The organism is Actinospineispora eucalypti (genome assembly GCF_039543365.1).
In the GTDB taxonomy this organism is placed as follows: domain Bacteria; phylum Actinomycetota; class Actinomycetes; order Mycobacteriales; family Pseudonocardiaceae; genus Pseudonocardia; species Pseudonocardia eucalypti.
Genome location: NZ_BAABJP010000062.1, coordinates 1 through 110554, shown reverse-complemented (window position 1 = coordinate 110554; position 110554 = coordinate 1). Strand labels below are relative to the sequence as shown.

Genomic DNA, 110554 nt, shown 5'->3' with positions numbered 1-110554 from the left:
CCGAACTGGCCGCCCGCCCCAGGCCGGCTTCGCCGGCGGAGCCGCCGGATGACCGTGGTCGAGGTGGAGCCCGGGGTCCGGCTGCACGTGCGGGACGTGGGCCGGGGCCGGCCGGTGCTGCTGATCGCCGGGTTCGGCCTGGACCACGAGGTGTGGCACGCGCAGCTGCGCGACCTGGCGCCCAGCTACCGGGTGCTGGGCCTGGACCTGCGCGGCACCGGCAGCTCGGACAAGCCGGTGCGCGGGTACGGGATGGACCGGCTGGTGGCCGACGTGCGCACGGTGCTGGACCGGCTGGACCTGCGGGACGTCTCGCTGGTCGGGTACTCGTTCGGCGGGCAGGTCGGGCTGGCCGTCGCGGCGGCGGGGGAGCGCCGGCTGGCCCAGCTGGTGCTGGTGTGCTCCAACGGGGTGCGGGCGACCCGTTCGGCCCGGTTCCCCTTCGGCCGGGACGCCGACCGACTCGAGCCGGCCCTCCTCACGGCCGAACGGACCGACCGGAAGGCGGCGCGCCGGGCAAACGTGCGGGGCGCGTTCGGCACCGTGCCCGAGCCGGGGCTGGTGGACTGGTTGGTCGGCATGCAGCTGCGCATGCCGACCTGGTCGGCCATCGAGTGCTACCGGACCTACCTGCGCACCGACCTGACCGCCGCGCTGGACGGGGTGGGGCTGCCGGTGCGGCAGATCGTCGGCGCGGCGGACCCGGTGACGCCGGCCGACGGCGCGGAGTGGGTGCGCCGGCGGCTGGCCGCGTCCGGCGGGGACGGGCACCTCACGGTGCTGGCCGAGTGCGGGCACTACCCGATGTTCGAGGCCGGCGAGCGCTTCGACCGCGCGCTCGCCGGCTACCTGGCCGAGGTCGGTTAGCGGTTGGTGTTGCCCAGCGGGGAGCAGGGCAGCCCGATCCGGGGCACGCGCTGGTCGTCGCCGCAGGCGGTGTCGGTCGCCGCCGGCCCGCTCCCCCCACCCGCGCTCCCGCCGGCCACCGGCGGCCCGTCGGGAGACGGACGGTCCTCGGGCTGCGAGGTGGCCGTCGGCGGTTCGGTCCAGATCAGCACCAGAACCGTGACCGCGACGACCAGCGCCGCCGAGAAAGCCATCGCGAAGAAGAACCGAATGGACATCTGTGGCCGTCCCCCAAACGTGTATCCCGTTACCGACGGTACGCCTGGTATATAGCGACAGAGAAACAATCGTTTCAGGGTCGCATTGCGGATCCGCCACAAACCGCGATGGTCTCCCCGGTGATGGAGCGGCTGGCGTCGCCGGCCAGGAACAGCACCGAGTCCGCGATGTCCTCCGGCGTACTGGGCCGGCCGAGCGGTATCTCGTCCCGCATCTCCCGGAGATCCTGCTCCGGAATGACCCTGCTGAGCAGCGGGTTCGGCGTCAGGCCGGGCGCGACGCAGTTCACCCGGACCTGGTGTGGGCCGACCTGAACGGCGGTTGACCGGGTCAGCGCCAGCAGCCCGGCCTTGGCCGCGTGGTAGGCGGTGTTGCCCGGCGTGCGGCTGGTCCAGGCCTCGGTTGAGGCGATGTTCACAATCGAGCCCGACCCGCGCGCGATCATGTGCGGGAGTACCGCGCGCATGGTGAAGAACGCCCCGGTGAGGCACACGTCGACGACCTTCCGCCAGGCGGCGGTGGAGATCTCCCAGATCGGTGCGGGCAGCGAGGTGCCGGCGTTGTTCACCAGGATGTCGATCCGGCCGTGGTCGCGCAGTACCTGCTCGAAGACCTCCGCCACCCGCTGCTCGTCGGTCACGTCCAGGGTGAGGCCGTGCACGTCGGTTCGGGCGAGGTCCCGCACGGCCTCGGCGACCCGGTCACCGGCGCGGTCGGTGAGCACCACGGTGGCCCCGTGCTCGGCCAGCAGCCCGGCGGTGGCCCGCCCGATCCCCGGGCCCGCGGCGGCGGTGACCAGGGCAACCCGGCCGGTCAGGTCATTTTTGAGCTGCACGGTCTCTATAATCGCATCGAATCAGGCGAGGTCCCAGAGCAGGCGGTAGTAGGCGATCCGCCCGGGGTCCGGGGCGACGCCGTACGCGCGGTAGAGCACCTCGTCGAAGCCGGGGCCGTAGTCCCACTCGGTGCTCCACGCCGCGACCGCGAGGTCGGCCCAGCGGTCGGCCGCGCCGAGCGAGCCGAGGTCCACGTGCGCTGCGAACGAGCCGTCCTCGCGCAGCAGCGTGTTCGGCACGCAGGCGTCGCCGTGGCAGACCACCAGGCGGTCCACCGGCGGCGGGTCGCCGATCCGCGCGCGGGCCTCCGCGGGATCGAGGTGCTGGTGCTCGGGCGACCACTCGGCGGGGCCTTCGCCGTCGGCCAGGCGCTGGTCGGCGCGCACCAGCCGGCGCGTGACGCCCCAGTCGAAGGGGCAGTCGTCCACCGGCAGCGCGTGGTGCAGCCGGCGCAGGCCCCGGCCGATCGCGGCGGCCGCCGTGGCCGGTTCGGTCTTCCACCGGGGCAGAACCGCCGACGTGCCCGGCACCTCGGCCGTGACCAGCCACTGCTCCCGCTGGTCGGCGCCGTGCTCGAGCACCTTCGGCACGGCGGCCCGACTGTCGGCCCAGGCCAGGCGGGCCGCCTCGGCCGGCAGGTCGATCTCCGGGGTGCCGGCGAGCACCCACTTGATGTATCTGGTGCCGTGGGGCCCGCCGTCCGCCCGGAAGGTCAGGCCGCCCAGTTCGTTGCGCCAGACCGGGGTGAGGGTGGCGCCGTCCGCCAGCTTGGTGACGATTTCCGGCACGTCGACCGGGTCGGTGGGGATCTCGGCGCTGCTCACGGATGGTCACACTGTCAGGCCGGCGGCCCGGGCGCGACGGCTTTCCCGCCATGCCGGCCGGTCGCGTGACGCCGGGGGACGTCCGCCAGGTAAACTAAGCACGAGCGGTCCGTCTGTTCTGCCTCGGGCCGCGTTTTCCATGTCGGCCCCCATGTGCCGCGACCACACGGCTCGCGCCGGGCAGGACGACCCTTCCACGTTCGGAGAATTGATGGCGGACCGCCGCCGATACCCCACGACTGTCTCAACCCGCCCTGCCCACCCCGCCCACCCTGCCCGTTCCGCCGACTCCCTCGATGACGGCTTCGCCGAGCTCGGCGTGCCGGCCCCGCTCATCGCCGCGCTGGCCGCACAGGGCGTGGTGCAGCCGTTCCCGATCCAGGCCGCCACGCTGCCGCACTCGCTGGCCGGGCGCGACGTCCTCGGCCGGGGTCGGACCGGCTCGGGCAAGACCTACGCGTTCCTGCTGCCGGTGCTGGCCCGCCTGGTCGCCAGTGCCCGGCCGCGCCGAGCGGGCCGGCCCCGCGCGCTGATCCTCGCGCCGACCCGGGAGCTGGCCACGCAGATCCACGCCGCCGTGGCGCCGCTCGCCGACGCGCTGGCGCTGCGAGCCACCACGGTGTTCGGCGGGGTGCGCCCCGGCCAGCAGGTCGCCGCCCTGGCGGCCGGCGTGGACATCCTGGTGGCCTGCCCCGGCCGCCTCCTCGACCACCTGTCCAGCGGTCACGCGAGCCTGGCCTCGGTGGAGATCACCGTGCTGGACGAGGCCGACCACATGGCCGACCTCGGGTTCCTGCCGGCGGTGCGGGAGCTGTTGTCGCAGACCCCGTCGCGCGGGCAGCGGCTGCTGTTCTCCGCGACCCTGGACGCCGGTATCGACGTCCTGGCCAAGCGGTTCCTCAACGATCCGATCACCCACAGCGTGGACGAGACGCCCTCGCCGACCGCCACGATGTCCCACCACGTGCTGCGGGTCCGCGCCGAGGACCGGATGCCCGTGCTCACCGACCTGGCCGCCGCGCCGGGGCGAACCCTGGTCTTCACTCGCACCAAGCGGGGGGCGGCCCGGCTGGCCCGCCAGCTCGCCACCTCCGGGGTGGCCGCGGTGGAGCTGCACGGCAACCTCGGGCAGCAGGCCCGTTCACGCAACCTGCGCGCGTTCGCCGAGGGTGCGGCCAGCACGCTGGTGGCCACGGACATCGCCGCGCGGGGGATCCACGTCGACGGCATCGAGCTGGTCATCCACGCCGACCCGCCCGCCGAGCACAAGGCCTACGTGCACCGGTCGGGCCGCACGGCCCGCGCCGGCGCCGAGGGCACGGTGGTCACCCTGATGACCAACACCCAGGCGCGCGAGGTGGCCACCCTGCTCCGGCGGGCCGGTATCGCGGCGACCACCACCGAGGTCGGGCCCGGGCACGCCATGCTGACCCGGCTCGCGCCGGGCACCCGCCACTACACCGCGACCGCGCCGGCGCCCGAGGTGAAGCCGGCCCGGCGCCGCCGCAAGGCGAACCCGCCGGCCAACGCCGCCGAGGGCCGGCAGCCCAAGTCCCCCCGCGGCTCGGCGGGCCGGTCGAAGAGCCGACACCGGGCCGGTCACGGAGGCAGCGGTCACGGAGGCAGCGGTCAGGGTGGCACCGCTGGCACCGCGACCCGGCGGGGCGGCGCGGCCGACCTGTCCGCCCGCACCCGGGTCGGCGCCCGAAGGGGGCGCTGACCACCGTCCGGTCCGGCTGGTGGCGGCACCGCTGTGGGGTGAACGTGCTCGAGGCGGCGGCGAACGGGGCAAGCTCAACGCTCCCGAGCCGCTCAGTCGAGATAGTCGCGCAGCGGCTCGGAGCGGGACGGGTGGCGCAGCTTCGACATCGTCTGCGACTCGATCTGCCGGATGCGCTCCCGGGTGACCCCGTAGACCCGGCCGATCTCCTCGAGCGTACGCGGCTGGCCGTCGACGAGCCCGAATCGCAGCCGGACCACGCCGGCCTCCCGCTCGGACAGCGTCGCGAGCACCGATCGCAGCTGGTCCTGCAGCAGGGTGAACGACACCGCGTCCAGCGCTACCACGGCCTCGGAATCCTCGATGAAGTCGCCGAGGTGGCTGTCGCCCTCGTCGCCGATGGTCTGGTCCAGGGAGAGCGGCTCGCGGGCATAGCGCTGGACCTCCAGCACGCGCGCCGGGGTGAGGTCCATTTCCTTCGCCAGCTCCGCGACGGTGGGTTCGCGGCCGAGATCCCGCAGCAGTTCGCGCTGAGACCGGCTGAGCTTGTTGACGATCTCCGCCATGTGCACCGGTATGCGAATGGTGCGGCTCTGGTCGGCCATGGCCCTGGTGATGGCCTGGCGAATCCACCAGGTGGCGTAGGTGGAGAACTTGTAGCCCTTGGTGTAGTCGAACTTCTCGACCGCGCGGATGAGGCCCAGGTTGCCCTCCTGGATCAGGTCCAGGAAGGCCATTCCGCGACCGGTGTAGCGCTTGGCCAGCGAGACCACCAGGCGCAGGTTGGCCTCGAGCAGGTGGTTCTTGGCGCGCTCGCCGTCGCGGACGATCCAGCTCAGGTCCAGCTGGAGCTGTCCGGTCGCGGCTGCTTGGGGCGCTACTCCGGCGAGCCGCTCGGCGGCGTACAACCCGGCCTCGATCCGTTTGGCCAGGTCGACCTCCTGCCGTGCGTCGAGCAGCGCCACCCGCTTGATCCGCAGGAAGTAGTCCTGCACCGGGTCGGCGGAGGCGGCCGGAGCTTGACGTCGGTACGACGAGTCGCTCACCGAGGGCGACCGGGCGTGCCGCTCGGACCCGCCGAGTCCCGCATGACGAGGGGATAGAGCGTGGTGGCGGGCACTTTCATCACAGTACGCCAATCGCGCGGGCGTGGCGCTTAGCCGGGCCGTTCGCGGCGTTGTCCCCGGACGGCCTGCAGGGTGCCGGGCGGGTAGCCGAAGCGGGCCGCGCGGCGGTCGGCCGAGTCGTGCAGGAAGACGAACGAGTAGAGCAGGCCGATCACCGCGCCCAGCCCGGCGGCCATGGCCCGCAGCCACAACGGGCCGGGCAGCACCAGCAGCAGGACCGCCATCACCGGGACCAGCGGGACCAGCAGGCGGGCCAGGTGGCGCAGCGGCCAGGTCGGGCAGGTGAGGTCGTACAGCACCCAGTCCCGGTAGCGGTCCGGGAGCCGCCCGCTGACCGAGTACCACAGCCACCGCGCCGCCCCGGGGTGGCGCGGTTTCGCACCCGGTTCGGTCACGCCTCCTACCGTGCCAGACCCGGCTACCACTGGGCGTGCCGGACCTCCCGCCCGGCGAGGGTCGGTTTGACAGCCCCCGAGGCGCCGACATAATTGAGACGCCTTGGTTCAAAAATCAGACGGGGGGCGACGTTGCCTCGGGCCGCCGTGTGTACCGCCCTCGGCCAGCCGTTGCGGGTCATGGACCTGGACCTGGCCGAGCCGCGCGCCGGTGAGGTACGGGTACGCCTCGGGGCCGCCGGGATCTGCGCTTCCGACGCGTCCGTGCGCAGCGGTGACCTGGTGAGCCCGCTGCCCGTGGTGCTCGGCCACGAGGGTGCGGGCACCGTGGTCTCGGTGGGCGAGGGCGTCACCGACCCGCGGCCGGGCGACCACGTCGTGGTGACCGGCATGCCGCAGTGCGGGAGCTGCTACCGCTGCGCCCGCGGCCAGCCGAGCCTGTGCGAGGTGGGCGACGTGGTGCTCCGGTCCGGGGCCCTGCGGGACGGCACCCACCGGTTCGGCGCGCCGGACGGCACCCCGGTCGCCCAGATGGTGGCGGCCGGCACGTTCGCCGAGGAGGTGGTGGTCTCCGCGATCTCCACGGTACGGATTCCCGGGGAGGTGGCGTTCGCGCCGGCCTCGCTGATCGGCTGCGGGGTGCTCACCGGGTTCGGCGCGGCGATGAACGCGGCGGCGATCCGCCCCGGCTACACCGTGGCCGTGATCGGCTGCGGGAGTGTCGGGCTGGCCGCGCTGCAGGGCGCCCGGCTGGCCGGCGCGGCCCAGATCCTGGCCATCGACCTGGTCGCGGGGAAGCTGGAGCTGGCCGGCACGCTCGGCGCCACCGACGTGATCCCGGCCGGCGAAGCCGCCGACGTCGTGGCCGAGGTGCGGGCCCGGACCGGCCGGCGGGGGGTGGACGTGGCCATCGAGTGCGTCGGCGCGCAGGCCACGGTGGACCAGGCCATCGCGATGACCGCGAAGGGCGGCGAGGTGGTCTTCGTGGGCGCGGGTGGCCCCGGCGTGCGGGTGGACGTTCCGCAGTTCAGCGGGCTGGTCGGGCGGGCGAAAACCTTCCGGGGGGTGCTGTTCGGCGCGGCGGACAACCGGCGGGACGTGCCGCGCATCGTCCGCGCGTACCAGGACGGCGACCTCGAGCTGGACCGGCTGGTCACCCACCGGTTCGGCCTGGACGAGATCAACGAAGGGCTGGCCTCGCTCGGCCGGGGCGACGTGGTCTCGGCCGTGGTGGAGCTGTCGTGATCGACGCCGTCCGCGCCGGTGACCTGTGCCAGGCATTCGCGCACACGGTCCGGCGGCGGGCGGACGCGCCGGCCCTGCGTTCCTCCGACGGCGCCGTCGAGCTGAACTGGCGGGAGTACGACGCGCTGATGCGAGCGGTGGCCGGCGGGCTGGCCGCTCTCGGGGTCGGCCGGGGCGGCACGGTGGCCATGCTGCTGACCAACCGGTACGAGGCGGCCGTGGTGGACATGGCCACGCTGCACCTGGGCGCGGTACCGCTGTCGGTCTACAACAGCACGCCGGTGCCCCAGCTGGCCTACCTGTTCGCCGACTCGGGGGCCGACGTGGTGGTCACAGAACTGGCCATGGCGGACGCGGCGAGGGCCGCCGTCGCGGGGCTGGACCGCCCGCCCCGGCTGGTGGTGCTGGACGGCCCGGAACCGAACCTCGGGACGCTGCGCACCACCGGCCAACCGCTGGAAACCCGACCGGAGCTGAGCCCGGACGACCTGGTCACCGTGGTGTACACCTCGGGCACCACCGGCGAGCCCAAGGGCGCCGAGCTCACCCACCACAACATCCTCGAGCAGATCCGGGGCCTGCACTCGCTCGGGCGGCTGCCCGAGGACGGCCGGGCGCTGTCCTACCTGCCGTTCGCGCACATGGGCGACCGGCTGTGCGCCTACTACATGCCGATCGTGTCCGGCGCGACGATCACCTACCACCCGGACCCGCGGACGGCGGCCGGTCTGCTGCCGTGGCTGCGGCCGACCCTGTACATGGCGGTGCCCCGGATCTGGAACCGGCTGCGGGTCTTGGCGCTGGACCTGGTCGCCGCCGCCCCGGACCGGGCGCGGCTGGAGGAGGCCGTCGAGTTGGGCGGGCGGCTGCACGACGACCGGGTGGTCGGCCGCCCGGCGGCCCCGGACCTTCAACGGCGTTGGCGGTCCCACGGCGACGCGCTGGCCGCGTTGCGCCGGGCGATCGGGTTGGACGCGGGCGAGCTGCTGTTCACCGGCGCGGCTCCACTGCCCCCGGAGACGCTGCGGTTCTTCGCGGCCATCGGCACCGACCTGTGCGAGTGCTACGGGCAGAGCGAGACCGCCGGGATCGTCCTGTGCAACCCCGCCGACCGCCCCCGCCCGGAGACCAACGGCCTGCCGCTGCCCGGGGTCACCGCCCGCCTCGAACCGGACGGGGAGCTGCTGCTGCGCGGCCCGATGGTGATGCGCGGGTACCGGAACAAGCCGGAGCTGACTGCCGCTGCCTTCGACCCGGACGGCTGGCTGCGGACCGGGGACATCTTCGACACCGACGAGGCCGGCTACTACCGGATCATCGACCGGAAACGGGACATCTTCGTCACCTCCACCGGGAAGAACGTCGCCCCGGTGCACGTGGAGAACACCGTCGCGGCGGCCGGTCCGCTGGCCGGCTCGGTGGCCGCCGTCGGGGACGGCCGGCCCTACGTGACCGCACTGATCTCGCCGGAGCCGGACGCGGCGGCGGCGCTGACCGGCGACCCCGACCCGGCGCGCAACGCCGGCCACCCGGCGTTAGTGAAGGCGCTTACCGAGGCGGTGAGCCGGGCCAACGAGGCGCTCAACGACGCCGAGCGGGTGCGCCGGTTCGTGATCATGAGAGAGACCTGGACGCCGGCCGGGGGCGAGCTGACCGCCACCATGAAGCTCCGGCGCGGGCCGATCGCCACCAAGCACGCGGCGGCGATCGAGGCGCTGTACGGTCCGCCGTCAGCTGGGGTGATCGACGTAGCCCGGAGGGACTGACGTGCCGTTCTTCACCAATGACGGGAACCGGATCTACTACGAGGACACCGGCGGCGGGCCGGTGGTGGTGTTCAGCCACGGCGCGTTCCTGGACCACACCATCTGGTCGCCGGTGGTGGACCGGCTTTCCGCCGACCACCGCTGCCTGACCTGGGACGAGCGCGGGCACGGCATGTCGGAGAGCAACGGGCCGTTCTCCTATTGGGACGCCGCGCGCGACGTGATCGCCCTGCTGGACGCCGCGGGGGTGGACCGGGCGGTCCTGGTCGGCATGTCGCAGGGCGGCTGGCTGAGCCAGCGGGCCGCCCTGGCCGCCCCGGACCGGGTGAGCGGGTTGCTGCTCACCGGCACGTCGATGCGCCTGCTCGGCGAGGTCGAACAGGCCGGATATGCGCAGCTGGCCGCCGGGTGGCTGGCCGAGGGGCCGGTGGGTGCGGTGGCCGACGCCGTGCTGGACATCCAGTTCGCCCCCACCGACTACGACGGCCGGTACTTCACCGACCGCTGGCGGGCCAAGCCGCCGGAGCAGTGGGGGGACGTCTGGGAGACCATCCTGGGCCGCGATGACATCACCGACCGGTTCACCGAGATCGCCTGCCCCGCGCTGCTCGTGCACGGCACCACCGACGCGGCCTTCCCGCTGAGCATCGCCGAGGAGATGAGCTCGCTGCTGCCGGCCAGCCGGGGCGTGGTGGCCGTGCCGGGCGGTTCGCACTGCCTGTCGCTGACCCACCCCGACGCGCTGGCCGAACCCCTGCGCAAGTTCGTGGCCAGTTTGGAGGAAACCCCATGAAGGTCAGCGTGTTCGCCATGCCGACCATCCCGGCGACGCTCGAGGAACGCGACCGGCTGCGGCCCGTCGGGCGCAACACCGAGCGCTACCAGATGATGCTGGAGGAGCTGCGCACCATCGCGGTGCTGGCCGACGAGCTGGGCTACGACGCGCTTTCCACCACGGAGCACCACCTGCACTCCGAGGGCGGCGAGGCGATGCCGGACCCGCTCATGCTCTACGCCGACCTGGCCGCGCGCACCCAGCACATCCACTTCTACCCGATGTCGTTGGTGCCCACGGCGGACGACCCGATCCGGATGGCCGAACGGGTCGCGCTGCTGGACCAGCTCACCCAGGGCCGGGTCGGGCTGGCGTTCGCCCGGGGCTACCAGAAGCGGTGGATCCAGATCCTGTCCCAGGGCCGGGGTGCCACATCGCTGGTGGACGCGGACTCCGACCGGCGCAACCGGGAGATCTACGACGAGCACATCGAGGTGATCCAGAAGGCCTGGGCGGAGGACTCCTGGGAGCACAACGGCAAGCACTACCAGGTGCCCTACCCCTACGAGGAGGGGGTTCGCGGCTTCGCCGGCGTCGAGTGGACCCGCCAGTTCGGCTCGCCGGACGAGGTGGACGCGGACGGGGTGATCCGGAAGATCGGGGTGACCCCGCCGCCCTACCAGCGCCCGCACCCGGAGATCTGGGTGCCCAACACGGTGTCCATGGCCAGCCTGCTGAACGCGGCCAAACGGGGCTTCTCCTGCCTGGCCACCGAGGGCCGGCCGGCGGTCTTCCGGGAGCACGCGCTGACCTACCGGGCGGAAGCCGCCGAGCACGGGCACGAGCTGGGGCTGGGCCAGCGGTTCGGCGCCACCCGGTCGATCTGCCTCGGCGAGACCCGCGAGGAGGCCTTCCACCTGGCGGTCCGCACCGCGGCCTTCGAGTGGCACAACTACTTCAACAAGTTCGGCTTCGCCGAGATGTGGCGCACCGAGGCGGACGACCCGTCCCAGCCCGTGACGTTCGCCGACGAGACGGCGCTGGCCACCCGGTTGATCGAGTGCCACCAGTTGCTGTGCGGCACCCCGGACGACGTGAAACGGCAGCTCGAGGACCTGCGCGCCTGCTACCCGGGAGACGGCGAGGAGGCCGGTGACCTGGAGTGGCTGGTGTGGCAGTTCTTCCAGCAGGGCACCACGCCGTTGGACGCGCAGCGCCGCCAGCTGGAGATGTTCGCGGAGAAGGTGCTGCCCGCCATTCAGTAGGGCGGCCGTTGCGTGGTGCGCACCGCTTCGGCGGCGGCGCGAAGGTGCGCGGGGTCGAACCCACTCGCGCGGTAAATCTTGGCCAGGAACTTGGTGACCAGCCACAGCCGCAAGAAACGCAGAATGCCGCAAACAACCAGTGAAAGGGCCGGTGCGGCGATCGCCCAATCCGATAGAAGATGCATGGTCCCGTCCTTGTTACTCACTGGTAATAACAGTGAATCACGAGGGCCGAAGGCGCGGCCAAGCCCGAAATCTCTGGACGGCCAGGTGCGCACCACCAGCGCTGGTGGACCCGTCCGGGTGGACTAGGCTGATCGGTCGTCGAGGTCCGCATAGCCGCGCAGTGGGGTGTCCGCGATCAGCACGTTCCAGTCGAACGAGGAACTCTCGGACCCGAGCGGCGACCTTTCCGAGGTGCTCCGCCACATCGGTGCCGGACGACTGGCCGGTACGCGGCGGAAACTGGCCAACAGCTGGGAGACCCGGGCATTTCTGGAAATCGGCCTTGAGCTGCTCCGGGAGGATCTGCTCGAGTATTCGGGTCCGGACCTGGATTCGGAAGACCGATCTCGGCTGTTCGAGTCGCTGTCCCGGGAACGCATTCTGGGTCGGGCGGCGCAATGGCAGGAACAAGACCGGGAAAAGCTGCTCACGGTGAACATGTACCGGGGCCGGTGGGAGCACAAGAACCGGTTCACCGAGGACCTGATCGCCTACCTGTTCCGGCTCGCACCGCAGCAGCGGCGGCTGGACCATTTCGAGCGGGCCTGCCTGGCCATGATGGGCGAGGTGAGCCTGGGCGAGCTGGTGCGCCGGCTGTCCACGGCGGTCAGCACGACGTTGGTGAACGACCAACTTTCGGCGCTGCAGCACAGCATCGAGACCGCGCTGCCCAGGCATCCCCAGGTACAGGAGTTCTCCAAGGCCCAGTACGACCTGATCCTGCCCCGTTGGGCGGCCATCTACCGGCGTATCGGAGAGGCGTACGGGTTCGGGCTCCGGTCCGGCACCACCTGGGACGACGTGGCGATCATCTTCAACGCGCTGACCCAGGGGTACATGTTCAAGTCGCGTTCCTCGGAGGACGCCCTCCGGCTCTCCTCGGGCGAGGACCTGCTGGCCGGCTCGATCCTGCTGATGGTCCGGGCGATGGCGGACCTGCCCGGCGGCGAGGACCTGAACACCCGATTCGCCCGCCCGCGACGGTAGGGCATGCCATGGCGGCGCGGTTCGCGATCGGCGACGGCTACGCGTGCTACCGGGGTCGGGTAACCGAGGGTCCGGCGCATCGCCATGCCGCGTTCCAGGTCGCGGTCGCGGGGCACGGCGAGGTCGCCATGTTGGATGCTTCCGGTGTGTGCCACCGGGCCGAGGTGCTGGTGGTGCCGCCGATGACCCGGCACCAGCTGCTACCGGCGGCCGACGTGCACACCTACTTCGTGGATGCCAGCTCGGCGTTCGCCGACCGGTTGCGCGGATGCTCCGGCATCACCCCGGCCGCCGAGCTGCGCGGCCTGCGGGAGGAAGACGTCCGCCGCGCCTCGGCCCGCGCATCCAGTTCGCTGGATCCGCGGCTGGTGGCGGCGATGGACGCCACCATGGCGGCCTGGGAGCTGCCCATGCCGGAGCTGGCCGAACGGGTCGGCCTGTCCCCGCAGCGCCTGCGCGCGCTGGCCCGGCGGGAGCTCGGCATGCCGCTGGCCCGTTGGCGGGTGTGGATGCGGCTGCGCCGGGCGGCCGAGGCGTTGCGGGACGGCCACTCGGTGGCCGACGCCGCGGTGACCGCCGGCTTCGCCGACCAGGCGCACCTGACCCGGTGGATGCGGGAGATGATGGGCCTGACCCCCTCGGCCGCGCTGTCCGTCCTGCGGGATCAGGACCGGCGGGCGGTGTAGATCGAGATCGATCCGCCCGGGGTCGGCACCACCTCGGCCTCCCGCACGTCCCGGAACCTGGCGCCGGCGATCAGCCCGGGCAGCACCCCGTCGGCGTTGGGCTGGGTGTCCCGCCGGCCGTCGGCCAGCTGCACGATGCGGAAGGCCAGCCGCATCGGCCGGGTGCGCTGCCACCCGAAGTCGGCGATCACCAGCCGCCCGCCCGGCCGCAGCGCGGCGTACATCGACGCGAGCATCGCCCGCTTCATCGCCATCGGGCACTGGTGCAGCACCAGGCTGGACACCACCGCGCTCGCCGCGCCGGTGCCGACGACGTCCGCCAACGCATCGCCCATACCGGGCCGCCACTCCACGGCCGCACCAGCCTTCCGCGCCTTGGCCCGCGCGATGCCCAGCACCTCCGGGTCGGGATCGACGCCGATGATCCGGGCCCCCGGCGCGGCGCGGTGCAGCAGCAGCGCCTGCGAGCCGGTGCCGCAGCCCACATCCACGATCACGTCGTCGGGTCGCGGCGCCAGGTGCGTGACGACCAGGCCGCGCCACCGCCGCTCCCGGGTCAGCGCGGTAACCGAGTCGTAGAAGCGGGTGGGCGCTAAACGGCCCAGCGCCGGGGTGAAGGCTCGCTCACTCATGCCCGCAAGCCTGCGCCGCGTGACCCCCGCGCGTCTTGAACAAACCGCTCGTTGGCGAGGCTATCCGCCGAGCTCGGCGCTGATCAGGCGGGCCGTGCGGAGTCCCGAGGGGAGGACCAGGAGTGGGAATGGGCGGCCGGGTCGGCACCCGTTACCCGTGGGGCGATGAGCTGGGCGATGCTTGGCCGTGCAATATCTGGCAGGGCGACTTCCCCCGGCGGAACACGCTGGCCGACGGCTACCTCACCACCGCGCCGGTGCGCAGCTACCGGCCGAACGACTACGGGCTCTGGCAGGTGATCGGGAATGTGTGGGAGTGGTGCGCGGACACGTTCTCCCCGGAGGGCGGCGGCGAACGGGTGCTGCGCGGCGGGTCTTACCTCTGCCACGACTCGTACTGCAACCGGTACCGGCTGGCCGCCCGCTCCTCGAACACCCCCGACTCGTCGATGGCCAACGCCGGGTTCCGTACGGTGACCGCATGAGCCGGCGGTTTCCCCGGGGTGTCTTCCAGGTCGGCGAGGAGCCGGATCCCCGGTTCAGCCTGGCCAACGAGCGCACCTTCCTGGCCTGGATCCGCACCGGACTGGCGTTCCTGGCCGCCGGCGTGGCGGTGCGGGCGCTGCCGGTGGCCATCGCGCCGCTCCCCCGGTTGCTGGCGGCGGTGGCGTTCGTGCTGGTCGGGCTGGTGGTGCCGATCACCGCGTGGTGTGGCTGGGTGCGCACCGAGCGGGCGCTGCGGACCGGTGCGCCGCTGCCCGGCCCGGGCCCGGCGGTGGTGGTCGCGCTGGGTTCCACGCTGGCCGCCGTGGTGGTGCTGGCCGGGCTGCTGCTGACGTGACCACCGAACGCCCCGGGTTGCAGCTGGAACGCACCGCGCTGGCCTGGCGGCGGACCGCGCTCGGGCTCGCGGTGGCCGGTGCGCTCGCCGCCAAGCTGACCTTCCACGCGCTCGGCCTGCTGGCCGCGGCGGTCGGCGTGCTGCTCGCCGTCGGCCTGTGGCTGGTCGGCGGCCACCGCTACCGCCGGGAACGCGCGACGGCGCCGTCCCGGCCGCCGGGCGGCGCCGCGCTGGCCCAACTGGCCGCGCTGACCGCCGTGGTCGGAGTGCTCGCGCTGATCTTCGTGCTGCGCTGACCAGGGCGCCGGGGCCACCGCGGATCCTTTGTCTCTAGACTTCCACTCCTGGCCGGTAGGCCGGGGGAGGAGTTCACAGGTTTGAAGCTGCCCGGGTTCACCTATCACCGGCCCGAGTCGCTGGACGAGACGTTGTCGCTGCTGGCCGAGCTGGGCGACGACGCCAAGGTGCTGGCCGGCGGGCAGAGCCTGCTGCCGGTGCTGGCCCTGCGCATGTCCAGCGTGGCCCACCTGATCGACATCGGCCGGGTCGCCGGCCTGGACCGGATCGATCGGAACGGGGACGGGATCGCCGTCGGCGCGCGGGTGCGGCACGCCGAGGTCGAGCACGACCCGGCGGTGGCGAAGGCCGCGCCGCTGGTTTCCGCCGCGATGCCGCTGGTCGGCCACCGGGCCATCCGCAACCGGGGCACCACCTGCGGCAGCCTGGCCCACGCCGACCCGTCCGCCGAGTTGCCCGCCGTGGCGCTCGCGCTCGACGCGCGGCTGGTGGTGCGCTCCCGGTCCGGCGAGCGGCTGGTGCCGGCGGGTGAGTTCTTCCAGGGCGTGTTCACCACCGACCTGGCCGAGACCGAGCTGCTCACCGGGGTGCGCTTCCCGCCGTGGCCGGCCGGCGCGGGGTGGTCGGTGCGCGAGCTGTCCCGCCGGCACGGGGACTTCGCCATCGCCGGCCTGGCCGCCGTGCTGGACCTGGACCGGGACGGGGCGGTCGAGTCGGCCGCGCTGTCCTTCTTCGGGGTGGCCGGGGTGCCCCGGCGGGTGGCCGAGGCGGAGCAGGTTCTGCTGGGGGAGCGGCCGGGGGCCGCGCTGTTCGAGGAGGCGGGTCAGATCGTGGCCAAGGCGCTGGAGCCGCCGGAGGACCTGCACGGTTCCTCGGCGTACCGCAAGCACGTCGCCGGGGTGCTCACCCGGCGCTGCCTTAAAGAGGCGGCCGAGCGGGCGGGGGCCGGCCGGTGAGCGACCCGCACGACATCACCCTCACGGTGAACGGATCCGAACACACGCTGCGCGTGGACAGCCGCCGGCACCTGGCCGAGGTGCTGCGTGAGGACCTGGGCCTGACCGGCACGCACCTGGGCTGCGAGCACGGGGTCTGTGGCGCCTGCACGGTGAGCCTGGACGGCGACGCGGTGCGTTCCTGCCTGGTGCTGGCGGTACAGGCGGACGGCGGTGAGGTGGTCACCGTCGAGGGCCTGAGCGGGCCGGATGGCGAGATGGGGCCGATCCAGGACGCGATGTGGCGCAACCACGCGTTCCAGTGCGCCTTCTGCGCCCCGGGCTTCCTGATGACCATCAAGACCCTGCTGGACGAGAACCCGGACCCGACCGCGGCGGAGCTGGAGGACACCCTCTCCGGCAACCTCTGCCGCTGCACCGGCTACCACTCGATCCTGGCCGGGGCGCGCGCGGCCGTCGCCGCCACCCGGGGCGAGGGGGCGCCGGATGCGTGACGCGGTGGGCCGCAAGCTGGTAGGTGCCCGGGTCAAGCGGCTGGAGGACCGGCGCCTGCTCACCGGCCGAGGGCGGTTCGTGGACGACGTGGTGGTGCCGGGCATGCTGCACGCGGCCTTCCTGCGCAGCCCGCACCCGCACGCCGAGCTGGGCGAGGTGGACGCCTCGGCGGCGTTGCGGGTCCCCGGCGTGATCGGGGTGTTCACCGGCGAGGACATGCGCCGGATGACCAACCCGATCATGGGCATGATGGCCATGGAGGGCCTCTACGACCCGTGGTTCTGGGCGCTCGCGGTGGGCCGGGTCCGGCACGTGGGCGATCCGGTGGCGATCGTGGTGGCCGAGTCCCGCGCGCTGGCCGAGGACGCCTGCGACCTGGTCGAGGTGGAGTACCGGCCGCTGGAGCCGATCGCCACCCGGGCGGACGCGCTGGACGACACCAAGCCGGCGGTGTGGCCGTTGGCCGGCGGGAACACCGTGTTCCGGCAGAGCGAGACCATCGGCGACGTGGACGGGGCGTTCGCCCGCGCGGACCGGGTGATCCGGGCCAGCTTCGACGTGCACCGGCACGCCAACCAGCCGATGGAGACCCGGGGCATCGTGGCCGAGGTGACCCCCGGGGGTTCGCTGCTGCTGCACGCCTGCCACCAGGCCCCCCACCTGCTCAAGTGGGGCGTGGCGTCCGCACTGGCCCGCACGCCGGTGCACCGGCTGCCGGCCGAGCTGTGGCGGCGGCGGGACCGGGTGCGCCGGTTCGTGCGGGGCGCGCGGGACTACCTGCGCGAGCGCCCCGGCCTCGGCGCCACGCTGAACCAGGGCCTGCCGATCATGATGCGGGCCAACCTGCGTGACCCCGGCCGGGCGGCGTGGAGCACCCGGTCCATGGTGAGCCTGCTGGCCCAGGACCCGGCGGCGCTGCCCGAGGTGGACATCGCGGACATGGGCGGCGCATTCGGCACCAAGGTCACCGTGCTGCGCGAGGAGGTGGCGGTCGCGGCGGCGGCCCGCGAGCTGGGCCGTTCAGTGAAGTGGATCGAGGACCGCAACGAGCACCTGATCTGCGGCGGGCAGGCCCGCGAGGAGTCGGTGGACGTCCAGCTGGCGGTGACCGGGAACGGCATCATCCTCGGGCTGAAGGCGTCCATGGTGCTGGACCAGGGGGCGTACCCGGCGTTCCCGTTCGGCGCCTCGCTGGTGGCCCGGATCGTGCGCACCATGTATCCCGGCCCCTACCGCGTCCCGACCATGCGCTTCGACAACCGCATCGTGTCGTCCAACAAGGCCACCTACGTGACCTACCGGGGACCGTGGGCGACCGAGTGCTGGACCAGGGAGCGGATGCTCGACGTGGTGGCCCGGGAGCTGGGTCTCACCGCCGCCGAGGTCCGCCTGCGCAACATGCTCGGCCCGGACGAGCTGCCCAACCGGATGATCACCGGTCCGGCGCTGGACGTGCGCATGTCGGCCAAGGCCACCCTGGAACGGGCGCTGCGGGTGGCGGAGTTCGACACCTGGGCGGGGCGGCAGGCGGAGGCCAGGGCGGAGGGACGCTGCGTCGGCCTCGGCGTGGCCACCTACATCGAGGCCGCCCCGGGTCCGCCGGGCTACCTGAACAGCGCGGTGCCGGGGATGGCCGAAATGATCGGCGCGGAGCCGGCCCAGACGGTGCTCGAGGCTGACGGGTCGATCACCGTACACACCCAGCAGGTGCCGCACGGTCAGGGCATGGAGACCACGATGGCCCAGGTCACGGCCGATGAGCTGGGCGTGCCGGTGGAGGCGGTGCGGCTGCGGTTCGGTGACTCGCGGGTCGCCCCGTTCGGCCTGAACGGCACCGGCGGCTCCCGTTCGGCGGCCATGCTCGGCGGCGCGAGCACGCTGTCCGCGCGGGCCATGCGGCAGGAGATCGACCGGCTCGCCGCCGGGCTGCTGGAGGCCGACCCGGCGGACATCGAGATCACCGACGGCCTGGCCCACGTGCGCGGGGTGCCGTCCGCCGGGCTGACCATGGCGGACATCGCGGCCGAGGCGAAACGGCAGCGCCTCGGCGACCGGGAACACACCCGCACCGTGGGCGACGAGGCGATCCGGGTGTCCCGGGGCTGGGACGGCGGGGAGGGCGGCTGGGCGCAGTCCACCCACCTGTGCTGGGTGGAGGTCGACCTGGAGACCGGGTTCGTGAAGATCACCCGGTACGCGGTGGTCGAGGACTGCGGCAAGATCATCAACCCGGCGATCGTGGAGGGGCAGGTCCGGGGCGGGGTGGCCCAGGGCGTCGGGGCGGTGCTGTACGAGAAGTCCGCCTACGACGAGCAGGGGCAGATGGTGGCCGGCACGTTCATGGACTACCTGGTGCCCACCGTGGCGGAGATCCCGGAGATCGAGATCTACCACGTGGAGACGCCCAGCGACATCCCGTTCAACTACCGCGGGGTCGGTGAGGGCGGCATGATCGGTTCGCCGGCGGCGATCACCAACGCGATCGAGGACGCCCTCGGCCACCTCGGCGTGCGCATCCGGGAGCAGCACCTGCCGCCGTCGCGGATCCTCGAGCTGACCGGCGCGATCTAGTGTCTCGGCTGGGGGACGACCGCCGGGCACGCGAGGTACTGGCCCGCGGTGCGGTGCTGCACGCCGCCGTGGACACCTCGCGCGGCCCGCACGTGACCCCGGCCGCGTACGACTGGAGCGGTGGCGCGCTGTGGATGATCACCACCCGGGACTCGGTGAAGGTGCGGGCGCTGCGCCGGCGCCCGAGGGCGGGCGTGCTGATCCGGTCCCGGCGCTACGACCTGGTCGTCGAGGGCGAGGCGACGATCGTTGACCCGCTGCACGGCCGGGGCATCACCGACCCGATGACCGTGCTGGAGCTGCCGTTCGCCGGGCTCGGCTACCTGGGCCGCAACTCCCGGCACGCGCTGGCCATGGTGCGCGACGCGGCCGGCCCCGGCCTGGTGCTGGACCGGCTGGTGGTGCGCATCGAGCCCGGCCGCGCGGTGCTGGCGTCCGGCGACGACGGCGAGGTGCTGCGGGTGTGGGGGAGCTGGACCGAGGCCGGGCTGCTCGGCGCCGGCACCGAGTCGTCCAGTGCCGGGATCTCCGTCCCGACCAGGGACGGGCTGCCCGACGAGGTGACCCCGTTGCTGGACGAGCCGGGCCCGGCCTGCCTGGCGTGGCCGACCGTGCACGGCCCGATACCGCTGCCCGCGCACTGGCCCGGCGCGGACCGGCCGGCCGAAGTGAACGCCGAGCTGCTCAAGGTCGTCGGGGCCAAGGCGAGCGGACTGGCCGGCCTGGCGCTGAGCACCGGGGAGTACCGCCTGGCCAGCAAGCGCGGCGTGTTGCTGCGCGGCGAAGGAACCGCCGTGCGGGACGGAGCGGGCCGCGCCTGGGCCGGCCTGGACACCCACCACCTGACCTACTGGGTAGGCGCCGAAGCCGGCACCGTGAGCGCGGGCTAGCGGCCCTCGTTGCGCCGACGGGAAGCGTAACCCGCTGCGCCTAGGTGAAGGCGATGTCCAGGATGTCGATGGACACCATTACCGGGTCGAAGATCGGGCGGTTCCGCTCGTCGGCCTGGTAGGCGCGCCGGCGGGTGGGCAGCTTGATACCGCCGGACTCCACGTAGTCGTACACGTAGTGCACGCCCCGGAACCCGCCGGCCACATCCACCCGGTAGTCGTGGCGGCGCAGCAGCAGATCGGGGCCGAAGTAGAACTCCTGCGTCTCCGAGTGGCCCATGACCTCGGGCGGGAACCGCACCTCCAACCCACGCCAGGTCTCGCCGTCCACCTCCAGCGGCTCGGTCTCGGTGGTGACGAATCCGGGCATGGCCAGGAGGAACGGCGTGGTCAGGTAGGTCCACATGGCGTAGCCGTTGAACACCGCCCGGTGCAACGGGCCCCACGGGGTGTCCAGGCCGTGCCCGGTGAACATGCCCCTGACGTCGGAGTTCTCCGCGACCACCTGGCCGGTGAGCTTCTCGATCGCCACCCGCCCGACGGTGAAGTCGGAGCGCTGGTCCGGGGCGCCGAACGGGTGCGCGGAGGCCCACTGCTCGTGCAGCGCCACCCGCATCCGCCTCGGCGCGGGGTCCTGCGGCATGCCCTTGAGCACGAAGAACTCCCCACCCGAGGTGACCGTCGCGGTGGCCTCCCGGTAGCCGCGCCACCGGTCCAGGCCGCCGTGCGCGGTGAGCACTTCGGCCAGCAGTTCGCCACTCATGCCGAGATCTCCCTAGCCACCGTGTACTCGGCGTATCCGCCGTCCACCGTGGTGCCGGTCTGTGGCTGGTCCAGGCAGTTGACGAAGTCGCCGCGCCGGCAGTACTCGCACTGCCCGCACTGGCCACCCAGGAAGCCGACCCCGACCCGTTTACCCACCTGCCAGGCCGTCACGCCCGCGCCCACCGCGTCGATCACGCCGACGATCTCGTGGCCGGGCACGACCGGTGTAGACGGGTCCGGGCGCATCCCCTCGACGGCCAGCGCGTCGGAGTGGCAGACCCCGCGGCTGTGCACCCGCAACCGCACCTGGCCGACCCCCGGATCGACCAGCTCCCGCTCGACCAGGGAGAACTCCCGGCTGCCGATTACCTGAACGGCTCGATACGTGGACATTGCTTCCTCTCGGTAAATATGACCGGTCGTCTTAAGTTGCGGTAAGAAGCACCCGGAGGTGCCTCGGTAGTGGTTATCCGCCGGGGTTGAGCACGCCGGTGAGGCGGCGGGCCACCTCGCTGGCGTCCAACGCGTCGGTGAAGTGCGCCAGGTAGGTGCCGTCGGTGTCCAGCAGGTAGGTGATGGCGGAGTGCGGGACCTGGTAGCCGCCCTCGGCGTCCGGGTCCTGCTTGCGCACGGCGAAGACCCGGAACTCCCGGCGGGCGTCCGCCAGCGCCTCCGGGCTGCCGGTGAGCCCGGTGAACAGCGGGTAGTTGGTCTCCAGGAACTCCCTCATGCGGTCCGGGTCATCCCGTTCCGGGTCCACGGTGACATACAGCGGGACCAGGCGTTCGCGCAGCTCGCCCAGCTCGTCGAGCGCGGCGGAGAGCTTGCCGAGTGCCCTCGGGCAGACCACCGCGCAGTGGGTGAACCCGAAGAACACCAGCGGGTGGCGGCCCCGGTAGGTGTCGTTGGTGACCGGGTTGCCGTGGTGGTCGATGAGGTCGAACCGGGCGCCGACCGGGTGCGGAGCCATCAGCGGGTCCCGCCCAGGGTGACCGTGTACCGGTGCGGGCGGTCGTCCCGGACGGTCAGCTCCAGCCCTTCGGCGTTCGCGCGCAGGCCCGGGTGCTCGGACCGGAGCTCGCCCGCGCGCCGGCCGAGCACCGTGTCACCCTCCCGCACGACCAGGTCGGCGTGGCCCAGGTTGCCGATCACTACCCGGCCCTCGCCGGTGACCGCGAAGTTCAGCTCGCCGGCCGTGCGGTCGTAGTACGCCAGGGTGACGTCCACGCCCGGATCCACCTCGGTGAGGGCCGGCTCGGTGTGGTGCTCGCGGTCCCATGGCTGGTTGTAGAGCTTCCAGAGGCCGTCGGGCACGTTCAGCCGGGCGTAGGCCAGCAGCACGTTGCCGGTGACCGGCTCCATCATGGTGCGGTTCCCGCCGTCGTCGGTGACCCGGTCGTTGCGCGGGTAGTAGAGCCCGCCGCGCATCCAGGTGGGGTTCATGTACCGGTCGGCGTGGGCGAGCAGGCCGTCCAGCGTGTGGGTGTCGCCCATCTCGGACGCCCACACGCTGGCCCACCCGTGATCGCACGCGTCGCCGATCACCGGGTTGCCGGCCAGCAGGAACGGCTCGCCGGGGTTCACCGAGATGGTCCCGTCGCGGCCGGGTTCGACCAGGTCGGCCATCTGGCGGGGGTAGTTGGACCGCACGAAGTCCCGGTTCCACATGTTCATCAGCGCGCCGCACCAGGCGTCCACCCAGGGCCAGCGGCCGGCGTTCGGCACCAGGGCCTTGTTGTCCTCGAACACGAACATGTTGTAGCGCCCGTCCCCGTCCAGCCGGCCGAAGTCGGCCCACGCCCGCTCGTAGCCCTCGGTGACCTCCTCGGCCACCGAGCCCCCGGTGAGGATGTCGTGCATCCGGAACCCGAGGATCGCCGGTTGGTTGCAGATCTGGTAGATGCAGTTGGGCTCACACGCCACGCCCAGGAAGCCGTTCCGCACCATCAACCAGTAGAGATGCTCGTTCAGCGAGTTCTGGTCATAGGCGAACCGCTTGCGCTCACCGCCCCAGAACGGCGTGAAGAACTCGAAGCTCAGCGCTCCGGGCCGGGCATAGCGGTCGTCGTCGAACAGATAGTTGAACAGCAGCGCCATCGACTGCACGTACGCGCTGTACATGATGTTGTCCCGCCCGACCGGGTCGTACTCCTCCTGGTACTTGTCACTCAGATGCGCGTTGAACGCCGCGCCGCCCCGGCTGGTGTCCTTCCAGTAGATCCACACCTCGGGCAGGAGCATCTTCTCGATGGCCCTGGCGATCAGCGGCTTGAACACACCCGGGGCGGCCGGCAGGCGGTGCTGGTGAGCGAGTGCCATCGCGTAGGTCATGTACGCCAACTGGAACCGGTAACCGCCGAAGTCGTCCTGGCCAGTCGCCTTGCCCTGCATGAACGACCAGTCGTTGGCCGGCTGCGCCAGCAGGTTGGCGAAATGCCGAAGGTGGCCGGTCTGCTCGGGGGTCAGCTCGGTGGTGGTCATGCCTTCTCCTTGGCGAGCAGCGGTTCCAGGGTTCCCGTCTCGAACTCGTCCAGCGGCGCCGGATCGCCCAGCACCCGCGCGTGCAGCAGAGCGCCCTGCCAGGCCCGCACCAGGGCCGCCGCCAACAGGTCCACGTCCCGCCCGGCCGGCAGCTCGCCCCGCGCCTGGGCGTCCCGCAGCGCGCCGGCCAGTGCGCCGACCCACCGGCCCAGGGCCTCCCGCACGAAGGTGCGCAGCGCCTCGCTGTGCTCGGAGGTCTCGATGGCGAAGTTGCCGAACATGCACCCGTAGCCGATGCCGAAGTTCACCACGTCCGCGCGGAGGAACTCGAAGTGCTCACTCACCCGTTGAAGCGGCGGAACGGCCTGGTCGCCGAGCCGGTGCAGCTGGCGGGACTGCCCGTACCGGCGCAGGGTCTCGATCGCCATGTCCTCCTTGCTGGCGAAGTAGTTGTAGAACGACCCCTTGGGCAGGCCGGCGGCGTCGGTGATGTCCTTGACTCCGCTCGCGTGATAGCCCCTCCGATGGAACCGATCCTGCGCCGCCGCGACAACCTCCTCCCGCGAACTAGGCCTGGGCACAGCTACCTCCGTGGATGTAAGACGACCGGTCATCTTCCACAATACCTGATTCAGTGGGTTTGGCACGCTGATTCAGTGGGTTTGGCACGGTGATTCAGTCACTCTGGCAGGGCGCGTTCGCCAGATTCGACTGAATCAGCGTGCTGAAGGCACTGAATCAGGTTGGGGGTGGGGGTGTCAGGCGCCGAGGGGGGCGGTGGGGGTGAAGCGGACGGGGACGTGGGTGGGGCCGGAGATGAAGTTGGAGGCCAGCCAGGTGGGCGCGCCGGTCAGCTCCAGGTCGGGGAACCGGGTGAGCAGCTGGCCCATCATCTCGCCGGCCTCGATCCGGCCGAAGTGCGAGCCGAGGCAGAAGTGGGGGCCGCCGGCGCCGAAGGCCACGTGCTCGTTGGGCGTGCGGTCCAGGCGCAGCTCCTCCGGCGCCTCGAAAGCGCTCGGGTCGCGGTTGGCCGCGCCGTAGTAGACGGCGACCTTGTCGCCGGCGGAGATCCGCTGCCCGGCCAGCTCCACGTCGGCCAGGGCCGTGCGGCGCATGTAGATCACCGGGCTCTGGAAGCGCAGCAGCTCCTCCACCGCGGCCGGCAACATGCCGGGCAGATCGGCGTGCAGCCGGGCCAGCTCGGCGGGGCGGGCCAGCAGGCTGAGCGTGGCGCCGCCGATCAGGTTGCGGGTGGTGTCCCCGCCCGCGTTGACCAGCAGCAGGAAGAACGAGGTGAACTCGTGCTCATCCAGCGTCCGGCCGTCCACCTCGGCGGTGACCAGCCGGCTGGCCAGGTCGTCGGCCGGGTTGGCGAGCTTGTCCGAGCGCACCTCCACGGCGTAGCCGGTGATCTCCCGCATCGCCGCGAACCGCTGCTCGTCGCTGACTGTGTCCGGGGCGGAGTGCATGACCTCGGTGAGCTCGTAGAGCCGCTCGCCGTCGGCGCGCGGGATGCCGAGCAGCTCGGCGATCACGTAGGACGGCAGCTTCCCGGCGATGTCCTCCACCAGGTCGCACTCGCCGCGCTCGCACACCTCGTCCAGGATGGCGCGCACGGTGTCCCCGATGGAGTCGCGCCACAGCTCGGCGCGCTTGGGCGTGAACAGGCCGCTGACCAGCCGCCGGTAGAACGAGTGCTTGGGCGGGTCCATCACCAGGATCATGGTCCGGAAGAAGGCCAGCTCCTCGGCCGGGAAATCGTTGATCATGATGCCGCCCTCGGCGCTGGAGAACACGTCGGGCTGCTTGCTCACCTGGCGGACCTGGTCGTAGCCGGTGACCGCCCAGAATCCGGGGCCATCCGGCTCCGCGTGCCGGTACACCGGCGCGTTCTCGCGCAGCCAGCGGTACTGGTCCACGGGGTGTCCGTCGGCGAAGGACTTGGAACTGAGCAGATCGATTCCGGCGGCAACGGCGGTCACGGGGTCTCCTCGGGGAGTGGTGGGGTCTAATCCAGGGCAGCGATCATGACTCGGGCGATCTCGTCGACGATCTGGTCGCGGGTGAGCTCGACCGACCCGCGCAGCCACTCGGAGGCGGCCTGGGTGACGCCGGCGACGATGATCAGGGCGGCAACCTCGCGGCGGCGGTCCAGCGGGGTGCCCTCCGGCTGCAGGTGCTCGACCAGCAGCCGGGTGTAGGTCTGGAAGGCGACCTCCCGGCGGGCGCGCAGGGTCGGGTGGCCGGGCGCCTCCACGTACAGCCGGGCCCGGCGGGCGTCCCGCTGGAAGAACTCGATCAGCATTCGGGCGATGGTGTGCGCGCGCTCCGGTATCGAGTCGATGCGGGGCAGGGTGGCCAGGATGTCGGTGAGCAGCCCGGTGAAGATGTCGTCGATGACCTCGGCCAGCAGGGTGTCCAGGTCGGGGAAGCTCTCGTAGAAGTAGCGCTTGGTGAGCCCGGCGCTGGCGCTCACCGCCTCCACGGTGACCTTGGCGACGCCTCCCTCGCCGACCACGTCCAGGCAGGCGTCCTTGACCCGGGCGCGGCGCTCGGCGCGGCGCTCCTCGGCGCTGATGCCTCGGTAGGCGCGGACGGTCACGGTTCCTCCGACGGAAGTGACACGGCTCCGTGTCACTCGCAGTTTTTAGTAGTTGACACGGGGCCGTGTCAAGTTGTCAGCGCAGTGCCGCCGCCGGGCGGACCGCGCCGACCGGTTGCCCGCCGCCGAGCAGCGGGAACTCCGCCTGCCGGCGGATCGTCTCGTTCTCCACGCCGAGCCGGCGCAACACCGAGGCGATGACCACGCCCCGGGCGCGCGAGGCGCCGTCCTCGATCTTCGCCGCGATGCCCCGGCCGTCCGGCAGGCCCACCGCGAACACCGCCTCGGCGCCACCCTTGCAGATCAGCCCGGGCGTGGCCCGCATCAGGGCGGCCTCGTCCCGGCGGGTGCCGCTGGCCCACTCCGGGTGCTCGCGGAACGCGTCCGCCACCCGGCCCTCGGGGGTGCCCCCGGGGGCGGCGGCGAACCGGCCGAACGCACGGGCCAGCCCGGCCAGGCTGATCGCCAGCAGCGGCGCGCCGCAGCCGTCCACCGCCGTGGCCGTGCACACCTCGCCGGCGCTGTCCTCGATGGCCACCCGGATGCCCAGCTGCAGTGGGTGCTCCGGGTCCCGGTAGGTCTTGGTCGGCCAGCCGTTGTGTACGCAGGTGGCCAGCATGGCGGCGTGCTTGCCGGAGCAGTTCATGGTGATCGGGGAGACCCGGTGCCCGGCGCGGATCCAGTCGTCGCGGGCGATCTCGTCGATCGGATAGGCCGGCGGGGTGCGCAGCGCGGACTCGTCCAGCCCGGCGCCGGCCAGGATCCGCCGCACGCCCTCCAGGTGGAACGGCTCGCCGGAGTGCGAGGACCCGGCCAGCGCCAGCAGCTCGCCGTCCAGGTCGAGGCCGAGCCGGAGCATGCCCAGCGCCTGCAGCGGCTTGTGGCAGGAGCGGGGGAACATCGGCTCGCGCACCTGACCGAGGGACCAGCCCACCGACCCGTCCGGCTCGGTAACCACCACCGAACCGTGATGGCGCCCCTCCACGAACCCGCTCCGGACGACTTCGGCGACGATCTGCGCGGCAACCACGTTCGCAGACCCTATCCGCCGTGGCAGAGTGGCCCGGTGGCCGAGGAGGAGCGCGACGGGGTAAAGCTGACCAACCTGGACCAGCCGTTGTTCGACGGCGCGGGCGCCACCAAGCGGGACCTGGTGGACTACCTGGACGCGCTGGGCGAGCGGGTGCTCGGGGTGCTGCGGGATCGCCCGCTGACCGTGCTGCGGGTGCTGCGCGGGCAGAAGCCGTTCATGCAGAAGAACCTGCCCAAGTACACCCCGGAGTGGGTCGAGCGGGTATCGGTGTGGGCGGAGAGCTCCCACCGGGAGGTGATCTACGCGCTGTGCAACGACCGGCGCACGCTGCTCTGGTTCGCCAACCAACGGGCCATCGAGTACCACCCGACGCTGATCCCGGCCGGCGCGGTCCACCCCAGCTTCGCCGTGCTGGACCTGGACCCGCCGGAGGGGAGCGGATTCGGCCTGGCCGTGTCCGCCGCGAAGCTGGTCCGGCAGGTGTTGGACGAGGCCGGCCTGCCCAGCCTGGTGAAGACCAGCGGGGCGAAGGGTCTGCACGTGTTCACCCCGGTTGCGGCGGAGGCGACCGTCGAGGAGGTGGCCGCCGCCACCAGGGCCATCGCGGCGCGGGCCGAGCGGTTGGACGGCGCACTGGCCACGACCGCGTTCATCCGCGAGGACCGCGAGGGCAAGGTGTTCCTGGACTCCACCAGGGCCGGCGGCGCGACCGTGGTCGCTACCTACAGCCCGAGGGTGCGCCCGGGTACGCCGGTGTCCTTCCCGGTGCCCTGGGACGAGCTGGACCGGGTGACCCCCGCCGACTTCACGGTGCACACCGCCCCCGCCCTGCTGGGCGACGCCGACCCCTGGGGCGAGCTGATGCCGGACCCGGTGCCGCTCCCCGCCGACCTGGTCGAGGAGGGCCGGGCCATCCCGATCGCCCGGGTCCAGGCCATGCACGAGGGCAAACGCCGGGCCCGCGCCGCCCGCGAGGGCTGACTCAGCCGGCCAGGTACTGGGCCGCTACCGGTTGACCGCCATGGCCGAACCGCCGCCCCGGCGGGCCTTCTCGGCGGCCGCTGCCCAGCGCCCGTCCGGCAACCGTTCCACGCCCGCCGCCGCGCCGATCTCCTTGACCTGGGTGAACGCCTGGCCCCGGGCCTCGAGGTCGGCGCGCTCGGGTTGGGCCAGGAAGGCCGGTTCGGCCTCGGTCTTCGCGCCGTTGCGTTGCGAGGCGCGCGGGGCGGCGATCGCGTCCACCAGTGACATGCCCAGGTCAACCCGGTTGACCAGGGTCTGGGTCACCGTGGTGATGATGGTCGCGCCGCCCGGCGAGCCCACCGCGAGCAGCGGCTGGCCCTTGTCCAGCACGATGGTCGGGGACATGGAGCTGCGCGGGCGCTTGCTCGGACCGGCCAGGTTCGGGTCCGGCACGCCCGCGGTGACCGGTACGAAGTTGAAGTCGGTCAGCTCGTTGTTGAGGATGAACCCCCGCCCGGGCACGACCATGCCGCTGCCGCCGGTCTGCTCGATGGTCAGCGTGTAGGCGACCACGTTGCCCTTGGCGTCGGCCACGGTGAGGTGCGTGGTGTTGTGTCCCTCGTTGCCCTCGGCGCCGGCCGGTGCAAGCGGCGCCGGGCAGGCGGCGGGCGCCTTGGGGTCACCGGGTCCGGCCGGGCTCGCGGCCGCCTTGGCCGGGTCGATCCGGCAGGACCGGGAGTCGGCGAACTCCTGGGAGAGCAGCTGGGCGGTGGGTACGTCGTTCGCGGTCGGGTCGCCCACCCACCGGTTGCGGTCGGCGAAGGCCAGCCTGGTCGCCTCCAGGTAGCGGTGCAGCACGTCGACCTTGGGCTGGCCGCGTAGCTCGCCGCGTTCCAGGATGTTCAGCGCCTCCGCCACGGCGATGCCGCCGGAGGAGGAGCCGGCCATGCCGTAGACGTCCAGGCCCCGGTACTGCGCGTGGGTCGGGTCCCGGGGCTCGACCTTGTAGCCGGCCAGGTCGCTGGGCGCCAGCTTGCCGGCGCGCACGGTCTTGCCCGGCACGGTCTTGGGCGTGTTCGTGGCGGCGATGATCTCCGCGCCGATCGCGCCGTTGTAGATCGCGCCGACGCCGTCGCGGGCGAGCAGGTCGTAGGTGGCGGCGAGATCCGGGTTGCGCAGCGTGCTGCCGACCGCGGGCGCCGCCCCGCCCGGCAGGTAGATCTGCGCGGTCGCCGGGAAGTAGGCGAACCGCTGCGCGTTCTCCTCGGTCTGCGAGCGGAACTCCTGGTCGACCACGAACCCGTCGCCGGCCAGCTTGGCGGCCGGTTTCAGCAGGTCGGCGAGCGGCTTGGTGCCCCAGCGGCGGGCGGCCTCGTCCCAGGTGGCCGGGGTCCCGGGCACACCCACGGACAGCCCGCTGGAGACCGCTTCGTTGAAGTCGATCGCCTTGCCGTTCTCGGTGAAGTAGTTCGCGTCGGCGGCGGCCGGCGCGGTCTCCCGGCCGTCCAGGGTGGAGACCTTGCCGCTGGCCGCGTCGTAGTAGACGAAGAACCCGCCGCCGCCGATGCCCGCGGAATACGGCTCGGTGACCCCCAGTGCGGCGGCGGTGGCCACGGCCGCGTCCACCGCGTTCCCGCCGGAGCGCAGCACCTCCAGGCCGATCGCACTGGCGTACGGGTCGACGCTGGCGACCACGCCGCCGTTCCCGATCGCCTCGGCCTGTTTGGCCGGACCGGTGTCGACCGGGGCGGGCTGTTGTTGCGGTGGGGCGCTGGTGCAGGCGCTGAGCACCACGCCCGCCGCGGCCGCCATGACAAGGAGTTTCCTGAACCGCCGGTTGCCGTTGGTCACCGTTTGATCCTCGTGCCGATCGGTATTCCGCCACAAGTGTCGGTTCACCTCTGGTTCACCCTTTGACCACACGCGTAACATTGATGACGGATCGTTACTTTAGTCACTCACTTGAGGGTTACTGATGCCGACATCCGAGTGGCACACGTCCGAATTGACTACGGACAGCTAGACATACGTGGGGATCGAGTTCTCGTCGAGGGGGAGTTGGCGGAAGTGGTGGGGGATTCCTCTGGTCGCGGTGACGCGGCCGAGGGCGCAGGATTGACGACAACGGTGGAGCTCCCGGACTTGAGTCCGAGGAGGTCGGCACGCCAGCGGCTGGCCGTGGCGGCCGGGGCACTCGTGGCCGCCGGCTCGGTGGGCGCGGCGGCGGCGCTGTTCGGCCACGTCGAGCACGGCCCGGCCGGTGACACCGACCCGTACCCAGCCGGCCCGTCCGGGGGGAACACCGTCCCTCGGGCGGCGCCGCCGCCGGCCGGTCCGGGCAAGCGTGCCCGACCCGCACCTCGGCGCGCGGGGGCCACCCCGGTACTCGCCGTGCTGGCCGCGCCCACCGACGACGCGGTCAAAGTGACCCCGCCGAAGGCCGACAAGCCGGACCGGGCCCGCTCGTGGCCCGTCCGGGAGGACCAGCTTCCGCGCCCGCGCCGGGTGACGAAGCGGAGCGTCGGCCCGCTGGACGGGGTTACCGGGACGCTCAGTGACGTGACCGGGACGGCGGGTGACGTGGTTGGTCTGGTCGGCGGGGGAGAGCCACAGCCGACCCGGCACCGGGCGCGATCGGGCTCGTCGGACAGCGTTTCCACGTTGCGAGCCCGGGAGGGCGCGAAGGACCGGGACGACTACCCGCGGCACCGGAGCGAGCACCGGCACGGCCTGCTCGACCCGCTGGGGTTGTTCTAGCGTTCACTCCTGTCTCGTGCTCCACGCCGGCGGCCCCTACGGCGTGGAGCGGGGGAGGCGGATGCTGAGGTCGAGTCCGCCCGAGGGCGGGGTGGACGAGGTGATGGCCCCGTCGTGCGCGGTGGCGATGGCGGCGACGATGGACAGGCCGAGTCCGGCGCCGCTGCCGGCGCGGACCCGGGCCCCGGTTCCCCGGACGAAGGGGTGGAACAGCCGGGCCAGGTCGCCGGGCGGAACCGGCGGCCCGGTGTTCACGACCCGGAGGACGGCCGAGGTGCCGTCGGTTTGCGTGGTGACCTCGACCCGCCCTCGTGGGTGGTTGTAGCGCAGGGCGTTGTCGACCAGGTTGCCGGCCAGGCGGTGCAGCAGGGTTTCCTCGCCCCGGGTCGGCGCCGGATGCAGGTCCGCGACCAGGTGGATGTCTCGCCGCCGGGCCTCGGCGCCGGCCTGGCCGACGACGGCGCGAGCGATCTCGGCGAGGTCCAGGGGGTCGTGGCGGATCGAACCGGCCTGCCCCTGGGCCAGGGCGAGCAGGCCGTCGAGCGTGTGGCGGCTGGTGTCCACGGCGGCGGAGATGTCGGCGATCATGGCCTGCAGCTCGGCCCGGGTCGGATCTCCGTCCAGGGTGACGTCGATGGCGGTGCGCATGGTGGTCAGCGGGGTGCGCAGCTCGTGCGCGGCGTTGGCGACGAACAGGCGTTGGCTGTCCAGCAGGCGTTCCCGCTCGCCGATGCCCTGGTGCACCCGGTCCAGCATCCCGTTGAAGGTGCCCGCGAGGGCGGTCAGCTCGTCCTTCGGTCCGGTGGTCGGCACCCGCTCGGTGAGGTTGCCGGCCGAGACCCGCTGGGCGGTCGCGGAGATCGCGCGGATCGGCCGCAGCAGCCAGCCCGCGACCAGCCACCCGGCCACGCCGGCCAGCACGACCACCACGGCCAGCGCGACGAACGATTGGGTGAGCAGCAGGTTCAGCGTCTCCTGGCGCAGCTGGTCGAGGGTGGGCAGCGCGGGCGGGCGGACCTCGAGCGGGCCGCCCCGGCGGGTGACCCGGTTGCCCGGCCGGTTGCGCACCAGCAGGTAGGTCAGCGCGACCAACACCAGGCCGGCCACCGCGACCAGCGCGATGTAGACGGCGGCGAGCCGGGCGCGGGCGGTCAGTCGGACGGGCACGAGGCGATCCGGTAGCCGGCGCCGATCACGGTTTCCACGATCGGCGGGTCGCCCAGCTTGCGGCGCAGGGTGCCGACGGTAATCCGCACCGCGTGGGTGAACGGGTCGGCGTTCTCGTCCCACACCTTGTCCAGCAGGGTTTCCGCGCTGACCACGTCGCCCGAGGCGGCGAGCAGCTGTTCGAGCACGCCGAACTCCTTCGGGGTGAGGCTCAGCAGCAGGCCGCCGCGTTCGGCGCTGCGCCGGGCCGGGTCCAGCACCACATCCCACGCCCGCAGGATCGGTGGCCGCGCCGGCGCGCTGCGCCGGCCGAGCGCCCGCACCCTGGCCACCAGCTCGGTGAACGCGAACGGCTTGCCCAGGTAGTCGTCGGCGCCGAGGCTCAGCCCGTCGACCCGGTCGGCCACCGCGCCGGAGGCGGTCAGCATGAGCACCCGCGAGGTGCCTTCGGCGGCGAGGTGCCGACAGACGGTGTCCCCGTGAACGCCGGGCAGGTCACGGTCGAGCACCACCACGTCGTACGGGTTGAGCTGGCACTTCTCCAGGCCGGTCCGGCCGTCGTACGCGACGTCCACGGCGAACCCGTGCTTGCGCAGACCGGCGGCGATGTAGCCGGCCAGCGGCTGTTCGTCCTCGATCAGCAGCACCCGCACGCGATCGAGTGTGCCAACTCCGAGTTATGGATCAGGTATGGCGCCGGGTTCGGTCGCCCATCGCCACCGGCCGGTAGAAAGCGGGCCGTGATCACCCGACGGAAACTGCTGCACACGGTCGCCCTGGCCGGGACCTGCCTGGCCGCCGGGGTCGGCGCCGCGAGCTGCGCGCCCACCCGGTCGGCGAGCACGGTGGGTGAGCACTACGGCCTCGGGTCGATGACCGACGAGCTGACCGAGTTCCTCGACGACCGGGGCTTCTCCGGCACAGTGCTGCTTGAGCACCGCGGCTGCACCGTGGTCAGCGCCGCCTACGGCCACGCCGACCATGGCAAGCGGCCGTTCGCGGATGTGGTCCGCGACCACGTCTTCACCCCGGCGGGGATGCGCGACACCATCGTGGTGCACCCGGACACGCCCGGGACGCCGGTGGCGATCCGGTACGCCTCGGCCGGGCGGCCGGTGCGGCGGGCCGTCACCACCGGCGCCGGCGGCTACTACACCACGGTGACCGACCTGGTGGCGTTCGCGCGGGCGCTGCTGGGTCACCGCCTGCTGGACGAGCGCCACACCGACGAGGTCATCGGCGGCCGGAACGGGGTGCGCGGCGGGAGGGGCGGCCTCTACTCCTACGGCTGCTCGACCAAGACCCTCGAGGGCCACCGGGTGGTCGAGCACAACGGCGGCTCGCCCGGCGCCAACGCGTGGTTGCGGATCTATCCCGACGACGGCTTCACGCTCGCGGCCCTGTGCAACGTCCACGAGCGCGGAAGCGTCGACGGCGTCAAACCGATCGTCGACAAGGTGCAGGAACTCATCACCAAGGCCTGACCGAACCCCCGACACGACACGACGACAGGAGCTACGCCTTGACCCCCACCAACGCCGGACTGCGCTGGACCGTCCTTCTCATCGCGGTCGCCGGCGCACTCGGCACCGCCGCCTGCGGTTCCGAGCAGCGCAGAAGTCCCGCCAGCCCGGAGAACGCCGAGCAACGACAGGCCTATGCGGCCTGCCTGGCCCAGAACGGCGTCCAACTGCCGGAGCGGTCCGGCTCCGGCGGCGAGCGAGTCAAGCTCGACGCGGAGCACCCGCCGCCCGGGGTGGAACAGGCGGCATGGGACCGGGCCCGCCAGGCGTGCGCCGGCTTGGCCCCGCCGAGGCGGAAGAACGGCTGAGCAGTACCCAACCGAAGAATGGAGAATCGCAATGCCCCGTCTCTTTGCGAAGAAGCTCGCCGCGGCGACTTTCATGACCGCGGTAGCGGGTGGCGCAATGGTGGTCGGACCTGGTTCCGCGATCGCCGCCGAGCCACTCGCCACTGGCGCGGCCAGTTCGCTCGCCCCGGCCGATGACCGGCACCGTCACCGCCACTGCGACTCGGACGAGATCCGCGAGATCAGGAAGAAGTACGCCCACGACCACGAGCGGCGGCGCGTCCTGCTGCGGGAACGCGGCTGCTCGGACTGACCCGCGAGGGGACGATCTCCCGGCCGGGGCTCTCGCGTCAGGGTTCGCAGGTCGGCTCGGGGCCGACGTACCCCGGCCGGGAGCTCTGGTCCATCCCGACATGGCAGGGAATCCGGGGGTCGAGCCGGTTGCCGACCACCTTGCCCTCGGTCGAACCGATGTCGAACGCGAAGGCCTTGCGGATCGGCCCCTGGATGTCGTTGAACGCGATGGTCACGCGCTGGATGTCCTCGAGCATGACCGCCTGGTAAGCGAGCCCGGCCGCGTCGCACAGGTTGCGGCTGAAGATGATGTCGTGGCTGTGGCCGTTCCCGCTGCCCTCGCCGTCGTTCGGGCCTTCGGCGATCAGGCACTGGTTGTCGATGCGTTCACAGCGGTTGCTGTCGATCAGCACGTGGTCGCTGGGGGTGTCAGTGATCACCACGGGAGGCTTGGGGTCGCCGTCCTTGGTGTAGGTCTGCATGCAGTCGGCGTGTGCGCCGCCGGTGTTGCGCACGTTGGTGATGGTGTTGTTCAGGATGCGGATGCGGCTGCCGAAGAAGCGGATGCCGTCGTTGTCCGCGTCCCTGGGGTTGTCGATCACCATGTTGCGCAGGGTGATGTCGTTGCCCTTGACGAGCACGCCGGGCGCGGTGGCGTCGATCGAGTCGAAGTTCTCCACCACGATGTTGTCGCCGACCACCATGATGCCCTTGATCGGGCTGCCGTCGCCGGTCAACGTGACGTTCGGCTGGGCCCTGCCCTCGGTCCGGAAGACGTCCATACGCCGCTCGGAGCCGCCCACCACGCAGATCCGGTCGCCCTGCTTGGCGGCGTTGACCGCCGCGCCGGCATCCTCCGGCTTCACCCGCACGCCGCACCCGGACGGCGCGGGCACCGGCCGGTGGGCACCCTTGGCGCCCAGCGGGGTCGGGCCGAGCGGCAGGCTGCCCAGCTCCGGGACGTAGATCGGCGGCACCTCGATCGGGATCTCCGGGCCGCCCGGCACCTCCACGGCGGAAGCCGTGCCCGAGGTGAGCGCGACGACAACCGCCATGCCAAGACCGAGTTTCACAGAGGTCCGATGAAACACGCGTCCCCACATTCGACCGAGCCTGTCGACATTTCGAAGGCAGCCAGTTAGCCCAAGATCGACAGGAGATTAGCCCAGTCCCTAACGGGTGGTAGTACCGGGGGCGACGGGCACAAGGCCGGCGCCGAACATCCGCGGCCGCGCCGCGGCAAACCGGTAACGTGTTCTAAATTCCGCACGCACGTTGCGTAAGTGTCCACATGAAGTTGTTGAGCAATAAAAGAAGTACCTCTTTAGTGCCTCCTCATGTCGAATGTCACCCGGCTCTACCAGCAGGTTCGTATATAAGTGTAACGTTTATCGTTAAGCCTTGGCTAACGTCCGAACCTGTGGAGTTTCCCAGTTGCGCATCACCGAAATCTATGAGAGTGTTCCGCAATATACAACTTTCTCAACTGGATTGGCGCATGTTTGGGGTGAATCACGTCGCGTTCAACAAAGAGTTCCACAACCTCGCCGGGACCCAGTTCCCCGGCGAGTGAGTTCATCTATTACATCGCCAGCGGTGGCCATATCGCCGAGCTGCTCCGCGATCATGTTCGCCTTCTGCCCGGTGAGGAGTGCGCGTACTGCGGGAAGGTCTACCCCTGCAATATGCGTCGGGTGGCCGAGCAGGCGGTTCGGCTACTGGGCCGCCGGAGCGCGCCCCGATCGGAGCGACCGTCCAGGTCCATCGGCCGCCCGGCCTGGTGACGCCGCGCCGAACGGCTCGGTCGTACCCCCACGGACAGCTCAGCCCCGGCGGCCGTCGGGGGAGCCGGGGCTGAGCGCCCTCGCGACCTGCTGGGTCAGTACCCGGGATTTCCTGCTCGTCGGTCAGGTCGCGGGCGGTGTTGCTCAGGAAGAACTGGTGCTGGGCCGGCACCTGAGCGAGGCGTAGGCCAGCGCGGCCAGCGATGCGGTGGAGGTCAGGACGCGCACCAGGTTCCAAGAGACCCAGGTGGCCTCGTGCGCCGCCCGGACGGCGCCCAGGTCGCTGATGCGGTCCGGTGGCCCGGCGGCGTCGATGGCCTCGTTGAGCGGGATGTGCACCACCCCGGTCACCACGAAGGTGGCCGCCGCGCCCAGGAACCCGACCACCGCCCAGTGCAGTGTCGCCGACCGCGTGCCCAGGTGGAGTACGACCGCGACCAGGGCCAGCAGCGGCGCGGCGAGGAAGCTGCCGAGGAACCACGGGTTCATGAACGACACGTTGAACTGCTGCATCGCCGCGACGAAGGTGCGGTCGTCGCCCAGCGCCAGCCCGGGCATCACCCCGAAACCGAAGATGAAGTAGGTGCCGGCCTGCAGCCCCGCGGCCACCGTCGCCAGCAACAGGCCGGCGGATCTCAGCCGCCCGCGCGGTTCCGGCGTACCTCCGTTAGTCATGGCTTCAGCCAACCCGCTCGCGGCCAGACCCTCCATAGCTGAGAACCCCGGATTCATAAGCCCTCGTCCACGTGGCGCGGGTGTCAATCGAGGGACAGCCCCTCGGCCGGGGTCACCCGGGCGGCCCGGCGGGCCGGGACGACCGAGGCGAGTAGCCCGGCCAGTGCGGCGATGAGGACGACGGCGCCGAGTGACGGCCAGGGGATGTGCATGGTGGCGCGGGGGAGTGCCCGCTTCACGAATGTCTCGTAGCCGACCCAGGCGAACCCGATGCCGATCGCGGTGCCGAGCAGGGTGGCCACCACCGACAGCAGCACCGCCTCGGTGGCCAGCATCCGCCGCAGCTGGCCTCGGGTGAGCCCGAGCGCGCGCAGCAGCGCGTGCTCGCGGGCGCGTTCGAGCACGGACAGCCCCAGGGTGTTGGCGATCCCGACCAGGGCGATCGCCACGGAGATGCCGAGCAGGCCGAGCGCCGCGCCGGCCAGGATGTCTCGCTCCCGGTTCGCCGCCGCCTGGGCCTGCAGCCGGTCCTCCAGCTTCGCGCCGGCCGCATCGGCCAGCCCGTCCAGGTCGTCGACCAGCCGGAGCGGGTCGACGCCCTCGGTGGCGCGGACCCAGATGACCCTCGGTTCGGGGGCGTCGGTGAGCCGGGCCAGCGTCTCGGGCGCGACTATGCCGGCCTGCCCCCAGCCGGAGAGGGAGATGACCTTCAGCTGGGCGTGGCGGTCGTCGACGCCCACGGTGACCAGGTCACCGGGCTTGACGCGGGGGTCCACGAAGGCTCCCAGGTCGAGCCTGATCGTCCCCGGTTGCTCGATCTGGGCGAACGACCCGCCGTCGCGGGCCACCCGCGACGCGTCGGGCGCGGTGAGCAGCGGTATCGGGGTGTCGAACCCGGTGATCCGGGCCACGGCGCCGTCCACGGTGATGGCCCGCTCGACCCCGGGGGTGCGACGCACCCGGTCGAGGAGGTCGGTGGTGACCGGCTTGTCGAGCGAGGTGAGCGAGGCGTCGATGGGGTTGTGCCGGACTCGCACCTCGTCCATTCCGGCCCGCCAGGTGGCCATCCCGGTGAGCACGGCGGTCGTCAGGGTGACCCCGACCAGCAGGGCGGCGGTGGTGGCGGCGGTCCGGCGCGGGTTGCGCACGGCGTTCTCGGTCGCCAGCCGCGCGGGCGGACCCAGCAGCGCGCCGGCGACCCGGACCAGGCGGGGAACGAGCACCGGCCCGAGCAGCAGCACACCGGTGAACACCGATCCTCCGCCGGCCACCATGAACACCGTGCCGTGGCCGACAATTGCCACCGCGAGCAGGGCCAGCCCGGTGACCAACAGCAGCGCGGCGAGCGCCAGCCGGGCCCGGCCGGTGGAGGTGTGCGCGTGGAGTGCGGCCCTCGGGCGTAGCGCCGCCAGCGGGCTCACCCCGACCACCTGCCGGGTCGGCAGCCAGGACGCGACCACGGTGACGAGCAGGCCGCCGGCGAACCCGCCCAGCAGCCAGGGCACCGGCGGCGCGGGGGCGGCCAGTGGGGTGGTGAGGGCAAGGGTGTTGATCAGGGGGAGCAGGCCGTAGCCGAGCCCGGTGCCGGCCAGCGTCCCGGCCAGCGACGCGAGCACGCCGACGGCGGCCGCTTCTCGGCGTACCGAACCCAGCACCTGCCGCCGGGTCGCGCCGACGCAGCGCAGCAGGGCGAAGTCGCGCAGGCGCCCGGCGAACAGGATGGAGAACGTGTTGGCCACGACCAGGACCGAGACCACGAGCGCGACCCCGGCGAACAGCAGCATCATCAAGGTGATCATGTCCGTTTTGTTGTTGAGCCTGGTCAGGCCCTCCCTGACGTAGTCGTCCGCCCTCCACACCCGCATGCCTTCCGGGACCGGACCCACCTCCCCGCGCACCGCCACGCTGCCCACGTGGAATGTGGGCTGGTCGCGCCACCGCAGGTACTGCGGCCACGTGACGTACATCGAGGCCTGGGTCCAGGTGGTGGGGGACACCACGAGGCCGACCACTTCCAGGTCGGTCGCGGCGGCGCCCTCCCCGACCCGGATCCGCTCGCCGACCGCGACCTCCTGGGCCTGCGCGTCCCACACGTGCATCACCGCCTCGCCCGTGCGTTCCGCCCAGCGGCCCGAGACGAGCCGCTGCCAGCGCAGGTCCTCGGAGGCGGCGATCGGCCCCACGGTCGTCTCGCCCCGGCGGCCGCCCGAGCCGATCGGCGCGCCGCCTTCCCGGTGCGCCGGCAGGTTGACCCGGCCCAGCCCGGATGCGTTCTCGCCGAGGCGGTCGACGAGCTCGATCGCGTCCGAAAGGTCCAGGGTGTCGGGGCAACATGCCGGGCCCCGCGAGTGCCCGTCCTCCGGGGCCCGGACCACGTGGTCGGCGCCGCGGTACGGCGCCCCGGAGTTCTCCATGAACCCGGCGCGGGCCCCGGACGTGAGCACGCCGATCACGGCGATGAAGGCGACCGAGGCGGTCACCGCGACCGCCGCCGCGACGTAGCGGCGGGCGTAGAGGCGCAGCGACGCGCGGAAGACGGTACGCATCAGGCGATCCGCCCGTCCCGCATGGCGACCACATCGTCGGCCTGGCTCGCCGCGACCCGGTCATGGGTGACCATCACGACGGTCTGGCCGAGCTCGCGCACCGACCGGCGCAGATGCTCCAGCACCTCGGCCGAGCTGGCGCTGTCCAGGTTCCCGGTGGGCTCGTCGGCGAACAGCAGGTCCGGGCGGGTGACCAGTGCGCGGGCGATAGCGACCCGCTGCTGCTGGCCGCCGGACAGCTCCGAGGGCCGGTGGTCGAGCCGGTCGGCCACGCCGAGGGTGTCGGCGAGGGTGTGCGCGCGCTCCCGGGTGGCCTGGTCGACCGGGTCGCCGCCCAGCTCCAGAGGAAGCAGGATGTTCTGCACTGCGGTGAGCATCGGCAGCAGGTTGAACGACTGGAACACGAACCCGATGTGCTCGCGGCGGAAGATCGTGCGCGCGTCGTCGTCGAGCGCTCCGAGGTCGGTGCCGGCCACGGTGACCGTGCCGCCGGTGGCCTGGTCGAGCCCGGCCAGGCAGTGCATCAGCGTGGACTTCCCCGACCCGCTCGGCCCCATGACCGCGGTGAACCTACCCCGGGGCAGGTCGAGGTCGATCCCGCGCAGGGCGTGCACCTCGGTGTCGCCCCGGCCGTAGGTCTTGGTCAGCCCGCGCGCGCTGGCCGCCAGGATCGGCGCGGTGGCGGGCGGGGGGGTGCCGAGCATTCTGGTCACTTGCGCATCCTCGGATCGTGTGTGGGGTCGGCGTACGGGCGCGGGCAGCCGCGGCGGGCGGCGTCGGGGCGCAGTTCGAAGTGCCAGGGTTCGTTGCGGTAGATCTGGCACAGCCCGTACTCGGCGCCGTGCCGCGACAGCCAGACGGTGGCCTCGGTGGGGCCGACGTCGACGGCGTCCCCCGACACGTGCCGGGACGTGTCCGCGGTGGCCACCCATCGGGCGGCCTCCTTCGCCGTGCCGTACTTGCCGACGGCCTCGCGGAGCAGCTGGTTCTGGTACTCCCGGGAACGCCAGCCGCTGGTGACGTAGACCGTGATCCCGTCTTTCCGGGCCTCCTTCGCGGCCCGGCGCAGCGCCTTGAGCAGGCTCGGGTCGAGCTCGGCCACGGCCGGGAACTCGTCGTCGAAGACCGTCACGCCCTCGGGGACGACACCGTCGGCCTTGCCGGCGGCGCGGTCGGAGCGTGGGGCGCCGGACGAGGTCGGCCACGTCTGGTAACCGAGGACCCCGACGATCGCTGCGATGACCAAAGCCATCGCTACGAAGACCGTCGATCGCCCGGGGCGGACTGCCGCGCGGCGGGACGGAGGACGCGCGTGCCGCGCGTCGAGGATGAGCCCTACCTGGCGTCGACCGACCGCAATGGGTTGCGTCGGGAAGTGGTCGCCGAACCCGTCGTCGCCGCCGGTCGCGGCTAAATGGTCGCGGCTACGGGCCGGCGGCCAGGTCGTCCGGCTCACTTCGGGGCCTGGCCCGGGTGCGCGAGGGCGTCACACTTCTCGCTCGCGGACTTCATGTCCGGGTCGTCGCCGTAGTACAGGATGTGCCCGTTGGCGTCGGGGTCCGGGAAGTCCTGCACACCGTTCTCGCGCATGCACCTGGCGGACTCGCGGCGTTCCTTCAGCAGTACTTGCAGCTCGGCGGGGCTCGGGGCGGGCCCCTGGGGGCCCGTCCGGTCGCCGATGTCGCCGGTGGGGCCGCCGGTCGCGGCGGGTGCGGTCGAGCAGCCCGTGCCGATGAGGGCGACCAGGGCGATGGCGGTCAGGAGCCGTGCCGGTTGGCTGGAGGTCATGCCCGCAGTCAAGGCGGCGCGGTGTTGCCGGCCCGTATCCGCTTTTTGATATGCCGGCGATATGCGCCGCCTCGTAGCATCCCGGGCCTATGCGGGTGTTGATCGTCGAGGACGAACCGTTGTTGGCCGAGGCCATTCGCGATGGGCTGCGCCTGGAAGCGATCGCGGCCGACATCGCCGGTGACGGCGACACCGCCCTGGAGCTGCTGGGCTACAACGCCTACGACATCGCCGTGCTCGACCGGGACATCCCCGGGCCTTCCGGTGACGAGGTCGCCGAACGCATCGTCGCCTCCGGCCGCGGCACGCCGATCCTCATGCTCACCGCCGCCGACCGGCTCGACGACAAGGCCAGCGGGTTCGGGCTCGGCGCCGACGACTACCTCACCAAACCCGTCGAGCTCCGGGAGCTCGTGCTCCGGCTGCGGGCGCTGGACCGCCGGCGCGCCCACAACCGGCCACCCGTGCGGGAGCTCGCCGGCCTGCGTCTGGACCCGTTCCGCCGCGAGGTCTACCGCGCCGGCCGGTACGTCGCGCTCACCCGCAAACAGTTCGCCGTGCTCGAGGTCCTCGTGGCCGCCGAAGGCGGGGTAGTCAGCGCCGAAGATCTCCTGGAACGAGCCTGGGACGAGAACGCCGACCCCTTCACCAACGCCGTGCGCATCACCGTCTCGGCCCTGCGCAAACGCCTCGGCGAACCCGCGATCATCACCACCGTCGCCGGCGCCGGCTACCGCATCGAGACCGAGCGAAGCTTGGCGGAGCGAGCAGACGACACCGAGCGAAGCTTGCCGGAGCGAGCAGACGACAGCGAGGAGAGACCGTGAACCGGCAACCCGGTTTGAGCGTCCGCCTCAAACTCACCCTCAGCTACGCCGGGTTCCTCATGCTCGCCGGTGCCCTGCTGCTCACCGCCGCCTGGGTGTTCCTCATGCGGGACGCGTCCGCCCGCGTGTTCGTGCCCTACCTCCCCGACCTGCTGCGCGCCTTCGACCCGACCAACTACGGCCCGGTCATCTTCGGGCAGGCGGCCGCGGCGGTGCTGGCGTTCCTGCTGGTGTTCGGCCTGGTGGGCGGTTGGTTCCTGGCCGGCCGCATGCTCGCCCCGCTGACCCGCATCGCCGATGCCACCCGCGTGGCCGCGAACGGGTCGCTCTCCCACCGGATCCGGCTACCGGGGCGCCGCGACGAGTTCCGCGAGCTCGCCGACGCCTTCGACACCATGCTCGGGCGGCTCGAGGCGCACGTGGCCGAACAGCGGCGGTTCGCCGCCAACGCCTCCCACGAACTGCGCACCCCGCTGGCGATCACCCAGACACTCCTCGACGTGGCCCGCAACGACCCGAACCCCGACGCCGGCGAGCTCGTCGACCGCCTCTACGCCGTGAACACCCGAGCGATCGACCTCACCGAAGCGCTGCTCCTGCTCAGCCGGGCCGACCAGCGGTCCTTCACCCGCGAACCCGTCGACCTGTCCCTCATCGCGGAAGAAGCCACCGAAACGCTCCTCCCCCTCGCGGAGAAGCACGGCGTCACCATCGAGACCTCCGGCGACATCACCCCCACCACCGGCTCACCCGCGCTCCTGCTGCAGCTGACCACGAACCTCATCCACAACGCGATCGCCCACAACCAGTCGGACCAGGGCGCCGTGTGGGTGACCACCAGCGTTTACCCCAAGTGCGTGGTGCTCACCGTCGAGAACACCGGCGAGAAGCTCACGCGGGAGTTGGTTTCCACGCTGGCCGAGCCGTTCCAGCGCGGCACCGAACGCATCCGCACCGACCATGCGGGTGTCGGCCTCGGCCTGGCGATCGTCAAGACCATCACCCAGGCCCACGACGGAACCCTCACCCTCGCCCCCCGCGCCGCCGGAGGACTCCGCGTCACGGTGCAACTACCCGCTCAGTGACGTCCCAGGAGACTGTCCGAGACGTGTTGCAGGTGGACGCGCATGTTCTCCCCGGCGCCTTGCGGGTCCCGGTCGAGCAGCGCGGACACGATCGCGGTGTGCTCCTCGTGGTAGCAGAGGCGCAGCTCGGGGGTGGAGGTTCGCCGCTTGAGGCTGCCCCACACCGGGAGCGCGCGGGCGGTGTTCATCACCTCGAACATGTTCATCAGCAGCCCGTTGTGCGCGGCGGCCGCGATGGCCCGGTGCAGCTTGGCGTCCCACCGCTCGAAACTCTCGAAGCTGTCGGCGCCGGCGCCGCCCTGTAGGCACTCGGAGATGCGGTCCAGGTCGGCCTGGGTGGCCACGCGCGCGGCCAGCGTGGCCACCTGCGGTTCCAGCAGTTGCCGCACCTGCATGATTTCGGCCGGGCTGGTGTTGGCCGGCGCGCCGTCGGAGCGCAGGGGTGCGGTGTCGGACAGGAAGGTGCCCCGTCCGACCTGGCGGATCACGGTGCCCTCGCGCTCCAGGGAGTCCAGTGCGCGCCGGACCGCGCTGCGGGGCGCGTCGAGCAGGCGCACCAGGTCCCGCTCCGGGGGCAGCTTGGCGCCGGGTGTGAAGGCGCCGCGTTCGCCGCCCTCGGCGAGCAGGGCGCGCAACGAGCGCTCCACGGTCATGGCGCGGAGTGTAGCTCAGCTGGGACCAATCGAGACCAATTAGCCAAATTTGCGGGCAGAGCGTACGGTTCAGGCCAGTCAGATTGGTCGTAATTGGTCACGATTGGTTCCGAATGAAGCTGGTGACGTTCTCCGCCGGTGACGCGGACCGGGTGGGCGTGGTCGACGCCGAGGCCGGCCTGGTGCGCGATGTCGGTGCGCTCCTCCCGCCGGGGGCCGGGTTGCTGGAAGTGATCGAGCTGTGGCCCACTGTCGGGCCGGTGCTGGCGGCGCGGGTCGCCGGGCAGCCGTCGATCCCGCTGGCCGAGGTGACGCTGCGCGCGCCGATCCCGGTGCCCCGGCGCAACCTGTTCTGCGTCGGCAAGAACTACCGCGACCACGCCGCCGAGTTCGGCCGCAGTGGTTACGACACGCCCAGCCGGTCCGAGGCCCTGCCCGAGCGGCCGATCATGTTCAGCAAGGCCACCACCTCGGTGGTCGGCCCGGACGCGGTGATCGACCCGCACCCGGGGGTCACCAGCGAGCTGGACTACGAGGGCGAGCTGTGCGTGATCATCGGCCCGGGCGGCCGGGGCATCACCCGGGAGAACGCGTACCAGCACGTCTGGGGCTACACCGTCCTCAACGACGTCACCGCCCGTGACCTGCAGCGGGACCACAAGCAGTGGCTGCTGGGCAAGTCGCTGGACACGCATTGCCCGATGGGGCCGTACGCGGTGACCGCCGACGAGATCACCGACATCACCGCCTGCGAGCTGTGCACCGAGGTGAACGGTGAAACGCGCCAGCGAGCCCCGGTCAAGGACCTCATCTTCGACATCCCCGAGCTGATCGCCACGCTGTCCGCCGGCATCACGCTGCTGCCGGGCGATCTGATCGCCACCGGCACCCCGGCCGGCGTGGGTATCGGCTTCGACCCACCCAGGTTCCTGGCCCCGGGAGACCTGGTCGAGATCACCATCACCGGACTGGGCCGACTGGCCAACCGCGTCGGAGGAGTGGAGAAGACATGAAGGGACTCGCGGTTGAGGTGGACGGGCAGGGGCCCGCGGTGCTGTTCGTGCACGGCCTCGGCGGCACCAGCAACTTCTACCAGGTACAGGCCGACGCGCTGGCCGACCGGCACCGGGTGATCCGGGTGGACTCGGCCGGCGCGGGCCGTTCCCCGGCCACCGACGGGATCAGCATCGAGTCGCACGCGGACGACCTGGCGGCCGTGCTGGACGAGCTGGGGGTGGACACGGCCGCCGTGGTCGGGCACTCCATGGGCACCCTGGTGGCCCGGGCGCTGGCCGCTCGCCATCCGGCCCGGGTGAACGCGTTGGCGCTGCTCGGCGCGGTGGCGCCGCCCACCGACGCGGTGCGCAAGGCGCAGCGGGACCGGGCCGCGCTGCTGCGCGCCGAGGGCACCGCCGCCGTCGCGCCCGGCGTGGTGGCCAACGCCCTGTCCGAGGCCACCCGGCGGGACCGCCCGGAGGTGGCGGCGTTCGTCCGCGAGCTGGTCATGCGGCAGGACCCGGAGGGCTACGCCCGCAACTGCGAGGCGCTTGCCGCCGCCACCGACCCCGGACCGGTCCCCGGCTCGCTGCCGTTGCTGCTGATCACCGGCGACGCCGACAAGGTGGGTCCGCCCGAGGTCAGTTACGGCCTGGCCGATGCCCACGGCGACGCCGCGGTGCACGTGCTGCCGGGCGTCGGGCACTGGACCGCCCTGGAGGCCGCGGGCCCCACCACCGACCACCTGATCAAGTTCCTGTGACCCTCAACGTGGAGGAGTGGCAGCCATGGCCGCTAGCAAGGTGTTGTTCCGTGACGTGACCATCCTCGACTCCACCGGTGCCGGCCCGTACCGGGGCGAAGTACTGGTGGAGGACGACCGCATTGCCGCCGTCGGCACCGTCGGGCCGGGCGTGGACGCCCGGGTGATCGAGGGCCGGGGCCGCACGCTGATGTCCGGGCTGTGCGACGCGCACACCCACTTCAGCTGGAACAACTCCGCCGACCTGGACGGTCTCGGCACCATGCCGGTGGAGGAGCACCTGCTGTTCTGCCTCGAGTCGGCGAAGACCTACCTGGACTCCGGCTACACCATGTGCCTGGGCGCGGCGTCGGCCAAGGACCGGCTGGACGTGGTCTGCCGGGACGCGATCAACGCCGGGCGCATCCCCGGCCCCCGGTACCTGGCCAACGGACCGGAGATCGCCGTCACTGGCGGCGCGCTGATCAAGTCGATCACCAAGTTCGCCGACGGCCCGGAGGGCATGCGCAAGGCGGTCCGCGAGCTGATCGACCTAGGCGTGGACCAGATCAAGCTGTCCATGACCGGCGAGGAGATCACCGGTACCCAGCGGGCCGAGGACACCTACTTCTCCGACGAGGAGACCGCCGCCTGCGTGGCCGAGGCGCACCGGCGGGGGAAGCGGGTGTGCGCCCACGCGCGCAGCGCGGAGAGCGTGAAGATGTGCCTGCGCAACGGGGTGGACATCATCTATCACGCCAGCTTCACCGACGAAGAGGGCATGGACATGCTGGAGGCGGCCAAGGACTGGGTGTTCGTCGCGCCCGGGATCAACTGGCTGGTCGCCACCCTCTATGAGGCCGAGGCCTTCGGCTTCCCGCAGGCGGCCGCCGAGGCGGTCGGTTACAAGCGGGAGCTGGAGATCGCCACCGAGGGTCTGCGGGAGATGCACCGGCGGGGCGTCAAGCTGCTGCCCGGTGGGGACTACGGCTTCGCCTGGACCCCGCACGGCACCTACGCTCGGGACCTGCAGCACTTCGTGGAGCGGCTGGGCTTCACCCCGATGGAGGCGATCACCTCGGCCACCGCCTGGGGCGGGGAGATCATGCTGCGCCCGCACGAGCTGGGCAAGGTGGCCCCCGGTTACCTGGCCGATCTGCTGCTGGTGGACGGCGACCCGCTGGCCGACATCACCGTGCTGCAGGACCACGACCGCCTGCACTACATCATGAAGGACGGCCGGTTCCACAAGGAGAACGCGGCCTAGTCCAGGCAGAACTCGTTGCCCTCGGGGTCGGCCATGACGATGTGGCCGGCCCCCAGTGGGGGTTCCGGTTCGTGGCGTTCCAGCCGCGTGGCGCCGAGCCCGACCAGCCGCTCCGCCTCCGCCTCCAGCGCCGCCATCCGCGCGTCGCCCTGCCGGCCGGGGGCGGCCCGCACGTCGACGTGCAGGCGGTTCTTGGCCACCTTGGGCTCCGGCACCCGCTGGATGAAGACGCGGGGGCCGGTGCCGTCCGGGTGCACCAGGGCCGAGGCGTCGTTGCGCCGCTCGGGCGGGACGCCGAACGCCTCCAGGGCCTGGTCCCAGGTCTCGAAGCCTTCGGGCGGTGGCTGCACCCGGTAGCCGAGGACCTCGGCCCAGAACGCCGCCAACCGGGCGGGGTCGGCGCTGTCGAAGGTGATCTGCACGTCGCGGACTGGACTCATGGCACCAGCTTCCCGCACCGGGCGGACAATTTCGGGCCGTCAGGCAGTCGGAACCACGGCCACGGCTTCCACCTCGACCAGCCAGTCCGGGTGGAACAGTGCCTTGACGACCACGCCGGTCGCGCTGGGCAGGGCGGAGTCGTCGAACGGGTCGAGACGGCGCAACACCGCCGGATCGCCTCCGTCCCTGAGGAAGGTGGTCCGCTTCACCACGTGTTCCAGCCCGGCGCCCTCCGAGGCGAGCACGGCGCGCAGGTTGGCGAACACCTGCCCGGCCTGCGCGGCCAGGTCGTCCCGGCCGACCAGCTCGCCGTCGCCGTTCACCGCGACCAGCCCGGAGACGAACAGCAGCGCGGCGATGCCGAGGTCGACCCGCACGACCTGGCTGTACCGGGCGACCGGGGGAGCGTCCGGCGGGTTGTGTCGACTGATCATCATGGTCGGTGAGCATGCCAGTTCGGGCGCGGCCGGCCGGCTGATTTAGTCTGCGGGCATGGGCCTGGGTTTCCCGCGCGGGACGGGGCGGGAGCCGGTGGTGCGCCGGGGCGCCCGGCCCTATCTGCTCGCGGCCCTGGTCCTCGCCTGCGTCGCCGCGGCGCTGCTGACGCCGGTGCCCGGTCCGGCCCGGCTGCGCGAGCTGGCCGAGGCGACCGGCCCGGCGATGCCGCTGGTGTTCTTCGCGGTGTACGCGCTGTGCGTCACCTTCCCCATGCCGCGCACCGCGTTCAGCCTGGCCTCCGGGTTGCTGCTGGGCAACGCGCTGGGCGTGCTGGTGGCCATGGCGGGAACCGCGTTGGCGGCCCTGTTGGGATTCCTGCTGGCCCGACGGCTGCGCGGCGACCTGATGCTGCGCTACCGCGACCGGCTGCCCGTCCAGGCGGTGGACCAGCGGATCACCGCGTCCGGTGCGCTCGGGATCACCTCGCTGCGGTTGATCCCGGTGATCCCGTTCGCCCCGCTGAGCTACTGCTGCGGGGTCTCCTCGGTCCGGCTGCGCCCCTACCTGGTGGGCAGCGTGGTCGGCAGCCTGCCCGGCACCGTCGCCGTGGTGACCCTGGGCGACGCGCTGGCCGGGTCCACCCCGTTGCCGCTGGTCGCCTGCTACGCGGCGTGCGCGCTGCTCGGTGGGGTAGGCGTCTACCGGATGGCGCGCGGGTAGCTATCTGGCCTTGGGCACCCGGCCCAGCGCCGGGCGCACCACCGGCGTGTTCTCCGCCAGGAAGTCCCAGAGCCGGCCCGCGACCGGACCGTGCGGCCGGTCCCGCCGGCGGGCCGCGACGAGCTCCTCGGTCACCCCGGGAAAGTGCCGGCCGGCGATGGAGAGCAGGCGCCGGTCCTTCAGCTCGGCCTCGATGAGGAACCGGGGCAGGTGTCCCCATGCCATGCGACGCAGGATCAGCTCCTTCTTCATGAGGTGGTCCGGCACCGAGCATTGGGGCGCACCCTCCACCAGGAAATGGCCCGGCTCGGCGGGCCGGTGCGCGGTGTCGCGGATCAGGCACTGGGTGAACGCCCGGATCCGTTGGGGCGTGATGTCGGCCGTGGGCTCGAAGGGCAGGAAGCCCGGAGCCACCACCGGCACCATGGCCACCCGGCCGAGGTCGATCCACTCCATCCGCACGTCACTCTTCGGCACCCGGTGCACGATGAGGTCGGCCTCGTCCTCCAGCAGCCGCTCCCACGGGCCGGTGACCGCCTCGAACTGTAGGTGCAGCCGGGTCTGCGGGCAGCCGGCGAAGAACCGGCCGAGCAGCTCGAGCACCGGCGGCAGAGGGCACAGGTCGCCGAGCACCACCCGCAGCTCGGCCTCCTCGCCGATGGCCAGCTGTTCGGCGTAGGTGTGCAGCTCGTCGGCCTGGTTCAGCAGCAGGCGCGCCCGGTGGTGGAACACCCGGCCGGCTTCGGTGAGGCGTACCCGGTAGCCGGAGCGGTCCAGCAGCGCCAGGCCGAGCTGGTGTTCGAGCTTGCCGACGGCGGCGAAGACTGACGGGTGCGAGCGGTGCAGCCGCTCGGCGGCGGCCTGGAAACCGCCGGCGGTCACCACGGCGTCGAAGCACTGCAGCTCGTGCAGCGTGAAGTCAGGCATTGTCGGGCAAGACTACAAGGTCTGTCCGATCTTTGTAATGGAAATCGGACGCGCGGCCGCCGAGCATGGACGTCATGGAAACCTCCTTCATCACCACCGGCGACGGTGTCCGGATTGCCTACCGCTTCGACGGCCCCAGCGAACTGCCCGTGTTGTTGCTGTCCAACTCGATCGGCACCGACCTGCACATGTGGGACGCCGAGGTCCCCGCGCTGTCCGAGCATTTCCGGGTGCTGCGCTACGACGGGCGCGGCCACGGCGACTCCGGCGTGCCCACCGGTGCCTACTCGGTGGACCGCCTGGGCCGGGACGTTCTCGAGCTGCTGGACGCGCTGGGCCTGCGGCGGGTGCACCTGCTCGGGCTGTCCCTCGGCGGGTTCGTCGGGCAGTGGCTGGGCATCCACGCTCCGGAGCGCGTGGACCGCCTGGTGCTCGCCAACACCGCTGCCCACGTCGGTCCGCCCGAGTACTTCGACGGCGCCATCGCCGAGCTGCTGGCCGCCCCGGACATGGACGCCACCGCGGAGACGTTCCTGCGGAACTGGTTCCCCGCGCAAATGCTGGAAACCGACAATCCGGCGGTCGAGGCGTTCCGCCGGACGCTGCGCGCCACGAAGCGGGAGGGGGTGGCCGGCAGCTGGGCGGCGGTGCGCGACGCCGACCTGCGCCGGACCATCTCGCTGATCGGCAGCCCGACCCTGGTCATCGCCGGGGAGCACGACACCGTCACCTCCGCCGAGCACGGCAAGGAGATCGCCGCCGGCATCCCCGGCGCACGGCTCAGGGTGCTGCCGGCGGTGCACCTGTCGAACGTGGAACAGCACGAGGCGTTCCTGGACGCGGTTGTAACCTTCCTCAAGGAGCCGGCCTGACGCGCGCAAATCCGGCGACGCCGGAGGAGTCGGTGGCGTACAGTCGATAGTTCGTCACCTACTGTTTACCGAGAGGCCATCTTTTGTTCCGCTTCGACGATGTGGTCGAGTGACCGGTAAGCCCTGGGCCGAGCTCCCCGCAATGATGGCCCGGGCCGGCAAGCTGGACCGGATCGAGCTGAAGATCCAGCTCGCCGCCGCCGGGCGCAGCCAGGACGACCTGGCGGACGCGCTCGGCGTGGTGGACCGCGAGACGCAGGCCCGGCAGATCTACTACTTCGACCGCCCGGATCTGGCGCTCTACCGCGAGGGCATCGTCACGCGGGCGCGGGTCAAGACGGCGGGGCAGGCGGATCTGGTGTGCAAGCTGCGGCTGCCCCGGTCCCGCCGGCTGCCCTCCTCGGTGCGCCGGCTGTCCCGGCTGAACCTCGAGCTGGACGCGTTGCCGCACCACACCCTGTGGTGCGCGTCGGTGAAGGAGCAGGTCAAGGCGACCAGCGTGCGAAAGCTGTGCGAGCGCCGCCGGACCTGGAGCGATCTGTGCTCCGACGAGCAGCGGCTGTTCCTGCGCTCGTTGCTGGCCGACTCGCTGGACATCGACAACCTCCGGAACTTCGGGCCGATCTCGGTGCGCAAGCTGACCGGGCGGGTGCCGAAGCTCGGTGAGCTCGGCCTGGAGTCCTGGCTGTTCCCCAACGGCGAAACCCTGGTGGAGCTGTCCACCAAGTGCCGGCCGGAGCGGGCCGGCCGGGTGGCCCGCCAGGTGCGGCGCCTGCTCGAGGCCGGCGCCGTGGCCCTGTCGCCCCGCCAGGGCACCAAGACCGAGTTCGCGTTGCGCCGGCGGGCCCGGGCTACTTGAGGATGTTGACCGCCCGGGCGATCACCAGCGCCACGGTGACCAGCGAGACCAGCGACTGGGCCAGCATGGTGAGCTTCGCCCAGCGGGTCCACGGCATCACGTCGGTCGGGCTGAACGCGGTGGCGTTGGTGAAGGACAGGTACAGGTAGTCCACGAAACCGGGCTCCCAGTCGTTCGGGGCCAGCTCCGGGGACGCCATCTGGGGGAACTGGAAGTCCGGGTTGCGCCGGCGGGCGTGGGCGCGGGCGGCGGGTCCGCCCCGGTCGAACTGCCAGTACCACAGGGCGAACGCGATGATGTTGGTCAGCCAGATCGCGGCGCCGGTGGACAGCAGTGGGCCGGCCTCCTCGCCGGCCCTCCCGGTGACCAGCTCGGCGGCGAGCAACGCGGCCGACCACGCGGTGGCCAGGCTGAGCAGGGCGGTCAGGCTGAGGCTGGCGACGCGCAGCCTCGGCGACTCGCGGTGGAACCGGTTCGGCGCCGCGACGACCAGCCCGGCCAGCACCGCCAGCTCCAGGCCGGGCAGCAACCACTTGGACATCAGGGTCAGGCGATCCGGCAGGGCGAGCTGCAGCCCGATCGCCAGGACGATCGCGGCGGTGGCCGGCCACCGGCTCTCCCCTTCGGTTGCCCGCAGCCATGCGGGCGGGTGCACCTGGCCGCTGTAAAGCTGTTCCACCCGGGTCAGCTCCTCCCGCACGGCGTGCAGCCGGTGCAGGTGTTCGGCCTCCGGAACTTCCATCTGTGGCTCCTCGGCGGGACGGATCGGCGGGACGGTTCAGCCGGCCCGGTGTGCGATGCCGTGCAGCAGCATCTGGGTCAGCTCGTTGATCTGGCGGGACTTGCCGGGCCGGCGCTCGTGACCGGGGAACAGCCAGTCGTCGAGCAGCAGCAGGGACATCACCGAACCGCAGGCGACGGCGACGGTGAGCGGCGGGTCCAGGTGCTGGTAGTCGCGGGGTTCGCCGTGCTGCAGCAGGATCCGGCGCATCACCCGCAGCCCGTCGGCGAAGTGCTCGCTGAACTCGGCCGAGATGCGTTCCAGCTCCCGGTCGGCCCCCTGGACCCGGGCCGCGACCAGCGTGCGCAGCAGGTCACGGTGGTCCTCGACGACCGCGTAGAACCCTTTGACGAACGAGCGGGTGATGACCAGGGCGTCGGTGGACGAGGGCGGCCTGCGGTCCCAGGATGCCGCCCAGTCGGTGACGAACTCGGTGAACGGCTTGAGGATCGCCGCTTCGAACAGCCCGGCCTTCGAGCCGAAATGACGGAACAGCACGGGCTCGCCGACGCCGGACTCATCGGCGATCTGCTTGGTGGTGGTGCCGTGGTAGCCCTGCGCGGTGAACAGCCGGTGCGCGGTCTTCAGCAGCAGCTCCTGGTTCTCACTCGGGCCGCGCCTGGTACGCCTCATGCCGATCACGATACTCATCCCGATGGTGTGAGTGACGCTAACGTCTGACGAAAGTGCCACTTGCGTTCAAGGTGCCGTGCTGCCTACCCTCTCAAGCGCGGCACGTCTCCCAGGAGGAGCGGATGACCATGCAGACCGAGATGAACACGCGGGTGGTCAAGGGGTTCCTGTGGACCGGGCCGGTGCTGGTGGCCGCGCTGGTCGTGGCGCAGGGGCTGCTGATGCAATTCATCCCCGGGCCTTCGCCGGCGCTGAGCCCGGAGCAGCTGGCCGCGCGGTTCATGGAGCGGCGCACCGAGATCCAGATCGGCTCGGTGCTGCAGTGCATCTGCTGGTCGTTCTGGGCCACCTGGGCAATCGCGGTGACCCTGTTCATCCGCAAGATGGAGCGCGGCTACCCGATCCTGACCTACGCCTCGATCGCCCTGGTCGGCGGCGGCTACGTGTTCTTCATCCTGATCCCGATGACCTGGGCGGTGTGCGCGTTCCGGGTAGACACCCTGGACCCGAGCATCATCCAGGTCATGAACGACTGGGTGTGGTTCGACTGGCTGTTCACCTGGCCCCCGTTCAGCATCTGGATGATCGTCATCGCGCTCGCCATCTTCAACGACCACAACGTGCCCACCCTCTACCCGCGCTGGGTGGCCTACCTGAACCTGTGGTCGGCGGTGCTCATCTTCCCGGCCGGCCTGATCGTGTTCTTCAAGACCGGCCTGTTCGCCTACGACGGCATCGGCGCGTTCTGGCTGCCGGTGGTGGTGTTCTTCGGCTGGATCTGCGTGATGACGGTGACCACCTTCCAGGTCGTCAACAAGGTCGACCGGCAGCTCTCCGCGGGACCGGCGGCGACGCCGGCGCCGACGGCTGCTTAGCACCCTTACCGGGGATCCGGCGGATTAGAGATCGGCTTGGACGGCGCGGGCTGGGCAGTCTGCCGCAGCTCGGGCGGCGCCCATTGCATCTGGCGATCGATGCGGTTTCCGCTGGGCTTGACCCACGCTCCGGCCGTTTCGGCCCGCCCTGCCGCGGTTCCCGTCACGGCTGCCAGCCTTGCTACGGGGTGTGACCGGTGTCGGTCGGGTTCGGTACCCCTGGCTCATCGAAGTCGACACCGTTCTGGTTTTTTCCGGATCGAACCAGAGTGGTGTCGCACTCGATGAGGGCTGGCCGTGGAGTTGCCCGTGCAGGCTCGGCCGTTGGCAACGCTGCGTGACGAAGACCGCGACACCCGGGAGACCGTTCAGCCCGCGCTGTCCGAGCCGTCTTCCGGCCGCCGGCCGGGTCCGTCACCGCACGGGCCAGGCCTGCACAGCCTTGCGTGCGAACGTAGCGTCGGTATATGCCAGAGCAGAGCAGCCCGGCGCCCGAGCTCGCGGACCTCATCGGGTCGGCCGTGCTGTCCAGTCCCGCCGACGCGATCATTGCGACGGACCGCGAGGGGATCATCAGGTTCTGGAACCCGGGGGCGGAGCGGATCTTCGGCTTCGGCCGCGCCGAGGCGGTCGACCGCTCGCTCGACCTGGTCATCCCGGAGCGCCTGCGCGCCGCGCACTGGCGTGGCTACGAGCAGGTGATGCGCACCGGCGTGAGCCGGTACGGCGACGGCGACCTGCTGAGCGTTCCCGGCCTGACCAAGTCGGGCGCGCGCATCTCGGTGGAGTTCACCATCGTGCCAGTGGTGGACGCCGACGGCCGGGTCGCCGGCATGGCGGCGATCATGCGGGACGTCACGGCGAAGTACGAGGAGCTGAAGGCGCTGCGCCGCAAGCTGGCCGGGGCCTCGGAGTCAAAACCAAACGACGCTTGACAACCCCGCGCGGCGTCGCCCATGCTCGAACTTGGTCGTTCGACCAAGATGGTCATCGGCGGGAGGATCTGGGGATGGCCGCACCGAGCACGGCCGTGCGTTCGATGGCGCGGGACGCCTCTGTGGACGAGGTTTGCGCCGCGTTGGACGCCGAGGGCGTGGTGATCCTGGAGGAGTTCGCCGACGAGCAGACCCTGCGCGGGTTGTGGGCCGACCTGGAACCGAGGTTCGAGGCCCAGGAGTGGGGCGAGGAGGGCTTCATCGGGAACCGGACCCGCCGGGTGTGCTCGCTGTTCGCCAAGACCATGCACTCCGCCACCTTGATCAAGGAGCGCCGGTTCTACGGCGCCGCCGAGTATTTCCTGCGCCGGCCGGTGTCCACCTGGATCAACGACGAGCGGATCGAGCTGACCCCGTCCATGCAGGTCGGGTTCGGCCAGGGCATCCAGATCTGGCCCGGTGAGACCGTGCAGGGCCTGCACCGGGACGACGTCGTGCACCTCAACCGCCACCCCGGACCGGAGACCCGGCTGGTGGTGATGGTGGCGCTGAGCGACTTCACCGCCGAGAACGGCGGCACCTGGGTGGTGCCCGGCAGCCACCGGTGGGACGACGACCGGGGGCCGAAGCTGGAGGAGGCCGTGCCCACCCAGATGGCCGCCGGCTCGGCCGTGGCCTGGCTGGGCAGCACCTTCCACTGCGGCGGGCCCAACAACTCCGGCGGCCCGCGCACCGGGGTGGCCTTCGGCCTGGACAGCGCCAACGTGCGGCAGGAGGAGAACCAGTACCTGGCCGTCCCGCTGGAGGTGGTGCGCCAGTACCCGGAGGACATCCAGCGCCTGCTCGGCTACGACGTCGCGCCGCCGTTCCTGGGCTACGTGGAGCTGGCCGACCCGCACGACCTGCTGCACGGCCAGCGCGAACAGCTCGGCATGGCGGGCCTGCTCAACGTACGCTGACCGCCGATGGCCCACATGCCGGTCGCCGAACGGCGCGCACAGCTGATCGCGGCGACCAGCCGGGTCATCGGCCGGGAGGGCGTCGCCGGGGCGAGCACCCGGCGGATCGCCGAGGAGGCCGGCGTCCCGCTGGGGCTGCTGCACTACAGCTTCGGCACCAAGGAGGAGCTGTTCGTCGCGGTCATCGACGACGCGGTGGACCGCACCTACCAGCTCATCGCCGAGCGCGCGGCCGCGCCGGGCAGCGGCCTGGGCCGGGCGGTAACCGACTACCTGGAGACCTTCCGACACTGGGCGCTGGCCGCCCCGGAGGCGATGGTCACCCAGTACGCGCTGCTCACCTGGATGCTGCGCACCCAGGACGGCCACGCGGAAGCCGCGAGGCGGGCGTACCGCCGCTACCTCGACGGCCTGCTCCCGGTGCTCGCGGCGGCCGCCACCGAGCGCGAGCACGACGTGGACCTGCACAAGCTCGCCCGGTTGGCCGTGGCCACCGCCGACGGGCTCATCCTGCAACTGATCACCATCGGGCCGGAGGCGGTCGGCGCGGCGGAGCTGCCGGAGATCGCCGACGGGCTGGTGCACGGGGCCCGGCCGGCCTTCAACCGGAACGGCATCGGTATCGAGGGGAACGCATGACCAAGTGGCTCTACCTGGCCGGCGCGATTTCCTCGGAGGTGGTGGCCACCCTCGCGCTGCGGGCGATGCTCGACCACCCGGCGTGGATCGTGCTGGTGCTCACCGGCTACCCACTGTCGTTCGTCTTCCTCGCCGCGCTGCTCCGCCGCGGCGTGCCGGTGGGCGTGGCCTACGGGATCTGGAGCGCCTGCGGAGTGGCGATCACCGCCGTCGCCGGAGCGTTCCTGTTCCACGACCCGTTGACCTGGGTCATGGGACTGGGCTTCGCCTGCATCGTGGCCGGCGTGCTGCTCGTCGAGTGGGGCTCGGGCGCCGCCGAGGCCGAACCCGGCCACGCCGGGGGTGCCCCGTGAGCTGGCTGTACCTGAGCCTGGCCATCGCGTTCGAGATCGCCGGCACCATGGCCCTGCGGGTCAGCGAAGGCCTGCGGGACAAGCGATGGGCGCCGGCCGTGATCGGCGGCTATACCATCTCCTTCGCGCTGCTCGCCCTGTCCCTGCGCGCGGGAATGCCGCTGGGCGTCGCCTACGGCATCTGGGCCGCTGTGGGCATCGCGCTCACCGCGGTCATCGGCCGGATGGCCTTCCGGGACCCGCTCACCCGGACCATGGGTTCCGGCATCGCGCTGATCAGCGTCGGCGTGCTCCTGGTCGAGATGGGCGCCGGCTGACCCGGCTCAGGGCGCGCCGTCCGCGACCACGACGAACTTCTGGAAGGGCTCGTGGAAGGTCCAGCGGCTCAGGGTGCCCTTCCGGAAGGAGTAGAGGTCACCGGCTTTGAGCTGGACGACCTGCCCGCTGTCCAGAAGCTCGACCGTCGCCGAGCCGTGGATGACGTAGCCGGACTCGTCGCCGAGCGGGAAGTCGTACAGCGGCGAGGTAGCGGCTCCCACCCGCCAGAACGCCGTGACGAAAAGGGTCCCGTTGTACGACGTGTCGCGCAGCACCGCGATCTCGCCGAACGTCGAGGTTCTCCCGGTCCGGCCGGCCTCGGGGTAGTCGAACCGGACGAACTCGGCCTCCGAGCTGTTGGCGATGACGTGGGTCATGGTGTCCACGGTGGGCCTCCACGGTTGACGGGGTTTGCCGGGCGTGGGCACGCTAAGGCGGATGTGCCGGCCGTGGTCGGCCGTTCGCGCACCGGCCATCGGCAATCCGCGCACCCTGGCCGCCTCCGCCCACCGAGGAGTGGTTGCCATCGACGTCGTCACGGACTCCCCGTCGACCTGGGCACGGTTGATCACGGACAACTTCATCTCCCTGTCGATCAGCGACGCGGGGGAGGCGTTCCGGGCCTCGCTGCGCCGATGCGATCTCGGCGACTCGGTCCGGCTGACGGTGGTCGGTACGGACCGCTCGCGGGTCGTGCGGACGGCTCGCGGTGTACGCCGCGACGGCTGTGACGACGTGCTGTTGCTGGCCCCCATCCTCGGGCCGGCACTGGTGCGGCAGGAGGGCGGCGAGACGGCGGTGTCGCCGGGCGCGGTGTCCGTTCACGTCGCCGAACGCCCCTACGAGCTGGTGTTCGACCGGCCCAACCGGGTGGTCGTGCTGCAGGCGCCTCGGCGGATCGTGCCCTCGGGTGAACTGGTCAGTGCCCGGCGGCGGCTGGAGGCCGGCGGCACCCGGGGCGCGATGGCCTCGGTCTTCCGCGCGTTCGCCACGGAGGTCGTCGCGGTCGAGCCAGGACTGTCGGAGCGGGAGCGCGAGGAACTGGGACACACCGCCGTCGAGCTGGCGGTGAGCGTACTGAGCACGTCCGGGCCGGCGCCGCTCGGCCGGCGGGCCGTGGTGGCGGCGGCCAAGGCGTTCGTAGGCGAGCGCTTGGCCGACCCGGACCTCACGCCGGAAACCGTGGCGGCCGCCCAGGGAGTGTCGCTGCGCTACCTCCAGCTCGCGTTCGCCGAGGCCGGATCGAGCCCCGGCGCCTACATCCGGATCGAGCGGCTGCGCCGGTCTCGCCGGTTGTTGGCCGATCCCCGGTGCGCGGGCCTGTCGGTCGCCCAGGTGGCGCACCGGGTCGGGTACCGGGACGTCAACGCGTTCATCCGCGCGTTCAAACGGGAGTGCTCGGACACGCCCGGTGGCTGGCGAGCGGCTCGGCGTGCTAGTGGTCCGGAGCGAGGTAGCCGGTGGTGAGCTCGGCGATGTCCCGGGCGGCGGATTCCAGGCTGGGGCCGGGGCGCACGATGTGGCTGAGCGTGAGGCGGACGGTGGCCTCGGCGGCGAGCCGGGTGGATCGCTCGGACAGCTCCGGCCACCGTTGCCGCGCGGCCAGGGTCATGCGTTCGGTGGCGTAGTCGATGACGGCGGTTCCCTCGCTGGTGAGCAGCGGTAGGAACTCGACGGCCTCGGTCCCCGCGAGCACGGTGCCGAGCAGCGGGTCGGACTCCGCCGCGCGCAACGCGGCGAGCACGGCCTGCTCCCACCCGGCCGGTAGGTCCGGGGCGCTGGTGAGCACGGCCTGGACCTCGTCGAGAAAGCGTTCGGTGACCCGGAGGATGAGCGCCTCGGCGAGCCGGGCCTTGTTGCCGAACTCGTTGTAGACGGTGCGCCGGCTGACGCCCACCTGATCGGCGATCGCCTGCATGCGCAGCCGCTGCCACCCGCCGGCAAACACCGCCGCCTGGGCGGCGTCGAGGAGTTCCTCCCGCAGCTGCGCGCGGACCCGTTCGGTGAACGTAGCCGTCATGGGCCGATTCTTGAACACGAACCCGCTCTCGCGCAACGAGTGTCCAATATGTCGCATGAAGTTACCTGTGTGCACAGATTCATCTAGTTGTGCACGGACATTGCCGATCGTGACGCACGGCGACAAGGTGTGTAACGGCAGTCACAGTGTTTCGGGGTCGCCATGCACAATTGCGCAAGCATCGGGTCCATGGTGCACAAAATCAGAGACTTGTGCATCCACTACATACCATGCGACCATCTGTGCAAGGCGGGGAGCGCTCGACGAGGAGGACGCAGCCATGACCACCACGAACATGTTCGAAGGCCAGGGAACCGGACTTACCCGGCAGGCCAGCGGGAATCCGGACCGCCCGTACGACGAGATCAACATTTCCAAGCGCGAGTTCTGGGCGACCACGATGGACGAGCGGGAGCGGACCTTCGCGGTGCTGCGCCGGGAGCGGCCGATCACCTGGCAGCCGCCGCTGGAGGACAACCTGCTGCCGGTCCCGGACGACTACGGCTACTGGGCGGTCACCACCCATCGACACCTGGTCGAGGTGACCAAGCGACCGGACGACTTCCTCTCCGGGCCGGGGATCGTGGGCGACAACCTGCCGGTCGAGATGCTGGAGTCGGCCCAGTCGATCATCGCGATGGACCCGCCGCGCCACTCGAAGCTGCGCCGGCTGGTGTCCGTGGCGTTCACCCCGAAGCAGATGCGCCGCATCGAGGACCGGATCAACGCGAACGCCACCAAGGTGGTGGACAACCTCCTGGAGAAAGCGAAGGCATCGCCGGACGGCTGGGTGGACTGGGTGTCCGAGTGCGGCACGTTGCTGCCGATGCACAACTTCAACGACATGATGGGCGTGCCCGACGGCGAGCGGCAGAAGACCTCGCACGAGATGACCGTGTTCATGTCCTGGGGCGACGACGAGGTCTCCGGTGGTACGACCGAGGAAAAGCTCGGCACGATGCTCACCTCCCTGACCTACATGCACGAGCTCTCCCAGCGCACGGTCACCGAGCGGCGGGCCAACCCGGCCGACGACCTGTTCACCTCGCTCGCCCAGGCCGAGGTTGACGGGGAGAAGCTGACCGACCACGAGATCGGCTCGTTCTTCGTGCTGCTGACCATCGCGGGCAACGACACCACCCGCCAGTCCCTGGCGCACGGCCTGCGCTCGCTGACCACGCACCCCGACCAGCGCGCCTGGCTGCGGGAGGACCCGGAGGGCCGGGTGAACACGGCGGTCGAGGAGATGGTCCGGTGGGCGACGCCGATCATGACCTTCCGGCGCACCGCCGCCCGGGACTGCGAGCTGGACGGCGTCCAGATCACCCAGGGCGACAAGCTGATCATGTTCTACAGCTCGGCCAACCGGGACGACACGGCCATCGAGCGGCCGCACGAGCTGGACTTCTCGCGGCACCCGAACCCGCACATCTCCTTCGGGGGCGGCGGGATCCACCACTGCCTGGGCAACCAGCTGGCCCGGTTCCAGCTGCGCGCGCTGTTCATCGAGCTGATGCGCCGCTGCCCGGACATCGTGGCGGAGGAGCCGGTCCTGTCGCCGGGTAGCTTCTTTCACGTGGTGAAGCGCATGCCCTGCCGGCCGTTCCCGGCCTGAGGGGCGCGACATGTGGTTCGACTATGACGTCCTGGTCATCGGTTCCGGGTTCGGCGGCAGCGTCACCGCGCTCCGGCTGACCGAGAAGGGCTACCGGGTCGGCGTGCTCGAGGCGGGCCGCCGGTTCACGCCGGAGACGCTGCCGCGCACCTCCTGGGACGTGCGGAACTTCCTGTGGGCGCCGGCACTGGGCTGCTACGGGATGCAGCGCATCCATCTGCTCCGGGATGTCGTGATCCTGGCCGGCGCCGGGGTCGGCGGCGGGTCGCTGAACTACGCCAACACGCTCTACGAGCCGCTGGATCCGTTCTACAACGACCCGCAGTGGGCGCACATCACCGACTGGCGGTCCGAGCTGGCCCCCTTCTACCAGCAGGCCAAACGGATGCTGGGGGTGACCGAGAACCCGCGGACGACCGAGCCGGACCGGGTGATCCGCCAGGTCGCCGAGGACATGGGGGTGGGGGAGATGTTCCATGCCACGCCGGTCGGGGTGCTCTTCGGCGAGCCGGGTACCGCGCCCGGCACGGCCGTGCCGGACCCGTTCTTCGGCGGCGCCGGGCCGGAGCGGTCGACCTGCATCGCCTGCGGTTCCTGCATGACCGGGTGCCGGTACAACGCCAAGAACACCCTGGACCGCAACTACCTGTACCTCGCCGAACGGGCCGGTGCCCGGGTGCATCCGCTCACCACCGCCACCGAGATCCGCCCACTGCCCGGGGGCGGCTACGCGGTGCGGACCCATGCGACGGGTCGACGCCGGCGCAACCGTCGCCGGTTCACCGCCGAGCACGTGGTGGTCGCCGCCGGCACCTACAACACCCAGAAGCTGCTGCACCGCATGCGGGCCGACGGGGTGCTGCCCAACCTCTCGGCCCGGCTCGGCCTGCTGACCAGGACCAACTCCGAGGCCATTCTGGGCGCGAAGGCCAGGCGCACCGATGTCGACTACACCGACGGCGTGGCGATCACGTCGTCCTTCCACCCCGACGAGCACACCCACATCGAGCCGGTGCGCTACGGCAAGGGCAGCAACCTGATGGGGCTGCTGGCCACCGCGCTGACCGACGGCGGCAAGCCCTACCCCCGGGTGCTCAGCTGGCTCGCGCAGCTGATCCGCCATCCCCGGCAGTTGAGCTGGTTCTCCGTGCGCCGGTGGTCGGAAAGGTCCATCATCCTGTTGGTGATGCAGACGCTGGACAACTCGATCACGGTGTCCGGCCGCCGCCGGCTGGGCCGGTTCGGCCTGGTGTCCGGCAGGGGGCACGGGGAACCGAACCCGACCTGGATACCGGCCGGCAACGAGGCCGCCCGCCGGGTGGCGGAGAAGATCGACGGGATCGCCGGCGGCTCGCTCGGGGAGATCGCCAACATCCCGATGACCGCGCACTTCATCGGCGGATGCGCCATCGGGGACAGCGCGGAGACCGGCGTGCTCGACCCCTACCACCGCGTCTACGGCCACCCCGGCCTGCACGTCGCGGACGGTTCGGCGATCTCGGCCAACCTCGGGGTGAACCCGTCGCTCACCATCACCGCCCAGGCCGAACGGGCCATGGCCCTGTGGCCCAACCTGGGCGAGACCGACCCGCGCCCCGCGCTCGGCGCCGCCTACCGCCCGGTGGCTCCGGTGGCCCCGCGCAACCCGGCGGTCCCGGCCGGAGCGCCCGGCGCGCTGCGCACCGAGTTGATCTAGCCCACCCAGCCCGCCCTGACCCCTTCACCGCCATCGGAGCCGCCGCATGAGTGAACAGTCGAAGCCGCGTCGCATCAGCCTGCTCGACTCCGTGTTCCTCTACGGCGAGACGCCGAGCACGATGATGCACGTCGCCAGCCTGCTGCGGTTCGCGCCGTCACCCGGTGCGGCGGACGACCTGCGGGCGCTGGTCGAGCAGGTACGCCGGGAGCCCGTGGTCTTCGGGCCGTGGAACCGCAAGCTGCGCCACCCGGCCGCGCTCACGACGCCGCTGCAGGCGTGGATCCTGGACGAGGACTTCGACCTGGACTACCACCTGCGCCGGTCCGCGTTGCCCAGCCCCGGCGACGAGCGGGAGCTGGGCATCCTGGTCTCCCGGCTGCACAGCAACCCGCTCGACCTCAGCCGCCCGCCCTGGGAGATGCACCTCATCGAGGGCATGCAAGACGGCGGCTTCGCCATCTACACGAAGCTGCACCACGCCCTGGTGGACGGCTACACCGGCATGAAGCTGATCCAGCGCAGCCTGTCGACCGACCCCGACGACCGGCAGACGCCGCTGATGTTCGCGGTGCCGCCGGCCGAACGGGCCCCGCGTTCCAGCGAGCCCACCTCGGTCCTCAGCGAGACCCTCGACCGCATCAGCGAGATCGGCCGGGGTATCCGCACCGCCGCCTCGGCCGCGTACCAGGTGGGCAACGCGGTCAGCCAGCACATCCGGCGCACCGACGAGACCGAGCACCTGGTCGGCCCGGTCCAGGCGCCGGCCACGATCCTCAACCGCCGGATCGGCCGCAACCGGCGGTTCGCCACCCAGCAGTTCTCGCTGTCGGAGATCAAGTCGCTGGGCCGGCGGCACGGCGCCACGGTCAACGACCTCTGCCTGACCATCGTGGGTGGCAGCCTGCGCCGGTTCCTGCTGGAACTCGGTGAGCTGCCGGAGCAGCCGCTGATCGCGTTCGTCCCGGTCAACATCCGCCCCAAGGGCGATGCCGGCGGCGGGAACGCGGTCGGCGCGATCCTGGCCAGCCTCGGCACCGACATCGCCGACCCGGTCGCCCGGCTGGCCGCGGTGGCCGCGTCGACCCGCACCGGCAAGGCGCAGCTGGAGGGCATGTCGCAGGACGCCATCACCGCGTACAGCGCGGCGCTGCTCTCGCCGGCCGGCGTACAGGTCGGCCTCTCCTACGCCAAGCTGCCCTCGCCCATCCCGCTCGCGTTCAACGTCATCGTGAGCAACGTGCCCGGCCCCCGGGAGCCGTACTACTTCCGGGGCAGCGAGCTGCAGGCGATGTACCCGGTGTCGATCCCGGTGCACGGGGCGGCGCTGAACGTCACGATGATGAGCTACGCCGACACCCTCAACTTCGGCTTCGTCGGCGACCGGGACGCCATCCCGCACCTCCAACGCCTCGCCGTCTACACCGGCCAGGCGCTCGCCGAGCTGGAGGGCACAACCGGCGCACCCTAGTCGCCCCGGCCGTCCACGATCATGGGTAAGCGGGCCAGGTGCATGATGCCGCTGATCACGGTTCTGGGGCGGAAGCCGGGCGGCAGGGAGAGGTGGCGTCCGGCGACTATGCCGGCGACGGTCAGCATCATCTGGGTCATGCCGAACCCGTCGCCGATGCACTGGCGGCCGCCCAGGCCGAAGGGGATGAAGGACCGCCGCATCCGCGGGGTCGCGTCGAGCCAGCGGTCCGGGTCGAACCGCAGCGGGTCGGGGAAGACGGCGGGGTCGCGGTGCAGGGCGACCGGGCTGTAGATGACCTCGCTGCCCGCCGCGATGCGCACGCCGCCGAGGGTCACCGGGCTGACCGCCCGCCGCATGAGCAGCCACAGCGGGTGGTGCAGGCGCAGGCCCTCCTGGACGACCGCCTCGGTGAGGCGCAGGGCGGGCAGGTCGGCCGGCTCGAAGGGCAGGCCGACCTTGTCGACCTCCTGGCGGAGGCGACCCTGTAGTTCGGGTTGGCCGGCCAGCTGGTACATCACCCAGGTCAGCACGGTCGCCGGCGTCTCGATGCCGGAGATCAACAGGGTCATGATCTGATCCCGGATCTCGGTGTCGGTCAGCGTGCTCCCGGTCCGGGCGTCGTGGGCGCCCATCAGGATCGACACGAAGTCGCCGAGGTCCTCCTGGTCGCTGCGGTAGGTCGCCACCAGCCGCGCCGCCGCCTCGCGGAGGTTGGCGCAGGCGGCGTCGAAGCGGCGGATGACCGGGTTGGGGAGGCGGGCCAGGGCATCCGGGAGCAGGGTGCGTTGACCAAGCCCCCGCAGCAGCGCCGGAAGCTCGTCGCGGGTCAGCTGGATGACCTCGCGCGCCTCCGGCGACCGGAACATCGTCCGGCCGATGATCTCGCTGGCCAGGAGGTGCATCTCGCGGCCCATCTCCACCGCGCTTCCGGCGGGCCAAGCCTCGGCGTGCTCGCGCACGACTTCACCCATGACACGCACGGAGCGTTCGACCTGGCCGCGGTGGAAGACCGGCTGGACCATGCGGCGTTGCCGCTTGTGCTCGGTGCCGGCGGCGGTGATCAGGCCGTTGCCCACGTAGGGCCGCGCCTTTTCGAAGATGCGTCCCCGGTCGAAGCTCTTCGACTCCTCGAGCATCACGGTGCGCACCAGGTCGGGGGAGTTGAGCACGAAGAACGGCCGGGTGCCGATCCGGATCCGCACGATGTCGCCGATGGACCGCAGGCCGCCGAGGTACTCGATGCGGTCGCGGCGCAGCAGTGCCAACGAATGCCCGAGCAGCGGGAGATCCCCCGGCGCGGTGGGGGCTTTGCCGGTCATGAGCATGGTCATGGGGACACGCCTTCGTCGAGCAGGTCCTCCACGTAGGACGCGGTGCCGCCGGGGCCGGGCATCTCGGTGTCGGCGAAGCGGATGGTGTCCGTGCGGTCCCAGGTCTCCATGCCGGCCGCCCAGGACTGCTGGTCCCGCACGCACCGCATGATCGGCACCTGGTCGGCGGGCGAGATGCCGAGGCGCGTCATGGTGCCCGGCAGCTCCCGGGCCGCCGTGCGGTGCTCCCACACCCTGGTGGCGATGCGCTCGGCAACCGCGTCGATCGCTGCCGCTACCCCCAGGTGCCGGTGGTGGTCCAGCACGGTCACCAGGTTGATCGGGTCGCCCTGCTCCTTGTGCAGCGAGTGGATGTCGTTGATCCAGCACATGATGTCGGCGGTGCCCAGGACCAGGGTCTCGTACTGGGGCGTCCGGTAGAGCGCATCCGGCACGGTGGCGCCTTCGATCATCTCGACCAGGTCGAGGGTGGGCAGTACGGTGCAGGCGTCCCGGCGGACCCGGACGTAGTCCGCCACCGTGGGCACCGTCCCCGAGGTGCGGTAGGCGTTCTCGGCCAGGTGGCCGGTCAGCCACAGGTCCAGGTTGCGGCGCAGCCGCGCCACCCAGTAGGCGGGGCGGTCCGGCAGCGTGCGGCTGAGCAGGTCGCGCAGCGCGACGACCAGCGGGTGGCCATTCGCCGGCGGCGCTCCCGCGATGACCTGTCGCAGGGTCGCGACCAGTGACTCGTAGCGTCCGGTCCGCCCGGTGTCGACCGCGATGTTCTGCTGGTCGTCGGCGATGAAGAAGAAGCTGTTCCAGTCGGTGACCAGGGCCAGGCCGGCCAGCGGGGCTTCCGGGCAGAGGGTGGCCATGATGCGGCCGTAGCCCAGCGCCCGGAACTTGGCCGCCACGTCCGGCGACCGCAGCAGCCCGAACTTGCGGCACCAGGCCTCGGTCAGTTCCTGGACCCGCCCGGCGCCGGGGTGGGTGGCGGTGTCGAACGGCAGCCGAAGGTCGGGCAGCTGGCGGGTATCCACGCCGCTACGCCGGGAGGGGCCGGCGGTGCACGGTCATCGGCAGCTGGCTGGGCCGGATGAGCGCGCTGGCCACCTCGCGAACCGGTGCGCCGGGAACCAGGCTCGGCCGCCAGCGGGCGCAGATGACCGCCGCGACCATGGTCAGCTCCATGATGGCGAACACCTTGCCGATGCACTGGTAGGCGCCGGCGGCGAACGGGATGTAGGCGCCCCGGGGAATCTGGTGGGCGTTCCCCGGCAGCCACCGGTCGGGGTCGAAGCGCTCGGGGTCCGGGAACCAGCGCTGGTCGTGGTGCAGCAGGTAAGGGCTATAGATCATCTCGGCGTCGGCGGGGATGGTGGTCTCGCCGGCCCGGACGGTGGTCAGCGTGCGCCGGGAGAACAGCAGCGGGGTGCGCAGCCGCAGGACCTCGTTGATGACCCGGCCGAGGTACTCCAGCGCGGGCAGGTCGTCGTATCCGGGCGGGCGGCCGCCGAGCACGGTGTCGATCTCGGCCTCGATGCGGCCGGCTACCTCGGGGTTCCGGCCGATCTCGTACATGACCCAGCCCAGCGCCGCCCCCGGGGCCTCGACGCCGGTCAATGCCAGCGTCATCACCTGGGCGTGGACCTCCTGGTCGGACAGCCCCCGGCCGTCGTCGTCGCGGACGGCGAGCAGCGCGGACAGCACGTCGCCCCGGTCCTGCCCGGCGTCCCGGTAGTCCGAGATGACCGCCCGGATCGCCCGGTTCATCCTGGTCATCGCCCGCCTGAACCGGATGTTGCCCGGGGTGGGCACCCGTTCCCACGCTGAGGGCAGCACGATCCGGGCCAGCAGCCCGTGGGTGAGCAGCCGCATGCCTTCCTTGATCGCGTCGGCGGTCTCCTGGTCCGGGGTGAACCGGAACAGGCCGCGGGTCAGCGCGGTGAGCGCCAGGTCGTTCATCACCTCGTCGGCCGCGATGGCCTGGCCGTCCGCCCAGGACCCGGCGACCTCCTCGGCGGTCGCGCGCATGACCGCCGAGTACTCGACCAGGCGGTCCCGGCCGAAGACGGGCTGCAACAGTGCCCGCAGCCTGCGGTGTTCGTCCCCCGACGCGGTGGCGATCCCCTTGCCCAGCCCGGGTTCCAGCTTCTCGAAGCACAGGCCGCGCTTGACGTCCACGTCGCCGGGCACCAACACGTCGCGCACCGCGGCCGGGTGGGCGAGGACGTAGACCGGCAGCCGCCCGAACCGCACCTTCACGACGTCGCCGTGCTCGGCCAGCGCGGGCAGGAAGTCCAGCGGGCGGCGCAGCATGGGCACGATGTGGCCGAGCAGCGGCCACGCTCCGGGGGCTTCCCGGACCGTCTCGGCGGAGCGTTCGATGGCGCGTGTCATGGATCTCCTCGGGCGCGGACGGTCTGCCTCGACCCGAGAGTGTCAACTCACCCGGTCGCTGCCCATCGCACGTTTCTGCGATATCCGGCGCGGCCCGTGCGAGTAGCAAGCGCGGGACGCGCTTGTCGAGCGTTCGCCCAGTTCGGCGCACGCGGGACACGCAGCCGCCTACTCGGCGGCGTGCAGCAGGTGCGCCAGCTGGGTGCGCGAGTGCACGTCGAGCTTGGCGAACGCGCGGCGGAGGTGGGTGCTGACCGTGTGCGGCGAGATCACCATCTGGTCGGCGACCGCGCGGTTGGTGGCGCCCCGGGCGACTAGCCGGACCACCCTCAGCTCCGACTCGGTTAGGCTGGACAGCCCCTGGAGTGGGCGGTCCCTCGGGCCGGCCCGGCGCTCGGCGCCGAGTCCGCGCAGGACCCGGCCGACCTGGCGGGCGCTGGCTTCCGCGCCGCAGTGGCGGTACGTGTCGAAGGCCTGGTTGAGCAGGTCCACCGCCGCCGCCCCGCGCCGCGCCGCGGCCAGCGCCGCACCGGCATCCTCCGCTGCGGCGGCGAACAGCAACGGACGCGACGTGTCACGCAGCCGGTCCGCCGCGTCCACCAGGAGCGGGGGTTCGCGCTCCAGCAGCCCCCGCAGGTGCACCGCCACGGCGGCGATCACCGGCGCACCCGGGTCCGCCCGCTCGAGAACCCGTACCGCCGCACCGATCCGTTCGGTGAGCGACGACCGGGGACAGGCGATGGCCACGTTGGCCAGCATGCGCAGCTGGTCCAGGTCCAGCGGCAGCATGGGGCCGGCGCCCAGTACCGGATCGTCGGCCAGCCAGCGCTCCGCCTCGGCCGGCTCGCCCGCGCGCAGCGCCTCGGCGGCCAGCACGCGAGCCGCCAGCGTGCGCGCCGAGCCGCTGGTGTGACGGTGCGCATCCCGGGCGGCCCGGGCGATCTCGCCGACCAGCCGGCGGTCACCGGTGTGCGTCCCGACCTGGGCCAGGGTCAGCATCCGCACGGTGCCGGTGAAGCTGCCGGATGCGGGCGGCTCGGCGCCGAACGGCGAGTTTTCCGCCTCTGCCTCGGACCGGGCCGCGGCCAGGTTCCCGGCGGCCAGGTTGACCAGGCCGGCCAGCTGGTGCCAGAACGCCAGCGAGCGGCTGCCCCGTTCCTGCCGTGCGCGGGCCAGGCCGGTGCCGACCGCGCGGCGGGCGTCGTCCAGCCGGCCGACGACGGCGAGCAGGTTCGCGTGGTGGAACTCCGGCACGGCCAGGTACGGCTCGCGCGGCTTACCGCGGGCATCCACGAGCAGGCGCTCCAACTCGGCCAGCGCGCCGGACCACTCTCCCCGCGCCCCGAGCAGGCAGCAGCGGGCGACGGTGGCCAGCGTGCGGGCCTGCGGGTCGCGGATCTCCTCCGCGAGCGCGGTGTTGACGGCGACCTCGGCGGCACCGGTGTCGCCGCTCATCGCCAGGTTGTAGGCCAGCCACCCCTGGTGCCGGGCCCGGGTCAGCCGGTCCACGCCCGGGAGCTCCAGGGCGCGCCGGTTCTCCCGCGCGCGCTCGGCGGTCGAGCGGACGGACATGGTGGACAGGCTCAGCCGGACCTGCGCCTCCTGCCGGTGCGGCAACAGGCCGCCGAGTGCGGTGTCGGCGAGGTCGCGCGCCTGTTCGGCCCGGCTCGCCCGGTGCAGCAGCTCCACCCCGTCGGCGATCAGCGAGCCGCGCTCGGGGTCGTCGAAGGTGGACAGCTCGATCGCCTTGACGATCAGCTCGGCGGCGGCGGCCGGGTCCGAGCCGGCCAGTGTGCGGGCGGCCTTGCGCAGCGTGGTCACCGCCTGGCGGTCGCCGGGCTCGGCGCTGGCGGCGAGCTGGTCGGCGAGCTCGGCGGGCGGCGCCCCGGTCTCCCACAGGACCGCGACGGCCTCCTTGAGCAGGGCGCGCCGGACGGACTCGGGCAGCCCGGCGTGCGTGGCGGCCCGCACCAGGTCGTGCCGGAACCGGAGCCGGTCCCCGTCCTCCACCAGCACGTCCGCCCGCAATGCCTCCTCGAACGCTCCCAACAGCGACGAGGCCGGGCGGCGCAACATGCGGGCAAGCTGGGCGGCGGTGAAGCGTTCCGGCAGCACCGCGGCCACGCAGACCAGCTCTCGGGTGTCCGGGGAAAGCCGGTCCAGGCGTTCCCGCATGGCGGCGGCCAGGCGCCGGGGCAGTGCCTCGCCCGTCGGCCCGTCCTCCTCGCGCCACCCCCGGAGCAGCTCCACCAGCAGCGACGGATACCCCTGCGCGTGCCGGGCCAGCCGAAACAGCTCGGGGGTCGCGTCGCCACCCGCCACCTCGGTGACGATCCCGGCGACCGCGTCGGCGTCCAGCGCGCCCAGGCGCAGCCGAACCGCCCCGGCGCGCTCCAACCGGGTCAGCAACTCCCGCGCCGCCGCGTGCTCCGGCCGGGCACGCAACCCCACCATCCACAGGATCGGCAGCCGGGCCAGGCCGGTGACCAGTGAGGGCAGCACGGACAAGGTGGCGTCGTCCGCCTCGTGGAGGTCGTCCAGCGCGACCAGCAGCGGGGACCGGCGCGCGGCGCGGGCCAATCCCGCGCGCAGCTCGTGCACCAGCCGGAACCGGGGGTGGGCCGCCACGCCCGGCGGCCACGGGGAGCCGGGCTCGACCACCGGCGGTTCCGCGTCCAGCGTCGCCGCGAGCAGTGGGGCGTAGGGCACCGAACGATGCCCGCCGAAGGCGTCGCCGCGCAGCACGCGGATTCCCGTCGAACGGGCCCGGGCCTCCGCCTCGGCCAGCAGCCGGCTCTTGCCGATCCCCGGCGGGCCGTCGACGACGATCGCCGCGCCGCCGGCCGGGCCGAGCGCCGCCAACGCGTCGTGGATGGTTGTCAGCTCGGCGTCGCGCCCGCGCGGCGGCGGAGTATCAGACACACCATTTCTCGTACCGTGCCGAACGGCGGGCCACATCCAGAGATGCTGAGCAGCCCTCAGCCCGGCGGGCGGGTGATCGTGGATGCGCACGTCGCACGGCCGGCCCGCCGGGGACTATCGGCAACTTCACACGGGCGGAATGCTCAGCGCGGAGGGGGGAGACGGGACTCGTCCGGGCGGGAAACCAGCCGTGCGTCGATCTCGCTCAGCGCCTCGGCCACCGCGTCGGGCTGTTCCGCGACCCGGTCCAGCGGAGCGACGAGGACCAGGCCGCCCGGGTAGCCGCTGGGAGCGTCGACCGAGGTGAAACCCGGTGGCCCGGCCATTCCGTCCGGCAGGCCCCGGGGGAGCAGGGTGAGCGCACCCACCGCCAGCGACGCGTTCCGCCGGCCCAGAGCACGGGACAGTCCGCGCGTGGTGACCTGGCCGCGGTCGGCGCCCAGCTCTCCGCACACCGCACACAGCAGCTCGGCCAGCCGTGACGGCGGCTGCTCGGGCAACGGCCCCGCCGTATCCGCCTCGAACCTGACCCGGACCGAGCCGTCCCGCTGCTGCCCGCCCAGTTCCCAGCCGAGCGAGGCCAGCCACCGGCCGTCGGGGAGCTGGCCGCGCAGCTCGCCGACCGACGCCCCGCCGTCGACCAGGTCGCCGTCGTCGTGCCGTTCGCGTTTCGCCAGTACGAGGGTGAACAGGCTGTCGCCGGTCGGGTGGTGGGCGCCGGACCAGTCGAGCCACCTCGGCGCCGGCCCTTCGACGGCCGCGTCCATGGCGTGAATGACGTCGGAAAGGCCCCCGGCGATCGCGGCCCAGTCGCTCGTGTCACTCTGGTAACGGCTGGTGAGGGCCTGAATTGTCCAGTCCTCGCTCACGAGGCCACCCCCCTCGCCGTGAGCCCCGAGGCATCTAGCCCGACATCGGCTCGAACCTCGCTGAGACCCTACCGGAGAGTGCGGGTGACGCCCGGAACTCGTCACCCAGCAGGTCGGCCACGGAGAGTTCGGCGCACAGCCATTCCACCGGAACGCCCTGGGCGGCCTCCACCTGGCGGCGGGCCTGGCCGATCAACGCGGGCAACCCGGACCGCTCCGACCAGCGGTACCAGGGGAACCAGTCATCGCGGACCGGATCGATGAAGCAGGCGTAGTGGCCCTTCGCCTCGAGGAGCACCTGGCCGTCGGCGTCCTGGCGCACCCCGTCGAACCAGATCGGCTTGCCGTCCCGGTGGGTGACGGCAAACTCCAGGTCGGGTGGGCCACCCGCCCGGGTGCGCACCCAACGCTCGTACCGGTGGGAGGCGAGGCTGGACCGCCTTGTGGGCGGCCGTGCCCAGTGACCAATCACTTCAAGCTGATGAGCTGTGTCGCGACTGGTCCTCTGCGTGCTTGCCACGGCGACCGCCTGATTCCGCGCTGCTACGGCACGTCAACGCTAGGTAGCCGAGATGGCCGCGTTGGTAGGCGCGAGTGTCCATTTAGGCGACATCAATGTACGAATTAGTGCCGATCAACGCAGAATGAAGACCGTTTGCCGCAAAGATAGAGCATTAACCTCGACATCGCGCGCTGGATATTGCTAGCCGGCGCTGCCGATCACGTGGAGGTCGGCGCCGACGCCGGCTACGGTCGGCCGGGCGCTGTTCAGCAGATTCTCCAACCGCCGCAGCCGCAACATCTCGTCGGACGGCCGTCCGTTGCCCGCGTAAAGCCGGTCGTACCGCCGCTTGCTCAGCGACGGCTGGACGATCACCACCCGGGCCCGGTCGCGGGCATCCCGCCGTGCGAGCCGGCGGAGGAGCCCGGCCCGGTCCGGCACCCGCCGGCCGTCCACCCAGCAGGCCGGCGAGGCCACCGGCGGGCGCCGCAGCTGCCGGGCCAGCGGCTCGGGCTCCAGGAACAGCACGTTCTTCACCGCCTGGGCGACCACGACCTGGAACGCGCTGGCCGAGATGTGCCGACCCGGGGCCCGGCTGGCCGAGCTCTTCACGTGAACCAGGCTCAGCGTGCCGTCGTGGTCGACGTGCACGAAGTCCGCCACCTCGCCCGCGCCGTCGTCGCAGGTCAGGAAGCCGCTGCCGTACTGCTCGACCACCCACCCGAACAGTGACCTATCGCCGTCCGCGCCGATCGCCAGGTGGATCTCGTCGAGCCGGCCGTGGGCCACGCGTGGCTTCTCCCGGGTGATGTCGCGGCCGGCGAAGTCCGCCCAGGACCAGTTCGGGAACGCCTGCCGGGAGATGCGCGGCCGGAACACCCCGCCGCCGCTGATCGCGTGCCCGCTCGCGTAGTACACGGTGAGCTGGTCCAGGGCGTCCAGGACCTCCTCGCCCCGACCCCGGTCGGCCGGTTCGTCCCGGAAGCCGAACCGGATCCGGACGCGCCCGGCGCCGATGCCGACCTCGCCGCGCAGCCGCACCGGCTCCGCGCCGTCGCCGGTCACGTCGAGGTCGAAGTCGGCGGAGTCGGGGGTTCCGGTCACCTCGAGCAGCAGGCCGTCCAGCGGGCCGGCGGTATCGGGCCGCTCGTCGAGGTCGGCGCGGGAGGCGTCATAGGCGCCGCCGACGCCGGTCAGGTCGGGCAGGCGTTGGGCGAGCACGGGAAAGGCCGGCTCGGGTATAGCCGGCCGGTCCAGCGCCCGTTCGACCACCGTGATCAGCTCGCCGATGCACTGGAGGAACTCCGGCATGCTCTCGGTCTGCCGGTTCCACACCAGGGACCGGTGGGGCGTGGTCCCGACGGTTCCGCGCAACGCCGCGCCGGAGGCCTCGGCGCCCAGCGCGGAGCGCGCCGAGGCGACGGCGAACGTCGCGTCGTCGAACGGCGACAACGCGAACCGCAGGTCGGTGCCGGAGATGGCCTTGCTGTCCACCTTGGTGCTGCGCCGGGGGTGCGTCCCACGCAGCCACAGGCTCTTCGCCTCGCCGCGCAGCAGGGCTCCCTCCAGCGCGGCGGCCGGCACCCGGCGCAGGGTGGTTCCGGCCGGGCCGTCCAGCCAGCGGCGCAGCGCGTCCCGCACCGGCCCGGGTGCGTGCAGCGCGATGAACCTCCCGCGCCGGGCGGCGATGGTCAGCTCGTGGCTGACGTCCAGGTACACCGCCTCGGTGAGCCAGCCCGGCCGCTGCTCCACCCGGTGCACGGCCATCGTGACCTGGTCGAACTCGGCGGAGTCGAACTCGGCCGAGGCTACCGGCACCGAGACGCGCACCCGGGACGTCCGGCGCGCCGCTTCCAGGAACTCGTGGAGCCGGCCGAACGCCGTGGCCGGGTCGCCGCCCAGGCAGCGCAACAGCAGCACCGAGGCGTACGGCCGCAGCAGCGCGGCCGGCACCGGGACCAGGTCACCGGACATTTACGGAAAGTAACTGGTCAGGCGCACCAGATCACCCGGGTGAGGTGAACCCTGGCCAAGCAGCTCGGGAAATCCCGCCGCCGGCGATTACGCCATCCGGGGAGGGCGTCTGGCCACCGGCACCGCCGCGGGCGCAACCTACAGTGCCCCGAGCCGTGCACCGAAGGAGCGTGATGGTCGAGCTGTACCGCGACCTGATCTACCTGCCGGGCAAGCAGGCGCTGTTCCTGCTGCTGGTGGCGTTCGTGGTGACCTTCCTGTTCATCCGGCTCAGCGTGCGGATGATCCGGGCCGGGGTGCGCTGGTGGCCGGGGAACATCACCTCGGGCGACACCCACATCCACCACGTGGTGTTCGGCATGCTGTTCATGCTGGTCGCCGGGGTGATGGCGTTCGCGCCCGCCGGTTGGCGGTCGCCGTGGTGGGAGATCCTGGGTGCCCTGTTCGGGGTCGGCGCGGCGCTGGTGCTGGACGAGTTCGCGCTGATCCTGCACCTGGACGACGTGTACTGGTCGGAGAAGGGCCGCAGCTCCATCGACGCGGTGGTGCTGGCCACCGGCGTGCTGGCGCTGCTGATGCTCGGAGCGCTGCCGTTCGGTGTGGACGGGCTCGAGGCGGATCCGGGCAGCTCCCGCTGGACCTACCTCGGCACCATCGGGCTGAACGGCTCGCTGGCGCTGGTCGCGCTGCTCAAGCGGCGGGTGTGGCTGGGCGTCTTCGGCCTGCTGTTCCCGCCGCTGGCGCTGTGGGGGGCGATCCGGCTGGGCAAGCCGGACTCGCCGTGGGCGCGCTGGTGCTACCGGCCGGGCTCCCGCCGCTCGGCCAGGGCCACCACCCGGACACGACGCCAGGAGGCCCGGTGGGAGCGGCTCAAGCACCGGCTGTTCGACGCCATCGCGGGCCGGCCGGACCCCGAGCCGCCCAGGCGGGCCCGCTGATGGTGCCCGGCCAGCGTGGTGAAAGGCGGCCGCGGTCACTGGGCTACGCGGTGTCCCCGGGGGGCGGGTTCACCTCGGACCGGCGGTGGGCAGCCTAGGGTTCGTAGAGGGTCCAGCCCTCCAGCACGTACTTGCGGGCCAGGAACTCGCCGAACGCCAGCATGATCGCCGGATGCGCGGCGACCAGCACCAGCGGCTCGCCGCTGGACGGGTCCTTCGGTTCGATGCGCAGCCCGTTCAGGAAGACCGTGGACCGGTGGAACTCGCCGATCAGCCCGCCCAAGGCGTCCAGGCTGTCGCCGACACGGGTGTGCACCTGGTCGTCGCCGGGTCCGCGCAGGTAGACCCGGGTCACGTCGATCACGGCCCGATGCGCGTCGAAGGGCGGCTCGCCGGGCCAGAGGGTCTGGATGCCCATCAGGTTCAGCGCCGGGATGGTGGTGCCGAGATGGCGCCGCAGCGCCCGGTGGCGCATCGTTTCGTCGGCCGGTTCGGTGTGGCCGTGCCGGATCGCCGCCGAAGCCGCCCTCGGCGTCTCCTCGGCCACCCGCTCCAGCTGCGCGGCCCGGAACGCCCGGTGACGGTGCTCCTCCTCGGAAAGCCCGCCCGCGAGCAGCACCGCGCGCTCGAGGCTGCACTCGTCGACCCGGCCGGCGTCACGCCGGCCGGGCGTCCATCTCGTCAGGGCTCGCAACCACATTCGTACGCCGTCTCGCCCGAGGGAACCAGCAAGCGTACTGGCCGGCCGGGCGCGCGGAGAAGTTCGGGGGACGAACTTTCACCTCGAGAGCAGGTTGTGGGCCGCCCGGGTGCCGAACTCCACGGCGGTGTTCTGGCCGGCCGCCGACATGTAGTCGCCGGCGAACTGGATGCGGTCGGCCGGGTCGAGCGCGGCGTTGAACTCGCCGATGTGCCGGTAGGCCCCGACCGAGGTGAGCGGCAGCGCGTGGCGCCAGCGGGTCACGTGGGTCAGCTCCACCGGGTCGGCCGCGCCGGCGAACAGCTCCGGAAACACCCGGCGCAGCGAGGCCAGGGTGTGCTCGACGATCTCCTCGTCGGTGGCGCCCATCCACTTCTCGGCCGCCGCGGTATCCCAGTCGCAGCCGATCAGGCCGTGTCCGGGCGGGGCCCGGTCGGGTGCCTTGTGGTGTTCCAGGAACAGCAGCGCGATGTCCGGGTCCTCCTTGGCGGGCATCTGCACCAGCATCGCGGGGGAGTCCGGGGCGATCCTGGTACCCACCGCGACCGTGATGGCCTGGGTGTAGCCCAGCGCGTCGTGCAGGGGACCGAGCACCGCCGCCCGGTCCGGGCAGATCTCCCGGGCCACCGGCAGCGGGGCGCTGACCACGCAGGCGTCGAACTCGTCGGCGGTCCCGGAGTGGGTCACGGCCACCCGGTGCCCCAGGTCGGCCACCCGTTCGACCGGGTCGGACAGGGCCACGTCCAGCCGACCGGCCAGTTCTTCGGCCAGCCGGCCCTGGCCGCCGACCAGCGCGTGGATGCGCGAGGAGAAGATGTTGGCCAGCCCGGAGAACAGCTCCACCCGGCTGACCCGGTCGGTGCCGGCGATGAGCATGCAGCGCACCACCGGACCGCACAGATACTCCTCCAGCTCCGCGTCCAGGGCCCGCAGCGCGTAGTCCCGGGCGGTCTCCGTGTCCAACGGGGCGGACCGGCGCATGTCGCTGTAGTCCAGGTAACCGGCCGCCCGGGCCCGGACCAGGTCCACCGCCAGCCGCACCGCGCGCAGCTTGGCCCGCGCGGAGAGCACCCGGGTGCCCAGCGCCGAGCGGACCAGCCGGTCCAGCCGCAGGTGGTGGATGCGCCCGTCCCGGTAGATGCCGATGTAGGGCGAGGAAGGCACGGTGGTGAGCCCCACCTCGGCCACCAGGTCCAGGTAGGCCCGGTAGCTGGCGCCCAATGCGGACGCGCCGCCGTCGACCAGGTAGCCGCCTATCCGGTCGCTCACCGTGCGCCCGCCCACCCGGGGGGCCGCCTCGAACACCCGCACCGACCACCCGGCCGTGCTCAGCCGATGGGCGGCGGTGAGCCCGCTCAGCCCGGCCCCGACCACCGCCGCCGTGGGCACCCCGCTAGCCCTTCACCATGTCGCGGATGGCCCGGAAGCAGTCCTCGCTCTCCTCGGCGGTGAACGGCGGCACGTAGGGGGTGTGCAGCACCAGGTGGTCCACCAGCCCCTCCCACTCGGCCAGCCGCTTGCGCACCTCGTCGGCGTGCCGGTGAGGGAGAAGGTGTTCACCAGATCGTCGCTGGTGTCGGCCAGCACGGCGGGGCCCGATGTCATCAGTGCCGTGCGCAGCGCGGTGACCTGGTCGGTCATCCCGGCACCGGCCACCACGGGGTCGCTGGTGGGGTGGCAGACGTAGAACCCGACCTGTTTGCGGGCCCGGGCCACGGCCAGCTCCCGGTCCTCGTTGACCGAGCAGATCAGCTCCAGCATCAGGTCCACGTCCGAGAGTTGCCGGCCGGCCTCGGCCGCACCCTCGGTGATCAGTGGACGCACCTGGTCGCGTACTACGCCCGGGGTTCCGAGATAGCCGATCCACCCGTCCGCCTTGCGCCCGACCAGCCGCAACATGTTCGGCCGCACCGCACCCAGGTACACCGGGATGGACGGCCGGGCCAGCGACCGGACGCCCCACGGGTTGAACGGCGGCGCGGCGAACGAGTAGTACTCGCCCCGGTACTCCTCGGCCTGCCCGGTGGCCAGGTAGGCCCAGGACAGCCGCAGCACGTCGAGGTACTCGTCCATCCGGCGCAGCGGCCGGTCGGCGGGCACCCCGTGCAGCGTGGTGAGGAACTCGCCGACGCCGTAGCCGAGCCCGAGCAGGGTCCGCCCGCCGGACAGCTCGTCGACGTCGGCGGCGGCGTTCGCCATCTCGAAGGGGGTGCGGCTGGCGGCCACCGCGAGCCCGGTCCCCAGGGCGATGCGTTCGGTGGCCAGCGCCGAGGTGGCGAGCATGGCCAGCGGGTTGCGGTAGAGCTCCCACGACCAGGCCGAGTCCAGCCCGGCCTCCTCGGCCCAGCGCGCGTACTCGGGGACCCGGGCCAGCTCGACGGTGCGGGTCGGCATGGTGATGCCCAGCTTCATACACCGAGACTGTGTGACAATACATGCTGATTGTCAAGTGTAGATGGACTGGATCTGCTGGTAGTGGCCGATCGACTCGGGTCCCGAGTGTCCTTTCGCCAGTTGATGCGGATGCGGGCCATCAGGCGGGGGTCCAGGTTGCGGGTAGCGTCTTCACGCCGTTCATGAAGTTGGACAGCATGAGCTCCCGCTCGCCGACCCGGAGGTCCTTCATGCGGCTGTAGATCTCCCGCATCTCCGCCTTGATCATCTGCTTACCGAGCATGTGGCCCAGGCAGTAGTGCGGGCCGCCGCCGCCGAACGCCTGGTGCGGGTTCCGCTTGAGCGGGCGCCGCACGTCGAACCCGTCGGGGTCGTCGAAGACGTCGGCGTCGCGGTTGCCGGAGATGTACCACAGCACCACCTTGTCGCCGGCCCGGATGGTCGTTCCGCGCAACTCGTAGTCCTGGGTCGCGGTGCGGCGGAAGTGCATCAGGGGCGGCTCGAACCGCAGGCACTCGTTGATCGCGGCATCCGCGCGGGCGTCGAAGTCCTCGAGCACGTACGCGAGCTGGTCCGGGTGCTGGGCGAACAGGGCGAGCACGTGGGCCATCGAGTGCCGGGTGGTGTCGTTGGCCGCGCCGGCCAGCAGGGCGAAGAAGACGCCGACCTCCTCCACACTCATCGTCTGGCCCTCGTACTGCGCCTGGGAGACCCAGGTCATCAGGTCGTCGCCCGGCTTCTCCCGGCGCTGCTTGGCCATGCGCAGCGCGAGCTCGCCCAGGCGGGCCGATGCATCGGCGAACACCTGCAGCGGGGAGCCGATGTGCGCGAACTCCGGGTCGGCCCAGGCGCCCATCTGCTCCGCCAGGTCCATCACGTACTGCACCTCGTCGCGTTCGGTGATGCCGAAGAACGACGCGAACACCCGCCCCGGCACCTCCTTGGTGATCAGCGCGCAGAGGTCCCCCTCGCCCTTGGCCGCCGCCTCCTCGACGATCGCCCGCACGGTCGCCGCGGTGTCCGCCTCGAGCTTGCGGAGGTGCCTCGGGGTGAACGCCGAGCTCACCACGCCGCGCATCCGCGGGTGCCGGGGCGCGTCCGTGACGATGAACGACAGCATGGTCTCCAGCTGGGGGAAGTCGTCCAGGAAGACGCCCTCGGCCGAGCTGAAGATCCCCGAGTTGAGGGAGATCTCCTTGATGTCCGCGTGTTTGACGATCGACCAGTAGCCCTTGCTGTTGTCCAGGCCCGGGTCGAGCGCCTCCGGGGCCTGGTGCCAGCTGACCGGGTCGTTCTCGCGCAGCCACTTGAACGTGTCCAGGTGCACCTGGCGCGGGAGCCCCCAGAAGCGCAGCGTGCTCAGGTTGAGTTCACCGGTCTCGGGAGTGTGCGGCGAGGTGCTCATGCGGACTCCATTCCTCGGAGACTCAATATTTTACTATTAGAGTAACACGCGGAGCTCGGTGCGCGAACAGCTCGATCAGCAGCACCTCCATCGAGGCCGAGTAGCCGGGTCGGCGGTGGGCCGCCAGGCCCCAGGCGTCGACGACCCCTCTCCCTGTTCCCCACGATGCATAGCAGCAAAATGTCGAGCGCTCGACTAGATGCCAATCATCGGATATAGCACTGGACAGAGCGGTTGCGATCGCGAGTCGAGCCGTTGCTGCGCGAACAAACTACTCTAGACTGCGAGTAAATTTCTAGGTAGCTTCTGCTCGGACCGACGGCCCACACCACGGGGGTGTCCGATGCCTGGCGATCTCAGCACCGTTGACCTGGCGCTCTGGGCGGACGGCCCGCCGCGCGAGCTGGTCATGTGGTACGCCTCGGCGAGCCGTGACCCGGACGTCGTCGACGACCCGGACCGGTTCGACCTCGGCCGGCCGGTGCGGGACGTTCCGCACTACGCGTTCGGCGGCGGCGGTCCGCACCACTGCCACGGCGCGTTCCTGGCCATCAAGACGATCTCCGTCGCGCTGCCGCGGATCATCGACCGGCTGCCGGAGATCGAGGTGGCGGGGCCGACCGGTTGCGTACGTTCCACGTTCGTCAACTCGCTGACCAGCCTGCCGGTCCGGTTCGCCGGAGTCGCGCGATGAAGCTGGGCGACGCCGGGTTCCTGCTGGCCGAGAAGCCGGACCGCGGCGCGCAGGTCAGCATGTTGACCAGATGGTCGCGGCCGGACGGCGCCGGGGACGACTACGTGCGCGGGCTGGTCGCGCGGTGGTCCAACTGCCGGAACTTCGCGCCGCCGTTCAACCTGCGGGTCCGGTCCGGGCTGGTGCCGGACTGGGAGACGCTGTCCCCGGACCAGATCGACCTCGACTACCACCTGAGGCATTCGGCGCTGCCCAAACCCGGTGGCGAGCGGGAGCTGGGCATCCTGGCCTCCCAACTGCACTCGACGCCGCTGGACCGGCGCCGCCCGCTGTGGGAGATGCACGTGATCGAGGGCCTGGAGAACGACGAGTTCGCGCTGTTCTTCAAGCTCCACCACTCGCAGATCGACGGCATGGGCGCCATCCGGCTGCTCGAGCGGGTCATGTCACCCAGCCCGGAGACCCGCGACATGCCGGCCTTCTGGGAGGTCGCGCCGAAGGCTGTGCCGAAGCGGGCCGGCTCGCGGCTTCGCCTGCCGACGGTGTCCGACCTGAACAAGGTCGGCGACGCCGCCAAGCTGGTGAAGGCGCTGTACGACCTGCAGACCAGCAGCGACCCGGGCAACGCGTCCGCGTTCACGTCGCCGAAGACCATCTTCAACGGACGGCTGCACGCGGCGCGGCGGGTGGCCACCCAGCGGTTCGAGGTGGCACGCCTGTCCCGGCTGGCCAAGCTGGCCAGGGTCTCCCTGAACGACGTGGTGCTGAGCGTGTGCGCGGGCGCCCTGCGCAACTACCTGGTCGACCGGGGTGAGCTGCCGGAGAAGAGCCTCACCGCCGGGGTACCGGTCTCGGTGCGCGCCGACGAGAGCGTGGGCAACGCGATCTCGTTCATCATCGCCAAGCTGCACACCGAGATCGCCGATCCGGTGGAACGGCTCATGGCGGTGCACCACTCGACCACGCTGGCCAAGGAGCGGTTCAAGAAGCTGCCCAGCCGGGTGACCCAGGAGGCGCTGGGTTCGCTGGTGATGGGCCCGTACATCGGGCAGGTCGCGCTGAACCTGGCCGGCCGCTCGGCCCCGGTCTACAACCTGGTGATCTCCAACGTGCCGGGCCCGCGCCAGCACCTGTACCTGAACGGCGCGCGGATGGAGGTCTTCTACCCGATCTCGATGGTCTTCGACGGCCAGGCGCTGAACATCACGTTCCTCAGCTACGCCGGCCAGTACGCGGCCTGCTTCACCGCCTGCCGGGACACCGTGCCGAGCATGCAGCGCATCGCGGTCGGCACCGGGGAAGCGCTGGACGAGCTGGAGGTGGCACTGGAGAAGGCCACGTCGAGCGGGGGAGTGACGCAGTGACCGAGATGAGCCTCGCCACGGCGAGGAAGCCCACGTACCGGGAGGTCGAGGCCGACCTCGAGGTGCGCCGCCGGGACGTGGCCGCCGACGGGGTGGTCACCCTGACCCTGGCCCACCCGGACGGCTCGGACCTGCCCGAGTGGACCCCGGGCGCGCACATCGACCTGGTGCTCACCGAGTCGCTGGTGCGCCAGTACTCGCTGTGCGGCAGCACCGGCAACCGCGCCGAGTGGCGGGTCGGGATTCTGCGCGACCCCAACAGCCGGGGCGGCTCGGAGTTCGTGCACGACCGGGTGCAACCGGGGGCCACGTTGCGGGTGCGGGGGCCGCGCAACCACTTTCCCCTGGTCAGCTCGCCGCGCTATCAGTTCGTCGCCGGTGGGATCGGCGTCACCCCGATCCTCACGATGATCGAGGCGGCCGAGGCGCGCGGAGCCGAGTGGCACCTGCTCTACGGCGGGCGCGAGCGGGCGTCGATGGGTTTCCTGGACGAGCTGGAGCGGTACGGGGAACGCGTCACCGTCTGCCCGCAGGATGAACGCGGTATGCTGGACCTGCCCTCGGTGCTCGGCACCCCGCGCCCGGACACGCTGGTGTACTGCTGCGGGCCGGAGGGCCTGCTGACCGCGGTGGAGAACGCCTGCCGTCCGTGGCCCGAGGGCAGCCTGCACATCGAGCGGTTCTCCGCGAAGCCGGTCGGCGAGCCCTCGCCGGAGGCGCTGGACACCTTCGAGGTGGTCTGCCAGCGCTCCGGCGTCACCCTGACCGTCGGCCCCGACGACACGATCTACGAGCTGGCCGAGGAGGCCGGCCTGGACGTCCTCGGCGCCTGCATGGAGGGCGTCTGCGGGACCTGCGAATGCGAGGTGATCGAAGGCGAGGTCGACCACCGTGACTCCGTGCTCTCCGACGCCGAACGCGCCGCCGGCGACGCCATGATGATCTGTGTTTCCCGGTCGCGCTCGGAAAGGCTGGTGCTCGACCTATGAAGCCGAACTACCCGTTCAACTGCTGGTACGTGGCCGCGACCAGCGAGGAGGTCGGGCGGCGGCCGCTGGGCCGCCGGTTGCTCGACGTCCCCGTCGTGCTCTACCGCACCGGCGCGGGCGCGGTGGTGGCGATGCGGGACCGGTGCGTGCACCGGGCCTACCCGCTGTCCTCCGGCCACCTGGAAGGCGACCGGGTCGTCTGCGGCTACCACGGGTTCGCCTATGACCCGGACGGCGTGTGTGTCGACGTGCCCTCGCAGGAGAACCCGCCGATCGGCGCCCGGGTGCGCACGTTCCCGGTGTTCGAGCGGGGGCCCCTGGTGTGGATCTGGCTCGGTCAGCCGGGGGCGGCCGCGCTGCGCACCCCGCCGGCCACGCCGTGGCTGACCGATCCGGGGTGGGCGAGCTTCGGCGAGCGGCTGCACGTCGGGGCCAACTACCTGCTGCTGCACGAGCACTACCTGGACCTGACCAACGTGTTCGCCATGCACCCGGCGAACGTGCCGCCCGGCATCGACCGGTTGCCCTACCTGGACGAGGTCGAGGTGTCCGAGATGTCGGTGCGGTACACCCGCGCGCTGCCCCCGGCCCGGCTCGCGCCGTGGGAGGCCGAGGCGACCGGGCTGCCCCGGGGTCCCGAGTACCACCGCCGGGAGCAGGGCACCTTCGTCTCGCCGGCCCTGCACGTGCAGCGGTGGGTGATCGACACCGAGCAGGGCGACTCCTACGAGCAGCTGCGGATGCACGGGTTCACCCCGGAGACCCCCACCACCACGCACGTGTTCCTGCGGGTGGCGCGCAACTACTCGACGGACCGCGCGCTGGTCTCCGACCACCTGCGGGGGTTCTTCCTGGACATGATCGGCCGGGACGCGGCGGTGCTCGAGGTCGTCCAGCGCCAGCTGGCGGAGGAGGGCGAGCCAGGACGCGACATCAACGTGAAGGCCGACCGCGCCGCGGTGCGCGCCCGGAGGGTGGCCCAGGCGATGGTCGCCGAGGAGACCGGCCGGCCGCTTCCGCGCACGCCGACCAACGCGATCGCCCGGAGCTGATCAGGTCGGCCGGCCCCGCTGACGTACCATCGGGCCAACGCACCCCGGCGGAGGCCATGTCTGACCACGTTGACCCCATCGAATGGTCCCGGCGGCTCTGGGAGGCGGGCAAGGGGCCCGAACCGGACTACTTCGCCGCCATGGCCGCCGTGCTGCGGCTCGAGCAGCTGGTGGGTCTCGCGCTGGACCGGCTGGTCCGGGAACACGGCCTGAGCCGGACCGGCTACCTCATCCTGGTCACGCTGTACCTGCGGGAGGACCGGACCCTTTCCATGGGGCAGCTGAGCAAGCGCCTGCTCCTGCACCCCACGACGGTGAGCCTGGTGACCGACAAGCTGCAGGCCCGGGAGCTGGTGGTGCGCTCCCCGCACCCGACCGACCGGCGCACGATCCTGGCCGAGCTCACCGACGAGGGCGCGCGCACACTGGCGACCGTCAGCGAGGCTCTGGGCGAGGTGAACTACGGCCTGGAGGGCGTGAGCGACCGGATGGCGATCACCCTGACCGAGGTGATCCGGCAGGTCCGGGAGAGCATGGGCGACGCATAGGCCGTCATCGGCCGTCACCGGCCCGGCGGTCCGACCATCGGCGGCGGATGCCGGCCATGGCCTCCTGGGTGGCCGGCTCGCGGAGCAGCCCGACCTGCGCGCGGCTCTCCAGCTCCAGCGCCGAGGCGAACGACGGCGAGTCCAGATTGGCCCGCAGGGAACGCTTGGTGAGCTCCACGCCCAACGGCTCGTTCCGGGCGATGCCGGCGGCGAGCTCGGTCGCCCGGTCCAACAGCTGCTCGTCGGGCACCGACCGGTTGGCCAGGCCGATGCGCACGGCCTCCTCGGCGTCGATCGGCCGTCCGGTGTAGAGCACCTCCGCCGCCATCCCCGGCCCGACCAGCCGGGGCAGCAGCCAGGACGCGCCGAGGTCCCCGCCGGACAGACCCAACCGGACGAAGACCGCCTGGAACCGGGCGCTCTCGCCGGCCAGCCGGATGTCCGCCGCGAGGGCCAGGCTGAGCCCGCCGCCGGCCGCCGGGCCGTGTACGGCGGCGATCACCGGCTTGGGCAGGTCGTACACCGCTCGTATGGCGCCGACGGCGAGATCCTGCAGGCGGTACAGCTCGCCCAGCGTGCGCCGGGGGAGTTCCGTCGCCTCGGCCAGGTCGTACCCGGCGCAGAACCCGGTGCCCGCGCCGGCCAGCAGCACGGCCCTCACGTCCGCCCGCTTGGCCAGCTCGGCGGCGGCCGCGGCGAGTTCGGCGAACATCAGGTCGTTCAGCGCGTTGAGTGCCTCGGGCCGGTGCAGGGTCAGCGCGACCACGCCCGGCGCCCGTTCCTCGATGGTGAGGGTCTCCACCGGTCGTCCCTTCAAATCTGTCTTTACCGGGTGATAGTCGCACTTAAAAATACTGAGTATTAGACTTCCCTGCGACTTGGCGCCTTTCGGGGGCCGGTGGGGGGTCGTATGGTCGCACCTATGTCCGCGCGCCGAGCGCTGCGATCCCTCATCCGCATCGCGCCCCTGCTGCGGCCGCACCTGCACGAGCTGGTCGAACACACCGTCGACCGGGTCGTCGAGACAATTCCGTTCTACCGGGACACCACGGTCATCGGCCGGGACGAGCTGCGGAAGTTCGCTCAGGACAACTTCGAGCACATCATCGGTTACGACCCCGATCGAGTCCCGTCCTCGCAGTCGCCGCCCCGGGAGATGGGGCGCGCGCACGCGGAGCACGGCGCGCCGCTGCCCGACCTGCTGTCCGCCTACAAGCTCGGCTTCGCACTCCTGTGGGAGACCATCACCCGGGAGCTGGTGGCCAACGGCCGGCTGGCCTCGGCCGACGTGGCCGACGTGGCCACCGCGCTGTTCTGGCGGGCCGCCGAGTTCGGCGAGGAGATCGTCGAAGGCCACCGCGAGGCGACCACGGAGATCCTGCTGCGGGCCGAGCACGAGCGGTCCGCGATGGTGGAGGCACTGATCACCGGAACCCTGGTCGAACAGCCGGCGGTGTGGGAGACGGCCAGCCGGCTGGACATCCCGTACAACGGCCATTTCCTGGTGGCGGTGGCGGCGGCCGACCCGCTGGGTGGCGACCCGCTACCCGGGGTCGCCAGCCGGCTGGGCCAGATCAAGGTCTCCTCGGCGTGGCGGCTGTCCCCGCACCACGCGGTCGGCGTGCTGTCGCTGCGCGACCCCCACCCCACGCCGGTGGTGGAGCGGCTGGCCGCGTGCAGCACCGCGCACGTCGGGGTGAGTCCGCTGTTCACCAGCCTGGAGAGCGCGCCCCGGGCCTTCTACCTCGCGGAGATCGCGCTGCGCAGCACGCCGCACCCGGACGTGAAGGTGCGCCAGTTCGACGACACACCGTTCGCCGTGCTGGTGGCGGCGGCCCCCGAGGCGGCCGCGGCGGTCATGCGCAACGTGCTGGGCCGGTTCCTCGACCAGCCGGCCCGGGACCAGGAGACGCTGCTCGAGACGTTCGAGATGTGGCTGCAATGCGGCGGCTCGGCGACCGACGCGGCCGCGCGCATGTACTGCCACCCCAACACGGTGCGCCACCGGCTGCACCGGCTGACCGAGTGGACCGGCCGGCCCATCGACGACCCGGCGAAGGTCGGCGAGCTCACCGCCGCGCTCTACACCTGGCGGCTCATCGGCGGCCGGGTCCAGCCGCTCGCCTGATCGCCGGTTGTTCCCGCGAACAACGAGTGGGCGGAAAGACTGGTGCCGTGACCGTTGCGTCCCTCGGGGCGGGCGCGGAATCCTGTAATGATCGAGTAATGGTACCTGAGAGGACGGGTACGCCCATGCTTGCATTGCGCGTACGGAGACTTGTCGGACCGGCCGGGCTCAGCCTGGACGAGGTGCCCGAGTCAATCCGGAAGAACGACCGGAATTCGGTCCGGGTGGCCATTCGCGCCGCCGGGGTGGGGTATATCGACACGCTTTCCTGCCGGGGCGAGTTCGACTGCGTAATGCGGTTGCCATTCGTGCCCGGATTGGAGATCAGCGGCGAGGTGACCTCGGCGCCGGAGGGATGCGGGTATTCGGCGGGCGACCGGGTCGTCGGGTATGTGGGCGCCGGTGGCTTCGCCGAGTACGCCTGGGTTTCCCCGGACATGCTGGCGCCCCTGCCCCGGGAGCTTTCCTTCGCCGAAGGGGCCGCGATCGTGGTCAACTTCCACGCGGCGCTGGTCGCCCTGTGGCGGCGCGCGCAGCTCTGCGCCGGCGAGTTGGTGCTGGTACACGGCGCTGGAGGGGGCCTGGGCAGCGCGATGGTGCAGATCGCCGCCGCCCTGGGGGCGCGGGTGGTGGCGGTGGCGGGCTCGGCGGAACGCCGCGCGGTGGCCCGGGCCGCCGGTGCGTCCCACGTCGTCGGGCCGGATGAATGGTGTGACGCGGTGAAGGCCGCCGGCGGGGTGGACATAATTGTCGACCCGGTGGGTGGCCGGACATTCGAGCAGAGCCTGGAATGCCTGGCCCCGGAAGGCCGGCTGGTGAGTGTGGGGTGCGCCGGAAACGAGATCTCCCGGGCTCCCGCCGAATGCCTGATGCTGCGCGGCACCACGGTGATGGGTATGTTGTGGCCGGAGATGCTCAAACGTGACCGTTCACTTTTCGGCCGTACCGCCAAGCAGTTGGACGACCTGGTCACGACGGGACTCCGTCCGATCGTCACCAAGACCTATGACCTGGCCGACGGCAAAGAGGCCATGGACGCGATCGAAAACCGAACTTCCTCGGGAAAGCTCGTACTCGTGATGCCCTGACCGGGAGGCCCCGTGCACACCAATATCCGCCACGCGTTCTTCCTGCTCGCCGGGGCGGCTGCCCTGGTGTTGACCTGGCCGCACGCGTTCGACTGGATGGCCGCCGGCGGGAACATCCTCAACCCGGTGCGGTTCTTCGGCGACGCGATAGCGGCCGGTGGGACGGCCGCGTTCCTGAGCATCGACATGGCCATCGCGTGGCTGGTGTTCATGGTCTGGGTGGTCTTCGACGCCCGGCGCATCGGGCTGGGCTACAAGGTCGGCTGGCTGTTCGTGGCGCTGTCCTACATCGGGGTGTCGATGGCCTTCCCGGTCTACCTGGTCACCCGGGAACGGTTCCTGGACCGGCGAGAGCGCGCCGGGCAGCTCTCCCGAACGGCTTGAAACGTCCTCCTCCGGTGGGACGTTGGCCGGTGTTGCCGGGCCTAGCGTCGTGCGGAGCGTAGCCGGCGTACGGGAGGTGGCTCGATGACCGCGGAGATGGCGGCTGGGGTGGACACGAACCTGAGCTCGTTGGAGTTCTGGGCCAGGCCCCGGTCGGTTCATCACGAGGCGTTCCGCTGGTTGCGGGAGAACCGGCCGGTCAGCTGGCACGGCCCGCCCGAGGCGCTGGACCCGAACCTGGACAACGCGCGGGGCTTCTGGTCGGTGGTCAAGCACGCACACATCCGGGAGATCTCCCGGCGGGCGGATGTGTTCAGCTCGGCGGATGGTGTGTTCGTCGACGACTTTCCGCAGTTGGAGACGATGCTGTCGTTCATCGTGACCGACCCGCCCCGGCATACCGAGATGCGCAACATCGTGAGCGTGGCCTTCACCCCGAAGCACACCCGCAAGGTGGAGGAGGACACCCGGCGCACCGTTCGGGAGATCCTCGACGAGGTCGCCCCGCGCGGTGAGGGTGACCTGTGTGAGCTGATCACCAAGGAGGTGCCCGGGCGGGTGTTCGCCACGTTCTTCGGGATCATCGACCGGGAACGCATCCAGTACGTGATGGATCTGGCCGAGCAGTTGGGTAGCTGGAGCGACCCGGAGTACTCGCACATCGGGTCGCCGCTGGCGGTGTTCGCGGACGCTTCGGCCAGGTTGGGCGCGCTGGCGTTGGAGATGGCCAAGGAACGCAAGGCGCGCCCGACCGATGACCTGATGAGTTGGGTGGCGGCGGCGGAGTACGAGGGGCAGAAGTTGTCCGTGGAAGAGGTGGGGGTGTTCTTCGCGCTGCTGGCCGGCGCGGCGAACGACACCACGCGCCACTCCATGGCCCACGTGTTGGCGCTGTTCGCACAGCATCCCGACCAGCTCGCGTACGTCTTCGAGGACTTCGAGAACCGGTCCGAGGACGCGATCAACGAGTGCCTGCGTTTCGAGCCGCCGCTGATGCACTTCCGGCGCACCGCCCTGAGTGACTACGAGATCGGCGGTGAGACGATCAAGGAGGGCGACAAGGTGGTGCTCTGGTACATGTCCGGCAACCGGGACGGTGAGGTGTTCCCCGAGCCGGACCGGTTCGACGTCACCCGGCCCACCAAGTACAACCCGCACCAGGCGTTCGGCGGCGGCGGTCCGCACTACTGCCTGGGCAGCCACCTGGGCAAGCAGATGCTGCGCGCCGAGATGTGGGAGATCTACACGCGGATGAAGGACCTCAAGGTGGGGGAGCGCGACATCATGCTCTCCAACTTCATGAACGGCGTGAAGCGCCTGCCCGCCACCTGGACCCCCGAGCGCCGCGCCTAGACCAGGCGCTGCATGTCCTGGGCGTGCAGGACCAGCAGCTTCTCCAGCGCGACGTTGTCGCGGTCCCGGATGGCGGCCACCAGGCTGGCGTGCAGCTCCAGGTTGTGCCGGCGCAGCTCCTCCTGACCGGGCACGAAGGTGGCCTTGGTCATCGTCGCGTCGAGCAGCGTGACGATGGTCTGGTACATGCCGATCAGGACCTCGATCCGCGAGGCCCGGGCGATGGCCTGGTGCAGGCGCATGATGGCGCGGAGCATCGCGTGCGCGTCGTCCCGGGCCGAGCGCATCTCCTCGATCGCCCACTCCATGTCCCGGATGTCCTCCGGGGTGGCCCGGGCGGCGGCCACGGTGGCGAACAGGTTGTCCAGGTGTCGGCGGGCCTCGAACAGCTGCTCGGGGTCGACCGCGAGCCCCTGGTGCCACACGTCGATCCCGCCGAGGCGCACCTGCGGCGGCGGGTTGGCCACGAAGACCCCGCCGTTCGGGCCGGGCCGGACCTCGATCAGGTCGCGTTCCCGCAGGATGCGCAGCGCCTCGTTCATCACCGCCGAGCTGACCGCGTAGCGCTCGATCAGGTCGGTGCGCAGGCCGAGGCGCGTGCCGGTGGGCCGGCGGTCGTTCAGGATGGCCGCCTCGAGCTCGGCCGCCACCTCCTGGGCCCGCGACCGCCGCCCGCCCTCCGCTGGGGTCTCCGCCACCTGTCGAACCCTCCTTCGCCGGGATCGACGGCAATCTAACGCAATCTTGACTACAGAATCAAGCAATCGACCTGGGCATTTAGATCGCGACGGGCAAATTCTTTCAGGAACTGCTTGAGACGTTCCGCCAAGTTCTCCTATGGTTGAAGCCCGGCGAGCGCGCGAGGAGGCGGGCTGAGTGGACCTGGTCGACCTGCACACCCACGCCATTGCGCCGGCCCTGCCGGACCTCGAGGCGGCGGCGCCGTGGGGCCGCTGGCCGTCGGTGGAACGGTTGGACGAGGCGCGTGCGCTGATCATGGTCGGCGAGAGCCGGTACCGCCCGATCGACGAGCGCTGCTGGTCCGCGACCCGCCGGGTGGCCGACATGGATGCCGAGGGCGTCGCGGTCCAGGTCGTCTCGCCGACGCCGATCACCTTCTGTCACGACGGGCCGGCCGACGGAGCCGCACTGTTGGCCGCCGCGCAGAACGAGTTCCTGGCCGAGCTGGTGGGCACCCGGCCGGACCGCTTCCGGGCACTGGGCGCGGTGCCGCTGCAGGATCCGGAGCGGGCGGTCGCCGAGCTGCGCCGCTGCGTGACCGAGCTGGGGTTCCTCGGCGTGGAGATCGGCACCCGGGTCGGCGAGCGGGAGCTGGGCGATCCGGCGTTCGACGGGTTCTTCGCCGAGGCGGCGGCGCTGGAGGCGCTGGTCTTCGTGCATCCCGCCGACGTGACCCTGGATCCCCGGCCGGCCCGGCTCGGCGTCCCGTTCGGGGCGGGCATGCCGTCCGAGACCGGGGTCGCCGCCGCCGGGTTGCTGGTCGGTGGCGCGCTGGCCCGCCGGCCCGGGCTGCGGCTGTGCCTGGCCCACGGCGGCGGGACGCTGCCCTGGCTGCTCCCGAGGCTGGACAAGGGCGAGCTGATGAAGGACCCCGAGCTGCCTCCCGAGCTGCTGCCCTCCGCGCTGGCCCGGCGGCTGTACAGCGACTCGCTGACCTACGACGCGGAGAGCCTGCTGCTGGCGGTGCACCGGTTCGGCCCGGGGCACGTGCTGCTCGGCACCGACTACCCGTTCGCGGCGCGCGAGGAGCCGGCGGGCGCCGTCCTTCGCGCCGAACGCATCTCCGCCGAACTGCGCGCGGCCATCGGCGCCGGCAACGCGAGCGACCTACTGCACACGAGGTGAGGAGCGAACCATGGCGGAGTTCCTGGGTCTGGGTATGACCCACTACCCCCTGCTCTCGGTGGCCGACGACCGCATGGCCGACCTGCTGCGCTACACACTGACCGACCCCGGCATTCCCGAGGCGGAGAAGGACCCGGCCAGCTGGCCGGCGCTGATGCGCCGGGAGTGGGCGGACGACGGGGGCACGGCAGCCGCAGCCGGACACCGCAAGGAGCTGCGGGAACACCTGACGCGGTGCCGGGCCGCGCTCGACGACTTCCGGCCGGACGTGGTGGTGGTCTGGGGCGACGACCAGTACGAGAACTTCCGCGAGGAGGTCGTGCCGCCGTTCTGCGTGCTGGCCTACGGGGAGACCGAGGTGGACCCGTTCACCTTCATGAACGAGCGCGGTGCGCCGAACGTGTGGGGTCTGCCCGACGACATGACCTTCACCCTGCACGGCGATGCGGAGGGCGCCCGCCGGCTGGCCGACGACCTGCTCAACGACGGGTTCGACGTGGCCTACTCGTACCAGAAGCGGGAGAACGGCCACTTCCCGCACGCCATCGCCAACACCCAGCTGTTCCTGGACTACGACAACGCGGGGCGGGAGTTCCCGTACAAGATCCTGCCGATCACGGTGAACTGCTACGGCCAGCACGCGATCGTCCGGCGCGGCGGGATGGCCCGGTTCGCCGACATCGAGGCGGAGCGGTTGGACCCGGTCGGCCCGCCGCCGGCCCGCTGCTTCGCCCTCGGCGCCGCCGTGGCCAGGGCACTGGCGGCGACCGACCGGCGGGTGGCGCTGGTCGCCTCGTCCAGCTGGTCGCACGCGTTCCTGAACGACAAGGACTGGCACCTGCGCCCGGACACCCCGGCCGACCAGCGGCTGTATGACGCGTTCGTGGCCGGCGACTGGGACGCCTGGACGGCCACCACCGGCAAGCAGGTCGTCGATGCCGGCCAGCACGAGATGCTGAACTGGTTCTGCCTGGCCGGCGCGATGCACGAGCTGGGCCTGCCGCTCACCTGGTCCACGTTGGTGGTCAGCGACGTGTTCAACTCCAACAAGTGCTTCGCCATCTTCGACCGGGAGGACGGCCGGTGACCAGCACGATCGACGCGCGCGGAATCAGGACGCACTACCACGAGGCGGGTACCGGGCGGCCGGTGCTGCTGTTGCACGGGTCCGGCCCCGGCGTGTCGGCATGGGCCAACTGGCGGCTGAACCTGTCCGCCCTGGCCGAACGGTTCCGGGTGGTGGCCCCGGACCTGGTCGGCTTCGGTGACACCGAGCGGCCCGCCGGGGTGTACTACTCGCTGGACACCTGGGTCGACCAGGTCGTCGCGCTGATGGATGCGCTGGAGATGCCGAGGGCGTCGCTGGTCGGGAACTCGCTCGGCGGGCGGATCGGGCTGCGCCTGGCCGAGCTACACCCGGAGCGGGTGGACCGGATGGTCCTGATGGGTGCGCCCGGCGTGGGCATGACCCCGACCGAGGGGCTGCGCGCCCTGCGGGCGTACCAGCCGTCGGAGGAGAACATGCGCCGGCTGTTGCTGGACTGCTTCGCCGTGGACAAGTCGATCATCACCGACGAGCTGGTGCGCACCCGCTACGAGGCGAGCGTGGCTCCGGGCGCGTTCGAGGCCTACCGGGAGATGTTCTTCAGCCCCGAGCACGCCGGCAGCGAGCTGGGCATCACCGAGGACCAGGTCAGGGCGGTCGGCCACCGCACGCTGCTGGTGCACGGCCGGGAGGACAAGGTGGTGCCGGTCGAGGTGGCCTGGAACATGGTGCGGCTGCTGCCGGACGCCGACCTGGCGGTGTTCGCCCGCTGCGGGCACTGGACGCAGATCGAGCGGGCCGGCGACTTCAACAAGCTGGTGGCCGACTTCCTCGGGGGTACGCCGTGACGCTCACGCCGGAACGGGTGACCGACCTCCCGATGGTCGACGAGGACCTCGAGCACCACCGCTTCCGGGTGCACCGGGCGACGATGACCTCGCCGGATGTGTTCCGTGAGGAGGTCCGGCGGATCTTCCACCGCTGTTGGCTGTACGTGGGCCACGAGTCCGAGGTGGCGAACCCCGGCGATTACGTGCGCCGCCCGCTGGCCGGGCGGCCGGTGTTCATGGTGCGCGGCGTGAAGTCGAACCGGGTGCACGTCTTCCACAACACCTGTACCCACCGGGGCGCGGCGGTGTGCCGGCAGAAGGCCGGCAACTCCAAGGTCTTCCAGTGCTTCTACCACGCCTGGACGTTCGACTCCGAGGGCAACCTGAAGGGCGTGCCGGACCGCGAGGCCTACGGCGACCGGCTGGACTTCGCCGCGCTGGCGCTCAAACCGGTCGCCCGGGTGCAGAGCTACCGGGGCTTCGTGTTCGCCAGCTTCGACGAGCAGGTCGAGGACCTGGTCAGCTACCTGGCCGGCGCCCGGGAGTACCTGGACCTCGTCGTCGACTCGGCCGACGGCGACATGGAGATCATCAAGGGCACCAACGAGTACTGCATCGACGCCAACTGGAAGCTGCTCGCCGAGAACAGCGTCGACGGCTACCACGCGGTGTCCACCCACGACACCTACTTCAAGTACCTGGTGGCGCTGGGCACCGACCTCAAGGGCGGGGTGCGGGGCACCGCCAAGGACCTGGGCAACGGGCACGCGGTGCTGGAGTACGCCGCCCCGTGGGGCCGGCCGATCGCCAAGTGGGAGCCACTGTTCGGCGAGCACGCCCGGGACGAGATTGCCAAGCTGCGCGCCGACCTGGTGGCCCGGCACGGCGAGGAGCGCGCCTCCCGGATGGCCGACACCAACCGCAACATGTTGATCTACCCGAACCTGGTGGTGAACGACATCATGGCGGTCACCGTGCGCACCTTCATGCCGTCCGCGCCGAACCGGATGGACGTCACCGCGTGGGAGATGGCGCCGCGCGGCGAGCTGCCTCAGCTGCGCCAGCGCCGGCTGGACAGCTTCCTCACGTTCCTCGGCCCGGCCGGCTTCGCCACCCCGGACGACCTGGAGGCGCTGGAGTCCTGCCAGCAGGGCTTCGACAGCGGCGGCGTGGAGTGGAACGACATCTCCCGGGGCATGACCCGGGTGCCGGAGGGCAACGACGAGGCGCAGATGCGGGTGTTCTGGCGGCGCTGGGCCGAGCAGATGGGGGACGCGGGCCGCCACCGGGAGGACCTCCGATGACCGCCGTGACCCGCGCCGAGGTGGAGGACTTCCTCTACCGGGAGGCGGCGCTGCTGGACGAGTGGGACCTGGACGGCTGGCTGGCGCTGTGGACCGAAGGGCCGACCAGCTACGTGGTGCCGTGCAACGACGCCCCGGACGGCGACCCGGCCCAGGACCTGGTGCTGATCGACGACAACGAGCTGCGCATGCGGCTGCGGGTGGAGCGCCTGAACAGCCGCAAGGCGCACCGCGAGTACCCGCACTCGCGCACCAACCACCAGGTTTACAACGTGCTGCTCGGCGAACCGGCGGGTGACGAGCTGCCGGTGACCGCCTCGTTCACCGTTTGGCGCTTCCGCAACGGCAAGGCCAGCTACTACGTGGGCCGGTACCACTACCGGCTGGTCGCCTCGGACGGCCGGCTGCGCATCCGGTCCAAGCGCTCGGTACTGGACATGACCGAGCTGCGCCCGGCGGGCGACCTGGCGATCATCTTATGAGTGCGGCCGAGCCGCCCGTGAGTGGCGAGTCGCGCCATAGCGCTACTCGCCACTCACGAGGCCGCCTGGCCGGCCAGGTGGCCATAGTGACCGGCGGGGCCACCGGGATCGGGCTGGGCATCGTGCGGCGGCTGCTGGACGACGGTGCGTCGGTGCTGGTCGCCGCGCTCGGCCCGGAGGAGCTGAAGCGGGCCGTGGGAGGGCTTCCGGACACGGCCGGGTTCGCCGGCGACCTGGCCGTCCCCGGCGAGGCGGACCGGATGGTGGCCCACGCGCTGGGCGAGTTCGGCCGGCTGGACATCCTGGTGAACAACGCGGGCGGCGGGGTCATCCGGCCGACCCTGGAACACACCGAAGAGACCCTGCGCGCCACCATCGACAACAACCTCTGGACGACCATCCGAGCCACCCTGGCCGCGCTCCCGCCGATGGTGGAGCGGGGCTACGGGCGGATCGTGAACATCGGCGCGGAGTCGGTGCGCAACGGGCTGGTGGACCACGCGATCTACAACGCGGCCAAGGGCGGCGTGCACGCCATGTGTACCGGGCTGGCCAGGGAGTTCGCCCACGCCGGAATCACCGTGAACACCGTGGCGCCCTCGTACGTGCAGACCCCGGAGATCACCGAGGCGCTGGCCGCCGGGAGGTTCGGCGAGCAGTACCTGAACGTGTTGGAACGGGCGACTGAGCTGATCCCGATGGCCCGCCCCGGTTCGGTCGCCGACGTGGCGGGGGCGGTCGCCTATCTGGCCGGCCCGGATGCCGGGTTCGTCACCGGCCAGGCGATCAGCGTGAACGGCGGCAGCAGCATGGGTTGATCGAACAACCAATAGTAGAGTAGTAGAGTACTGTGCTCCCCGGGCAGCGATGGAGGTGCCGAGGATGGATGCGCGTCCGTGGCGGGTGACGGGTCACCCGCTGTCGAGGGTGTCCAGGGAGCAGACGCTGTGCGCCGTTCGGCGGGCCGGCGAGGTGCTGGACTGGGAGGACCCGCCGGGACCCCCGGACATCGCCGACCACGCCGCCGCCCGGGCCGTGCTGACCCGCGCCTGGCGGGAGACCGCCGACGCGCTCACCTCCTGTGCCCCGGCGGACGCCCGCCGGCTGGCCGAGCTGGTCGGGCTGCTCCGCCAGGTCAAGGCGGCGGAGGACGAGGTGCGCGACGAGCAGCTCGCGCACCAGGCCCGGACCGCGCAGCTCGTCCGGGAGGCGCTGGCCGCGCTGCACGGGGTCGGCTCGGTGGACGAGCTGGTCGCCATCGCGCCGGCGGCGGCCGCGGCGATCGGTTTCGACCGCGTGGTGCTGTCCCGGATCGAGGGCTCGACGTGGGTGCCGGCCACCGCCCACGTGGTCCGGGACGAGAAGTGGGGCGAGGAGATCGTGCGCTCCGGGCGCGACGACCCCAGGGTGCTGGACTCCTCGCTGCTGGAGACCCAGATCGTGCGCCGGCGGCGCCCGCTGGTGGTCGGTGATGTGACCGGCCGGCCCAACCTGCACGACGCGATGATCACCGCGTCCCGCACCCGTTCCTACGCCGCCGCGCCCATCGTGGGGTGGGACGAGGTGATCGGCTTCCTGCACGCCGACTGCTACCACCAGGCGCGGCACCTGGACGCCCGCGACCGGGACCTGCTGTGGATGTTCTGCGACGGGCTGGGCTACCTGGTCAGCCGCACCGTGGCGCTGGATGCGGTGGACGCCGCGCGGGGCGAGCTGGACCGGCTGACCTCCGGCGTGCGGTCGGCGACCGGAGTGTGGGGATGGGGCGCCCCGGAGTCCGACCGGCCCGAACCCGGGACGCTCGGCGGGCAGCGGACGGCGTCCCGGGGCTTGGAGGGTTCGCTCACCCGGCGCGAGGTGGACGTGCTGCGGTTGATGGCCAACGGCTGCACCAACGGCCAGATCGCCCGACGCCTGGTGATCTCCGAGGGCACGGTCAAGTCGCACGTCAAACACATCCTCCGCAAGCTCGACTCGGCGAACCGGGCGGAAGCGGTCTCCCGGTGGCTGCACGAGACGCATCTCGGCGGGGACAAGGGTCTTCGGTTGGCAGCCAATTTAGTCTAGGATGCGAATATCGAGCACTCGATAGTTCAGCGTCGAGCAGTGAGGCAGCCATGACCCAGCTCATTCGCCCCGAGGACCGGTACGACGCCGACACCATCGCCGGCTTCCGCGCGCAAGGCTTCTGGCGGGACGGGTCGCTGGCCGAGCGGGTGGACCACTGGGCCGGCGTGCAGCCGGACAAGATCGCGGTCTCCGACGGCTACACCGAACTGACCTGGGTCCAGCTGCGGGGCCAGGCCTACCGGTTGGCCGCGAGGCTGCGTGGGATGGGCATCCAGCGGGGCGACCGGGTGCAGATGCAGCTGCCCAGCTGGAACGAGTACGTCGTGGTCTACCTGGCGCTGGCCCGGATCGGCGCGGTGCTGGTGCCCACCATGCCGATCTACCGCTGGGACGAGGTCACCTACGCGATCAACCACGCCGAGGCGAAGATCTCGGTGGTCTGCGGGGACTACCGGAAGTTCGACTACCTGGCCATGGTGCGGGAGATCCGGCCGAACTGCTCGAGCCTGCGGCACGTCATCACCGTGCGCGCCGAGGCCGGCGAGGACGAGCTGCGCCTCGAGGACCTGATCGCCGGCGACGAGGTGCCCGGGCCGGAAGTCCTGGGCGAACCACCGACCGCGGACGAGCCGCACTGCATCATCTACACCTCGGGCACCGAGTCCCGGCCCAAGGGCTGCTTCCACACGTTCAACACCGTCAGCTACACGGTGCACTCACTGGGCGCGGACGTGATGGGGCTGGGCCCGGACGACGTGATGTTCATGCCGTCCCCGATCACCCACGCCACCGGGCTGGCCATGGGAGTGACCTCGCCGCTGGTGCTCGGCGCCTCGGCGCACCTGATGGACACCTGGGAACCGGCGGCCGCGCTGGACCGGATCAAACGGCACGGCTGCACCGCCAGCATGGCCGCCACCCCGTTCGTGCGGATGGCCCTGGACAGCTACGACCCGGGGCGGCACGACCTGTCCGGCCTGACCCGCTGGGTCAGCGCCGGCGCGCCCATCCCGGAGTCGCTGCTGACGGACTGGCAGGCCAAGTTTGCCCACTGCGCACTGCTGCCGGTGTACGGGCGCAGCGAGGGCCTGCTGGTCACCAGCTGCCGGCCCGACGACGAGAACGCGAAGATCCTGTCCTCGGACGGCCGGGCGCTGCCCGGCGTGACGCTGGAGATCCGGGGCGAGGACGGTGCCGAGGTGGCGGCCGCCGAGGAGGGCGAGATCTGCCACGGCGGGCCCGGCCTGATGCTCGGCTACTGGCGTGACCCGGAGAAGACCGCCGACGCGGTCGACGAGCGGGGCATCTCCCGTTCCGGCGACCTCGGCCGGGTGGACGCGGACGGCTACCTGCGGGTCACCGGGCGGATCAAGGACCTGATCATCCGGGGCGGCACCAACATCTCCGCCCGGGAGGTCGAGGAGCACCTCCTCACCCACCCCAAGGTGGCGAACGTGGCCGTGGTCGGCATGCCGGACCGCGTCCTCGGCGAGCGCGCCTGCGCGTTCGTGGTGCCCAAGGGGGAGGCGCCGACCTTCGAGGAGCTGACCGGCTACCTGCGCCACGAGCGCAAGATCGCCGTGGTGAAGCTGCCGGAGCGGCTGGAGATCCTGGACGAGATGCCCATGACCGCCACCGGCAAGATCCAGAAGTTCGTACTCCGGGAGAAGCTGGCCACCGAGTCGAAGGACTGACTCAGACGCGGCGCAGTGTCCTGGGGCCGACTCCGGCGAGGAACAGCGACACGAGGATGAATCCGGCGGTCGTCAGGAGAATGTCCGTGGTCGCCGGGTAGCCGGTGAACTCCAGGATGAGCGCGATGAGGAACAGCAGGGCGGCGACGAGCGCCAGCACATCCAGCCGCGACCACGTGTAGCCGATTCCTCCGAGGACCAGCGCGAGCAGCACGAACCCGACCAGTTTCAGGACCACGTTCAGCTGGATCGGGTCCTGGAGCAGATCGATGACGGCGGCGATGAGGAACAGCACGGCTCCGGCGAGAGCAAGCATGGGGACTCCTCCAGGTCGATGCGCCGAACTTCCCACGGCCTGGGCCTACCCGGTGGATCTACCACCCGATCGTGCGGTGGGCGGGTTAGGGCGCGTCGTCCATCTTGGTCCGGACCTCGCCGAGCACCGCGCTGAGGCGCCGCGCGAGCGGCTCGTTCACCGACGTGAGCCCGAACCGCGCGGCGGCCAGGGACTCGGCCGCCTTGGTGACCGCGCGCAGGCCCTCCTCGGTGAGGGTGGCGAGCACCGTGCGCCGGTCGGTCGGGTGCGGCCGACGGTGGACCAGCTCACGCGCCGCCAGTTGGTCCACCACCAGGGTGATGGTGGTCGGGTGCACCAGCAGGTGCCGGCTGAGCTGGCCGAGCGGGCGGGTGTGCTCGCGGGAGATGAGCAGCGTGGCCATCAGCAGGAACGCGGTGCGGCTGAGGTTGTGCGCCTTGAGCTCCCGGTCCAGCTCGTTGATCATGAGTTGGTGGGTGCGCATGAGCGCACCCATGGCCGCGAAGTACTCCGCTCCCGGTTGGTCCTGGTCGGCCCAGTGCTCCCGGGTGAACTCGATCGGGTCCTGTTCCGCGCTCACCAGACACGCCTTTCGTCCAACTTCAGATAATTGAGGATACGTGAGTTCAGGCGCCGGTGAAGCGGGCCGGGCGGCGTTCCAGGAACGCGCCGACGCCCTCCTGGAAGTCGGCCGTGGTGGCCAGCGCGTGAACCAGTTCTCCCTCCAGCTCCAGCTGCTCGGTCAGGCTCGGGTGCTCCCCGGAGTTGAAGGCCCGCTTGATCGCGGCGTATGCCTTGGTCGGACCGGCGGCCAGGCGACCGGCCAGCTCGGCCACCGCGTCCTCCAGGCATGCGTCCGGGACGGCCCGGTGGGCGATGCCCCAGTCGACGGCCTTCGCCGCCGTGACCGGCTCGCCGAGCATGGCAATCTCGGTCGCCCGCTGCCGCCCGACCGCGCGGGGGAGCAGGTGCGTGCCGCCGCTGTCCGGGTTCAACCCGAGCGAGACGAACGCCAGGCGCAGCGTCGCCGACTCGGCCATCACCAAGAAGTCGCCGGCCATCGCCAGGCTGGCGCCGAACCCGACCGCCGGCCCGTTCACCGCCGTGATCACCGGCAGCGGCAGGGTGCGCAGGCCGAGGATGGTGGGCACGAAGTGGCGCCGGTGCATGCCCTTGAGATCGGGCGCGCCGTCCGGCGTGCGTTCGAACCCGTCCCGCAGGTCCACGCCGGCGCAGAACGCCCCTCCCTCGCCGGTGACCACCACGCAGCGCGTCTCCGGATCCGCCTCGGCGCGCAGCAGCGCTTCGGTCATCGCCGCCCCGCACTCGGCCGTCCAGGCGTTGCGCCGCTCCGGGCGGTTCAGGCGCAGCCAGCACACGCCGTCGCGGACCTCGGTCTTGATCGTGCTCATGTCAGTCTCTCCCTCGGCTGGGGTGCCGCGTGCTCCAGCAGCTGCGCGACCAGCTCGTCGCAGCGGTGGGCGTCCAGCCGGAAGCTGGGCGGATAGACGATCACGTGGTCGAGTACGCCGTCGTAGCGGCGCAGCCGCTCGGCGACCTGGGACGGGGTGCCGGCAACGGCCAGGGCGTCGATCATCTCGTCCGGCACGGCGGCCACCATCGCGGCGTGGTCGCCGGCGGCGAACGCGGCCCGGATGTCCGCCCCGGCGGCGTCGAAGCCCTGGGCGGCGAGCACCCGGCCGTAGGCCTTCGGCGCCGCGTAGAACGCGAGCTGACCGGCCACCTCGCGGCGGGCCTGTTCCTCGTCGTCGGCGACGGCACAGATCAGCACGCCACACACCTCCACCTCGGCCGGGTCACGCTCCGCCTTGCCCGCCCCGGCGGCGATGGCCTCGGCCACCGGTCCGCGCAGGTACCCGGCGGAGAACAGCGGGTGGCCGAGGAACCCGTTGGCCACCCGGCCGGCGACCTCGACCATCCGGGCGTTCACGCCGGCGGTGTAGACCGGGATGTCGGTGCGCACCGGCGCGTCCACCTCGGCGGTCGGCGTCAGGTTCACGTGGTAGAAGCGGCCGTCGTGGCGGACCGGCGCCTCGTGCAGCCGCCACAACCGGCGCAGCAGCGGCACCAGCTCCTCCATCCGGGAGGCCGGTCCCTCCGGGTCGACGCCGTGCCAGTCACTCATCATCCGCCGCGTGCCGGTGCCCAGCCCGAGCACCAGCCGGCCGCCGGACACCTCGTCCAGGCTGCGCGCCTCGGTGGCGATGGTCAGCGGCGAGCGGCCCACACCGTAGGCGATGGAGCTGCCCACCCTGGTCCGGCGGGTCTCGGCGGCCAGCCGGGTCAGGGTGACCACCGCCGAGCGGGTGTAGAACTCGGGCGACCAGACCGCGTCGAACCCGCGCCGCTCCGCCTCGGCTCCGGCGGCGGCGATCTGGGCCACCCCGCCCCGCAGCACCGTGATGCCCCGAGTGGCTGTCCGCTCAGGCATAGTCCGGCCTCCTCTTCTCCAGGAACGCGGTCAGGCCCTCCCGGGCCTCGCGGCCGGTGAACAGCCGGTTCACCCGCTCCGTCTCCCGGGCGAGGCCGTCGGCCAGCGGCCGGTCGAACACGTCGTCCACGCACCGCATGATCTCGGTGAGCGCGGCCCCCGACCGGCGGCCCAGCGTCTCGGCCAGCGCCATCGCCGTCTCGGCCGCGGCGCCGCGTTCCACCAGCCGGTCCAGCAGGCCCATGGCGTAGGCCTCGCCACCGGACAGCTCGCGCGCGGTGAGCATCAGGTCAAGGGCGCGGGCCCGGCCGACCAGCCGGGGCAGCCGCTGGGTGCCACCGGCGCCGGGGATCAGGCCCAGCTTCGACTCCGGCAGGCCCAGGCGGGCCGAGCGCGAGCCGACCCGCAGCGTGCAGGCCAGCGCCAGCTCCATGCCGCCGCCGAGGGCGAGCCCTTCGATGGCCGCGATGGACGGCCGGTCGGCGGTGGCGAGGCGGTTCAGCGGGCCGCGCAGCGCCTCGCCGTAGGCGGCGAACTCGTCGGCCGTGGCGCCCGCCATCAGCTTGATGTCGGCGCCGGCGGCGAAGAACCCGTCCAGCGCGGACGTGATGAGGAGCACTCGGGCGTCAGACTTCTCGAACTCGTCCAGCGCCTGCTCCAGGCCCTCGACCAGGGGCAGGCCCAGCGCGTTGGCCGGCGGCCGGTACAGCGTCACCCGGAGCACCTGGCCTATTCGGGTGTGTGAGACAGCTTCGGTGTTGGTCACCGGTTGAGTGTAAAAGCTCTAAGACTCTATTATCGAGAGGTGGAGCAATCTTTCGTCGTATCAGCGGTCCGGACACCGCTCGGCCGCCGGGGCAAGGGGCTGGCCGAGGTGCATCCCGCCCGGCTGCTCGGCCTGGTGCAGCGGGCCGCGCTGGACGTCGCCGGGGTCGAGCCGGATCGGGTCGGCCAGGTGGTCGGTGGCTGCGTGGCCCAGGTGGGCGAGCAGTCCTTCAACGTCACGCGTACCGCCTGGCTGGCCGAAGGGCTGCCCGAGTCGGTGGCCGCGAGCACGGTGGACGCCCAGTGCGGCTCCTCCCAGCAGGCGCTCACCCTGGCCTCCGCACTGGTCGGCGCGGGTGTGGTGGATCTCGCGCTGGCCTGCGGCGTGGAGTCGATGAGCCGCATCCCGATCGGGTCCAACTTCCGCAAGGACTTCGGGTTGGGCCGCCCGGTGCCCAAGGAGTACCTGGCCCGCTACGAGTTCCTGAACCAGTACCAGGCGGCCGAGCGCATCGCGGAGAAGTGGGGCGTCACCCGCGAGCAGGCGGACCAGCTGGGGCTGAGCTCGCAGCAACGGGCCGCGCGCGCGTGGGCGGACGGCCGGTTCGACGGGCAGGTGGTCCCGGTGGTCAACCCGGACGGCATCGAGATCAGCCGGGACGAAGGCCTGCGGGAGACCAGCGCGGAGAAGCTGGCCGCACTCGACCCGGTGGTGCCGAACGGCGTGCACACCGCCGGCAGCGCCTCGCAGATCTCCGACGGCGCCAGCGCCGTGCTGGTGGCCAGCGAACGGGCGGCCGCCGAGCTGGACCTGCGGCCGCTGGCCCGCATCGTGGACACCGCGACGACCGGGGTGGACCCGGTGATGATGCTGCTCGGCCCGCACGACGTCACCCCGAAGCTGCTGGAGCGCAACGGGCTGGGCATCGACGACCTCGACCTGATCGAGATCAACGAGGCCTTCGCCTCGGTGGTGCTCTCCTGGCAGGCCGACGTCGGCGCCGACCCGGCGAAGGTCAACCCGAACGGCGGGGCCATCGCGATGGGCCACCCGCTGGGCGGCACCGGCTGTGTGCTGACCACCAAGGCGGTGCACGAGCTGCGCCGCACCGGCGGCCGCTACGGCCTGGTGACCATGTGCTGCGGCGGCGGGCTGGGCACGGGAACGCTGCTCGAACTTCTCGACTGAGATCCGAAAGGGAGCCATGAGCTACGAAGACGTGCGATACGAGGTCGACGGCCCGAACGCGGTCATCACCATCGACCGGGAGAAGCGGATGAACGCCTTCCGGGCCAGGACCATCGAGGAGCTGATCCACGCGTTCAAGCGCGCCTGGGCGGATAACTCGGTGCACGCGTTGATCCTCACCGGTGCCGGTGACCGGGCGTTCTGCGTCGGCGGCGACGTGAAGCAGCGCAACGAGACCGGCGACTACGGCCCGACCGAGAACGGCCTGTTCGAGGCCGCGTACTTCCACCGGTTGATCCGGGACGTGCCGAAGCCGGTGATCGCGGCGGTGAACGGCATCGCCATCGGCGGTGGGCACGTGCTGCACGTGCTCTGCGACCTGACTGTCGCCGCCGAGCACGCCACGTTCGGGCAGGCCGGCCCCCGGGTTGGCTCGTTCGACGGCGGTTTCGGCTCGGCCTACCTGGCGCGGGTGGTGGGGGAGAAGCGGGCGCGGGAGATCTGGTTCCTGCTGGACCAGTACGACGCGGCCACCGCCGAGCGGTGGAACCTGGTGAACAAGGTGGTGCCGAAGGAGCAGCTGCTGCCGGCGGCCAAGGCCTGGGGCGAACAGATCGCCAGGTACAGCCCGACCGCGCTGCGCTTCCTGAAGCACTCGTTCAACGCCGACACCGACCACCAGGGTGGGCTGTCCCAGCTGGCCATCGCCGGGCTGGACTCCTTCCTGCAGACCGACGAGGCGAAGGAGGGCGCGGCCGCGTTCGCGGAGAAGCGCCAGCCCGAGTTCGCCAAGTACGTCCAAAGCCACTGATCATGGCCCGTGAGTGATTTGTGTGGCTATAGCCACACAAATCACTCACGGGTTCCGAAGGGACACCATGAGCATCCAGATCGACTTGAGCTCCGACGTCGCGGTGGTGACCGGCGGCGGCAGCGGTATCGGGGAAGGAATCGCCCACCTGCTGGCCGAGGCCGGGGCCAGGGTGGCGGTGGCGGACCTGTCCGCCGAGGCGGCGAAGAGTGTCGCCGAACAGATCACCGCCAAGGGCGGCACGGCGATCGGCGTCCAGGTGGACATCGCCGACGAGGCGTCGGTGCGCCAGGGGCTGGATGCCGTGCGCGAGCAGTTGGGGCCGGTGTCCGTGCTGGTCAACAACGCCGCCGCGTGGGCGATCAAGAAGTTCGCGGACACGTCCGCCGAGGACGCCCGGCGGGTGGTGGACGTGACGCTGCTCGGCACCATCAACATGATGCGCGCCGCGCTGCCCGACCTGGTGGCGACCCAGGGGCGGTTGGTGAACGTCGCGTCCGACTCGGCGCGCGTGGGCGAGCACTCGATGAGCGTGTACGCCGGGGCGAAGGCCGGCGTGGTCGCGGTGACCAAGAGCCTGGCCCAGGAGGTCGGCCGCAAGGGCGTGCGGGCGAACGTGGTGGCCCCCGGCACCACGGTCACGCCGGGCAGCTCCGGGTTCATCGAGCAGGTCGGGGGCGCGGACAAGCTGGCCCGGGCCTACCCGCTGGGCCGGCTCGGTGCGCCGGCCGACATCGCCGGCGCCGTGTTGTTCCTGGTCTCGCCGCTGTCGACGTGGGTCACCGGTCAGGTGCTCAGCGTCAGCGGCGGCTTCACGATGCTGTGAACGCGTTCGGGTTCACCGAGGAGCAGGAGGCGTTCCGGGTCGAGCTGGACCGGTACGCGCGGACCCGGCTGCTGCCCGCGTACCGGGATCGCGCGGCGAAGGCGGAGTTCCCGTGGGAGGCGCACAAGGAGCTGGCCGGGCTGGGCGTGCTGGGGATCGGGCTGCCCGAGGAGTTCGGCGGCGCCGGGGTGAGCCCGGAGGACCCGGTGACCCTGGGCATGGTCGCCGAGACGCTGGCCTACGGCGACGTCAACGTGGCCGCCGCCCCGGTGCAGTCCGGGCTGGTGGCCGCGCAGCTGGCCGAGGGTGGCTCGCGCGCGGTGTGCGAGCGGTACATCCCCGAGCTGGTGGCCGGCGAGCAGGTGTCCGGCATCGCGGTGACCGAGCCCGGCTCCGGGTCGGACGCGGCCGGCCTGCGCACGGTGGCCGAGCCGGTGGCCGGCGGGTGGCTGCTGTCCGGGGAGAAGATCGCCATCACCCACGCCACCTGCGCGGCCACGATGTTGGTCTACGCCCGGCACCCGGGCTCGACCAGGGCCAAGGGGATCAGCTGTTTCCTGCTGCCGATGTCCGAGCCCGGGGTGTCGGTGGGGCACATGCCGGGCATGGGCTGCCTGCCGCTGGGCTGGGGTTCCGTCGCCATGGACTCGGTGTTCGTGCCCACGGAGAACCTGGTCGGGGAGGAGGGCCGGGGCTTCGCCGCCGCGATGCACCACTTCGACTTCTCCCGCTCGGCGCTCGGGCTGCTCTGCCTCGGCGCGGCGCGGGCGTCGCTGGACGAGGCGGCCCGGTACGCCACCGAGCGGGAGGCGTTCGGACAGAAGATCGCCGAGTTCCAGGGGGTGTCGTTCCCGCTGGCCGAGCACGCCACGTACCTGGAGGCGGCCCGGCTGCTGTGTTTCCGGGCGCTGTGGGCGCGCCGGGCCGGCCAGCCGCACACCGCGCTGGCGGCGATGAGCAAGTGGTGGCCGCCCCGGGTGGCCCTGGAGGCGATCCAGGCGGCGATGCAGATCCACGGGAACCTGGGCTACTCCACCGAGTTCCCGCTGCAGCAGCGCTACCGGGACGTGATGGCCTACCTGGTCGCCGACGGCACGGCGGAGATCCAGAAACGGATCATCGCCAGGGACGTGTTCCGGGCGGTGGTGCCGGCATGATCGCCGTCGGCACGTCGGTGCACGACCAGGTGCTTTCCGTGCCGCCAGACGGGCGGCGCGCGCTGCTGGCCCGGGTGGCCGACGCGGGGCTGGACCACGTGGTGGTGGCCGACCACGTCAGTTTCCACGGCGGCACCGGCTTCGACGGCATGGTCGGCGCGGCCGCCGCGCTGGCCACCGAGGACCGGGTCGGGGTGCTCATCGGCGTCTACCAGCTCGCGCTCCGGCACCCGATGACCGTGGCCCGCGCGCTGGCCTCGCTGTCCGAGCTGGCTCCGGGGCGGCTCACGCTGGGCGTGGGGGTCGGTGGCGAGGACCGCTCCGAGGTGAGCAACTGCGGGGTGGACCCGGCCACCCGGGGCCGGCGCATCGACGAGGCCCTGACGCTGCTTCGCCGGCTGGCCACCGGCGAGGTGGTCGACCACGACGGCGAGTTCTTCCGGATCTCGGCCGGGGCGGTGCTGCCGGCGCAGTCGCCGCCGGTGCCGATCCTGATCGGCGGGAAGTCCGAGGCGACCATCCGGCGCACCGCCGAGCACGGCGACGGCTGGCTGGGGATGTTCGTCTCGGCGCGCCGGTTCGCCGAGTTCGTCGAGCTGATCCGGAAGCGGGCGGACGAGCTGGGCCGTCCGGAGCCGGATCGGCACGGCTTCGAGGTCTGGTGCGGGCTGGCCGAGGATCCGGCCACCGCCCGCGAGCTGGTCGCGGAGAAGATGCAGAGGCTGTACAAGCTGCCGTTCGAGAAGTTCGAGCGGCTGTGCCCGGCGGGCACCCCGGCCCAGGTGGCCGACTTCCTCCGGCCCTACGTGGAGGCGGGGGCCCGTTCGCTCACCCTGGTGCCCTGCTCGCCCAGCTGGCAGGCCGGGGTGGACGCGGTCGCCGAGGTCCGGGCACTGTTGTCGCCATGATCGTCGAGGAGCTGATCCGGGAGATCGGGGCCGGCCCGTCCGGACCCGGGATCGCGGCCGTGTTCGACTTCGACGGGACGCTGATCGACGGGTACTCGGCCGCGGCGCTGTACGAGCACCGGTTCCGCAACCTCGAGCTGGGTCCCGGCGAGCTGCTGCGGATGGTGCGGGCCTCGACCGGCCCGACGCTGACCGAGGAGCAGTTCACCGGGCTGGTCCACGACGGCATCCGGGGATGGGTGGGGCGTCCCGAGTCGGAGTTGCTCGAGCTGGGCGAGCGACTGTTCGCCGGGGGCATCGCCGGGTCGCTGTTCCACGAGGCGTGGCGGCTGGTCGAGTCCCACCAACGGGCCGGGCACACCGTGCTGATCGCCACCTCGGCCACCCTGATGCAGGTCGCCCCGCTGGCCAGGGAGCTGGGGGTGGAGCACGTGCTGTGCACCCGCCTGGCCACCCGGGACGGGCGGTTGACCGGCCGGATCGAGGGCGCCGCGCCGTGGGGCGAGGGCAAGATCGCCGCGGTGCGTGACTTCTTCCAGGCGCACGGAATCGACGCCGCCGCCAGCCACGCCTACGCCAACGGCGACGAGGACGTACCGCTGCTGGCCGGGGTCGGACGGCCCCACCCGGTGAACCCGCGGCCGGAACTGGCGGCGGAGGCGGCGCGGCGGGGCTGGCCGGCGCTGCGCTTCCATTCGGGCCACACCGGACGGTTCGACCCGGCACCGGCGCTGCGCACCGCGACCCTCTTCGGCGCCCTGTTCGCCTCGGCCGGCGCGGGCATCGCGCTGGGGGCGCTCAACCGCGACCGCCGGCTGGGCGTGGACATCGCGACCGCGATGTTCGACGCCCTCGCCGGGCCGCTCACCGACATCCGCGTCGAGGTGGTCGGCGCGCGCCACGCCTGGTCGCACCGCCCGGCGGTATTCTTCATCAACCACCAGAGCACGATGATCGACTTCCTGGTGACCACCAGGGTGATCCGCACCGGGTTCACCGCCGTGGCCAAGGCGGAGGTCAAGCAGATGCCGGTGGTCGGAGCGCTGTTCGACATGGCCGGCGTGGCGTTCCTGGACCGGGCCAACCGGGACAGGGCGATCGAGGCGCTCCGGCCGGCGGTGCGCACGCTGCGCTCGGGCACCTCCGTGGTGATGGCGCCGGAGGGCACCCGCTCGCTCACCCCCCGGCTGGGCCCGTTCAAGAAGGGCGGCTTCCACCTCGCGGCGCAGGCCGGGGTCCCGATCGTGCCCATCGTGATCCGCAACGCCGGCGAGATCATGTGGCGCAACGCGAGGACCGCGCGCGCCGGCACCGTGCAGGCGGCCGTGCTGCCCCCGATCAGCACCGATGGGTGGACGCCCGCCGACATCGACGCGCAGGTGCACGCCGTGCGCCGGCTCTACCTGGAAACCATGGCCGACTGGCCCACCCGGTAGGCATCGCCGCTGGTGGGAAGCGATGCCGTTGCCGGGGACGCGGTCTCCGGCAACGGCATCACGCGGAGTTGCTCAGCGAATGGGGGCGTCGTTGAACATGCCGCCCCGGCAGACCCATCCGAAGCGGGTGCGGTCCGGGTGACCGTGGCCGCGCTTGCAGCGGTCGGCGCTGACCCACCAGCGGTGCCCGTCCCAGCCGCCGCCGTGCCCGTCCCAGCCGCCGCCCCGGCCGAAGCCACCCCGGCCGTCCCAGTCGCCGTGCCGGCCGTCCCAACCCGGTCCGTGGCCGCGGTCGTCGCCGTGCGGGCCGTTGGCCGGCTGCAGCGACGTCGCCGAGGCGACCGGCGTCACGGCCGCGCCGTCGCCGGGGGCTACGCCGGCGAGGAGGCCGACCGCCGCGGCCGCCCCGACCATCGCGGTGACGGTGAATCGTCGAATCATGTGCGCAAGCTCCTTGGGTAGCGCCACCGACAGAGTGTCGGCGTCACACGGAGTATCGACTCGAGCACCCTTCGGGTTATCTTCGGAACCTGAGTTGATCTCAGTCGTGTGATGCGACGGTCGTCCGACACACGTTTGTCTGGACATGTGTCCAGACAAACGTGTACCGTCCCGTGTATGAACACTCCGCTGGTGGTGTCGACGAGGATGCCGGTGCGGACGGACGGGCTGCGCGCGCCGGTGATCGTGGCGCCGATGTGTCCGGTGTCCGGCCCGGGGCTGGTCGTGGCGTCCTGCCGGGCCGGTCTGGTCGGGTCCTTCCCGCTGCGCAACGCCCGGACCCCGTGGGAACTGGCCAGCGGGATGGATGAGATCCACGCCGGCCTGGCCGGCCTGGTGCACGCCCGGTGGGCCGCAAGCATGATCGTCCAGCGCGACTACGCCCGGTTCGAGGACGAGCTCGCGCTGGTACTCCGGTACCGGCCGCCGATCGTGCTGACCGCGCTGGGTTCGCCCCGGCGCGTGGTGGCGGCCGTCCGCGATTACGGCGGCGCGGTGTTCGCCGAGGTGATCTCGGTGGAGCAGGCGCTCAAGGCGGCCTTCGCCGGGGCCGATGGCCTGGTGCTGGTGCGCGGCGGGAGCGAGGACCCGAGTCCGCTGGCGATGATCGACGAGGTGCGGACCTTCTTCTCCGGCCCGCTGGCGGTCGGCGGCGGGTTCGTCACCGGCCGGGACGTGCGCGCGGCCGAGGTGCTCGGCGCCGACCTGGCCTACGTCGGCGGCCGGTTCGGCGCCTGCGCGGAGGCCGCGGTCGACAGCCCGGTCAGCGGCTCGGTCGACAGCTCGGTCGACGGCTTGGTCGACGGCTCGGCTGGTGTGCCGGGCGGCATCGTACGGGCCGCCGACCCCGACCTGGCCTCGGCGCTGACCGGCCTGCCGCTCGGCTGGGTGGCGGAAGGCTGGCCGGCCGACGGCGCCGACCGCGCGCCGGCCGACGAGGTGGCGGGACAGGTGGTGGCCGAGTACCACGCCGCCGTCGCCGCCGAGTCCGGCGTCTGAGAGGCTGCCCGGCATGCCAGCAGCCAGGTCGCCGCAGAAGTCCGGCCAGGCGCGGCGGGACGACCTCCGGCGACAGGTGCTTTCGATCATCGAGCGGGAGCTGCGGTCGGGCGCGACCTTCGCCGACATCAGCGTGGCCACCGTGGTCGCCGAGGCGGGCATCTCGCGGTCCACGTTCTACGCCTACTTCGTGGACAAGGCCAACCTGCTCCGCACCTGGTACGCCGAGTTCACCGACGTGATCCTCGAAGCGGCGCGGGTCTGGTGGGCGCTGGACGGCACGGCGACCAGGGACGAGCTGCGGGCCGCGCTCGCCGGCATCGTGCAGGCCTATCGCCCCCACCCGGAGCTGATGACCGCGACGCACGAGGCGGTCGGCTACGACCACGAGGTGCGGGCGGCCGTCGAGCAGGCCATGGACCAGTACATCGGTGGGTTGCGGGCGCACATCGAGACCGGCCAGGCCAAGGGGTTCATCGACCCGTCGCTGCCTCCGGCGGAGACCGCGTACTGGTTGCAGTGGATGGCCGAGCGCGGCCTGCACCGGATGGTGCGCGCGCGGCCGACCAGTGAGGACGAGCGCCTGGTCGACGCCTATGCCGGCCTGGTCTGGAACGCCCTCTACGCCCCGATGCGTTAGGACCGCCGCGCCGGCCACTCCGCGCGCAGGGTGCGCTTGTCGGTCTTGCCCGAGTCGTGCATGGGCAGCGGTTCGGTGCGCAGCCACCATTCCGCCGGCCGTTCGAAGCCGGCCAGGTCGGCCGCCGCGAACTCGGCCAGCTCGGGCTCGGAGACCCCGGCGCCCGGCTCCAGCTGGACCACGGCGGCCACCCGCTCGCCGAGGTCCGGGTCGGGCAGCCCGAGCACGGCCACGTTCCGCACCGCCGGATGACGCAGCAGTACCGCCTCGACGTGCGCCGGGGCGATGTTCTCCCCGCCCCGGATGATCAGGTCCTTGATCCGGCCGGTGACGTAGAGCAGCCCGTCCACCAGCCGCCCCTGGTCTCCGGTGTGCACCCAGCCCTCGGGGTCGATGAGGTCCGGGCCACCAGCGGAGCCCGTGCCGTCCAGCGGGCCGCCCCAGTAGCCGGTCATCTGCCCGGGAGTGCGTACCACGATCTCGCCGTCGCCGTCCGCGTTGGGCGACTCGATGCGCACGTCGACCACCGGCAGCGGGGCGCCGGCGGTGGTGGGGTGCTCGGCCATAGTGACTCCGGAGGCGGCCGCCACGGTGCCCCCGGTCTCGGTCATGCCGTAGATGGTGGACATGCCCCGCCGGGCGTTCGGGAACACCGTGCGCAGCCGCTCGACCAACGCCGGCTGCACCGGGGCGCCGCCCATGGACACCGACCGGACCGAGCTCAGGTCCCGCCCGGGCACGCTCGGGTGTTCGAGTACCCGGGAGGCCATCGTGGGCACCGCGCCCCACCAGGTCACCCGCTCCCGCTCGATCACGTCAAGCACCTGCTCGGGGTCGAAGCGACCCTCCAGGAACACCAGGGTGTTCCCGCCGAGCAGGGCGAGCAGCAGCGACTGCAGGCCGCCGATGTGGAACAGAGGCCCGCTCTGCAGGCTGACCGCCGGCGGGCGGCCGGGGTCGACGTCCTGGGGCAGCCGGCCGGACATGACCAGCAGGTTGTGCAGGTTGGCGATCACCGAACGGTGCGCGAGCACCACCGGCTTCGGGTCGCCCGTGGTTCCGGCGGTGAAGATGATCACAGCCGGGTCGTCCTCGGCAGCCGCCGGCGGTGGCGCCAGGGGCGCCGGCGACCGCCCGGTGTCGTCCACCCACTCGCGCACGGTCCGCACCGCGACCACCCGCTCCCGGGACGCCGGCGGGACCAGGTCGGCCCGTTTCTCGTCGGCCAGGACCAACGTCGGCAGCAGCACGTCCACCGCGCCCGCCACCAGCGGCCCGCTCCACCAGCCGTTGCCCAGCGCCACGATCGCGCCCAGCCGCAGGCCGGCCCACATGCTGATCACCCACTCCGGCGAGTTCGGCGCGAGCAGCAGCAGGCGGTCCCCGGCCCGCAGTCCGGCGGCGCGGAACTCACCGGCCACGCGGTCCACGGCGGCGAACATCTCGGCGAAGCTCAGCCGCCGGTCGCCCTGGATGAGGTGCGTCCGGTCGGTCCAGCGACCGGCGTCCTCCAGTAGCTGCGCCACCTGCGTGCGCCGGGGCGAGTAGCACCGGAAGGGAATGGCGCCCGGTCGGCGGCTGATCGTCGTGCCCCATGCGGGCTCCGTGGAAGTCGTGGCCACGCGACGAGTTTAGTCTAGAACACAATACTCGACCACTAGAGTATTTTTGGCCTACGATCGAGCCATGGCAGTGGAGGAGCGGGCCGCGGTGATGCCGCAGGCAGTGATCGACGACCAGATGATCGAGAACATGCGGGCCAAGGTGGGTGCCCGGCTGCGCATCGACCATTCGGTGAACA

Annotated in this window: 116 protein-coding genes and 1 pseudogene (1 of these 117 cut by a window edge); 65 read left to right on the top strand and 52 right to left on the bottom strand. The window is 71.8% G+C overall.

The features are described from left to right. Both ABEB12_RS38645 and ABEB12_RS38640 read left to right on the top strand, forming a co-directional pair. A protein-coding gene (locus tag ABEB12_RS38645; protein WP_345703523.1) for a flavin-containing monooxygenase crosses the window boundary here: on the top strand, positions 1–52 show its 3' end. 1955 nt of this gene lie to the left of the window's left edge; only the last 52 of its 2007 coding nucleotides appear in the window; its start codon lies beyond the left edge, outside the window; the stop codon is at positions 50–52. Continuing rightward, positions 49–867 carry an alpha/beta fold hydrolase gene (locus tag ABEB12_RS38640; protein ID WP_185062131.1) on the top strand — a complete coding sequence of 273 codons (819 nt, stop codon included), beginning with the start codon at positions 49–51 and terminating at the stop codon, positions 865–867. Before ABEB12_RS38645 ends, ABEB12_RS38640 begins: the two co-directional genes overlap by 4 nt. On the opposite strand, the gene ABEB12_RS38635 is transcribed toward ABEB12_RS38640, so the two are convergent. From ABEB12_RS38635 to ABEB12_RS38625, 3 genes are all read right to left on the bottom strand, one after another. After that, the gene (locus tag ABEB12_RS38635; RefSeq protein WP_185062130.1) at positions 864–1124 is read right to left on the bottom strand and encodes a hypothetical protein; all 261 of its coding nucleotides are present in this window, start codon (positions 1122–1124) and stop codon (positions 864–866) included. The two genes, ABEB12_RS38640 and ABEB12_RS38635, sit on opposite strands and share 4 nt — an antisense overlap. A gap of 74 nt (positions 1125–1198) precedes the next feature. Next, complete coding sequence (locus ABEB12_RS38630) at positions 1199–1960, bottom strand: glucose 1-dehydrogenase (RefSeq protein WP_185062129.1); 762 nt, start codon at positions 1958–1960, stop codon at positions 1199–1201. A gap of 21 nt (positions 1961–1981) precedes the next feature. Beyond that, a complete protein-coding gene (locus ABEB12_RS38625) occupies positions 1982–2785 on the bottom strand; it encodes a phosphotransferase (protein ID WP_185062128.1) in 804 nt (267 codons plus the stop codon). A 319-nt stretch (positions 2786–3104) separates the two neighbouring features. On the opposite strand from ABEB12_RS38625, the gene ABEB12_RS38620 reads away from it, so the two are divergent. Then, positions 3105–4505 carry a DEAD/DEAH box helicase gene (locus ABEB12_RS38620; protein ID WP_345703522.1) on the top strand — a complete coding sequence of 467 codons (1401 nt, stop codon included), beginning with the start codon at positions 3105–3107 and terminating at the stop codon, positions 4503–4505. Positions 4506–4597: 92 nt separating this feature from the next. Here ABEB12_RS38620 and ABEB12_RS38615 read toward each other — a convergent pair whose 3' ends face one another. Both ABEB12_RS38615 and ABEB12_RS38610 read right to left on the bottom strand, forming a co-directional pair. Beyond that, complete coding sequence (locus ABEB12_RS38615; RefSeq protein ID WP_221498179.1) at positions 4598–5644, bottom strand: RNA polymerase sigma factor; 1047 nt, start codon at positions 5642–5644, stop codon at positions 4598–4600. Positions 5645–5661: 17 nt separating this feature from the next. Beyond that, positions 5662–6027 (bottom strand): DUF5313 family protein, encoded by a 366-nt coding sequence (locus ABEB12_RS38610; RefSeq protein WP_185062125.1) that lies wholly within the window; start codon positions 6025–6027, stop codon positions 5662–5664. A gap of 132 nt (positions 6028–6159) precedes the next feature. Between ABEB12_RS38610 and ABEB12_RS38605 the strand changes: the two genes are divergently transcribed. From ABEB12_RS38605 to ABEB12_RS38590, 4 genes are read left to right on the top strand one after another with little or no spacing between them, the layout of a single operon-like run. Next, positions 6160–7272 carry a Zn-dependent alcohol dehydrogenase gene (locus tag ABEB12_RS38605; protein ID WP_345703521.1) on the top strand — a complete coding sequence of 371 codons (1113 nt, stop codon included), beginning with the start codon at positions 6160–6162 and terminating at the stop codon, positions 7270–7272. After that, a complete protein-coding gene (locus ABEB12_RS38600) occupies positions 7269–9038 on the top strand; it encodes an AMP-binding protein (RefSeq protein ID WP_185062123.1) in 1770 nt (589 codons plus the stop codon). Before ABEB12_RS38605 ends, ABEB12_RS38600 begins: the two co-directional genes overlap by 4 nt. A gap of 1 nt (position 9039) precedes the next feature. Beyond that, entirely contained in the window at positions 9040–9831 is a 792-nt protein-coding gene (locus tag ABEB12_RS38595; protein ID WP_185062122.1) for an alpha/beta fold hydrolase, read from the top strand. Next, the gene (locus ABEB12_RS38590; protein ID WP_185062121.1) at positions 9828–11078 is read left to right on the top strand and encodes an LLM class flavin-dependent oxidoreductase; all 1251 of its coding nucleotides are present in this window, start codon (positions 9828–9830) and stop codon (positions 11076–11078) included. Before ABEB12_RS38595 ends, ABEB12_RS38590 begins: the two co-directional genes overlap by 4 nt. Here the strand turns inward: ABEB12_RS38590 and ABEB12_RS38585 are convergent. Next, entirely contained in the window at positions 11072–11284 is a 213-nt protein-coding gene (locus tag ABEB12_RS38585) for a hypothetical protein (RefSeq protein WP_185062120.1), read from the bottom strand. The genes ABEB12_RS38590 and ABEB12_RS38585 overlap by 7 nt on opposite strands. A gap of 145 nt (positions 11285–11429) precedes the next feature. On the opposite strand from ABEB12_RS38585, the gene ABEB12_RS38580 reads away from it, so the two are divergent. Together ABEB12_RS38580 and ABEB12_RS38575 are read left to right on the top strand one after the other, a co-directional pair. Beyond that, positions 11430–12290: a hypothetical protein gene (locus ABEB12_RS38580; RefSeq protein WP_185062119.1), complete on the top strand. Its 861-nt coding sequence runs from the start codon at positions 11430–11432 to the stop codon at positions 12288–12290. A gap of 8 nt (positions 12291–12298) precedes the next feature. Continuing rightward, a complete protein-coding gene (locus tag ABEB12_RS38575) occupies positions 12299–12976 on the top strand; it encodes a helix-turn-helix domain-containing protein (protein ID WP_185062118.1) in 678 nt (225 codons plus the stop codon). Here the strand turns inward: ABEB12_RS38575 and ABEB12_RS38570 are convergent. Then, positions 12955–13608 (bottom strand): methyltransferase domain-containing protein, encoded by a 654-nt coding sequence (locus ABEB12_RS38570; protein ID WP_185062117.1) that lies wholly within the window; start codon positions 13606–13608, stop codon positions 12955–12957. The genes ABEB12_RS38575 and ABEB12_RS38570 overlap by 22 nt on opposite strands. Before the next feature lie 131 nt (positions 13609–13739). On the opposite strand from ABEB12_RS38570, the pseudogene ABEB12_RS38565 reads away from it, so the two are divergent. From ABEB12_RS38565 to ABEB12_RS38535, 7 genes and pseudogenes are all read left to right on the top strand, one after another. After that, positions 13740–14093: pseudogene (locus ABEB12_RS38565) on the top strand (SUMF1/EgtB/PvdO family nonheme iron enzyme); the annotation flags it as partial. Further along, the gene (locus ABEB12_RS38560) at positions 14090–14449 is read left to right on the top strand and encodes a DUF202 domain-containing protein (RefSeq protein ID WP_185062115.1); all 360 of its coding nucleotides are present in this window, start codon (positions 14090–14092) and stop codon (positions 14447–14449) included. The pseudogene ABEB12_RS38565 and the gene ABEB12_RS38560, both read left to right, overlap by 4 nt. Continuing rightward, positions 14446–14745, top strand: a complete 300-nt coding sequence (locus ABEB12_RS38555) for a DUF202 domain-containing protein (RefSeq protein ID WP_185062114.1) — start codon at positions 14446–14448, stop codon at positions 14743–14745. The genes ABEB12_RS38560 and ABEB12_RS38555 overlap by 4 nt, the downstream gene beginning before the upstream one ends. Before the next feature lie 81 nt (positions 14746–14826). Beyond that, the gene (locus tag ABEB12_RS38550) at positions 14827–15702 is read left to right on the top strand and encodes an FAD binding domain-containing protein (RefSeq protein WP_221498178.1); all 876 of its coding nucleotides are present in this window, start codon (positions 14827–14829) and stop codon (positions 15700–15702) included. Then, positions 15699–16196 (top strand): 2Fe-2S iron-sulfur cluster-binding protein, encoded by a 498-nt coding sequence (locus tag ABEB12_RS38545; protein WP_185062113.1) that lies wholly within the window; start codon positions 15699–15701, stop codon positions 16194–16196. Before ABEB12_RS38550 ends, ABEB12_RS38545 begins: the two co-directional genes overlap by 4 nt. Then, positions 16189–18768, top strand: a complete 2580-nt coding sequence (locus ABEB12_RS38540; RefSeq protein WP_185062112.1) for a molybdopterin cofactor-binding domain-containing protein — start codon at positions 16189–16191, stop codon at positions 18766–18768. The genes ABEB12_RS38545 and ABEB12_RS38540 overlap by 8 nt, the downstream gene beginning before the upstream one ends. After that, the gene (locus ABEB12_RS38535; protein ID WP_185062111.1) at positions 18768–19658 is read left to right on the top strand and encodes a pyridoxamine 5'-phosphate oxidase family protein; all 891 of its coding nucleotides are present in this window, start codon (positions 18768–18770) and stop codon (positions 19656–19658) included. The genes ABEB12_RS38540 and ABEB12_RS38535 overlap by 1 nt, the downstream gene beginning before the upstream one ends. Before the next feature lie 40 nt (positions 19659–19698). Here ABEB12_RS38535 and ABEB12_RS38530 read toward each other — a convergent pair whose 3' ends face one another. The 8 genes from ABEB12_RS38530 to ABEB12_RS38495 form a co-directional block, all read right to left on the bottom strand. Beyond that, the gene (locus ABEB12_RS38530; RefSeq protein ID WP_185062110.1) at positions 19699–20421 is read right to left on the bottom strand and encodes a hypothetical protein; all 723 of its coding nucleotides are present in this window, start codon (positions 20419–20421) and stop codon (positions 19699–19701) included. Then, positions 20418–20816 (bottom strand): alcohol dehydrogenase catalytic domain-containing protein, encoded by a 399-nt coding sequence (locus ABEB12_RS38525; protein ID WP_185062109.1) that lies wholly within the window; start codon positions 20814–20816, stop codon positions 20418–20420. The genes ABEB12_RS38530 and ABEB12_RS38525 overlap by 4 nt, the downstream gene beginning before the upstream one ends. A 73-nt stretch (positions 20817–20889) precedes the next feature. After that, entirely contained in the window at positions 20890–21393 is a 504-nt protein-coding gene (locus ABEB12_RS38520; protein WP_185062108.1) for an SCO family protein, read from the bottom strand. Beyond that, on the bottom strand, positions 21393–22904 hold the full coding sequence (locus ABEB12_RS38515) for a linalool dehydratase/isomerase domain-containing protein (RefSeq protein ID WP_221498177.1): 1512 nt from the start codon (positions 22902–22904) through the stop codon (positions 21393–21395). Before ABEB12_RS38515 ends, ABEB12_RS38520 begins: the two co-directional genes overlap by 1 nt. Continuing rightward, positions 22901–23485, bottom strand: a complete 585-nt coding sequence (locus ABEB12_RS38510) for a TetR family transcriptional regulator C-terminal domain-containing protein (RefSeq protein WP_185062107.1) — start codon at positions 23483–23485, stop codon at positions 22901–22903. The genes ABEB12_RS38515 and ABEB12_RS38510 overlap by 4 nt, the downstream gene beginning before the upstream one ends. A gap of 177 nt (positions 23486–23662) precedes the next feature. Then, entirely contained in the window at positions 23663–24886 is a 1224-nt protein-coding gene (locus ABEB12_RS38505) for a cytochrome P450 (protein WP_185062106.1), read from the bottom strand. Between the two features lie 26 nt (positions 24887–24912). Next, positions 24913–25506 carry a TetR/AcrR family transcriptional regulator gene (locus ABEB12_RS38500; protein WP_185062105.1) on the bottom strand — a complete coding sequence of 198 codons (594 nt, stop codon included), beginning with the start codon at positions 25504–25506 and terminating at the stop codon, positions 24913–24915. A gap of 76 nt (positions 25507–25582) precedes the next feature. Then, positions 25583–26536, bottom strand: a complete 954-nt coding sequence (locus ABEB12_RS38495; protein WP_345703520.1) for an asparaginase — start codon at positions 26534–26536, stop codon at positions 25583–25585. Positions 26537–26572: 36 nt separating this feature from the next. Between ABEB12_RS38495 and ABEB12_RS38490 the strand changes: the two genes are divergently transcribed. Continuing rightward, positions 26573–27520 carry a DNA polymerase domain-containing protein gene (locus ABEB12_RS38490; protein ID WP_345703519.1) on the top strand — a complete coding sequence of 316 codons (948 nt, stop codon included), beginning with the start codon at positions 26573–26575 and terminating at the stop codon, positions 27518–27520. A gap of 24 nt (positions 27521–27544) precedes the next feature. Here ABEB12_RS38490 and ggt read toward each other — a convergent pair whose 3' ends face one another. Then, entirely contained in the window at positions 27545–29314 is a 1770-nt protein-coding gene (gene ggt, locus ABEB12_RS38485) for a gamma-glutamyltransferase (protein ID WP_185062104.1), read from the bottom strand. A 315-nt stretch (positions 29315–29629) separates the two neighbouring features. On the opposite strand from ggt, the gene ABEB12_RS38480 reads away from it, so the two are divergent. After that, complete coding sequence (locus ABEB12_RS38480; RefSeq protein ID WP_185062103.1) at positions 29630–30259, top strand: hypothetical protein; 630 nt, start codon at positions 29630–29632, stop codon at positions 30257–30259. 36 nt (positions 30260–30295) lie between these two features. Here the strand turns inward: ABEB12_RS38480 and ABEB12_RS38475 are convergent, their stop codons facing one another. Beyond that, complete coding sequence (locus ABEB12_RS38475; RefSeq protein WP_345703518.1) at positions 30296–31426, bottom strand: sensor histidine kinase; 1131 nt, start codon at positions 31424–31426, stop codon at positions 30296–30298. Then, positions 31411–32079 carry a response regulator gene (locus ABEB12_RS38470; RefSeq protein WP_185062102.1) on the bottom strand — a complete coding sequence of 223 codons (669 nt, stop codon included), beginning with the start codon at positions 32077–32079 and terminating at the stop codon, positions 31411–31413. Before ABEB12_RS38470 ends, ABEB12_RS38475 begins: the two co-directional genes overlap by 16 nt. Before the next feature lie 87 nt (positions 32080–32166). Between ABEB12_RS38470 and ABEB12_RS38465 the strand changes: the two genes are divergently transcribed. The 3 genes from ABEB12_RS38465 to ABEB12_RS38455 all read left to right on the top strand — a co-directional run bounded on the left by ABEB12_RS38465 (position 32167) and on the right by ABEB12_RS38455 (position 33549). Next, the gene (locus ABEB12_RS38465) at positions 32167–32910 is read left to right on the top strand and encodes a serine hydrolase (protein WP_185062101.1); all 744 of its coding nucleotides are present in this window, start codon (positions 32167–32169) and stop codon (positions 32908–32910) included. Between the two features lie 38 nt (positions 32911–32948). After that, positions 32949–33257: a hypothetical protein gene (locus ABEB12_RS38460; RefSeq protein WP_185062100.1), complete on the top strand. Its 309-nt coding sequence runs from the start codon at positions 32949–32951 to the stop codon at positions 33255–33257. 73 nt (positions 33258–33330) lie between these two features. Further along, complete coding sequence (locus tag ABEB12_RS38455; protein ID WP_185062099.1) at positions 33331–33549, top strand: hypothetical protein; 219 nt, start codon at positions 33331–33333, stop codon at positions 33547–33549. 37 nt (positions 33550–33586) lie between these two features. Here ABEB12_RS38455 and ABEB12_RS38450 read toward each other — a convergent pair whose 3' ends face one another. From ABEB12_RS38450 to ABEB12_RS38425, 6 genes are all read right to left on the bottom strand, one after another. After that, complete coding sequence (locus ABEB12_RS38450) at positions 33587–34585, bottom strand: right-handed parallel beta-helix repeat-containing protein (protein WP_185062098.1); 999 nt, start codon at positions 34583–34585, stop codon at positions 33587–33589. An 873-nt stretch (positions 34586–35458) separates the two neighbouring features. Continuing rightward, the gene (locus ABEB12_RS38445) at positions 35459–35989 is read right to left on the bottom strand and encodes an anthrone oxygenase family protein (RefSeq protein WP_345703517.1); all 531 of its coding nucleotides are present in this window, start codon (positions 35987–35989) and stop codon (positions 35459–35461) included. Between the two features lie 83 nt (positions 35990–36072). Then, complete coding sequence (locus ABEB12_RS38440) at positions 36073–38535, bottom strand: FtsX-like permease family protein (RefSeq protein WP_185062097.1); 2463 nt, start codon at positions 38533–38535, stop codon at positions 36073–36075. Next, on the bottom strand, positions 38535–39239 hold the full coding sequence (locus ABEB12_RS38435) for an ATP-binding cassette domain-containing protein (RefSeq protein ID WP_185063027.1): 705 nt from the start codon (positions 39237–39239) through the stop codon (positions 38535–38537). The genes ABEB12_RS38440 and ABEB12_RS38435 overlap by 1 nt, the downstream gene beginning before the upstream one ends. A gap of 5 nt (positions 39240–39244) precedes the next feature. Next, positions 39245–39787: a D-alanyl-D-alanine carboxypeptidase family protein gene (locus ABEB12_RS38430; RefSeq protein WP_185062096.1), complete on the bottom strand. Its 543-nt coding sequence runs from the start codon at positions 39785–39787 to the stop codon at positions 39245–39247. A gap of 200 nt (positions 39788–39987) precedes the next feature. Continuing rightward, positions 39988–40323, bottom strand: coding sequence for a hypothetical protein (locus ABEB12_RS38425; protein ID WP_185062095.1), 336 nt, complete (start codon positions 40321–40323; stop codon positions 39988–39990). 89 nt (positions 40324–40412) lie between these two features. On the opposite strand from ABEB12_RS38425, the gene ABEB12_RS38420 reads away from it, so the two are divergent. Then, the gene (locus tag ABEB12_RS38420) at positions 40413–41150 is read left to right on the top strand and encodes a response regulator (protein ID WP_185062094.1); all 738 of its coding nucleotides are present in this window, start codon (positions 40413–40415) and stop codon (positions 41148–41150) included. Beyond that, a complete protein-coding gene (locus ABEB12_RS38415; RefSeq protein ID WP_185062093.1) occupies positions 41147–42235 on the top strand; it encodes an ATP-binding protein in 1089 nt (362 codons plus the stop codon). Before ABEB12_RS38420 ends, ABEB12_RS38415 begins: the two co-directional genes overlap by 4 nt. On the opposite strand, the gene ABEB12_RS38410 is transcribed toward ABEB12_RS38415, so the two are convergent. Beyond that, positions 42229–42888: an FCD domain-containing protein gene (locus tag ABEB12_RS38410; RefSeq protein ID WP_185062092.1), complete on the bottom strand. Its 660-nt coding sequence runs from the start codon at positions 42886–42888 to the stop codon at positions 42229–42231. The two genes, ABEB12_RS38415 and ABEB12_RS38410, sit on opposite strands and share 7 nt — an antisense overlap. Positions 42889–43001: 113 nt before the next feature. Here ABEB12_RS38410 and ABEB12_RS38405 point away from each other — a divergent pair, with 113 nt between their 5' ends. From ABEB12_RS38405 to ABEB12_RS38395, 3 genes are read left to right on the top strand one after another with little or no spacing between them, the layout of a single operon-like run. Next, a complete protein-coding gene (locus ABEB12_RS38405) occupies positions 43002–43901 on the top strand; it encodes a fumarylacetoacetate hydrolase family protein (RefSeq protein ID WP_185062091.1) in 900 nt (299 codons plus the stop codon). Beyond that, entirely contained in the window at positions 43898–44647 is a 750-nt protein-coding gene (locus tag ABEB12_RS38400) for an alpha/beta fold hydrolase (RefSeq protein ID WP_185062090.1), read from the top strand. Before ABEB12_RS38405 ends, ABEB12_RS38400 begins: the two co-directional genes overlap by 4 nt. 25 nt (positions 44648–44672) lie before the next feature. After that, positions 44673–45893, top strand: a complete 1221-nt coding sequence (locus ABEB12_RS38395; protein WP_185062089.1) for an amidohydrolase family protein — start codon at positions 44673–44675, stop codon at positions 45891–45893. Here ABEB12_RS38395 and ABEB12_RS38390 read toward each other — a convergent pair. Further along, positions 45890–46333, bottom strand: coding sequence for a VOC family protein (locus ABEB12_RS38390; RefSeq protein ID WP_185062088.1), 444 nt, complete (start codon positions 46331–46333; stop codon positions 45890–45892). The genes ABEB12_RS38395 and ABEB12_RS38390 overlap by 4 nt on opposite strands. 39 nt (positions 46334–46372) lie before the next feature. After that, positions 46373–46771, bottom strand: coding sequence for a Rid family hydrolase (locus tag ABEB12_RS38385; RefSeq protein ID WP_185062087.1), 399 nt, complete (start codon positions 46769–46771; stop codon positions 46373–46375). Between the two features lie 55 nt (positions 46772–46826). Between ABEB12_RS38385 and ABEB12_RS38380 the strand changes: the two genes are divergently transcribed. After that, entirely contained in the window at positions 46827–47492 is a 666-nt protein-coding gene (locus tag ABEB12_RS38380) for a VTT domain-containing protein (RefSeq protein WP_185062086.1), read from the top strand. On the opposite strand, the gene ABEB12_RS38375 is transcribed toward ABEB12_RS38380, so the two are convergent. Then, positions 47493–48419, bottom strand: coding sequence for a LysR substrate-binding domain-containing protein (locus tag ABEB12_RS38375; RefSeq protein ID WP_185062085.1), 927 nt, complete (start codon positions 48417–48419; stop codon positions 47493–47495). Between the two features lie 74 nt (positions 48420–48493). Between ABEB12_RS38375 and ABEB12_RS38370 the strand changes: the two genes are divergently transcribed. Next, positions 48494–49291, top strand: coding sequence for an alpha/beta fold hydrolase (locus ABEB12_RS38370; RefSeq protein WP_185062084.1), 798 nt, complete (start codon positions 48494–48496; stop codon positions 49289–49291). A gap of 109 nt (positions 49292–49400) precedes the next feature. Further along, the gene (locus ABEB12_RS38365) at positions 49401–50150 is read left to right on the top strand and encodes a hypothetical protein (protein ID WP_185062083.1); all 750 of its coding nucleotides are present in this window, start codon (positions 49401–49403) and stop codon (positions 50148–50150) included. Here ABEB12_RS38365 and ABEB12_RS38360 read toward each other — a convergent pair. Together ABEB12_RS38360 and ABEB12_RS38355 are read right to left on the bottom strand one after the other, a co-directional pair. Beyond that, the gene (locus ABEB12_RS38360; protein ID WP_185062082.1) at positions 50143–50892 is read right to left on the bottom strand and encodes a DUF1345 domain-containing protein; all 750 of its coding nucleotides are present in this window, start codon (positions 50890–50892) and stop codon (positions 50143–50145) included. The two genes, ABEB12_RS38365 and ABEB12_RS38360, sit on opposite strands and share 8 nt — an antisense overlap. Before the next feature lie 36 nt (positions 50893–50928). Further along, positions 50929–51564: a TetR family transcriptional regulator gene (locus tag ABEB12_RS38355; RefSeq protein ID WP_185062081.1), complete on the bottom strand. Its 636-nt coding sequence runs from the start codon at positions 51562–51564 to the stop codon at positions 50929–50931. A gap of 122 nt (positions 51565–51686) precedes the next feature. On the opposite strand from ABEB12_RS38355, the gene ABEB12_RS38350 reads away from it, so the two are divergent. From ABEB12_RS38350 to ABEB12_RS38325, 6 genes are all read left to right on the top strand, one after another. Continuing rightward, positions 51687–52439, top strand: coding sequence for a hypothetical protein (locus ABEB12_RS38350; protein WP_185062080.1), 753 nt, complete (start codon positions 51687–51689; stop codon positions 52437–52439). A gap of 467 nt (positions 52440–52906) precedes the next feature. Continuing rightward, a complete protein-coding gene (locus ABEB12_RS38345; RefSeq protein WP_185062079.1) occupies positions 52907–53374 on the top strand; it encodes a PAS domain S-box protein in 468 nt (155 codons plus the stop codon). A gap of 74 nt (positions 53375–53448) precedes the next feature. After that, entirely contained in the window at positions 53449–54333 is an 885-nt protein-coding gene (locus ABEB12_RS38340) for a phytanoyl-CoA dioxygenase family protein (RefSeq protein WP_185062078.1), read from the top strand. A 6-nt stretch (positions 54334–54339) separates the two neighbouring features. Further along, positions 54340–54972, top strand: coding sequence for a TetR family transcriptional regulator (locus ABEB12_RS38335; protein WP_185062077.1), 633 nt, complete (start codon positions 54340–54342; stop codon positions 54970–54972). After that, positions 54969–55325, top strand: a complete 357-nt coding sequence (locus ABEB12_RS38330) for an SMR family transporter (protein WP_185062076.1) — start codon at positions 54969–54971, stop codon at positions 55323–55325. Before ABEB12_RS38335 ends, ABEB12_RS38330 begins: the two co-directional genes overlap by 4 nt. Next, on the top strand, positions 55322–55642 hold the full coding sequence (locus ABEB12_RS38325) for an SMR family transporter (RefSeq protein WP_185062075.1): 321 nt from the start codon (positions 55322–55324) through the stop codon (positions 55640–55642). The genes ABEB12_RS38330 and ABEB12_RS38325 overlap by 4 nt, the downstream gene beginning before the upstream one ends. Positions 55643–55648: 6 nt before the next feature. Here the strand turns inward: ABEB12_RS38325 and ABEB12_RS38320 are convergent, their stop codons facing one another. Beyond that, on the bottom strand, positions 55649–56020 hold the full coding sequence (locus ABEB12_RS38320) for a cupin domain-containing protein (RefSeq protein ID WP_185062074.1): 372 nt from the start codon (positions 56018–56020) through the stop codon (positions 55649–55651). Between the two features lie 61 nt (positions 56021–56081). On the opposite strand from ABEB12_RS38320, the gene ABEB12_RS38315 reads away from it, so the two are divergent. Continuing rightward, complete coding sequence (locus ABEB12_RS38315) at positions 56082–57110, top strand: helix-turn-helix domain-containing protein (RefSeq protein ID WP_185062073.1); 1029 nt, start codon at positions 56082–56084, stop codon at positions 57108–57110. Here ABEB12_RS38315 and ABEB12_RS38310 read toward each other — a convergent pair. After that, positions 57079–57663, bottom strand: coding sequence for a TetR family transcriptional regulator (locus ABEB12_RS38310; protein WP_185062072.1), 585 nt, complete (start codon positions 57661–57663; stop codon positions 57079–57081). The two genes, ABEB12_RS38315 and ABEB12_RS38310, sit on opposite strands and share 32 nt — an antisense overlap. Before the next feature lie 280 nt (positions 57664–57943). Between ABEB12_RS38310 and ABEB12_RS38305 the strand changes: the two genes are divergently transcribed. Genes ABEB12_RS38305 through ABEB12_RS38295 form a run of 3 tightly spaced genes read left to right on the top strand, consistent with a single transcriptional unit; the run spans position 57944 to position 62445 of the window. Further along, complete coding sequence (locus ABEB12_RS38305) at positions 57944–59278, top strand: cytochrome P450 (protein WP_345703516.1); 1335 nt, start codon at positions 57944–57946, stop codon at positions 59276–59278. A gap of 10 nt (positions 59279–59288) precedes the next feature. After that, entirely contained in the window at positions 59289–60974 is a 1686-nt protein-coding gene (locus tag ABEB12_RS38300) for a GMC oxidoreductase (RefSeq protein ID WP_185062071.1), read from the top strand. Positions 60975–61020: 46 nt separating this feature from the next. Further along, positions 61021–62445 carry a wax ester/triacylglycerol synthase family O-acyltransferase gene (locus ABEB12_RS38295; protein WP_185062070.1) on the top strand — a complete coding sequence of 475 codons (1425 nt, stop codon included), beginning with the start codon at positions 61021–61023 and terminating at the stop codon, positions 62443–62445. On the opposite strand, the gene ABEB12_RS38290 is transcribed toward ABEB12_RS38295, so the two are convergent. From ABEB12_RS38290 to ABEB12_RS38260, 7 genes are all read right to left on the bottom strand, one after another. Next, the gene (locus ABEB12_RS38290) at positions 62442–63779 is read right to left on the bottom strand and encodes a cytochrome P450 (RefSeq protein ID WP_185062069.1); all 1338 of its coding nucleotides are present in this window, start codon (positions 63777–63779) and stop codon (positions 62442–62444) included. The genes ABEB12_RS38295 and ABEB12_RS38290 overlap by 4 nt on opposite strands. Continuing rightward, positions 63776–64798 (bottom strand): terpene synthase family protein, encoded by a 1023-nt coding sequence (locus tag ABEB12_RS38285; RefSeq protein ID WP_185062068.1) that lies wholly within the window; start codon positions 64796–64798, stop codon positions 63776–63778. The genes ABEB12_RS38290 and ABEB12_RS38285 overlap by 4 nt, the downstream gene beginning before the upstream one ends. A 4-nt stretch (positions 64799–64802) precedes the next feature. Further along, a complete protein-coding gene (locus ABEB12_RS38280; RefSeq protein WP_185062067.1) occupies positions 64803–66158 on the bottom strand; it encodes a cytochrome P450 in 1356 nt (451 codons plus the stop codon). Between the two features lie 168 nt (positions 66159–66326). Then, a complete protein-coding gene (locus tag ABEB12_RS38275) occupies positions 66327–69080 on the bottom strand; it encodes an AAA family ATPase (RefSeq protein WP_185062066.1) in 2754 nt (917 codons plus the stop codon). Between the two features lie 143 nt (positions 69081–69223). Then, complete coding sequence (locus ABEB12_RS38270; protein ID WP_185062065.1) at positions 69224–69949, bottom strand: hypothetical protein; 726 nt, start codon at positions 69947–69949, stop codon at positions 69224–69226. Between the two features lie 34 nt (positions 69950–69983). Beyond that, the gene (locus ABEB12_RS38265; RefSeq protein ID WP_185062064.1) at positions 69984–70352 is read right to left on the bottom strand and encodes a Tox-REase-5 domain-containing protein; all 369 of its coding nucleotides are present in this window, start codon (positions 70350–70352) and stop codon (positions 69984–69986) included. 300 nt (positions 70353–70652) lie between these two features. After that, the gene (locus tag ABEB12_RS38260; protein ID WP_185062063.1) at positions 70653–72425 is read right to left on the bottom strand and encodes a hypothetical protein; all 1773 of its coding nucleotides are present in this window, start codon (positions 72423–72425) and stop codon (positions 70653–70655) included. Positions 72426–72598: 173 nt separating this feature from the next. Here ABEB12_RS38260 and ABEB12_RS38255 point away from each other — a divergent pair, with 173 nt between their 5' ends. Beyond that, on the top strand, positions 72599–73363 hold the full coding sequence (locus ABEB12_RS38255; protein ID WP_185062062.1) for a hypothetical protein: 765 nt from the start codon (positions 72599–72601) through the stop codon (positions 73361–73363). Positions 73364–73457: 94 nt separating this feature from the next. On the opposite strand, the gene ABEB12_RS38250 is transcribed toward ABEB12_RS38255, so the two are convergent. The 4 genes from ABEB12_RS38250 to ABEB12_RS38235 form a co-directional block, all read right to left on the bottom strand. Next, positions 73458–74057, bottom strand: a complete 600-nt coding sequence (locus tag ABEB12_RS38250) for a hypothetical protein (RefSeq protein ID WP_345703515.1) — start codon at positions 74055–74057, stop codon at positions 73458–73460. A gap of 84 nt (positions 74058–74141) precedes the next feature. Continuing rightward, positions 74142–75452 (bottom strand): FAD-dependent oxidoreductase, encoded by a 1311-nt coding sequence (locus tag ABEB12_RS38245; RefSeq protein ID WP_185062060.1) that lies wholly within the window; start codon positions 75450–75452, stop codon positions 74142–74144. Between the two features lie 12 nt (positions 75453–75464). Beyond that, entirely contained in the window at positions 75465–76475 is a 1011-nt protein-coding gene (locus tag ABEB12_RS38240) for an LLM class flavin-dependent oxidoreductase (protein ID WP_185062059.1), read from the bottom strand. 121 nt (positions 76476–76596) lie between these two features. Then, positions 76597–77862 (bottom strand): cytochrome P450, encoded by a 1266-nt coding sequence (locus tag ABEB12_RS38235; RefSeq protein WP_185062058.1) that lies wholly within the window; start codon positions 77860–77862, stop codon positions 76597–76599. Positions 77863–78205: 343 nt separating this feature from the next. On the opposite strand from ABEB12_RS38235, the gene ABEB12_RS38230 reads away from it, so the two are divergent. The 5 genes from ABEB12_RS38230 to ABEB12_RS38210 are packed head-to-tail and all read left to right on the top strand — an operon-like array spanning position 78206 to position 82509. Beyond that, positions 78206–78556: a cytochrome P450 family protein gene (locus tag ABEB12_RS38230; RefSeq protein ID WP_185062057.1), complete on the top strand. Its 351-nt coding sequence runs from the start codon at positions 78206–78208 to the stop codon at positions 78554–78556. Next, the gene (locus ABEB12_RS38225; RefSeq protein ID WP_185062056.1) at positions 78553–79920 is read left to right on the top strand and encodes a wax ester/triacylglycerol synthase family O-acyltransferase; all 1368 of its coding nucleotides are present in this window, start codon (positions 78553–78555) and stop codon (positions 79918–79920) included. Before ABEB12_RS38230 ends, ABEB12_RS38225 begins: the two co-directional genes overlap by 4 nt. A gap of 5 nt (positions 79921–79925) precedes the next feature. Next, complete coding sequence (locus ABEB12_RS38220; protein ID WP_185063025.1) at positions 79926–80909, top strand: 2Fe-2S iron-sulfur cluster-binding protein; 984 nt, start codon at positions 79926–79928, stop codon at positions 80907–80909. Then, entirely contained in the window at positions 80906–81961 is a 1056-nt protein-coding gene (locus ABEB12_RS38215) for a Rieske 2Fe-2S domain-containing protein (RefSeq protein WP_185062055.1), read from the top strand. Before ABEB12_RS38220 ends, ABEB12_RS38215 begins: the two co-directional genes overlap by 4 nt. Before the next feature lie 56 nt (positions 81962–82017). Next, the gene (locus tag ABEB12_RS38210) at positions 82018–82509 is read left to right on the top strand and encodes a MarR family transcriptional regulator (RefSeq protein ID WP_185062054.1); all 492 of its coding nucleotides are present in this window, start codon (positions 82018–82020) and stop codon (positions 82507–82509) included. Positions 82510–82513: 4 nt separating this feature from the next. On the opposite strand, the gene ABEB12_RS38205 is transcribed toward ABEB12_RS38210, so the two are convergent. Next, complete coding sequence (locus ABEB12_RS38205; protein WP_221498176.1) at positions 82514–83311, bottom strand: enoyl-CoA hydratase-related protein; 798 nt, start codon at positions 83309–83311, stop codon at positions 82514–82516. Positions 83312–83431: 120 nt separating this feature from the next. Between ABEB12_RS38205 and ABEB12_RS38200 the strand changes: the two genes are divergently transcribed. From ABEB12_RS38200 to ABEB12_RS38185, 4 genes are all read left to right on the top strand, one after another. Further along, positions 83432–84637 (top strand): helix-turn-helix domain-containing protein, encoded by a 1206-nt coding sequence (locus ABEB12_RS38200; protein ID WP_221498175.1) that lies wholly within the window; start codon positions 83432–83434, stop codon positions 84635–84637. A 182-nt stretch (positions 84638–84819) separates the two neighbouring features. Then, a complete protein-coding gene (locus ABEB12_RS38195; RefSeq protein ID WP_185062051.1) occupies positions 84820–85725 on the top strand; it encodes a zinc-binding dehydrogenase in 906 nt (301 codons plus the stop codon). 12 nt (positions 85726–85737) lie between these two features. Continuing rightward, complete coding sequence (locus ABEB12_RS38190) at positions 85738–86109, top strand: DUF2834 domain-containing protein (protein ID WP_185062050.1); 372 nt, start codon at positions 85738–85740, stop codon at positions 86107–86109. Positions 86110–86193: 84 nt separating this feature from the next. Beyond that, positions 86194–87462, top strand: coding sequence for a cytochrome P450 (locus tag ABEB12_RS38185; RefSeq protein WP_185062049.1), 1269 nt, complete (start codon positions 86194–86196; stop codon positions 87460–87462). On the opposite strand, the gene ABEB12_RS38180 is transcribed toward ABEB12_RS38185, so the two are convergent. Next, entirely contained in the window at positions 87459–88160 is a 702-nt protein-coding gene (locus ABEB12_RS38180) for a FadR/GntR family transcriptional regulator (RefSeq protein WP_345703514.1), read from the bottom strand. The genes ABEB12_RS38185 and ABEB12_RS38180 overlap by 4 nt on opposite strands. A gap of 178 nt (positions 88161–88338) precedes the next feature. Between ABEB12_RS38180 and ABEB12_RS38175 the strand changes: the two genes are divergently transcribed. The 8 genes from ABEB12_RS38175 to ABEB12_RS38140 all read left to right on the top strand — a co-directional run bounded on the left by ABEB12_RS38175 (position 88339) and on the right by ABEB12_RS38140 (position 96753). Then, positions 88339–89328, top strand: coding sequence for an amidohydrolase family protein (locus tag ABEB12_RS38175; protein ID WP_185062047.1), 990 nt, complete (start codon positions 88339–88341; stop codon positions 89326–89328). A 10-nt stretch (positions 89329–89338) separates the two neighbouring features. Next, positions 89339–90415 (top strand): DODA-type extradiol aromatic ring-opening family dioxygenase, encoded by a 1077-nt coding sequence (locus tag ABEB12_RS38170; RefSeq protein WP_185062046.1) that lies wholly within the window; start codon positions 89339–89341, stop codon positions 90413–90415. Continuing rightward, positions 90412–91221 (top strand): alpha/beta fold hydrolase, encoded by an 810-nt coding sequence (locus ABEB12_RS38165; RefSeq protein ID WP_345703513.1) that lies wholly within the window; start codon positions 90412–90414, stop codon positions 91219–91221. The genes ABEB12_RS38170 and ABEB12_RS38165 overlap by 4 nt, the downstream gene beginning before the upstream one ends. Beyond that, the gene (locus ABEB12_RS38160; protein ID WP_345703512.1) at positions 91218–92507 is read left to right on the top strand and encodes an aromatic ring-hydroxylating oxygenase subunit alpha; all 1290 of its coding nucleotides are present in this window, start codon (positions 91218–91220) and stop codon (positions 92505–92507) included. The genes ABEB12_RS38165 and ABEB12_RS38160 overlap by 4 nt, the downstream gene beginning before the upstream one ends. After that, on the top strand, positions 92504–92989 hold the full coding sequence (locus ABEB12_RS38155) for an aromatic-ring-hydroxylating dioxygenase subunit beta (protein ID WP_185062044.1): 486 nt from the start codon (positions 92504–92506) through the stop codon (positions 92987–92989). Before ABEB12_RS38160 ends, ABEB12_RS38155 begins: the two co-directional genes overlap by 4 nt. Positions 92990–93075: 86 nt before the next feature. Then, positions 93076–93807 (top strand): SDR family NAD(P)-dependent oxidoreductase, encoded by a 732-nt coding sequence (locus ABEB12_RS38150; protein ID WP_345703511.1) that lies wholly within the window; start codon positions 93076–93078, stop codon positions 93805–93807. 64 nt (positions 93808–93871) lie between these two features. Then, the gene (locus tag ABEB12_RS38145; protein WP_185062042.1) at positions 93872–95056 is read left to right on the top strand and encodes a LuxR C-terminal-related transcriptional regulator; all 1185 of its coding nucleotides are present in this window, start codon (positions 93872–93874) and stop codon (positions 95054–95056) included. Positions 95057–95106: 50 nt separating this feature from the next. Further along, complete coding sequence (locus tag ABEB12_RS38140) at positions 95107–96753, top strand: AMP-binding protein (RefSeq protein ID WP_185062041.1); 1647 nt, start codon at positions 95107–95109, stop codon at positions 96751–96753. A gap of 1 nt (position 96754) precedes the next feature. On the opposite strand, the gene ABEB12_RS38135 is transcribed toward ABEB12_RS38140, so the two are convergent. The 5 genes from ABEB12_RS38135 to ABEB12_RS38115 all read right to left on the bottom strand — a co-directional run bounded on the left by ABEB12_RS38135 (position 96755) and on the right by ABEB12_RS38115 (position 100287). Then, entirely contained in the window at positions 96755–97069 is a 315-nt protein-coding gene (locus tag ABEB12_RS38135) for a hypothetical protein (RefSeq protein ID WP_185062040.1), read from the bottom strand. An 85-nt stretch (positions 97070–97154) separates the two neighbouring features. Beyond that, positions 97155–97649 (bottom strand): MarR family transcriptional regulator, encoded by a 495-nt coding sequence (locus tag ABEB12_RS38130; RefSeq protein ID WP_185062039.1) that lies wholly within the window; start codon positions 97647–97649, stop codon positions 97155–97157. 46 nt (positions 97650–97695) lie between these two features. Further along, on the bottom strand, positions 97696–98481 hold the full coding sequence (locus ABEB12_RS38125; protein ID WP_185062038.1) for an enoyl-CoA hydratase-related protein: 786 nt from the start codon (positions 98479–98481) through the stop codon (positions 97696–97698). Then, positions 98478–99521, bottom strand: coding sequence for an LLM class flavin-dependent oxidoreductase (locus ABEB12_RS38120; RefSeq protein ID WP_185062037.1), 1044 nt, complete (start codon positions 99519–99521; stop codon positions 98478–98480). The genes ABEB12_RS38125 and ABEB12_RS38120 overlap by 4 nt, the downstream gene beginning before the upstream one ends. Further along, entirely contained in the window at positions 99514–100287 is a 774-nt protein-coding gene (locus ABEB12_RS38115) for an enoyl-CoA hydratase-related protein (RefSeq protein WP_185062036.1), read from the bottom strand. The genes ABEB12_RS38120 and ABEB12_RS38115 overlap by 8 nt, the downstream gene beginning before the upstream one ends. A 39-nt stretch (positions 100288–100326) precedes the next feature. Between ABEB12_RS38115 and ABEB12_RS38110 the strand changes: the two genes are divergently transcribed. From ABEB12_RS38110 to ABEB12_RS38085, 6 genes are all read left to right on the top strand, one after another. Then, on the top strand, positions 100327–101475 hold the full coding sequence (locus tag ABEB12_RS38110; RefSeq protein WP_185062035.1) for an acetyl-CoA C-acyltransferase: 1149 nt from the start codon (positions 100327–100329) through the stop codon (positions 101473–101475). A 16-nt stretch (positions 101476–101491) separates the two neighbouring features. Further along, positions 101492–102286 carry an enoyl-CoA hydratase-related protein gene (locus ABEB12_RS38105; protein WP_185062034.1) on the top strand — a complete coding sequence of 265 codons (795 nt, stop codon included), beginning with the start codon at positions 101492–101494 and terminating at the stop codon, positions 102284–102286. 67 nt (positions 102287–102353) lie between these two features. Then, positions 102354–103112: an SDR family oxidoreductase gene (locus tag ABEB12_RS38100; RefSeq protein ID WP_185062033.1), complete on the top strand. Its 759-nt coding sequence runs from the start codon at positions 102354–102356 to the stop codon at positions 103110–103112. Continuing rightward, a complete protein-coding gene (locus ABEB12_RS38095; RefSeq protein ID WP_185062032.1) occupies positions 103109–104269 on the top strand; it encodes an acyl-CoA dehydrogenase family protein in 1161 nt (386 codons plus the stop codon). Before ABEB12_RS38100 ends, ABEB12_RS38095 begins: the two co-directional genes overlap by 4 nt. After that, positions 104266–105177 carry an LLM class flavin-dependent oxidoreductase gene (locus tag ABEB12_RS38090; RefSeq protein WP_185062031.1) on the top strand — a complete coding sequence of 304 codons (912 nt, stop codon included), beginning with the start codon at positions 104266–104268 and terminating at the stop codon, positions 105175–105177. Before ABEB12_RS38095 ends, ABEB12_RS38090 begins: the two co-directional genes overlap by 4 nt. Further along, a complete protein-coding gene (locus ABEB12_RS38085; protein WP_185062030.1) occupies positions 105174–106613 on the top strand; it encodes an HAD-IB family hydrolase in 1440 nt (479 codons plus the stop codon). Before ABEB12_RS38090 ends, ABEB12_RS38085 begins: the two co-directional genes overlap by 4 nt. A 72-nt stretch (positions 106614–106685) precedes the next feature. On the opposite strand, the gene ABEB12_RS38080 is transcribed toward ABEB12_RS38085, so the two are convergent. After that, entirely contained in the window at positions 106686–107054 is a 369-nt protein-coding gene (locus tag ABEB12_RS38080; RefSeq protein WP_185062029.1) for a hypothetical protein, read from the bottom strand. Positions 107055–107231: 177 nt separating this feature from the next. On the opposite strand from ABEB12_RS38080, the gene ABEB12_RS38075 reads away from it, so the two are divergent. Further along, positions 107232–108113 carry an NAD(P)H-dependent flavin oxidoreductase gene (locus ABEB12_RS38075; RefSeq protein ID WP_345703510.1) on the top strand — a complete coding sequence of 294 codons (882 nt, stop codon included), beginning with the start codon at positions 107232–107234 and terminating at the stop codon, positions 108111–108113. 13 nt (positions 108114–108126) lie between these two features. After that, positions 108127–108753, top strand: a complete 627-nt coding sequence (locus tag ABEB12_RS38070) for a TetR family transcriptional regulator (protein WP_185062028.1) — start codon at positions 108127–108129, stop codon at positions 108751–108753. Here the strand turns inward: ABEB12_RS38070 and ABEB12_RS38065 are convergent. Continuing rightward, positions 108750–110375 carry an AMP-binding protein gene (locus ABEB12_RS38065; RefSeq protein WP_185062027.1) on the bottom strand — a complete coding sequence of 542 codons (1626 nt, stop codon included), beginning with the start codon at positions 110373–110375 and terminating at the stop codon, positions 108750–108752. The two genes, ABEB12_RS38070 and ABEB12_RS38065, sit on opposite strands and share 4 nt — an antisense overlap. Positions 110376–110554 lie beyond the last annotated feature (179 nt).

Excerpts from the sequence above, each read along its gene's own strand:
- ABEB12_RS38575 (WP_185062118.1), top strand. The coding sequence starts at position 12,299 with ATGGCGGCGCGGTTCGCGATCGGCGACGGCTACGCGTGCTACCGGGGT.
- ABEB12_RS38435 (WP_185063027.1), bottom strand. The coding sequence starts at position 39,239 with ATGCTCGGCACCCCCCCGCCCGCCACCGCGCCGATCCTGGCGGCCAGC.
- ABEB12_RS38440 (WP_185062097.1), bottom strand. The coding sequence starts at position 38,535 with ATGCGTACCGTCTTCCGCGCGTCGCTGCGCCTCTACGCCCGCCGCTAC.
- ABEB12_RS38380 (WP_185062086.1), top strand. The coding sequence starts at position 46,827 with ATGGGCCTGGGTTTCCCGCGCGGGACGGGGCGGGAGCCGGTGGTGCGC.
- ABEB12_RS38105 (WP_185062034.1), top strand. The coding sequence starts at position 101,492 with ATGAGCTACGAAGACGTGCGATACGAGGTCGACGGCCCGAACGCGGTC.
- ABEB12_RS38330 (WP_185062076.1), top strand. The coding sequence starts at position 54,969 with ATGACCAAGTGGCTCTACCTGGCCGGCGCGATTTCCTCGGAGGTGGTG.
- ABEB12_RS38395 (WP_185062089.1), top strand. The coding sequence starts at position 44,673 with ATGGCCGCTAGCAAGGTGTTGTTCCGTGACGTGACCATCCTCGACTCC.
- ABEB12_RS38185 (WP_185062049.1), top strand. The coding sequence starts at position 86,194 with ATGACCGCGGAGATGGCGGCTGGGGTGGACACGAACCTGAGCTCGTTG.
- ABEB12_RS38515 (WP_221498177.1), bottom strand. The coding sequence starts at position 22,904 with ATGACCACCACCGAGCTGACCCCCGAGCAGACCGGCCACCTTCGGCAT.
- ABEB12_RS38100 (WP_185062033.1), top strand. The coding sequence starts at position 102,354 with ATGAGCATCCAGATCGACTTGAGCTCCGACGTCGCGGTGGTGACCGGC.
- ABEB12_RS38155 (WP_185062044.1), top strand. The coding sequence starts at position 92,504 with ATGACCGCCGTGACCCGCGCCGAGGTGGAGGACTTCCTCTACCGGGAG.
- ABEB12_RS38350 (WP_185062080.1), top strand. The coding sequence starts at position 51,687 with ATGACCATGCAGACCGAGATGAACACGCGGGTGGTCAAGGGGTTCCTG.
- ABEB12_RS38635 (WP_185062130.1), bottom strand. The coding sequence starts at position 1,124 with ATGTCCATTCGGTTCTTCTTCGCGATGGCTTTCTCGGCGGCGCTGGTC.
- ABEB12_RS38300 (WP_185062071.1), top strand. The coding sequence starts at position 59,289 with ATGTGGTTCGACTATGACGTCCTGGTCATCGGTTCCGGGTTCGGCGGC.
- ABEB12_RS38320 (WP_185062074.1), bottom strand. The coding sequence starts at position 56,020 with ATGACCCACGTCATCGCCAACAGCTCGGAGGCCGAGTTCGTCCGGTTC.
- ABEB12_RS38230 (WP_185062057.1), top strand. The coding sequence starts at position 78,206 with ATGCCTGGCGATCTCAGCACCGTTGACCTGGCGCTCTGGGCGGACGGC.
- ABEB12_RS38210 (WP_185062054.1), top strand. The coding sequence starts at position 82,018 with ATGTCTGACCACGTTGACCCCATCGAATGGTCCCGGCGGCTCTGGGAG.
- ABEB12_RS38120 (WP_185062037.1), bottom strand. The coding sequence starts at position 99,521 with ATGCCTGAGCGGACAGCCACTCGGGGCATCACGGTGCTGCGGGGCGGG.
- ABEB12_RS38370 (WP_185062084.1), top strand. The coding sequence starts at position 48,494 with ATGGAAACCTCCTTCATCACCACCGGCGACGGTGTCCGGATTGCCTAC.
- ABEB12_RS38520 (WP_185062108.1), bottom strand. The coding sequence starts at position 21,393 with ATGGCTCCGCACCCGGTCGGCGCCCGGTTCGACCTCATCGACCACCAC.
- ABEB12_RS38355 (WP_185062081.1), bottom strand. The coding sequence starts at position 51,564 with ATGAGGCGTACCAGGCGCGGCCCGAGTGAGAACCAGGAGCTGCTGCTG.
- ABEB12_RS38560 (WP_185062115.1), top strand. The coding sequence starts at position 14,090 with ATGAGCCGGCGGTTTCCCCGGGGTGTCTTCCAGGTCGGCGAGGAGCCG.
- ABEB12_RS38360 (WP_185062082.1), bottom strand. The coding sequence starts at position 50,892 with ATGGAAGTTCCGGAGGCCGAACACCTGCACCGGCTGCACGCCGTGCGG.
- ABEB12_RS38400 (WP_185062090.1), top strand. The coding sequence starts at position 43,898 with ATGAAGGGACTCGCGGTTGAGGTGGACGGGCAGGGGCCCGCGGTGCTG.
- ABEB12_RS38255 (WP_185062062.1), top strand. The coding sequence starts at position 72,599 with ATGGTCGAGCTGTACCGCGACCTGATCTACCTGCCGGGCAAGCAGGCG.
- ABEB12_RS38200 (WP_221498175.1), top strand. The coding sequence starts at position 83,432 with ATGTCCGCGCGCCGAGCGCTGCGATCCCTCATCCGCATCGCGCCCCTG.
- ABEB12_RS38530 (WP_185062110.1), bottom strand. The coding sequence starts at position 20,421 with ATGAGTGGCGAACTGCTGGCCGAAGTGCTCACCGCGCACGGCGGCCTG.
- ABEB12_RS38070 (WP_185062028.1), top strand. The coding sequence starts at position 108,127 with ATGCCAGCAGCCAGGTCGCCGCAGAAGTCCGGCCAGGCGCGGCGGGAC.
- ABEB12_RS38375 (WP_185062085.1), bottom strand. The coding sequence starts at position 48,419 with ATGCCTGACTTCACGCTGCACGAGCTGCAGTGCTTCGACGCCGTGGTG.
- ABEB12_RS38315 (WP_185062073.1), top strand. The coding sequence starts at position 56,082 with ATGTGCCGGCCGTGGTCGGCCGTTCGCGCACCGGCCATCGGCAATCCG.
- ABEB12_RS38540 (WP_185062112.1), top strand. The coding sequence starts at position 16,189 with ATGCGTGACGCGGTGGGCCGCAAGCTGGTAGGTGCCCGGGTCAAGCGG.
- ABEB12_RS38345 (WP_185062079.1), top strand. The coding sequence starts at position 52,907 with ATGCCAGAGCAGAGCAGCCCGGCGCCCGAGCTCGCGGACCTCATCGGG.
- ABEB12_RS38640 (WP_185062131.1), top strand. The coding sequence starts at position 49 with ATGACCGTGGTCGAGGTGGAGCCCGGGGTCCGGCTGCACGTGCGGGAC.
- ABEB12_RS38405 (WP_185062091.1), top strand. The coding sequence starts at position 43,002 with ATGAAGCTGGTGACGTTCTCCGCCGGTGACGCGGACCGGGTGGGCGTG.
- ABEB12_RS38525 (WP_185062109.1), bottom strand. The coding sequence starts at position 20,816 with ATGTCCACGTATCGAGCCGTTCAGGTAATCGGCAGCCGGGAGTTCTCC.
- ABEB12_RS38240 (WP_185062059.1), bottom strand. The coding sequence starts at position 76,475 with ATGAAGCTGGGCATCACCATGCCGACCCGCACCGTCGAGCTGGCCCGG.
- ABEB12_RS38215 (WP_185062055.1), top strand. The coding sequence starts at position 80,906 with ATGAAGCCGAACTACCCGTTCAACTGCTGGTACGTGGCCGCGACCAGC.
- ABEB12_RS38590 (WP_185062121.1), top strand. The coding sequence starts at position 9,828 with ATGAAGGTCAGCGTGTTCGCCATGCCGACCATCCCGGCGACGCTCGAG.
- ABEB12_RS38390 (WP_185062088.1), bottom strand. The coding sequence starts at position 46,333 with ATGAGTCCAGTCCGCGACGTGCAGATCACCTTCGACAGCGCCGACCCC.
- ABEB12_RS38170 (WP_185062046.1), top strand. The coding sequence starts at position 89,339 with ATGGCGGAGTTCCTGGGTCTGGGTATGACCCACTACCCCCTGCTCTCG.
- ABEB12_RS38280 (WP_185062067.1), bottom strand. The coding sequence starts at position 66,158 with ATGACACGCGCCATCGAACGCTCCGCCGAGACGGTCCGGGAAGCCCCC.
- ABEB12_RS38295 (WP_185062070.1), top strand. The coding sequence starts at position 61,021 with ATGAGTGAACAGTCGAAGCCGCGTCGCATCAGCCTGCTCGACTCCGTG.
- ABEB12_RS38135 (WP_185062040.1), bottom strand. The coding sequence starts at position 97,069 with ATGCTTGCTCTCGCCGGAGCCGTGCTGTTCCTCATCGCCGCCGTCATC.
- ABEB12_RS38430 (WP_185062096.1), bottom strand. The coding sequence starts at position 39,787 with ATGGCTTTGGTCATCGCAGCGATCGTCGGGGTCCTCGGTTACCAGACG.
- ABEB12_RS38305 (WP_345703516.1), top strand. The coding sequence starts at position 57,944 with ATGACCACCACGAACATGTTCGAAGGCCAGGGAACCGGACTTACCCGG.
- ABEB12_RS38085 (WP_185062030.1), top strand. The coding sequence starts at position 105,174 with ATGATCGTCGAGGAGCTGATCCGGGAGATCGGGGCCGGCCCGTCCGGA.
- ABEB12_RS38125 (WP_185062038.1), bottom strand. The coding sequence starts at position 98,481 with ATGAGCACGATCAAGACCGAGGTCCGCGACGGCGTGTGCTGGCTGCGC.
- ABEB12_RS38220 (WP_185063025.1), top strand. The coding sequence starts at position 79,926 with ATGAGCCTCGCCACGGCGAGGAAGCCCACGTACCGGGAGGTCGAGGCC.
- ABEB12_RS38570 (WP_185062117.1), bottom strand. The coding sequence starts at position 13,608 with ATGAGTGAGCGAGCCTTCACCCCGGCGCTGGGCCGTTTAGCGCCCACC.
- ggt (WP_185062104.1), bottom strand. The coding sequence starts at position 29,314 with ATGGCGGCCGCGGCGGGCGTGGTGCTCAGCGCCTGCACCAGCGCCCCA.
- ABEB12_RS38225 (WP_185062056.1), top strand. The coding sequence starts at position 78,553 with ATGAAGCTGGGCGACGCCGGGTTCCTGCTGGCCGAGAAGCCGGACCGC.
- ABEB12_RS38445 (WP_345703517.1), bottom strand. The coding sequence starts at position 35,989 with ATGACTAACGGAGGTACGCCGGAACCGCGCGGGCGGCTGAGATCCGCC.
- ABEB12_RS38080 (WP_185062029.1), bottom strand. The coding sequence starts at position 107,054 with ATGATTCGACGATTCACCGTCACCGCGATGGTCGGGGCGGCCGCGGCG.
- ABEB12_RS38410 (WP_185062092.1), bottom strand. The coding sequence starts at position 42,888 with ATGACCGTGGAGCGCTCGTTGCGCGCCCTGCTCGCCGAGGGCGGCGAA.
- ABEB12_RS38455 (WP_185062099.1), top strand. The coding sequence starts at position 33,331 with ATGACCGCGGTAGCGGGTGGCGCAATGGTGGTCGGACCTGGTTCCGCG.
- ABEB12_RS38140 (WP_185062041.1), top strand. The coding sequence starts at position 95,107 with ATGACCCAGCTCATTCGCCCCGAGGACCGGTACGACGCCGACACCATC.
- ABEB12_RS38090 (WP_185062031.1), top strand. The coding sequence starts at position 104,266 with ATGATCGCCGTCGGCACGTCGGTGCACGACCAGGTGCTTTCCGTGCCG.
- ABEB12_RS38260 (WP_185062063.1), bottom strand. The coding sequence starts at position 72,425 with ATGTCCGGTGACCTGGTCCCGGTGCCGGCCGCGCTGCTGCGGCCGTAC.
- ABEB12_RS38335 (WP_185062077.1), top strand. The coding sequence starts at position 54,340 with ATGGCCCACATGCCGGTCGCCGAACGGCGCGCACAGCTGATCGCGGCG.
- ABEB12_RS38340 (WP_185062078.1), top strand. The coding sequence starts at position 53,449 with ATGGCCGCACCGAGCACGGCCGTGCGTTCGATGGCGCGGGACGCCTCT.
- ABEB12_RS38310 (WP_185062072.1), bottom strand. The coding sequence starts at position 57,663 with ATGACGGCTACGTTCACCGAACGGGTCCGCGCGCAGCTGCGGGAGGAA.
- ABEB12_RS38290 (WP_185062069.1), bottom strand. The coding sequence starts at position 63,779 with ATGACCATGCTCATGACCGGCAAAGCCCCCACCGCGCCGGGGGATCTC.
- ABEB12_RS38450 (WP_185062098.1), bottom strand. The coding sequence starts at position 34,585 with ATGGCGGTTGTCGTCGCGCTCACCTCGGGCACGGCTTCCGCCGTGGAG.
- ABEB12_RS38235 (WP_185062058.1), bottom strand. The coding sequence starts at position 77,862 with ATGAGCACCTCGCCGCACACTCCCGAGACCGGTGAACTCAACCTGAGC.
- ABEB12_RS38145 (WP_185062042.1), top strand. The coding sequence starts at position 93,872 with ATGGATGCGCGTCCGTGGCGGGTGACGGGTCACCCGCTGTCGAGGGTG.
- ABEB12_RS38425 (WP_185062095.1), bottom strand. The coding sequence starts at position 40,323 with ATGACCTCCAGCCAACCGGCACGGCTCCTGACCGCCATCGCCCTGGTC.
- ABEB12_RS38385 (WP_185062087.1), bottom strand. The coding sequence starts at position 46,771 with ATGATGATCAGTCGACACAACCCGCCGGACGCTCCCCCGGTCGCCCGG.
- ABEB12_RS38075 (WP_345703510.1), top strand. The coding sequence starts at position 107,232 with ATGAACACTCCGCTGGTGGTGTCGACGAGGATGCCGGTGCGGACGGAC.
- ABEB12_RS38420 (WP_185062094.1), top strand. The coding sequence starts at position 40,413 with ATGCGGGTGTTGATCGTCGAGGACGAACCGTTGTTGGCCGAGGCCATT.